The organism is uncultured Porphyromonas sp. (genome assembly GCF_900541275.1).
GTDB lineage: Bacteria > Bacteroidota > Bacteroidia > Bacteroidales > Porphyromonadaceae > Porphyromonas_A.
In genome coordinates this window covers 1-115,343 of sequence record NZ_UQJH01000004.1, presented here as the reverse complement: position 1 = coordinate 115,343, position 115,343 = coordinate 1, and the positions used below count along the sequence as shown (strand labels likewise).

Genomic DNA, 115,343 nt, shown 5'->3' with positions numbered 1-115,343 from the left:
CCACCACAAGGGGCTTGCAGTCGTCCCAGCTGTCGAAGACGCCCGTCTCCCGACCCGACCAGACGACATAGACCTTAGGCTCGTCGTTACCCCTCATACTTTGACCTCTTCTCGTGGGACATACCTCTCGTTCGCCACGTAGAGCAGCGCAATCCCCTCCGCCTCGAGACATATGGGGCAGTCGGTGACGCTATTGAGCGTCATCTGCCAATGCTTCGGGTAGATCGCCTTGTGGAAGGGGTAGGTCACCCCCTCGGCACTCATCGGCAGGTGGTCTTGGGAGAAAAAGCTCACCTCCAGCCCCTGCGGCACATCGAAGTGGCGCTCACCGGAGAAGGGGACAAAGGTCCCGTAGTCGCTCACCATCTGAACCTCCGCGCCCGACTCGTAGTAGTCCATCAGGAGGAAGATATTGGCGATCGTGTGGTCCTCCCTCAGCCCTGTCCCGCCTAAGATCGTGATCGACCGCCATCCCTTAGTAAGGGCATGGTGGACCGCCTTCGTGAGGTCGTTGGTCATCTGATCATCGATGCGGGTAAAGGTGAGGCTGTGTCGCTCCAGCAGCTCCGTCGGGACCGAGTCCCCGTCGCCGATCACCACATCCGGATCCCGCTCCGTGAGGCGGTAGTAATTACTCAGGGCGCCATCGGTGACGATCACGCGGGACGCTCGACTGAGGACTGAGGAGGCAAGCTCTTCGGAGGGAGCCTCTCCGTCGGCAAAGATTACGGTGGAGATGGGGTGGGGTAGGTATCTCATAGGTCGCTCTGGTGGTGCATCTTTCGCCTCCAGACGATCAGCCCCCGCACAGCAAGCAGGGTCAGCACGCCGTAGAGGATAGCGGTGTAGAAGTATCCCGGGATGAGGGCGTAGAGGACGGTGTAGAGGAGGTTGGAGACGATCCAGACATACCACGACTCGACATACGCCCTGATGAGCAGGTACATACCGAGGAAGCAAAGTGCTGTCCCGGCGGCCTCTACCGCAGGGTATGGGCTAAAGGTCTCGACCGAGACCAATATCAGCACAAAGGCCGCCATCGTCGCCAGGGCGCAGATAGCCAGTTCGCGGAGAGGTATGCGGGTGATCGGTGGATGAGCCGTCTCGCCATCTCCGCCACTCCGGCGCCGTCTCTGCCACGAGATCCAGCCGATGATGCAGGTGATGAGGTAGTAGAGCTGCACAAGGATCGTGCTGTAGGTTTGGCTCTGCCAGCCGACGATCAGGGCAAAGACAGGCTGTATCACTCCCAGCGGCCAAAGCCACATCGAGGCGCTGCCCTCCAGTAGGACGTAGACGATGCCGAGGACGGCATTGATGATCTGTATAATCGTTTCGCTCATAATTTCGATAGCAAAGGTACCCATTCTCCCTCACCTCCCGAGCATCCCTAACCGGGTCTCTGCCCCCATCTCTATGGCGCAACACTAATACCGATATTAGGCGCGACTAATATCGGTATTAGTGATTTCTTTTATCGGTATTAGTTCACACCCCCCCCACATAGAGGAAAAAGAGAAGGGGCGCACTCTCACGAGTGCACCCCTTCGAAGCAAAAATATGGAAAAATGTATTTGTCAGCAGTCTCTTACATCAGTAGAGACTTAATGTCAGCGTTGGTGGTGTAGCGTCCCAGCTCCTTGTCCTGAGCGATGGTGCTCTTGAGCGACGGATCGAGGGAGACGGCCTCACGGATACCCTCACGTACGAGGCTGTCCTGTGCCGTGCGGGCACCGATGATCGCCTTGAGGTAGGCTGTCGTGGCGTCAGGAGTGGAGATCTTGCCGAGCAGCTCAAGGGCACGATTGTAGTCCTTATTGAGGATCTGCGCCAGCACACCATTGTTGGTCGGCACGTCGCGGAGTGCCTTGGCAGCATCGGCATAGCGGCCCTCGCTGATCGCAAGCAGGCCCATCACGCCCTCATACTCGGGCACCTTGGTGGCCTGACCGATCAGGGTCTGAGCGTTGCGCACGTTGCCGTCCTTGAGGGCAATGAGGCCCTTATTGAGTGCCACCTCGGGAGCCTCCACGCCGGCAGCGTTGGCGGCGTTGGTGGCTTTGTCAAAGTAGGAGGCTGCACCATCGATGTCTCCTGCGAGGTAGCGGAGGAGGCCGAGGTTATTCCAGGCGCGGTAGTCCTTGGGGTAGATGCCGGAGGCCTGCTGGTAGGCATTGAGCTTGACAGCAGGGTCGTCGGAGAGGGTGGCGGCATAGAGGAGCTCGTCCACGGTGAGACGACCGGGACGCTCGCGGAGGTAGCGGAGGATGTCCTCATCGCTCTTGCCGACGATGGTGACATTGGCTACTAAGCGAGAGCGACGCAGCTGCGGCAGGATGACGTCAGCGAGGTCGGAGAAGACGGAGGAGATATTCTTGATCTCGCGCTCGCGCACCTCGGGGTCGGGGTACATCTCGAGGACGCGGAGTACCAGCTCCTTGTCCTGGAGGTTGCTCTGCTCGACCAGCTTACGGAATCCCTCCCAGTCCTGAGCGGTGTAGTGTGCAGCGACATCCTTCTCCACACGGAGACGATTGAGCTCACGCTGCAGGTACTGGGTGGTATTCTTCTCACGGCTCTGAGCCAGCTTATCATTCAGCTCCACGCCTCCATCGGGAGAGGCGTAGGCCTGCACCTCGACGTCGACATCCTGATTGGGGATCTGATAGGCGTTTTGCACCAGGTCCTTCCAGTTGCTGATCTCGCTCTTGGAGAGCTCGGTGCCGCGGAGGTTGGCCTGCTGGATGAGGAATTGGATATTGGCGTCGTACTGCTTCTTGATGATCCTCTGGAAGTTGTCCGGAGCGAGAGCCGGTACGGCGTAAGCGACATCAGCCAGAGCCTCGGTGGCGATGGTTCCCTCACCTATCTTGAGGTCGGGGAGACGCACCTCCTTGCCATTGACCTTGGCATTAAACTTCAGGTAGAGCCCTGCGTTGCGCATCTCGGGCTTCCAGTCGAAGTCACTATTCAGCACCACGCTCTGACCGGCATAGGAGATGGTCTGAGCATTGCCGCGTACCTTCTCGCCCTGCAGGGAGTAGGCTGTTCCCCAGCTCTCTCCGCCGGGGTACTTGAGGATCGGTGTGACACGCACCTCGGCCTTCTTATTGAACCACTTATTGGGGAAGCGGACAGTGATGGTGGCCGGGACCTTCCCGCCCTTGAGGACAAGGGGCTGTGGATCTACGCTCACGCGCTGAGGATCCAGAGGCTTGAGGGTGCTGCAGCCGGCGAGCCCCACAGTGAGTACCAGAGCGGCAAGTGTCGCAATCTTGATGGTCTTCATTCTTCTAAGTCTTTAATACTATTGTTACTCACCTACAAAGGTAACGAAATAAAGCAGGTATGTGGCGTGTCTCTCCTATTATTTTTTCTCTCTCGCTCCTCCCTACGAAGAGAGAGTGCCACACCCTCGGTGGAGGATGTGGCACTCTCTCGTGCGGATGCCTCGGATCAGTTACTCCTTGGAGCGACCGACGTAGGAGCCGTCGCGGGTGTCGATCTCGATGCGCTCACCTGTCGTGATGAAGAGCGGGACCATCACCTCGGCGCCGGTCTCCACGGTGGCAGCCTTGGAGGCGTTGGTGGCGGTGTTGCCCTTGACGGCAGGCTCGGTGTAGGTCACCTCGAGCGTGACGTGGGCGGGGAGCTCGCAGGTGAGGATCTCCTCATTCTCTGCATTGATCATTGCCTCGACCATGTCGCCCTCCTTGAGGAACTGCACGCCGACGATCGCCTCCTCGGGGATGGTGATCTGCTCAAAGCTCTCCGGGTGCATGAAGACGAGACCCATCTCGTCCTTGTAGAGGTACTGGTAGGGGCGACGCTCGATGCGGACGTCCTTTACCTTGACGCCTGAGCTCCAGGTCTTATCGAGTACGCGGCCGTCGCGGAGGTTGCGCAGCTTGGTGCGGACAAAGGCGGGACCCTTGCCGGGCTTTACGTGGAGAAACTCCACGATCTCGTAGAGCTGGCTGTCGAGCTCGATGCAGACGCCGTTCTTGAATTCTGCTGTAGTAATCATCTTGGTATATTTTGTTTTAATGTATTATCAGTGTCCGGAGATGTCCTTGGGGGAGGCGCCAAACTCCATCAGGAAGGCCTTGATGAAGCCATCCAGGTCGCCGTCCATGACGCCGTCGACGTCGGAGGTCTGGTAGTCGGTGCGGTGGTCCTTGACACGTCGGTCGTCAAAGACGTAGCTGCGTATCTGGGAGCCCCACTCGATCTTCATCTTACTACCCTCGATCTCCTCGGTCATCTTGTGGCGACGCTTGAGCTCTCGGTCGTAGAGCTCTGACTTGAGGTGTCGCATGGCGTTGGCGCGATTTTCCTGCTGCTTACGGGTCTCCGTATTCTCGATCAGGATCTCCTCCGTCTCGCCGGTGTCGGGGTCGGTGTACTGGTAGCGTAGCCGGACTCCGGTCTCGACCTTATTGACGTTCTGCCCGCCGGCGCCACCGGAGCGGAAGGTGTCCCAGCTGATCTTGGCGGGGTCTACCGTCACCTCGATCCGGTCGTCCACGAGGGGGACGACGAAGACGGAGGCAAAGGAGGTCATCCGCTTGCCCTGAGCATTGTAGGGCGAGACGCGGACGAGACGATGGACGCCATTCTCGCTCTTGAGATAGCCGTAGGCGTAGTCGCCCTCGATCTCAAAGGTGCAGGTCTTGATCCCGGCCTCATCGCCGTCCTGCCAATTGGTGATCGTCACCTTGTACCCGTGCGCCTCGGCCCACCGCTGGTACATACGAGCCAGCATAGAGGCCCAGTCCTGACTCTCGGTACCGCCGGCACCGGAGTTGATCTGGAGTAGGGCGCCCAGCTGATCCTCCTCGCTCCGCAGCATATTGCGCAACTCGAGGTCGTCGAGCGCCTCCAGGGTAGAGGCGTATATCTTGTCGGTCTCCTCCTCGGAGATCAGCTCCGGGTCCTCCTTGGCGTACTCGAGGGCGAGGGAGAGCTCCTCCGCCATCGTGTCGATCTTATCGTAGTCCTCGATCCAGCGCTTCAGGTCGCCCACCTCGCGCATCTTGTCCTGCGCCTTGGCGGGGTCGTCCCAGAAGTGCGGGTCCTGGGTCCGGAGCTCCTCTTCTTTTAGTTGTATTCTCTTGTTATCGATGTCAAAGGTACCCCCTCAGCGCATCGCGGCGCTCCAACACCGAAGCAAGTTGGTCTGATGTCATCATAATAATCGAGTCGATTAGTGTGATAGTTGGTGATACAAATAGGTGAGTGAGTGAAGGAGGGGGGAGGGCTCGCCTAAGCTCTCCCCCATCTTCGCTCTATGTGCAAAGGTACAAAAATGCGGGCAACCCTCCCTTACTTGCTCATGCTCAGCGGAGCATAGGCAGTACGCGCCTGAGACCGGCGATGAAGGTGTCCACCTCCTCGCGTGTGGTGTAGAGGGCAAAGCTGACCCTCGCCGTGCCGGTGATGCCATACCGCTCCATCAGTGGCTGAGCGCAGTGGTGCCCGGTGCGGAGGGCGATGCCGAGGTGGTCAAGCAGCGTGCCGAGGTCGTAGGGGTGGACGCCGTCAATGAGGAAGGAGATGACGCTCTCCTTGCCCGGTGCGGTGCCGTATATCCTCATCCCCTCGATCTGATCCATCTCGCTCGTGCAGTAGTCGATCAGCTCCCGCTCGTGAGACTGTATCTCGTCGATGCCGATCTTGCTCACGTACTTGAGTGCTGTCTCCAGTCCGAGGCTGCCGATGAAGTCAGGCGTCCCGGCCTCAAACTTATAGGGCAGGTCGGCGTAGGTGGTGTGGTCAAAGGAGACGTGGTCGATCATCTCCCCGCCGCCCTGATAGGGCGGTATCCGCTCCAGCCACTCCCGCTTGCCGTAGAGGACGCCGATGCCGGTCGGCCCGTAGATCTTGTGTCCGCTGAAGGTGAGGAAGTCGCAGTCCCACGCCTGCACATCCACCGGACGATGGGCGATGGCCTGTGCAGCATCGATGAGACAGGGGACGCCGTGTGCGTGTGCGATGTCGACGATCTCGCGCACCGGATTGACCGTGCCGAGGACGTTGGAGAGGGCGGTGACAGCCACTAATCGCGTCCGTGTGGTGAAGAGTCTCTCGTACGCCTCCATATCGAGCTCTCCCTCATCGCTGATCGGGATCACGCGGAGCTTGGCGCCCTGGAGCTGCCAGGGGACGATATTGGAGTGGTGCTCCATCGTGGAGACGATCACCTCGTCACCCGGCTGCATAAAGGCTCGGCAGTAGGTGTCCGCCACGGTATTGATGCCGTCGGTGGTGCCTCGGGTGAAGACCACCTCGGCAGCCTCCCGGGCGTGGATGAAGTGGGCAACGGTTTCCCGTGCCGCCTCGTGCGCCTCCGTCGCCACGCGACTGAGGTAGTGGACACCGCGGTGGATATTCGCATTGGCGTGGAGGTAGCCCTCGGCGAGCCGGTCGATGACGCACTGGGGACGCTGTGTCGTGGCAGCGTTGTCGAGGTAAGTCAGTGGCACCTCCTTATATATGGTATCCCGCAGGGCGGGGAAGTCCTCCCTCAGTCGCTCTACATCCATAGCCATCTGGATCACTTGCCCGTGAGGAGCTGCTTGACGATGCGGGAGATGTCGCCACCCTGAGCCTTGCCTGCCAGCTCCTTCGTGGCGGTGCCCATGATGCGTCCCATCCCCTTCATGTCCGTGACCCCGAGCTTCTCGATCAGAGCACGGATATACTCAGTGAGCTCGCCCTCGTCCATCTGCTTGGGGAGGTACTCCTCGAGTATCTTAGCCTCTGCCTCCTCGCCCTCGGCCAGCTCCGGGCGACCATTGTCGCGGTAGATCTGTGCCGCATCTAGACGCTGCTTCTTCATCTTCTGCAGGATCTCTATCGCGTGGCTGTCTGTGAGCTCGCCCTCAGCGCCCTTGGCGGTCTTCGCCTCGAGGAACTCTTTCTTGATCCCCCTCAGGGTCTCTGTCCGCACGTGGTCGTGCGCCAGCATCGCTTTCTGTATATCGTTGCTTACTTGGTCAAATAGATTGCTCATAGGTATTCTTCGCTATTAGTCGTTACCAAACCGGATGATCTCCTCCTGCTCCTCATCGTCGGAGAGGCTCTCCTGCGGCTCCGGTGCGGGCGAGATCACCGGCTCCTCCTCGGCAGTCGGGATCTCCGGAGCGACGGAGGCGCCCTCCGGTGCGTGAGACTCCAGTGAGCCGAGGTCATCCACTCCTGAGACCGGCTCCCGTCGTGTGGTGACGGGGGTATGCTTCCCCTCCGTCCCGCCTGAGGTGCGGAGGTGCTGCCGGAGTTTCTTCAGGTCCTCGTCCTTGCGCTTCAGCGTCGGGGTGGCGAGGACGGCGGAGATGAAGTCGTCGTTGTCGAGCTCGTCCTCACTGAAGATCACGGTCGCGTAGGGACCCGTGTCGAGCACATCGCCATAGAAGAGGCTGATCTTGCGATCGTTCTCGTGCCGCTTCTCGGCGGTCTCACCGATCTCCTTGCTGATCGCGTCGCTCAGCTCCTTGCCATACTCGTCGTAGCGGAGGTCACCCTCGCTGAAGCCGGAGGCGAGGAGCGTGACGCCGATCTCATTCTCCATGTCCTCCCGCTCGCTTATACCCCAGATGAGGGAGTAGTTATTCTGGATCTTCTCCAGCTCGCGCTGGAAGTCCTGTGCGATCGCTGCCTTGGGGTCGTGTCCCTTGAGGAAGGTCAGCAGCAGGAGGACGCGCGAGGCCTTGTCGAAGTTGGTCGTATTGACGAGCGGTGACTTCAGCGCTCGATCCATGGCGACGCTGACGCCCTCCTCCTCGCTCGCAAAGCCCATGGTGATGATCGAGACACCTCCATTCTGCAGCGTCGTGCGGACGTCGGCAAAGTCGAGGTTGATCGCGCCCTTGATCGTGATCATCTCCGCGATGGCACGCGTGGAGGTGGTGACGACGTCATCCGCTTTCTTAAAGGCCTCGGTGATCGTCAGGTCGGGGTAGACTCGGTAGAGCAGCTCATTCTTGATCACAAGGAGGGCATCCACATTCTTCGCCAGCTCCTCCACGCCCTGGATCGCCTGGAGGATCTTCACCCGTCCCTCAAAGACAAAGGGGATCGTCACCACGCCTACCGTCAGCTTGCCCATATCCTTGGCGATGCGGGCGATCACCGGGGCGGCACCTGTGCCGGTGCCACCACCCATACCGGCGGTGATGAAGACCATCTCTGTCCCGTCGTTGAGCGCCTCGCGGATCTCCTCCGCCGACTCCTCGGCGGCAGCGTGAGCCACCTCCGGACGATTGCCGGCGCCGAGCCCCTTTGTCGTCTTCTGTCCCAGCACGATCGTGTCGGGGACGTTGCACTCCAGGAGGTGCTGTCGGTCGGTATTGCAGAGCAGGTAGGAGACGTGGTCGACATCCTGACCATACATATAGTTGACGGCGTTGCCACCACCGCCACCGACGCCGATCACCTTGATGATCGTCGGGATCTCATCCTTTTTTTTGCTGCTGATATTGAGTAATTCGCTCATAAGTCCGATACGTATCTATGATATAAAAGGGTAGAGATCACTCGTCGACGTCATCCTCGGGGAAGATGAGGCCGCCACTGAATAGCTTGGAAAAGAATCCATTGCCCTTGTCCCTGTGCTTCGAGCCGCTGCGGCGGGTCACTTTCTTGGGCGGCTCCTGCGCCTTCGTCTCTATCTCCTCCACATCGATGAGCGTCTGCGTCGTGCCGGCAAAGGCATCATCCGGCAGCTGATCCTCCGGGTAGTCGCTGCCGGTCGAGGTTGCCTGCTCGCTCGTCCGTGTCACCGGCTGCTCGGTGGGGGCGGTCGGTGTCTGCTTCTGCGCCGACGGCTCGGGGCGGACATAGGTGGCAGCGAGGTCCTGAGCCACGTAGTAGACCATACTGTAGACGGAGTGCCACTCAGGGTTCTCGATGTAGTAGCTGTTGTCTCTCCCGTAGCGACCGAGGATGGAGGAGGCGTAGTCCACCTTTACATTAAACTCCTTCGTCAGCAGATCCCTCAGACCGATCATGCGGGATGCTCCACCGGTGATCACGATGCCGGAGAGGCTGTGCTCGGGGAGGAGGGTATTGATGTAGGTCGAGATATTGCGGACGATCTCTGAGGAGCGGGCGCGGATGTACCGATTGACCTCGCGGAGTGGTAGGCTCTTGGAGGTCATGCCGTTGGCGGTCTGCACCACCACTTCGCCCTTAGCCTCCTCCTCGGAGGCAGAGAGAGTGGAGCCATTCTTCGTCTTGATCCGCTCCGCCTCCATGAGCGAGATGTGCATATCGGTCAGGTCGGTGGTGATCGCATCGCCACCGAGTGGGATCACACGCAGACCGACCATCTGCCCTCTATTGTACACCGAGACGGTCGTACACTCGGCGCCGAAGTCGATCAGGGCGCAGCCGAAGCGCTTCTGCTCCGTGGTGAGGAAGAGGTCGCTCATGATCGTCGCCGGGATCAGGTACTCTGTCTCGCGCGCCAGCTTCTCCTCCAGCACGCGCCGGATATTGCGGTCCAGCTCCTCACGGGCGAGGAGCAGCTGGTAGCTCACCTTGAGATTGGATCCCTGGACGCCGACCGGGTTATTTGTCCAGCTGCCGTCCACATAGTAGGCGGGGGTGACATCGTCGGCGATCGATATGTAGCGGCTGTCGAAGTCCTCGTCCGCCGTCTGCAGTCGCAGCGTGTCCATATCCTTCTCCGTGATCTCGCGCGGCTCACCGAGTGTCAGCTCCGCCTCGTGCATGTCGGAGTGGAGACTCTGCCCATTGACCCCGGCGTAGACTCGGTCTATGGGGCAGTCGGCGAGCTGTGAGAGCTGTCGGAGGAGCTCGTCGGTCTTCGCCGCCACCTCCTTGAGGTTATAAATGATGCCGCGACGGATCTGTCCCTCCGACTCGACCGTGCTCTGCTGACGGAATGTAAAGGTGCCGTCCGCCTTGCAGTCCGCTAGGGCTGCCTTGATCGTGTGGCTGCCAAAGTCGAGGAACGCAGCAGTAATGGTATCGTCTTCTCGCATGAAGTAAGTCCGGATAGTGTACGTGTCTCAGTATCGGGTGGATCGGTCCACCCTCTCCCCCTTCCCACAAAGGTAACTTATCTCCCCGACAAAAGAAAAAGCAACCGGCCGGCATCCGCAAGGAGGCCTATGGAACGGGCATCGGTCGAGGCGCAAAGTGCCGATGCCCCAGGGGAAAGATGATCTTAAGTAAGATACACGACCCCCCCAGGGGTCGAGGGTGTTGGGGCGGGTCTCGGCACATCGGTCACCGCTTTGCGGATGACCGATGCCTAAGGAGCGAGCACCCTTCGGTTGCCTCACGGATGAGCACACCCTGGTTTATGATTACCCTAATGCTCAAATGCGTCACCCCTGCCCCTGTGTGCAGGTTTTTTAATGGTGACAAGTTTATTGTGTAGCTTTGGATTGCGAAGGGGACTGATATTAGTCTATCTTTGTTAGTTCACCGAAGCGTCAACAGGGGCAAGTCGGGGTCTGAGGGCGCAGTCGTAACGAGGACCTTAAACTGTGGATAACTCTTTCTGATCATGGAGCACTTGATTATCGGCATCATCATCTTTGTAGCGATCATTTGTTTCGTTGTACTGATATTTCGGATTATTGGTGGCTATTTCTCGGGTCTCTTCGGTAGCGCCAAGGAGATCCTGACAGGCAATATCGTCGAGGGTGGCTGTAGCTGCATCTTCATGCTTATCCTCGGAGTCCTTGGAGTCATAGTTTTTGTCGCCTTTATGATCGGGATCGTGCAGGCAATGCTTGAGTGAGCCTGTCGCCCTGGGATGAACTTTTACAAGAGTTGCGTGTAATGGGTAATAAGTGCAGATAAGAGACAAGGAGGGTAGGAGGGGGTGGTATAACTCCAGTCCTTTCCCTGAAACAAGGATCCCCGACAGACTGCTCTGCCGAGGATCCTTTCGGTATCAGTGGAGGGGGCTGCTAACCCTTTGTCTTGTGGTCAACGTGAAGCAGACGCGCCTGCTGATCAGGTCAGCGAAGAGGTACGCCTCCTGTTATCTCGGGGTGCGGAGGGCGCGCATGGCGTTGAGGATCGCGAGGACCATCACGCCGACATCGGCGAAGACCGCCATGCCCATCGTGGCGAGGCCGAGGGCGGCGAGGAGGAGCACCAGTAGCTTCACCCCGATGGCGAAGATAGCATTCTCTCGGGCGATACGGAGGATCCGGCGAGAGATACGGATGGCGAGGGCGATCTTGGAGGGCTTGTCGTCCATCAGCACTACGTCTGCCGCCTCGATGGCGGCATCGGAGCCGAGACCGCCCATGGCGATCCCGATGTCGGCTCGTGCGAGGGCGGGCGCATCATTGATCCCATCCCCGACGAAGGCGACCATCCCCTCGGCTGCATTCAGCTCCTCCTCCAGTCTCTTTACCTTATCCTCAGGGAGGAGCTCAGCGTGAAATGCCGTCACGCCGGTCTCCTCAGCGATATGGGCAGCCACGTCTCGGTGGTCGCCGGTCAGCATCACGCTGCGGCTGATCCCCGCCTGACGCAGTGCGTCCATCGCCTCACGGGCGTCGGGCTTGATAGCGTCCGAGACGACGATGTGTCCGGCGTAGACGCCATCGATGGCGATGTGGACAATCGTCCCGACGTGGTCGCAGGGGTGCCACTCGGCTCCGATGCGCTCCATGAGGGTGCTGTTGCCGACCGCCACCTTTTGTCCATTCACCACCGCCGTGACGCCCTCACCGGCGATCTCCTCGATCTGCTCTACGCTACAGTCGTCCTGCTCCCCGGGGTAGGCCTCGCGGAGTGACGCGGCGATGGGGTGGGTGGAGAAGCGCTCCACGTGGGCGGCGAGGTGAAGTAGGTGACGCTCATCCTGCGCCACGGGGTGGACCGCATTCACCTCGAAGACCCCCTTCGTCAGCGTGCCGGTCTTATCCAGCACGACGATGCCGGTCTTGGCAAGCCGATCAATGTAGTTGGCCCCTTTTATCAATATCCCCTCCCTCGAGGCGCCACCGATACCGGCGAAGAAGGTGAGCGGAATGGAAATCACCAGTGCGCAGGGGCAGGAGACGACGAGGAAGGTGAGGGCGCGGTAGAGCCAGGTGGCGAAGTGACCACTGAAGTCGCCCGAGAGGAGGGGCGGAATGATGGCCAGCAGCACCGCCACACCCACGACGATCGGGGTGTAGACACGTGCGAAGCGGGTGATGAAGGTCTCGCTCCGGGACTTGTGCTCGGCGGACTTCTCCACCAGCTTGATGATCCGCGAGGCGGTGGAGTCGCCGAAGCTCTTCGTCACGCGTGCCTCAAGCAGCCCCGAGATATTGACGCATCCCGAGAGGACCTCATCCTCCACGGTGACCCCCCGCGGAACGCTCTCACCGGTGAGGGCGACGGTATTGAGACTGGAGCGCCCCTCGGTGACGATGCCGTCGAGGGGCACCCGCTCTCCCGGTCGTATCACCATGGTGTCGCCGACGGAGACCTCCTCCGAGGGGACCTCCACCACCTCTCCCCCTCGGCGGATGTGAGTGGTGTCGGGGCGGATCTCCATCAGGTGGGAGATCGCCCGACGGCTGCGTCCCTCGGCATACTCCTCGAAGAGCTCCCCGAGCTGGAAGAAGAGCATCACGAAGACCGCCTCGGGGAACTGGCTCTCAGCCCCCGGCAGGAAGCCTATCCCCAGTGCGCCGAGAGTGGCGATGCTCATCAGGAAGTCCTCGTCCAGCAGCTCCCCCTCCGCTATTCCCTCCGCTGCCTCCCACAGCGTGTCGTACCCAACGATGAGGTAGGGGACGAGGTAGATGAGGAGCAGCTGCCAGAGAGGCAGAGCCACATTGTGCTCAATGACAATGGACACCGCTAGGAGTAGGGCGGCAGCGATAATGCGTGCTAATTTTTTATTCATAATAGGTACTCATAACTGTTACTTATGATGCAAAGGTAGGAGTCCTTTCTCGCAACCTGATTGCAAAGGTCGAGAGAGACCGGCTACCTGCCCGTCAGCCGGTTGTGATCGAAGTAGCTGTAGTAGCCTCTGTCGGTGTAGATGAGGTGGTCAAGCAGCGTCACGCCCACCACGCGGCACGCCTCGTAGAGCCGCCAAGTGAAGCTGTCGTCGTCGGTGCTTGGGGTGAGCGACCCTCCCGGGTGATTGTGGACCACGGCGATACCGAGCGACCGGTGACGCAGTGCCTCTCGGAGGATCACCCGCACATCGGCAGAGGTCTCCTGATACCCACCGGCAGAGATCACCCGGCGGATAGGCGTGGTGAGCCTCAGCCTTGTCTCCTCCTCAGCCACAGCTCGGCTGTCGGTCTCGGCTCGCTGCTTTCGCTCGATCCGCACCTCGTCATCACCGAGCAACTCGCTTCGGCTAAGGATCCGATTGCTGTGGACCACCATATTCTGACTATTGAAGCAGAGGAGCCACATCTGCTCCTCCGAGAGACCGGTCAGCCGGTCAGCCATGTAGTCGTAGATCTTGAGGCTGTTGCTCGCCTGCGACATATCCGTGCCATACTTGGGGTCGCAGAGACCTCTGGTGGCGCGCATACCCAGCTCCATGGCGGCGGCGATCGTGACTAACTTCACGTCGCCCATACCATGGATGGAGGGGTATATATTGTCTATAAAGTCTTTGTAGAGGAGGTCGAGGTGACCGAGGTACTCGGCTAAGAGCGACTTCGCCAGCTCTATTGCGCTTTGCTTACTGGTCCCTCCGCGGATCAGTATCGCCAGGAGCTCAGCGTCAGAGAGCTCGCGCACGCCATCCCTCAAGCCCCTCTCTCGGGGACGATCCTCGAGAGGTATCCCGTGGATCCCCGACTTGCCCTCTTGGCTCTTCTTCTTGTCTGTCGCCTTACTCACTCGACAAACTTCCGGTCTATGCTCCCTGCATCAAATATTAGCTGCTTGATCTTGTCGAGATCATTGATCTTGCAGACCAGCAGCACATCCTTATGGTCGATCACCACGACATCCTCCATTCCCTCGAGAGCGATCAGTCGGTTGGGATCCTCGGAGACGACGAGGGTATTGCGGCAGGAGTTGCAGATCTTTGTGCCCTTCCCCAGTACCGCATTGCCCTGCTCATCCTTGTCCGCCATCGAGTGGATCGCCGACCAGGTGCCGAGGTCGACCCACCCGGCGTCGGAGAGCAGCATCGTGACATGCTCAGCCTTCTCCATCACAGCGTAGTCAAAGGAGATATTGGGGCTGTAGGGCAGGACGGCACTTACGAAGCTCTCCTCCTCAGTCGTCCCCCACACCTCATCGCGAGCATAGAGTCTCTCGGTCAGCTCCGGGAGGTGAGTCTTGAGCTCGGTGATGAAGGTGTCGGCGCGGGCGATGAAGAGGCCCGAATTCCAGAAAAACTCCCCGCTGTCCATCAGCACCTGAGCCATCTCGGCATTAGGCTTCTCGGTAAAGGTCTTCACCTCATACGGCTGAGCTCCGGTTCCCTCAGTCTGCTTCTCGTCACGGCTGACCGCCTGGATGTATCCGTAATTGGTCTCGGGGTAGGTGGGGCGGATGCCTATGGTGACGATCTCGCCCGCCTTCTCTGCCAGACGGCAGCCATCAGCCACCAGCTCGACAAACTCCTCCGGGGCGACGATTAAGTGGTCACATGGTGCTATGGTCACCACCGCCTCGGGGTCGAGGGCGTAGATGTGGCGGACGGCGTAGGCGATCGCCGGTGCGGTATTGCGGTGGGTCGGCTCGAGGAGGAGGCACTCCTCCGGCAGCTCCGGCAACTGCTCACTCAGCTGGGTGCGGTAGTCCACGTTGCTCACCACGAAGAGGCGCTCCTTGGCGAAGTGCTTGAGGTATCTATGGTAGGATAGCTGGAGGAGGCTCTTGCCGGTGTCGAGGAAGTCGATGAATTGCTTCGGGTGACTCTCCCGGCTGTAGGGCCAAAAACGGCTGCCGGTGCCACCGGCAAGGATCACACAGTACTGATGATGTGTAGGGTCAAGGACCATAAGGGAAGAAGCTTATAGTATTAGAGGAAGTTCGTCCACCTCTTTGAGTGGCACAAAGGTACCTAAATTCCGTCAAGCGGAGCGTCGCCCATCACTCCCCGGCAGAGACGATCACGGAGGTGTGCCCCATCGTGATCACGTCCCCATCCTCCAGGCGGCGTCGCTCTCCCGGCTGCAGCGGTTCCCCATTGACATAGGTCCCCTTGCTGCTGCCGGCATCCCGCACGGTCAGGTTTCCCCTCTTGTCGTGAGTGAAAATGGCATGGCGCCGATCGAGGTCGGCATCGTGCGTCGGTAGCTGAAGGTCGACGTCGGAGTCGGTCTGGAAGCGCCCAAAGGAGCGCTCACAGCCACGGGGAAGGGCAAACTTTCGCTCATCGGAGAGCTGACTGTCCACCACCTCGATGTAGCAGCTGCCGGGCTCCTCGAGCGAGATCGAGAGCATCTCCGGAGTCTGCTGCATGAGCCGATGGGTCTCGCTGCGGAAGACAAGGAATGGGTGACGGCAGAGGGGGCAGACCTCCCGTACCCCGTCCTTCATGGTGGGGGCAGGGCAGGTGACATTGATCTCTCTACTACAGTAAGGACACTTCGCTTTCATGGCTCTTCTCTCTCTAAGTAATTACTAATCCACTCGGCCCACTCGTACTGCTCCGCCTCTATCGCCTGATGCAGCAGGTCTCCCGCATGCGCCTTGCTGATCGTGTCAAAGGAGGCGACTAACCGATCAGCCTCATAGTCCTCCGGCATCCGTCCCTGTCTTAGGTGATGGCTGAGAAGCTCATACTCAGCCTCCGGGGAGAGCCGACGCATCGTCCCCTCCCACTCCTCCTCATTGTGCCGGTGAGAGGGGCTAAGGAGCTGCTCCTCGATCAGTAAGGGCAGGCTATTGAACGTTGCGTGGAGTACCCCCTCGGACACCTGCACGTCAAAGGAGATGTCGCCCTCCTCAGTCACCGCCTTTACCTCCGCACGTGGCTGACCTCCCTCCCCGTCGCCCCGGATCACTATGCGGCTGACGTGGCAGCCCACAGCATCCTGTATATTACGGAAAAAGGAGTCAGCGCTCCGTATCTGGTCCTTGCCCGACAGGTAGAGACGGATGATGCCGGTACACTCCGAGTCAAGCGAGGGGGGTACCGGCAGTAAATACTCCCGCCGGGGACCCTCCTCCACAGTCTTAAGCACCAGACGCAAGTCCGACTCGCTGCCGGGCACCCGTCCCATCTCCAGCCCGCTGAAGGCTATCTGTACGATCTTTGTGCTGCTCTCACTCATGGCCTGTCATCGTATCGGATGGATGAGTGCTCTCCAGCTCTTGCAGATAGGAGGCCCACTCATAATTCTCTGTCTCTACGGCGATCTCTCCCAGCTCCTCCCACTGTCGAGGGAGCATCACCTGCACATTTTTCCTCATCTCCTCGTCCATCTCCTCGGGCTTACTCCCGGAGCGGATAAAGTCGGTGATCCTCTCGTAGGGGGGCATCACCCGCTCCGGCCGGATCGTCGGCGTCTCTGTCGGGTCGGAAATGAAGTGGAAGGATACCTGCGAGCCAATGCTCAGCAGGATGTCTCGGTCCACATAGATCGGCACCCCATGCAAGACTGCGTGGATCAGCGCATCCACCATAGGGACGGAGAAGCTCTTCGTCAGTCCCTCCCGATCCCTCAGCGTCACCATCGTGGTGAGGTGATCCCCCTCCGAGGTGACCTTGAGGGAGAGCAGGCTCGTACCGGAGGAGACAAGGTATGACCTGAATAGGCTCTCAGGCTCGGGTCCTCGGTGCAGTGTACTTACCAGACGAGGGAAGTAAAGCTGTCCCAGCGGTGGCTGAAGGGGGACGGGGAATAGCTGCTCGGTCACCTCTCGGATCGGCTTGCCCGTCTCGCTCTTGGGGATCAGCAGCATCACGAGGATGGACGGATTGGCACTCAGATTGCCCATTCCGCCGATCGTCATCTGCAGATACTGCTTTGCCGAAGCCTTGTCGTCTATGCTATTTTCCTCCATATTGTCTCTTTCTTACACTCAAATCTACCAAGAACACCGCAAATACCCTGCCATCTCTCCGCTACGTTGCCGTACGAGACCCGGTGTGCCGGTGGCTCAGGGTCAAAGAAAGCGTCCCGAGTAGCCGTAGCACCCGGGACGCTTTACCGTTTCTCCTCCTCCTCTCGTCAGAGCGTGCGGGGGAGATAGAGGGTCTTGTTCTCGTCGTTGTAGACTGTGGCAATGGGCAGCTCCCTCTGCTTGCCATCCACGGTGTAGAGGGTCGAGAAGGCGGGGATCACGTAGGTGTGACCGCCCTTCTTCACCGTCAGCACCATATCCTCGGCGCGGTCGCCCTTGAGGGTCATCTTGCACCCCGCAAAGACCTCCGTATGGGGTGCGAAGTACTTATCCGACAGCTCCTTCATCGTCTGTGGCATCGCCGTCAGCGTGCGGAGGTAGTCGTGGAGCTGGAGGTTGGTATTGAAGCCGATGAGACGCTTCTCAAAGTCGGGGTGGTAGCAGCCGAGGAAGACCTCCTCACCGGTATGCCCGTGGGTGGTGAAGACGATGTAGGTCATATCGGTGTAGGCGCGGCAGATGTAGCCGGCGAGCGAGGAGGCGTAGAGCGACTTGAGGTGGTCGATGAGGTCGGCGGAGAGGTAGTCGGAGAGCTGTACCTTCTTCCTCACCTCAGCCGGCTGGGTGGCTGCACTACGGCTGTCCACCTCGTACCGGCGGAGTGCGCGGACGATCGGCAGCTGGTCTGCGGGGAGCTCGCGAGTGGTCACCTCCTCCCAGATCTGCTCAATATCCTCCTCCGGGGAGGCGATCAGGCGCTCGGCAAGGCCGGTGGCGGTGAGCTTGATGTCCGTGATGGGACCGAAGAGCTTGGATGCAGGTGTCTCTGCGTACGTGTGACCGAGGTTGTCGGTCCCGAGGGAGATGCCGCTATTGCCGTGGTCGGCGGTCATCAGGACGACTGTGTTGCCATCCTTCTTTGCAAAGTCGATCGCAGCCTTGACTGCACGATCAAAGCCGAGGAACTCGGTCGCCATGCCGACAGGGTCATTGGCATGGGCTGCCCAGTCCACCTTGGATCCCTCGATCATCAGCACGAAGCCCTTGTCGTTATTCGTGTCCAAGATCCGGAGGGCACTCTTTGTCATCTCCTCCAGCGAGGGCATCACGGCGGGGTCCCGGTCGATGTCAAAGGGCATGTCCATCGGAGCAAAGAGTCCCCATACTCTCTCGCCCTGATAGTCAAGCGCCGCCTTGCCCGGGTCTGTGAAGACGCTCCAGCCACGCTCCTCGAGGTACTTGCGGTACTCCGGCTTTATGAGGGAGGCCCCGCCACCGTAGAGGACGTCGATCTGATTGTGCACCATCTGGGGGACGATCCACGAGTACTTGCTCCTCCTGTATGAGGAGGAGGTGCAGTCGGCGGGGGTGGCGTGGGGAAACTCACATGTCACCACGATGCCGGTCTTACGCCCCTGCTCCATACGGAGTGCCTGCCAGAGCGGCACGAGGGGGCGTCTCTGCCACAGCGAGTCGTAGGGGAGGAGGTCCGCCTCACCGTGGAGGACAGGATAGGTGCTCACCTGACCGGCAATGCCCGGCACACCATTCATATAGGTGCTGGTGGTGGGGGCGGAGTCGCCGATGGGCGAGTCGGAGCAGTAGGTGAGGATGGTCCCGCAGAGATAGGGGTCGATGAGGAGGTTTTGCTTCTCCGCATCCGTGAGGCGCTGGTACCAGCGTGCTAGCGAGAGGGTGGCGAGGGAGGTCCCGTCGGAGATGCAGAGGATGACATTCTTGACCGGCTTGGGGGTCTCATGGACGACTGCCTGACCGGGCAGCGTCACAAGCAGCGTCACAGCCAAGACAAGGCTGCGCACGACAGAGAGGTGAAATGATCTCATAGGATTACGTTTGCTAATTCTTCTACAGGCACAAATGTAGCTCTTTTGCCCCACACTGAGGGGATGTAGTCCGCAATGGGCGTCACCTCTGCCACTTAATTTAATCCCAAGAAAAGCTATGTTTGCCAGAGATAATGTTTGCCGAGCATAATTAGACCAGCTCGCATTTTGATGGGCCGGGAGGGAGAGGAAAAAGAGGTAGCCTTTGCTGTGGACCATAAAGGAGGGGTGCCCAATACCCGATGGATAGGCGCTCTATCTAATACCGATATTAGTGAAGTCTAATATCGGTATTAGGCGTCACTAATATCGGTATTAGAGATTTCTCTGTGGAGTGGGCTACTTTGGACAGGGGTGACGCATTTGAGTTTTACGGGATAGCAGCGGGCACCGACATGGGGGCGTTTCGTAATCTGGATAAAATGGCTACCTTTGCCATCACATAAGACCGAGAGGTCATCGGGGTGTAGCGCAGTCCGGTTAGCGTATCTGCTTTGGGAGCAGAGGGTCGCGAGTTCGAATCTCGCCACCCCGACAAAAAATGAGAGCGATGAGGAGATCTTTTTCTCTTCATCGCTCTCTTGCTTTATCTTGGTGGTGACTCCTACCTGCCCATACGGGTGGAGGGGTTGAGCACCTCGTGGTGGCTGTAGGGCTGCTCCTCAGGGCGGTGGAGGGCGGTGCCGGCAGGCTTCTCCTCCGCCGGCAGGCTCTCCTCGTCATCGTCCATATAGCAGATGACATCGCCCTTGCGGACCATGGCGCCCTGGTTAGCGACCACCTCGCGGATACGCCCGCCGACATGGGCAGTCACCGGCTCGCGGTAGCCGCCTGAGGGGCAGATCTCGCAGAGGCAGCTCCCGCGACGGTAGGCGGTGCCGACCTGTGGCGCGGCGGACCCCTCCTCGAGATTGATCTCCCAGAGGATCTGACCACTCGCAGGGGCGGTGACAGCCGTCCAAGCGGCGCGCTTCAGCGCCCGAACCTCCTCAGGGGTGGTGCCGCGGAGAGCGGCGCGCTCGGCACGCTTCTGCTCCAGGTCCTCGAGGAATCGCTCCTTGGCAACACCGGAGCGGTAGTCGCGGTACTGCGGCTCGTGCATGGCGAGCTCAAAGAGCTCCTCGTCGTCCTCGCCGTAGTCCCAGCCCTCCTCGTCCATCATCCGGCGGAAGCGGTCAAGGTCGTCGGGATAATTGGTCTGCGGGTCAGCGTCGGTAAAGGCTAGCCCCTTCTCCTCCGCAAGCGTGCGCAGCTCCTCAGCCACAGGACCGGGGACGCGACCATTCTTCCCGAGGATCATGCCCCACGCCTTCTCATCGATCGCCTGCCACCGATCGCCGCCACGCTCCATATTGAAGACATTCATGAGGGCAATATTCTTGGTGTACTGGCTGTAGGGGGTGACGAGGGGCGGATAGCCGAGCTTCGGCCAAATGTGCGCCACCTCGTCGAAGAGCTTCACCATCAGATCGTCGATGGAGATCTCCGGCTCGCCCTTCTGTCGATGAAACATATTGATCGCCTCGTGGATGCCCTGAAGGTCGGACATCATCGAGCCCATCATCCCTCCGGGGAGCCCGCAGCCGATGAGGAGGGAGGAGCATTGGAGGTTTTGATCATTGATGTAGTAGCCGAGGAAGTCGTCCACAAACTCCTGCGTGAGCGTGCGGACCTGCATATAAGCCTTCATATTGATCTCCGGGACCTCGAAGCCGTCCGCCCTCAGCATCTCCCGGATGGTGATCACATCGGGGTGGATCTTACCCCACGACAGCGGCTCCACAGCGGTGTCGAGGATATCCACACCGGCGCGTGCCGCCTCGAGCATTGATGCGACGGAGAAGCCGGGACCGATGTGGCCGTGGTACTCGATCACGATGTCGGGGTGTGCCTCCTTGATCCGCCGGACGATCTGACCGATGACTGTCGGTCGACCGATGCCGGCCATATCCTTGAGACAGATCTCCTCCGCCCCCGCCTCGATGAGTGTGTCGGCGAGAGTGGCGTAGTAGTCGACCGTGTGGACGGGCGAGTGGGTGATGCAGAGCGTAGCCTGTGGGGTCATCCCCGCCTCCTTGGCGTACCGGATCGAGGGGATGACGTTGCGGGGGTCATTGAGCCCGTCGAAGATGCGGGTAATGTCGACTCCCTGAGCGTGCTTCACCTTGTACATCAGCCGCCGCACGTCCGACGGACAGGGGTACATCCGGAGGGCATTGAGCGCCCTGTCGAGCATATGGGTTTTGATCCCCGCCTCACGGAAGGGCTTGGTAAAAGTCCGGACAGCTTGGTTGGGGTTTTCCCCGGCGAGCAGCTGTACCTGCTCAAAGGCGCCTCCATTCGTCTCCACTCGGGAGAAGCAGCCCATATCGATGATCGCCGGGGCGACCCGCTCCAGCTGGTGGGCGAGAGGCTGGTACTTCCCCGAGCTCTGGAACATGTCTCGGTAGACGAGACTGAATTGTATCGGTTTCCTTTTTTTTGTCATAAAAAGAGGTGGAGTTCCTACAGCTTGCGTGCGGCGAGGTCGCTCAGGTGGGACCGCTCGCCGTGGATGAGGTTGACGTGTGCAAAGCAGTCCTCACCGCGCATCCGCTCGATCATATAGGCGAGGCCGTTGCTCCTGCTGTCGAGGTAGGGGGAGTCGATCTGCTGCACGTCTCCGGTGAAGATCATACGGGCGTGGTCGCCGGCGCGGGTGATGATGGTCTTGATCTCCTGGGGGGTAAGGTTCTGCGCCTCGTCGATGATGAAGATCACATCACCGAGACTACGGCCACGGATGTAGGCAAGTGCCTCGACCACTAAGCGCTCATCGCCCAGCATGGCATCGATCTCCTGTGCGGCGGCGGACCCGGTGCCGAGCTGTGACTTGATCACATTGAGGTTATCGAAGAGTGGCTGCATATAGGGCATGATCTTCTGCTTATAGTCTCCCGGGAGGAAGCCGATGTCCTTGTCGGCAAGGGAGACGATCGGCCGGGCGAGGAGGATCTGGCGGTAGTCCTCGGCCTGGGCAAGGGCGGCGGCGAGGGCGAGGAGCGTCTTACCCGTACCGGCGGTACCGGTGAGGGCAACGAGGGAGAGTGACTGGTCCATCAGCACATCGAAGGCGAGCGCCTGCTCCGCATTGCGTGGGGTGATGCCGTAGTAGCTCTTCTTCTCCACCGTGCGGATGGTCTTCGCCTCGTTGTCCACGCGACAGAGTGCGGAGGAGTTGGGAGCCTTGAGGACAAAGGTCTGATTGGGCACCACGGTGACCGGCAGGGAGAGCTCCTCCACGGGGACACCCTTGCCACCGGCGACGTAGAGGCTGTCCACGGCGCTGTCATCGGCGATCTCTATCTCGTGCTGCTCGGGCCTATTGGGGTCCTCCTGCCGGATCTTGTCGGTCGTGTAGTCCTCCGCCTCGAGCCCGAGGGAGAGTGCCTTGAGTCGCATATTGACGTCCTTGCTCACGAGCACCGTCTCCTCACCGTGACGCTCGTCCATCAGCGTCAGCGCGGTGGAGAGTATGCGGTGATCCTTGATGTCTTCCCCAAAGGCTGCCTGCACCTTGGGGTGGTGCTGTCCCTCGGTGAGGATATAGACGCGCCCGCCGTCGTCATTGACCTCGATGCCCTTGGTGATGAAGTCGTGGAGCTTGCTCCCCTTGTCCTTCGTATCCTTCTCCGTCTCCTTCTCGATCGCCTTGTCGATGATGCGGGTAAAGGCGCGAGCATTGTAATTGATCTGCTCGTAGCCTTTCTTGAATTTATCCACCTCCTCGAGGACGGCGATGGGGATGTAGACGTTGTTTTCCTGGAAATTCTTCACGCACTGGTAGTCGTGGAGGATCACGTTGGTATCGAGTACAAAGTTCTTCTTAGCCATGGTAGTTCGGTTGAGTTAGTGTTTCCTTTGGCACAAATGTAGCGAAAGAGATACAAATGTATCTTCGCCCACCGTGGCTTAAGAGAAGAATTGCTCGAGGGCGGAGCGGGTGATGCCGACGGAGGAGAAGCCGCCGTCGTGGTAGAGATTCTGCATTGTCACCTTGCGTGTCAGGTCGGAGAAGAGCGCGACGCAGTAGTTCGCACAGTCGTCCGCATCGGCATTGCCGAGGGGCGACATCCGGTCGGCAAAGAGACGTAGCTGCTCCATCCCCTCGATCCCCTCACCGGCAGTGGTCGCCGTGGGCGACTGGGAGATGGTATTGATACGCACGTGGCGCGCTTCGCCATAGATCAGGCCAAAGCTCCGAGTGATCGACTCGAGCATCGCCTTGGCATCCGCCATGTCGCTGTAGTCGACAAAGGAGCGCTGCGACGCGATGTAGGTAAGCGCCACCACCGAGCCCCACTCGCTGATCGCGTCGAGCCGCTTGGCGACCGAGAGCATCTTGTGGAAGGACACTGCAGAGATGTCGAGGGTCTTCTCGTAATTCTTGTAGCTAAGCTCCTCGTAGGGGATCCGCTTGCGGATATTGGGGCTCATACCTATCGAGTGGAGCACAAAGTCGATCGTCCCGCCCAGCTGCTCCATCGCCTCCGTGAAGACCCGCTCCAGCTCCTCGACCGAGGTGGCATCCGCCGGGATGACGATGCTACCGGTCTCCTCTGCCAGCTTATCAAGCGTGCCGAAGCGTAGCGCTGCGGCAGTATTTGAGAGGGCGAGTGTGGCACCCTCCTCATGGCAGCGCTGTGCCACTTTCCAGGCGATGGACTTCTCATTGAGTGCCCCGAAAATAATCCCCCTCTTCCCCTTAAGCAATCCGTACGACATACTTTGTTTCTATAGCTTTCGTAAAACGACTCAACAAAGTTAAGGATAAAGCGCTACAAGACACTCCGCCGGCAAAAGTCTGCATTAGGGAAGTCTACTTATAAGGATGGAAAAAATCTATTAACGCTGTGGCTATCCGCCGTTAGTGATAAGAGAAATGGGGCATTTTACATACCTTTGTCGTCGATACCCTTAGATCATTACAACTTGGCTAAAAGCAAATCATACCGATCTCCCGGGAGATCCTCCTCAGAGAGCCGAGGGCAGAGCAAGGCTCGGCCGACCGGTAGGTCAGCCCGCCGTCTCGCCTCCTCCGTCAATACCTCTCCCACCCAGGAGTCATACAGCGCTGAGGAGCAGCAGTCCCTGCTCGACCTGATCATCACAAAGTCTGGTCGCTCACGCACTGCTACTAAGCGTCTCATCAGCTCGGGGAGAGTGTCGGTGGCGGAGACCCCGACGACTATGGCGACGCAGATGCTGGAGCCAGGCACCGCTGTGACGGTCCACCGCCTGGCGCCGGTAGCCCCCTTTGCTCACCCCCTCATCTCAGTCGAGTGGGAGGATGACTCGTATGTGGTGGTCTATAAGAAAACCGGCATCCCCACCGTAAATACCGCTCATAAGGATCCGCGCAATACTGTGCTCCATATCCTGAGCCGACACTACAAGAAGAGCAATCCCGCGGCTAAGCTCTTCATGCTTAGCCGCCTCGATAAGAGCTCTGCCGGCTTTGTTGTCTTTGCAAAGACCACAGAGGCCAAGGAACTACTCTCCCGCCGCTGGAGCAGCGCTGTCCATCATCAGCGCTATGCCCTCGTGGTGGAGGGGACCCTGCCGACGACGGAGCCCTTTGAGCTCACCTCGGTATCGACCCCGAGCGAGGACGAGCGTAAGGGACGCACGGCTGCCCGGACCGAGACTGCCGTGAGGGCTGAGGTGCAGCCCCTTACCAGCTCAGCGGGAGGGAACCTCCACCTCGTGGAGGCGGACGTGGTCGGCGTGCGTATCTACTCGATGCGTAAGATCTTTGGCGACAATAAGCTTCGCATCTTCGGGGACATCCGGTACCACTCGCACTTCTATGCCAAGGATCAGATCGCTTTGGCTCAGACGGAGCTGGAGCTGACGATGCCCCACACCGGGGAGACGCTGCGCCTGAGGCGCCCGATCCCCTCCCACTTTAGGACTTTATTAGCACAGGATAAGGGGCAGCCTGAGGAGTGACGCTCCTGACTACCCCCTCTCAATAGACCTTTAATACAAATATCAAAATTGCGACTCACAGACATGCGTAAGCATTTAGTCACACTCTTGGCGCTACTGCTGGCGAGCACACTCTCCCTCGGGGCGAGTGCTCAGATGTTTGAGAACATTGTGCGCTGGGAGACCTCACAGAGTAATGATGCCAATGGCATCGTCACGCTGACCTACACGGCGACGATCCAGTCCGGCTGGCACATATATGGTGTGGACCTCCCCAAGGATGGCCCCACCGTCACCACTGCCGACTTCTCCGAGAGTAGGGGGGTCAAGGCGCTTACCGGTCTCACTCCCGACCGGAAGCCCGCCACCACGTATGACCCCAACTTTGCCATGGACCTCACCACCTTCGATGGTAAGGTGACCTTTACCCAGAAGGTGCAGATCCTCGACCCGACGAATTTTGTCATCAAGGGCGATCTGATTTGGCAGGCCTGCAATGACGAGACCTGCACCCCTCCGGACCGCCATTCCTTTACTTACGGACCCAAGGACCTGAAGACTGCCGTCACCTCGGTGCCTGCTACCGACATTGAGGAGGGTGGGGCGCAGCCGACTGAGGAGCCTGCTCCCGAGGCTGTCTCTGCCGTCTCCGCGGCTGATGAGGGGGCGCTCTATGAGTCTGTAGAGAGCGAGCTGAGGGCATATGGGGACAAGAACTTCACCAGCCCTGACACATCGCTCCTGAAGATCTTCCTCCTCGGCTTCCTCGGTGGTCTCGTGGCGCTCTTCACGCCCTGCGTATGGCCGATCATCCCGATGACGGTGAGCTTCTTTATGCACCGCTCTAAGAGTAAGAAGAGTGCGCTCCGCGATGCGATCATCTATGGTCTCTCGATCGTGGTGATCTATGTCGCTCTCGGACTGCTCGTCACCGGTATCTTCGGTGCCAGTGCGCTGAATGAGCTGTCTACCAATGCGATATTCAATATCTTCCTCTTCCTCCTCCTGGTGGTTTTCTCGATCAGCTTCTTCGGTGCCTTCGAGATCACGCTACCCTCCTCGTGGACCAATAGGGTGAGTACCAATGCCTCCACCTCATCAGGTCTGCTGAGTATCTTCTTCATGGCCTTCACCCTTGTGCTGGTCTCTTTCTCCTGCACGGGACCGATCATTGGTACCCTCCTCGTGCAGGCGGCAGCTGAGGGAAATATCCTCGGCCCGACACTCGGCATGCTCGGCTTTGCGCTGGCTCTCGCCCTGCCCTTCACCCTCTTTGCCATTTTCCCCAATTGGCTCCAGAGTATGCCGAAGAGCGGTGGCTGGCTCAATAGTGTCAAGGTGGTCCTCGCCTTTATCGAGCTGGCACTGTCGCTCAAGTTCCTCTCCGTGGCCGACCTCGCATACGGCTGGCACATCCTTGACCGCGAGACCTTTGTCTCCCTATGGATCGCCATCTCCTTACTCCTTGGGCTCTACCTGCTCGGGATCATCCGCTTCCCGGCAGACGACAAGAAGGAGTCAGTCTCATGGTTTGGTACCCTCTTGGCGACGATCGTCTTCGCTTTCGGCATCTACATGGTGCCCGGGCTCTGGGGCGCTCCGCTCAAGGCTATCAGTGCCTTTGCTCCGCCACTCACGACGCAGGACTTCAACCTCTACGACAGCGAGGTGCATGCCAAGTTTGACGACTATGAGGCAGGTATGGCCTATGCCAAGCGTGAGGGCAAGCCGGTGATCATCGACTTCTCCGGCTATGGGTGCGTCAATTGCCGTAAGATGGAGGCCTCCGTATGGACCGACCCCACGGTGAAGGATATCCTGGACAATGACTTTGTGCTGATCACGCTCATCGTCGATGACAAGACCCGCCTCGCTCAGCCCCTTGAGGTGACGGAGACCAATGGCGACCACCGCACGCTCAAGACGGTCGGCGAGCGGTGGAGCTTCTTCCAGAGGACAAAGTTTGGCTCCAATGCTCAGCCTTTCTACGTCATGCTTGACAACACCGGTCACCCTCTCGCCGCCAGCTATGGCTTCGATGAGGATGTCGACAAGTACATTACCTGGCTGCGTAGCGGTCTGCAGACCTATAAGAGCCGTCATTGATCCTCACATAGAGTGAGTTACAGAAGCCCCCTCACCGACATTTCGGGAAGGGGGCTTTTTTTTATCCCTTTTGTGTATCTTTATCATAGAAATCATCTTAACCATTAAGAGAAAGAAATGAAGAAACTCTTTTTTACACTTGCCATCATCGTGATGGCACTCCCCCTCTCGGCGCAGAAGCGACTCGAGGTGGGCGTCTTTGCCGGGCACGGAGGTGCCGAGACCTGTGTTGAGGAGACCTATGCGGCACTCCTGATGGACCGCTCCATCACGCCTCACTACATCTACAGCCGGGATATAGCCACTGGGGCGCTGGATCGCCTCGATGTGCTGATCCTCCCGGGTGGGGGCGGCTCCACGGAGTACCTCAATTTCGGCGGTCTCGGTGCCGAGCGGATACGTCGCTTCGTCCGTCAGGGAGGTGGCATCGTCGGTATCTGCGCCGGGGCGTATGAGCTGACCGATACGCCCGACTATGCCTGCCTGAGGATGAGTGGTGCCAAGGCGATCGACATCGAGCATGACACCCGCGGGCTCGCTGTCTCTATGGTGACGCTTACGCCCGAGGGGAAGAGCGCCTTTCCGGAGCTGGCCGCTCGGGATACGCTATATATAATGTACTACGAGGGACCGGTCCTGGTCCCCGATGACAAGGGCGAGATCACCTACACCTCACTTGCCACCATGGAGAGCGATGTCCACGAGTATGGCGTCCCCGGTGGGGTGACCAATGGTAAGCCCTTCATCATCACCGGCTCCTATGGTGCGGGCAAGACGCTCTCCGTCATCGGTCACCCCGAGAATACCGCTGGTATGCAGTGGATGATCCCCCGGATGGCTCACCTTGTCGCCTCGTCGGAGATCCCAGAGCAGATCGATCGTAAGTTTATCGACCCGGATCACTTCGGGAGGGAGATCAAGATGAATGAGGAGCGCCGTCAGTATGAGAGCGACGCCTACGACCTGCTCCTCTATGCTGCGCCGGAGAAGAAGGTGGAGGTGCTGGACACGCTGATGAAGATGAATTCCTGGAGTGCCAAGGGCTGGATCCAGGGTCTCCTCTACGACGAGTCACCACTTGTGCGGGCTGCGGCCGTCCGCTGGCTGGGAGAGACCACCTATCTCCGCTACCGGGATGATCTCACAGCACTCCGCTCCGCCGAGACCGACCCCACCGTCCTCCGTGCGCTGGATGATGCCCTACAGCGCATCCAGCCGTAAGCCTCAGCAGAGCAGACCGGCTGAGGGCGGCATATACCCCTTCCTCTGAAATGTAAGTCGATCCCTCCTTACGGCATAGGGATAAGGGTGGTGACTAGCGGGAGGTGTGCTGACGGACACCGCGAATGAAAAGGACCCTCGCTCTCCGGAGGGAGGGAGATCCGCTGCTTTAGACCCCATTTGAGCCGGATTTATCCGGCCGTGACTAATACCGATATTAGGTGAGCCTAATATCGGTATTAGTATTCTCTAATATCGGTAAAAGAATCCTCTAATATCGGTATTAGAGAAATCGAAGCATCAGGTGGGGGTGGGATCAGCGGGAGGTGCACTCGTAGCGGGCACCGGGGAGGGAGCGGACCTTGCCGGACAGCTCCAGCTCGAAGAGCCGTCCAGAGAGTATGCCGGGTGACTCGCCCAGCCTCATGGAGAGGTCGTTGAGCGTGAGCGCCCCTGCCTCCTGCAGTGTCGCGAGGATCGGGTCCTCGTCTCTCTCTGCCTCCTCGGCAAAGGGGAGCTGTCGCTTGGTACTAACCTCAGGCAGGAGGCTTAGCTCCTCGAGGAGTGTCTCCGGGTCGGTGAGGCAGGTGGCGCGCTGGTCGGTGAGTAGCCTATTGCATCCCTCGGAGGTGGAGTCAAAGATCCGCCCCGGCACGGCAAAGACCGATCGCCCGTAGTCGAGGGCGAGACCGGCCGTGATGAGCGCTCCGCCTCGTCGGGCACTCTCCACGACCACCGTGGCGCGAGTCATCCCGGCGACGATGCGATTGCGGAGGACGAAGTGCTGCGGGAAGGCTCGGGTATGGTAGCTGTACTCCGTCACCACACCTCCTCCGCTATGGATCATCTCTGCGGCGAGGTCTCTGTGGCGAGAGGGGTAGAGCGTGTAGTGCCCGTGTGCCACCACACCGACGGAGCGCAGCCCATGCTTGGCTGCCGCTCGGTGCGCAAGGGCATCGACCCCATAGGCGAGCCCGCTGACGATGACCAGGTCGGGTCTCAGCTCCGCCCAGCGCCCTATCATCCGCTCGATCACATCGGCTGCGTAGGTGGTGCAACGGCGGGTGCCGACGATGGCGATCATCGGGCTGTCAATGGGGAGGGTCCCCTTGACGTAGAGGACAAGGGGCGAGTCGGCACAGTTGAGCAGGTAGTCGGGGTAGCCTTTTTCTCCATAGAAGAGTGGGGTGATCGTCTCGCCCGCTGCTGCCCTCTCGCTCAGCGTCCGGAGCTCCTCCTCTGCCTTGCGGAGGGAGTCCTCGGAGCGGATGAGCCGAGCTAAGGCGGGGCGGATGTTGGGGTTATGCGCCAACTCGTCTGCCGTCGCCTCAAAGATCCGCTCCGGATGGTTGTCAAAGTCCTCGAGGAGGGCATGGCTGATGGTGGAGCCGACCCCCGGGAGCATCGTCAGTCGCAGGAGGGCAAGCTCGGCAGGGGTCAGTGAGAGGGACACGGGAAGGTGAGGGGCTTGAGGTGCTTGTCGCAGTAGTCCATGAGGATGTCGAAGTACTCCCCCCGCGTCAGCCGGCCATCCTGCACGCCGGCGACGTGGACTCGACCGGAGCAGACCACTACGCCATCGCTCTCGCGGATCACATCCTCATCGACCACGAGGAGGGGACCCCTCCGACCGATTGTGATGCCGATGACAAAGGTGTCGTCGGACCGGAGTGGTCGATGATAGTCCAGCTCCGCATGGGTGACAAACATGTCAAATCCCTCGCCGTGCTTGCTCGAGAAGCTGTCACCGATGATGCGGAGAAATTGGTGCCGCGCGTGCTCCATGTAGTGGAGGTAATTGGCATGGTTCACCACACCCTGGATGTCGCACTCATAGTCGCGGACGATCAGGGTGGGGCTGATGAAGAGATAGGTCTTGGGTGCCATGGCTCAGAAGTACTTGCTCCCCCTCTCTTTCTTCCGCCTCCTCATCACGAAGAGGCGATCCCCCGGGCGCAGCTCCTCGGGTACTTTTATGCTGAAGGGGATGCCGATCTCGTCGATGCGGCTCCTTCGCTCAGACTTGTCACCGAGCAGCATCTGCTTCGCCTCAAAGAAGACTGCCCCGGTTGTCGGACCGGTCACCAAGAGCCGCTCTCCCTCCTCGACATAGCCGGTCTCCAGCACCAGCTCCGCCACACCGATCTTCGTATAGTAGTGGGAGACGCGACCGATGCCCACCTTCACCTCTGTCGTGTCGGATCCATAGTGATCGGTCCACTCACCGAGCCGCTGACCGAGGTAGTAGCCATCCCAGAAGCCTCGGTTGAATACCGTCGCCAGTCGCTCGTCCCAGCCGGCTATCTTCTCCGCTCCGTAGCTGCCGTCTAAGTAGGCTCGTATCGCCTCATCGTAGCACTCGGAGACCGTGCGGACATACTCCGGACCTCGGGCGCGGCCCTCGATCTTGAAGACCCGCACGCCGGCATCGATCATCTTATTGAGGAAGTGGATCGTCTTGAGGTCCTTGGGCGACATAATGTACTTGCCGTCGACGGTGAGCTGGTCGCCTGTGGCATCATCAGTGACGAGGTAGCGCCGGCGGCAGATCTGATTGCACTCGCCCCGATTGGCAGACTTATTCATCTCCCCGAGGCTGAGGTAGCACTTGCCACTCACCGCCATACAGAGCGCTCCGTGGGCAAACATCTCAATGCGGATCGGCTCCCCCTTGGGCCCACAGATATGCTCCTCCTCTATCGCACGGTGGATCAGCTCCACCTGGTCCAGCGTGAGCTCGCGAGCAAGCACCACCACGTCGGCGTAGCGGGCGTAGAAGCGGAGCGCCTCAACATTGGAGATATTGAGCTGAGTGCTGAGGTGGACCTCCACCCCCTGCTCGTAGGCGTAGGCCATAGTGGCTATGTCGGTGGCGATGATGGCTGAGATGCCAGCGCCCTTAGCGGCGTCGATGATCTCGTGCATCCGCACCATATCCTCGGGGTAGATGATGGTATTGACGGTGAGGTAGCTCTTCATCCCGTGGTCGCGGAGCAGGGTTGCCACCTCAGGCAGGTCCTCGAGCGTGAAGCTCTTGGAGGAGTGGGCACGCATATTGAGCCCCTCGATGCCGAAGTAGGCGGCATCGGCGCCACCCTGGATTGCTGCCATGAGCGACTCCCGGCTGCCGGCCGGTGCCATGATCTCGAAGTCTTTTCTTTCCATTACTATCCTTTTGCTTAAATGGCGGGCAGGCTCATGCCGGTAAACTTGCGGTAGAGGTCGAGGGCGTAGACATCGGTCATGCCGCTGATGTAGTCGAGGGCGGACTGGATCTTGCCGTAGAGCGTCGGCGACGACATGTCGTACTGCGAGGGGATGCGATTAAACCAGAGCTTGGAGTAGGCTCTCTCCGGATGGCGCTGTGCCTCGATCAGGTTGTCCAAGAGTGAGGAGAAGATCCGAAATCCCGCCAGCTCAATGTCGAGCACCTCGCTGGCGTAGTAGATGCGGTCAAAGGCAACCTCCCGCGCCTCCCTGTACGCCTCCCGCTGTCGCTCCTCCATGGCACCGATCAGGCTGCCGTGGAAGGTGCCGCTCAGGATCTCCTCCCGATGGGCGAGGAAGGTGTCGATGGCGGAGAGGGTGAGGCGATTGACCACCTTGCCGCGGAGGTAGGCGATCTGCTCGTTGTCGTCCGAGAGCCGACGGATCACCCTGCCGGCCTCCTCCCGCTCCGGGTCGGTGAGGAAGGGGTAGAGCAGCTCGGTGCACTCCTCCTGCGAGAGGATCTTGAGCTTATACGCATCCTCGAGATCCATGATCTGGTAGCAGATGTCGTCCGCCGCCTCGACCAAGTAGACGAGCGGGTGACGGGCGTACTCGGGGCGCTCGCCCTCCTCGCTGAGCGCAGGCAGCCCGAGCTTCCGCGCCACTCGGTGTAGCGTCTCCTCCTCGCTGGCAAAGCAGCCAAACTTCCCCGTCCCACACTCCTTGGCGGAGGTGTAGGGATACTTGATGAAGGAACCTATCGTGGCATAGGTGAGACCGTAGCCGCCGGGGCGTCTGCCGCAGAAGGTGTGGGTCAGTAGGCGGAGACCATTGGCATTGCCGTCGTAGTGGACAAAGTCTGTCCAGCGGCCGCCCTCCGCCTCGAGGCTCTCCCGCCAGCGGGTGCCGGCACCCTCGGTGAAGTAGGCGTGGATGGCTCGCTCACCGGCGTGACCAAAGGGGGGATTGCCCATGTCGTGCGCCAGGCAGGCAGCGGAGACGACGGTGCCGACGTCGGAGAAGTCGAAGGGCAGCTCCGGCTCCTCAACCTTGACAGCACGACCGATGGCATTGCCGAGCGAGCGACCGACGCAGGATACCTCGAGCGTGTGGGTGAGGCGGTTGTGGACAAAGATCTGCCCGGGGAGGGGGAAGACCTGCGTCTTATTCTGCAACCGGCGGAAGGGGGCACTGAAGATCAGTCGGTCGTAGTCCCGCTGGTAGTCAGTTCGCCCGGGCTGCTCGGCCGCCGACTCCTCCTGACCAAAGCGCTCACTCGCCATGAGTCGCGCCCAGTCCATCCGCTTTCTCTTATCCTCTGTCATGGTGCTCAGAGATTTCGCTCCCTCAGGAGGTCGACAAAGTGGCGCACGCCGGCTGAGGCGCCCTCGTGGATCTGCTCAAAGTCGCCCGGCACCGGCACCGGCTTAGGGTCGATGAGGAACTTCGGGATCCCGCTCGGGGCGCAGGTGGAGAGACCGGCGGCGGGGTAGACGACGAGGCTGGTGCCGATGATGAGGAAAATGTCTGCTGCAGCGGTGGCGCGGATCGCATCGCTCATGCGGGGAACCCCCTCACCGAAGTAGACGATGAAAGGACGCAGCCGGCGCCCACTGCGGTCGGTGGCATCGATGGCCATCTCCAGCTCACCGTCCGGGAGAGGGAGTGGCGTCTCGGGGTCGTCCATGGTGCAGCACTTCATCAGCTCGCCATGGAGATGGATCACGTGGCTGCTCCCTGCCCGCTCGTGGAGATCGTCGATATTCTGCGTCACGATGGTGACATCGTAGTCCTGCTCCAGCTCTGCGAGGAGCTTGTGTCCGGCATTGGGCTGAGCGGCAGCGCAGCCGAGGCGAAGCTTATTGGCGAAGCGGATGCAGCGTGCCGGGTCGCGCAGGATCGCTTCATGGGTGGCCACCTCGGCGACAGGCTCATTCTCCCACAGCCCGTCGGCGTCGCGGAAGGTGCTGAGCCCGCTCTCGGCACTCATGCCGGCACCGGTCAGCACCACTAATCTCTTTTTCTTTCCTTGGCTCATGGTCCTTGTCTCTCAGAAGTCTCGGGGTTCGCTCCCCATATAGATGTCGAGGATCCCCCCGCGAGCGATGTCCTCATAGTCGAGGTAGCGCTTGGTGTAGTCGCCGCCATTGAGCCGGATCCTCTGGATGTAGATATTCTCCGCACTATTGTCGTGCACGCGGATGGTGAAGCACCCGTCTCGCACGCTCAGCTCCGCCGCATCGATGATCGGGCTACCGAAGTAGTAGCGCCCGCCCGCCGGCTCCACTTGATAGAGCCCGATGGCGGTGAGGAGGTACCAGGCGCTCACCTGCCCTGCATCCTTAATGCTCGACAGCCCGCCGCCCCGTGACGGATAGTACAGCTCCGTCATCACTTGGCGGAGGAATGGTGCCGCCTTGGACTGCCTGCCGAGGACACTGTAGAGGTAAATGGTGTGGAGGCTCGGCTCATTGCCGTGCACATACTGCCCGATCAGGCCGGATATGTCGGGGTAGGCATCGTCATCGGTCAGGTCAGAGGGGATGGAGAAGAGGCTGTCCAGCTTGGCGATCAGCCGCTCCTCCCCGCCGAAGCAGCCCGCCAGCCCCTCCACATCCTGCGGGACGAGGAAGGTGTACTGCCACGCATTGCCCTCGCAGTAGTCGTCGCGGTGCTTGGAGGCAGTGGGGTCAAAGGGGGTGTGCCACTCGCCATTGCTGCCCTTGCCCCGCATGAAGCCGGTGACCGGGTCGAAGAGGTGGTGGTAGGACTTGCTCTTCTTGAGGAAATAGGTGTAGTCCTCCTCGTGCCCAAGGTGCTTTGCTGCCTCAGCAAGGGCGGCATCGGCGATTGCGTACTCCATGTCGTAGGCGACGCTCTTGCCCATCTTGTCGTAGGGGATGTAGCCGTACTCGCGACGGAGATCCTTCCCCCGCTCATCGAGGAGGGCGGTCTTCTTCAGCTCTTGGTAGACCGAGTCAGGCTCATCGCAGAGACCCTTCACGATCGCATCGGCGAGCACACAGATCCCGGGATCGCCCACCATAGTATTCGTCTTGGTATAGAAGTGCCAGACCGGTACCTTGCCCCCCTCGCGCGAGATCGCTGTCATCGTGCCGACGATGTCCCTCATACGGTCGGACTGTGTCAGCGTGAAGAGTGGGTGATAGGCTCTGTAGGTATCCCAGAGGGAGAATGTCGAGCGGGTCGTGTAGCCCGGGTCGGCGTGCTTGGCGAAGTCAGCACCGAGGTAAGACCCGTCCGCATTGCTGTAGTCGGAGGGGGTGATGAGGGTGTAGTACAGGGCGGTGTAGAGGTCGACGAGGGTGGAATAGTAGCGCGCTGCCATCCGCATCCGACCCAACTCCTTCTCCCACGCCTCGTCAGCAGCCTCGCGGACGCTGTCGAAGTCCCACCCGGGGCACTCGGCTGCCATATTGGCCCACGCATCCTCTGTGGAGGTGGGGGAGAGGGCGACCTTCAGGAGAACCGGCTCCGTCGGCTGAGCCAGGTGGATGTAGGCGTAGTTGTAAGGCACATCGCTCTCCTTTCCCGGTGTGGGGCTCGTGCCATAGTCGATGGAACGGATCGGGGTGGAGAGCTCAGCGGCGAAGTAGACCCGATGATCCTTTGCCCAGCCGGTGGAGTAGCGGTAGCCCTCCACTCTTGTATCGCTCACTTGCTTTACCTCGCCCTTGGTCAGCCGATCCCAGTTTCCCCCATTGGCAAGGTCCCAGATGATCGCCGGCTGCTCTGCTCCCTCGGGGAAGTAGTACCGATGCAGTCCCACCCTGCTTGTCGCTGTCAGCTCTACGTAGATGTCGTATCGGGCGAGCCAGGTGGCGTAGTAGCCCGGGCGGGCCACCTCACTGTCCAGGTCGAAGTCACTCCACTGCCCGCTCGCCGGGTCATCCGCCGTTCCTCGCCCCGGAGTTACCTCGCCCGTCACCGGCATCACCGTCAGGTCGAGGAGGTCCCCGATGCCGGTTCCGCTCATACGGGTGTGGGAGAAGCCTATGACCGGGCTATAGGGGGGGTAGTCCCCGATGCACCGGTCCCGGCCCTCCGTGACGAAGGTGGGACCGAGCTGGACCATCCCGAGCGGGACACTCGCACCGAGGAAGACGTGTGCGAATCCCTTGATCCCGATCGTCGGGTCCACGAGATCAGTCAGCTTGTACGGGTATTCGGGTGCACTCTCTTCTACGGTCTTGCTGCAACCGAGCAGGAGGAGAGACACGAGTACGGAGAGGAAAAGGGTTTTCTTACAGGTCATGATGGGGTGTTTCTGTCTTCTTGTGGCGAAGTGGGATAAAAATATAGGCGTCCTCCATGGTCAGTCCAAGGCTGCAGAGATACTCGGCGTCCACCGACGCCATAATGGAGAAGAAGGGGAGAGCCGCCTCCATCTCCTCGTGCATGGACGGGTGGGGAAAGCAGAGCGGATACTCCTCCTCATCCTCCCGAGATGCAATCTCAGGCTCGCTGAGCAGCTCCCCTCCACGGTTGTCCCGGAGCAAGACCACCTCGTACGATCTGGGATGATAGGAGCCGAGATCGTGCAGGTCACTCTCGGCACTCATACCGGCACCGGTCAGCACCACTAATCTCTTTTTCTTTCCTTGACTCATAGTCCTTGTCTCTCAGAAGTCTCGGGGCTCGCTCCCCATATAGATGTCGAGGATCCCCCCGCGAGCGATGTCCTCATAGTCGAGGTAGCGCTTGGTGTAGTCGCCGCCATTGAGCCGGATCCTCTGGATGTAGATATTCTCCGCACTATTGTCGTGCACGCGGATCGTGAAGTGCCCGTCTCGCACGCTCAGCTCTGCCGCATCGATGATCGGGCTACCGAAGTAGTAGCGCCCGCCCGCCGGCTCCACCTGGTAGAGCCCGATGGCGGAGAGGAGGAGCCAGGCGCTCATCTGCCCTGCATCCTCATTGCCCGACAGCCCATCCGGTGCCGCATGGTACAGCTCCGTCATCACTTGGCGGAGGAGTGGTGCCGCCTTGGACTGCCTGCCGAGGACACTGTAGAGGTAAATGGTGTGATGGCTCGGCTCATTGCCGTGCGCATACTGACCGATCAGGCCGGATATGTCAGGCGAAGCATCGGCACCGGTGAGGTCGGAGGAGATGGAGAAGAGGCTATCCAACTTGGCGATCAGCCGCTCCTCTCCGCCGAAGCAGCCCGCCAGCCCCTCCACATCCTGCGGGACGAGGAAGGTGTACTGCCACGCATTGCCCTCGCAGTAGTCATCATCGCGGTGCTTGGAGGCGGTGGGGTCAAAGGGGGTGTGCCACTCGCCATCGCTGCCCTTGCCCCGCATGAAGCCGGTCACCGGGTCGAAGAGGTGGTGGTAGGACTTGCTCATCTTGAGAAAATAGGTGTAGTCCTCCTCGTGCCCAAGGTGCTTCGCTGCCTCGGCAAGGGCGGCATCGGCGATCGCGTACTCCATATCGTAGGCGACGCTCTCGCCCATCTTGTCGTAGGGGATGTAGCCGTACTCGCGGCGGAGATCCTTCCCCCGTTCGTCGAGGAGGGCGGTCTTCCTCAGCTCTTGGTAGACCGAGTCAGGCTCCTCGCAGAGACCCTTCACGATCGCATCTGCGAGCACACAGATGCCGGGATCGCCCACCATAGTATTCGTCTCATTGGCATAGAAGTGCCAGACCGGCACCTTGCCCCCCTCGCGCGAGATCGCTGTCATTGTGCCGACGATGTCCCTCATTCGGTCGGTCTGTGTCAGCGTAAAGAGCGGGTGATAGGCTCGGTAGGTGTCCCATAGGGAGAAGGTCGATCGGGTCGTGTAGCCCGGGTCGGCGTGCTTCGCCAAGTCGGCACCGAGGTATGACCCGTCTGTGTTGCTGTAGTCGGAGGGGGTGAAGAGGGTGTGGTACAGGGCGGTGTAGAGGGTGACGAGGGTGGCAGAGTCGCTCGCTGCCATACGCATCCGACCCAGCTCCTTCTCCCACGCCTCGTCAGCGGCCTTGCGGACGCTGTCAAAGTCCCACCCGGGGCACTCGGCCGCCATATTGGCCCATGCATCCTCGGTGGAGGTAGGTGAGAGGGCGACCTTCAGGAGGACCGGCTCCGTCGGCTGGGCCAAGTGGATGTAGGCGTAGTTGTAAGGCACGTCGCTCTCCTTTCCTGGTGTGGGGCTCGTGCCGTAGTCGATGGAGCGGATCGGGGTGGAGAGCTCAGCAGCGAAGTAGACCCGCTGATCCTTTGCCCAGCCGGTGGAGTAGCGGTAGCCCTCCACTCTCGTGTCGCTCACTTGCTTTACCTCGCCCTTGGTCAGCCGGTCCCAGTTTCCTCCATTGGCAAGGTCCCAGATGATCGCCGGCTGCTCTGCTCCCTCGGGGAAGGAGTACCGATGCAGTCCCACCCTGCTTGTCGTCGTCAGCTCTACGTCTATGCCGTATCGGCTGAGTCGGGTGGCGTAGTAGCCCGGGCGGACCACCTCACGGCTCCGGTCGGAGTAGCTCCACTGACCGCTCGCCGGATCGTCCGCCGTCCCTCGCCCCGGCGTCACCTCGCCCGTCACCGGCATTACCGTCAGGTCGAGGAGATCCCCGATGCCCGTCCCGCTCATATGTGTGTGAGAGAAGCCGATGATCGTGCTGTCGGAGATGTGGTAGCCGCTGCACCAGTCCCAGCCCTCCGTGACGGAGGTGGGACCGAGCTGGACCATCCCGAGTGGGACGCTTGCACCGAGGAAGACATGCCCATGACCTCCCGTCCCGATCCAGGGATCCACGAGGTCGGTTAGCTTGGTCGGATAGTCGGGTGCGCCCTCTTCTACGGTCTTGTGGCAGCTAAGTGTCAGGAGAAGGGTCATCACCACCGGGAGGGTGAGTATTTTCTTACACTTCATAGGTGAAATAAATCTTGGGTGTCGTCACTTGCCTCTGAGAGGCGTAGGGGGATAAAAATGTAGGCGTCCTCCTCCGTCAGCCCAAGGCTGCAGAGGTACTCGGCATCCACCGTGGCCATAATAGAGAGGAAGGGGATCGCCTCCTCCATCCCCTCGTGCATCGACGGGTGGGGGAAGAAGAGTGGTCGCTCCGGTTCGTCCGGATCTAACTTGGGCGGAGCCTCCATCCTGTAGAGCTTCTCTGTCCCGCGGCTGTCCCTCAGTAGGCAAGCCTTGAAGGGCCTGGGTGTGCGGGTGTCCGCATCGAGTGGGCTGTCTGAGTCGGCTTGCCGGTAGAGTCGATCCATATTCTCGTCATCGTAGCGCAGGAGGATGCCGTGAGTCCTCCGCTCCGAGAGACTGTCCATCGTCTCGTCAGCGACCCGTATCATCAGCAGATCCTCCGGGAGGATCCCCTTCTCCCTCATCTCCATCTGCGTTGCCTCGCCCACTTCAGCCCGATCATCAATGGAGGCGAAGAGCTCCTCCGGGATCGCTTCGGACCGGCGTCTCTCCTTCTCCTCCCCACGGGGGTCCTCATCTGCGAGCACCTCCCCGGTCATCAGAGCGACGATAGGCATGCCATCCATATAGCCGTCTCGGTAGGCCTGGAGGGCGATATCATCCCCCAGGCTCTCCAGCAGGCTCTTTTCCTCATCCGTGGTCCATATCAGCATGGGGTAGAGATCCCGCAGCCCGGGGATGTCGGACTGGGGCAGGGCTAAGAGCAGCCGACGTGGCTCGGCGGTGTCATCGGACTCGTAGAGGACTGCGCTGAACTTGCGGGGAAGCACATTGTAGCCCGCACTCCGCTCCTTGCGGTCCGCCTTGGAGACCAATTGACGAAAGTACTCCTCGGTCTGCAGGAAGATCTCGAAGTGGCGCTGCCCGAGGGCAAACATATCTAGCCGCTGATCCGGGTGGGTCAGGTAGAGTACCTGATCGGGCCAGATGTTTTGCGATCGGAGGATCTCCTTCATCTCCGGAGAGAGCACTTGGAGGACATTTGCCATAGCGTGGGGGCTGTAGTGTGATAGTCTGTGAAGGACTGACGATGCGGTCCTTCTCGCAAATATACCCTTACTACCCGCCACCTCCAAAAAGTGAGAGCGCCCACGGATAAAAATCATCCGCAGACGCTCTCGGGGGAGGGAGAGCCGAAAACGAGACTCGAACTCGTGACCTACGCATTACGAATGCGTCGCTCTACCAACTGAGCTATTTCGGCAAGGGACAGCCTCTTAGGGTGCTACCCGCCCCACCTCTCACTGGGGGTAAGGCTCCGCAAAGGTACGAAATTATCTCTCTCCGGCAATGTACCACTTCCACATCGCCATGCGAATTAGCCCGCCAGCGCGTGGGCGATGGAGGTGAGGTCTTAACATTAGTTGGCGAGGGGGATTTTTTAGTGTACCTTTGTCGTGAGCTATGGTGCGATGCGCTCTCAGCCTGAGGCGCGCATCCCATCACAAGAGGGAAGTCCGGTGCGAGTCCGGCACAGTGCCCGCTACTGTATTCCTCCATTAGGCTGCTTGCCATTCTTTATTACCACTGTCGACCGAGTCGATGGGAAGGTACGCAAGCAAGGCCGGAGGTGAGTCAGGAGACCTGCCATAGCTGTAAGATAATTTTTCGGATCCCGCTCGGGGGCAAGTGGGTCGGATGATTTTCATACACGTTATGAGTAAGACATACCGTCTTATCCTCTTTGGTGTACTCTGTATGCTATTCTCTAATGTAGTTGTTAGGGGTGAGGAGAAGATCTTTGTGGAGAGTCCGCTCTTTGACTCCCTCGGTGAGGGAGAGAGAGGGGCGATACTGATGGTTCACTTCGGCACCACACACGACGACACTCGTGTGCGGACGCTTGACGCACTCAATCACGCAGTGGGAGCGGCTTTCCCCGGCATAGAGCTGCGCGAGGCCTACTCCTCGCGGATCGTCTGCAAGCGGCTCCGTGACCGAGGGATCGAGAAGCTCTCGCCCATGGAGGCGATGGATAAGCTCCGGGCGGAGGGGGTGACCCATCTGCTGATCGTCCCGTCCCAGGTGATCTATGGGCTGGAGATGAAAGCCTTAGAGCAGGAGGTGGCGCAGCGGCGGGGCGACTTCCGAGAGATCCGACTGACGACGCCACTCCTCTTCTACGAGAAGGATTACCGAGAGCTGACAGACCGGGTGCTGGCACCACTGGCTAAGGATAGGGATACCGCTTACCTCTTAGTGGGGCACGGCACCTACGACAGCTCCACGGCGCAGTATGCGATGCTGGACCACTACCTGGTGGATCGCGGACTCTCGCAGATCATTGTCGGCTGCATCGAGGGCTACCCCTACTACGATCAGGCGCTCAGGCGTCTCCGTGCCACCGGCCTCCGGAGGGTCTGCCTCATGCCGCTGATGATGGTGGCGGGCGAGCATGCCAAGCACGACATCTCCGATGAGTGGGCCACCGCCCTGCGTGACGCGGGCTATGAGGTGACGGTGGATGCCCGAGGGCTGGGAGAGCTGCCCGAGGTGCAGGAGCTGGTGGTGGAGCGGGCGCGCTTCTTCGCTCATAACCGACGCCTCCTGATCGGGGAGAAGAAAAAGATCTACGAGAAAACCGGTGTGAAGCTGAGTGCTGAGGATGAGTAGACTAATGAGATGGGCGATCGGTCTCCTGCTGCTCCTCTGCTCCCTCGGTGCTGAGGCGACGGAGGTGCTTCGGGGACGTGTGACAGACACGGAGGGGAAGCCGATGCCGGGTGTCACCATCAGGGTACGGCCTATGCGGGAGAGCAAGGTCATCGTGGCGATGATGACCAATAAGGAGGGGAGGTACAGCTTTTCTCTTGCCCCCGGCGACTATCGGGTGACTGCCGGGCTGATGGGCTACAGGGAGGAGACGAGGTCGGTGTCCCTCCCGATGAAAGAGACGGTAGACTTTGTCCTCAGGGAGGATCCAAAGCTGCTCGGTGAGGTGGTGGTGCTCGCTCCCTCGCACGAGCGAGCCTTACAGCATCAGGCGCTCTCCGCCATGAGTCTCGACGTCAGCTCCGTGATCTCCTCCCTCAGCAGCCTCAGCGACTTGGTGGGGCAGTCCTCCGGGGTCAATGTCCGCGGTCAGGGAGGGCTGGGCTCAGGCGTGGAGCTGTCGATCAATGGTCTCGGTGGTCAGGCGGTCCGCTACTTCATCGACGGGGTCCCGCTCTCCTCCCGCGGGAGTGGTCTTAGCCTCGAGACGCTGCCGGCCAATATCGTTGACCGAATAGAGATCTACAAGGGCGTGGTCCCCCCGGAGTTGGGGATGGATGCGCTCGGGGGAGCGGTGAATATCATCACCAAGAAGAGCCGGGCGAGCTTCTTGGATGCCTCTCTGAGACTTGGCTCCTTCGGCACCATCGGTGCTGACCTCCACGGTCAGTATCGCCACGCAGCGAGCGGGCTAACCCTTCGCCCCACGCTGAGCTGTCTCTCCAGTCGGAATAACTATACGATGAAGGGGGTGTCGGTCTGGGACGAGGAGGCGTACGACTTCGTCCGGAGGGATCTCCCGCGCTTCCATGATGGGTACCGCACCCTCACCGCCGGGGTGCAGCTCGGAGTGACTCAGGTGCGGTGGGCCGACGAGGCACTCCTCGGGGTACAGTACACCGGGAGTGACAAAGAGATCCAGACCGGGTTTATGCAGACCCTCGTGATAGGCGAGGCGACCCGGCGACGGTCCGACCTGAGTCTCACCGGCAGGTATGCCAAGAAGGATCTGCTGACCCCGGGACTGTCGGCTCAGGTCGATGCCGCTGTCGCGAGAGATCACATGCTGCTCGCCGACACCACCTACAGGAAGTATGCCTGGGACGGCACCTTCGTAGAGACCAATTACAGTGAGGTGACCCGTCGGGGAAAGGCACTCCGTCACACGCTCCGTCCCGGTCTCTCGGCGCGGGTCAATCTCTCCTATGACCTGAGGAAATGGGGGAAACTCAACTTCAATTACCAGCTCTCTGCAGTCGAGAACCATCGGTACGACGACTACGACACCTCTTTTGACGAAACGAAGGACCGGATGGCACGGCACATCCTCGGCCTCTCCTACGGTGGCTACCTCCTCGATGGCAGGCTCCATGCGCTCACTTTCGTCAAGGACTACCTCTATACCGTCTCCATAGGTCAGTCCGACCTCGAGTGGCTCACCGGCTCGACCGACGTGCCCTCCCACTTTACGAAGAATAACATCGGCTATGGCCTCGGGCTGCGGTATGCCCCGCTGGAGGCGCTGTCGGTGAAGGGCTCCTTTGAGTACGCCACGCAGCTCCCGTCTGCCCGCGAGCTGATGGGCAATGGGATCACCATTTATCCCAATTTCAAGCTCCGCCCCGAGAGGGCCTACAATCTCAACCTTGTGCTCTATGGTCAGACCTCCCCGGCGCAGAGCCATTTCCTCAATTACGAGGCGACGCTCTTCTACCGCGATGTGCACGACTTCATCCACCGGGTGGTCCATAGCGATGTGGAGAGCCAGTATGAGAATATCGGCACCTCCCGGATCGTCGGTCTGGAGGGGGAGCTGAGGTACACCTATGACTCCCTCCTGGACATCACGCTCAATGGCACCTACACCGACGAACGGGACCGGACAAGGCAGGATCGCTACGGCAAGACCAATGCCACCTACGGCTACCGGATCCCCAATCGCCCCTGGCTCTACGGCAATCTGATCACCGGGCTGACCATGAGGGAGCCTTTTGGGATCAATATGAGCAAGATCCGGCTCAATCTCTCACTCGGGTACATCAAGTGGTTTTACCTCACCTGGGCCGCCTTTGGCTCCCGTGAGTCTAAGGCGATCATCCCCAGCCAGTACAATCTCTCCGGTGGGGTCACGTGGTCCTTCCGGCACAATAGATACTCCATCTCGTTGCAGGGCGACAACCTCCTGGATCGTCCGCTCTACGACAACTATATGCTGCAGAAGCCGGGACGCTCCGTCTACTGCAAGCTCCGTCTATTCCTCAATTAATCACGACATCATGAAGAAAAACTTCGCAACACTCCTTATCTCCTCACTCCTGACCCTCGGTCTCCTCTCCTCCTGCGGGGAGGATACGCCCAATCCCACGCCTACGCCTGTAGAGGCGGAGGGCTTCGACCTCTGGATACCGGTCAAGGGAGCCACCGGCAAGACTCAGAAGGAGTATGACCAGAATATCATCGTCCGTGCCAAGGATCTCACGAAGGGGACGATCTCCATCACCGGGAAAGGCGCCGATACGGGTGGCACGGCACTCACTCCGCACATCATCTATAGGGACGGCTACTACTACGGTGTCTCGAGGGAGGGCAACTTCGGGAAGTTTGAGGTCGGTGCCACGGTCCGGGCGATCAAGGAGTTTCCACTGCCGATGATCAAGGATCGGCAGTTCTCCCACGCCTGGCTCGATCGGAAGACGCTCGTGCTGGTCGGCTCCACCGGTAAGCAAAAGGAGGTCTCCTGGGCGAGGATCGATACGCAGGAGATGAAGCTCCTCGACTCCGGCACACTGGACCTGAAGGTTCCGGCTGTGGATGAGATCTTCTGTGCCAGTGGTCTCCTCGGCTATCGCCGGTCGGATAATACACTCATCTTCCCCCACATCTACATCTCCAAGAAGCGCAGTGACCGAGCAAAGATGCTCCGCGGAGAGATCTACGTCGCCTTCATCGACGCGGCGACGATGCAGGTAAAGTCGGTCGACACCGATAAGCGGGCGGACTGGCTTGGGTCTATGTCCTTTGGGGACAATAGGACCTGCAACACCTTTACCGACAAGGCGGGAAACTTCTACTTCGTGGCCGCCAAGATCCTCAAGGAGACGACGAGACCAAGTACCACAGCACAGCGGAGCCTTATCCTCCGCGTCAATAGCGGTGCTATGGAGACAGACAAGACCTACGACGCCTACGATCAGCCTCGGGGCAAGATCATCGACCTCACTCCGGTCAGCGACGATGAGGTGATGCTCTACGTCCAGGATCCCAAGCAGGCTACGCCCGACAATCCCATCTGGGACTCGGTAAAAAATAGGTACGTCTTCTTCTGGCAGATCCTGAACCTCCGCACCCACAAGGTGCGCCGCATCGAGGGCGTGCCCCTCTCTGTCGGCAACTTCAGCCACTTCGCCGCACCCTCGGCAGGCAAGGTCTACCTCGGTGCCAATGTGGCGAGCGGCAATAGCTGCATCTACATCTACGACCTCAAGAGTGGCAAGGTGTCCAAGGGCGCTGAGCTGGAGGCCGGCTTTGAGATCGAGCGTATAGTCCCGGTCTATCGTACATCCATTAAGTAACTCACAATATCATTATGAAACTCAAGAATATACTCCTTACCCTCATCGTCGCTCTCGCGACCCTCTCCCTCTCCTCCTGCGAGGAGTCGGGGAAGGATACTCCCAACCCCGCCGAGGAGACCGGATCAATCGACCTCTGGATCCCCCTCAATGATCTCAATGGCTCCATGAATGGCAAGGATGCTTACGTCATCCTGAAGGCGGACGACCTCTCCAAGGGGACCCTCAGCGTGGAGGGCAAGGGGGCCGACATCAGTGGCACATCCCTCACGTCCAATGTGGTCTACCGCAATGGCTACTATTACAGTGTCTCGAGAGCGGGCAACTTCGGGAAGTTCAGGATCACCGGCACCACGGTCGAGGTGATCAAGGAGTTTCCTACGAAGCAGGTGCAAGATCGTCGCTTTGCTCACGCCTGGATCAATGACAGCCACATCGTGCTGATGGGATCGGCCGGCGATAAGCGGGCGGTCAATTGGGTGCTCATCAATACCGACGAGATGCGGGTGGAGAAGGACGGACAGCTCGAGCTGGAAGCTCCGCTGGAGAATGAGCAATTCAACTCCAGTGGTCTCCTCGGCTACCGCAAGTCGGATAATACCCTCATCTACGTCTATGTCTACACGCCCATGAGCAAGAAGTCCAAGCTCCTCCGGGAGCGTCGCGGCGAGTACTATGTGGCATTCATCGATGCATCTACGATGAAGGTCAAGAAGGTCGAGAGCGACAGCCGTGCCGGCTTTATCGGCTCCACCGCCTATGGCGACACGCAGACACGCCACACCTTCACCGACGCAGAGGGCAACTTCTACTACATCGCCTGCGACATCCTGATGGAGGATGGCGTCAAGCCCGGCTCCTCATCCTCGACCCGTCAGGCAAGTAAGCTCTTCCGTGTCAAGAGTGGTGAGACTGCCATCGACAAGAGCTACGAGGGCTATGGTCAGGAGCGTGGTAAGATCGTGGATATGGCTCTGCTCAATGACAATGAGCTCCTCCTCTACGTCCAGGATCCGAAGCAGGCCACGCCCGACAATCCCACCTGGGACTCAAAGACAAACCCCTACGTCTTCTTCTATCAGGTGCTCAATTTCCGCACCCATACGGTGAAGCGTCTGACGGACATCCCGCTCTGCAGAGGATCCTTTGCTCAGGGAGCAGACGTGAGAGGCGGCAAGGCCTATATCGGTGCCAATGTGAATGCCGATCCCAGTGCCCGCTTCTACGTCTACGACATCAAGAGTGGTAAGGTGACGAAGGGAGCCGACCTCGCCTCCGGCTACGAGATCAGCCGGGTCATGTCGGTGAAGTAATCCCCCGCAATGAAGCACTGGAAGCAACTGCATCGGATCCTCGGGACGATCCTCGCGCCGCTCTTTGTCCTCTGGCTCATCTCCGGGTCGGTGATGATCTTTAGCAGCTATCCCCGGCTGGGGGATGCGGCTGACAGGGTCGCCGACACCATCCCGGAACTGCTGCCACCCTTAGACAGCGTGAGGAGTCGCCTGCCGGAGGGGGAGCGCTGTACGGCGCTCGCGCTTGGCACCACCTACGGTGTCCCCACCTTTACCATCGAGACCGACTCGGGGACGAGGCTGACGCTGAGAGCCGACAGTACGCTCGCCCCGGTGGATCCCAAGGCGATGCCCGAGGAGTGGTGCCGGAGCTATGCGGGTCGCTTCAGCAGCTACCCGGTAGCGCGTATCGACACGCTCCGGAGCATTGACACCTGGACCGCCTATGAGCGGTATAAGAAGGAGCTGCCGATCTACCGCTTCGTCTTCGATGACCCGGAGGGGACGTGGCTCTATCTCTCGGGAAAGAGTGGGAGGGCGCTCCAGTGCTGCACCAAGCGAGAGCGGATCGTCTCCTCGCTGGGGACCGTCCCCCATATGTTTTACTACCCCGGGCTGCGGAGCAATAGATCGCTCTGGGTCTGGGTCGTCAGCCTCCTCGGCGCACTGGGCGGGGTGATGTGCCTCAGCGGGCTGGTGGTGGGGATCCATATGCTGATCCGCCACTACAGGCGCCGGCACCGTCTCGGCAGTCCATACCGTGGGACCTTCCGCTGGCACCATATCGCCGGTTGCCTCTTCGGTCTCTCCCTGATGCTCTTCGCACTCAGTGGAGCCTCCTCGCTCATCGACCTGTCGGACTTCCCGACACCGAGGCACGACAAGGGCCTCGCCAAGCGGTCGCGGGCGGAGGATCCGGTCGACCTCTCCCTCTTCGCCACCGACTATCGTCAGCTCGCTGCACGGACCGGGGTCACGGGGATTGCCTGGCGTCAGTACGGCACCAAGCCCTACTACGAGGAGACCTATGGCGAGAGGAGTGAGACCCTCGACGGGAGTGACCCGAGCCTGGTGCCGCTATGGCTTACGGAGAGTGATCTGCGGAGCAAGCTGGAGCCGGTCTTTGGCAGTCCGATGAGGATCGAGCTGATCGATGAGTATGACAATTACTACGCCTACAATCGGGGAGACTACGAGCTGCCGATCTATCGGGTGAGCGTCGACGACGCAGATGGGAGTCGGCTGTATGTCAGCCCCACCGGTGGCTACTCGCGCTACTTCAGTCGCAACGACCGGCTGCAGAAGTGGCTCTACCCCTTCTGCCACAACCTGAGGTCAAAGTTCTTCTCCGAGCATGGGACGATCCGCCTCGTGGCGATGCTGACGCTCGTGCTGGGCGGGCTGGTGGTCTCCGTGACCGGTGTGGTGATGGGCAGGCGCTACCTGAGGCGGCTGACTCGACGAAAGTAAGGCCCTCATAATCTGTGACTTATGATAAGCTATATGACCGGTACCGGAGCTGCTGCTCGGCGAGCAGGTGGAGACGCCCTCAGACTAATACCGATATTAGATTTGTCTAATACCGATATTAGTCTTCTCTAATACCGGTATTAGACAAATCTAATATCGGTAAAAGAATTAGGGGTCCACTCCCTGCTGAGAGCCAGCCCTCCCGGGGCGGGTGGCAGATGGACCCGGATCACGAGTTCTGCCGATCGCGGTAGATACCTGAATGAATGAGATAGAAGATCGTATGAAGAGAGGAAAGATATATGTCGTCGGGATCGGTCCCGGCAGTCCGGAGCAGGTGACGCCTGCCGTGGAGCAGGTGCTTCGTCAGGCCGATGTGGTGGTGGGGTACAAGTACTACTTCCGCTTCGTTGAGCCGCTGCTCCACGAGGGGGCGGAGTGCATCGATACCGGCATGCGTCAGGAGCGTGAGCGGGGAGAGCTCGCCTTTGAGCGGGCGGAGGCGGGTGCCACCGTCTGCATGATCAGCTCCGGTGATGCAGGCATCTACGGGATGGCACCGCTGCTCTATGAGATGAGGGATGAGCGGGGGAGTGAGGTGGAGCTGGAGACCCTCCCGGGGATCTCCTCCTTCCAGATGGCGGCGGCACTCCTTGGTGCCCCGATCGGTCACGACTTCTGCTCCGTCTCCCTCTCTGACCTGATGACCCCCTGGGCGGTGATCGAGCGGAGGATCGTGGCAGCAGCGGAGGGCGACTTCGTCACCGCCGTCTTCAATCCCCGCAGCCGGCAGAGGTACTGGCAGCTGACCCGCCTCGTGGAGCTCTTTCTCCTACACCGCAGGGGGGATACCCCTGTCGGCATCGTCTATCAGGCCGGCCGACCGGAGCAGAGGGTGCAGATCACGACACTGGATCACCTGGACGAGGCGGAGGTGGATATGCTGACGATGATCCTGATCGGCAATAGTCAGAGCTACATCTCCGGTGACCATATCGTCACGCCGAGAGGGTACTACCGCGAGGAGGAGCGAGAGGGCTCTGTCGGTGCCATGATCATGAGCGAGAGCTTCCACACCATCCTCCCGCTCCTCAAGCACGCTGACCGATACGATACCGGACACCTCTGGGCGCTGCTCCATGCCGTCCACACGACGGCAGACTTTGAGATGGAGGAGCTGCTCCATACTGATCACGAGGCTGTGCGGCGGATCTATGAGCGGATAAGCTCCGGCGAGGTCGACACCATCGTGACCGACGTGACGATGGTGGTCTCCGGGATAAGGAAAAAGGCCCTCGAGCGGTATGGTCTGGAGGCCAAGTGCTACCTCCACGACCCTCGCATCGCTGAGATGACGGCGGGCGGTAAGCTCACCCGCACGCAGGCGGGGATCCGTCTGGCGGTGAAGGATCATCCCCGGGCGCTCTTCGCCTTTGGCAACGCCCCCACGGCGCTGATGGAGCTCGCCGACCTGATCCATCAGGGGAAGGCTGAGCCGGCAGGCATCATCGCCGCACCGGTGGGCTTTGTTCACGTCTGTGAGTCGAAGCATATGATCAAGCCCTTCCGGGAGATCCCCAAGCTGATCATCGAGGGGCGCAAGGGCGGGAGCAACCTCGCCGCCACGCTCTGCAATGCGATCCTGAGCTATGACGATGCGGCGGCGATACGCCCCGGCAGAGACGTATGAAGATCTTCCTCATCGGTATCAGTGACAGTCGGAAGCAGACACTCTCGGAGGAGGTGCGGGAGGTGATCCGCTCGCACCGGCACTTCTCCGGCGGGCGACGGCACCACGAGATCATGCGCCCCTTCCTCCCGGCGGAGCACGACTGGATCGACATCATCCCTCCGATAGATGATCAGATCCGCAGCTACGGGAGGTATGAGGATATGGTGGTGGTGGCCTCCTGTGACCCGATATTCAATGGCATCGGTCAGCGGATCATGGAGCTGCACCCTGGGGCGGAGATCACTCTCTTCCCCCACTTTCACTCGCTCCAGATGCTGGCTCATGCAGCGCTGCTTCCCTATCAGGATATGCATGTGGTCTCGCTGACCGGTCGCCCCTGGAGGGCACTTGACGAGGCCCTGATCTGCGGGGAGCGGATGATCGGCATCCTGACCGACCTGAGGCACCACACGCCTCGCACGATAGCGGAGCGGATGATCGCCTATGGCTATGACAATTACGTCGCTTACGTCGGCGAGCATCTCGGCAATCGGGAGGAGCAGAGGGTGACGCGGCTGTCGCTCGAGGAGATGAGGGAGAGGGACTTCGGCTACCCCAATAACCTGATCCTCCTCCGCATGAGGTCTTTGGAGCGTCCCTTTGGGATCCCCGATGAGGCCTTTGTCCCGCTGGAGGGACGCCCCCGGATGATCACCAAGTCACCGATACGGCTGCAGAGCCTGTCGCTCCTCGGGCTGCATCAGGCCCAGACGCTCTGGGATGTGGGCTCCTGCACCGGCTCAGTCTCGATAGAGGCTAAGCTGCAGTTTCCCCACCTCTCTGTGGTCGCCTTTGAGGTCCGTCCGGAGGGCGGAGCACTCCTGGAGACCAATGCCCGGAGGCTCCATGCCCCGGGGATCGACTTCGTCCCGGGAGACTTCCTGGAGGCTGACCTCTCGGCCCTCCCGACCCCGGATGCGGTCTTCATCGGGGGTCACGGTGGACGGCTCCCGGAGATGATCCGGCGGATCTATCCGCTGCTGCCGGCCGGCGGGCGGATCGTCTTCAATTCTGTCAGTGACGAGAGCCGACAGCTCTTCCTCACCAGCCTTGCCGATGTCGGCACCGGACTGTCGGAGGAGACGCTGATGGCTGTCGACCACTTCAATCCCATCCATGTGATGCAAGCAACGAAATGAAAGAGAAGAATGTAGCCATACTCACCATCTCCCGCGAGGGGAGAGAGATTGCCCTGCTGCTCAGGGACGAGCTCCCGGGTGTCACTCTCTATAGTACAGTGGAGGCGGAGGGTTTCCACACTATGGCGTCCCTGCGGGAGGGGTGCCGGGAGCTGATCGGGGAGTACTCCGCTCTGATCTTCTGCTCCGCCCTCGGGATCTGTGTCCGGACCGTGGGCGATCTCCTGCAGGATAAGCACATCGACCCCGCCATCCTCTGCATCGACACGACGGGTCACTACGTGATCCCCGTCGCCTCGGGGCACGTCGGCGGAGCCAACGACCTCGCCCGTCGCATCGCCCATATCCTCGGTGGTGAGGCTGTCGTCACGACGCAGAGCGACCGGCGGGGACTGTGGGCTCTCGATACGCTGGGCGAGGAGCAGGGCTGGCGGACAGAGCTCCTCGGCACGACGATGAATCACGCCATCGCCCTCTTCGTGGAGCGTCACCGGGTGGCACTTCTCATAGAGACACGCTCGGCGGGGACGGCACTCCTTGAGCGGACGAGGCCGGAGTGGGTCACTCTTTTCCATAAGGCAGAGGAGATCCGACCCCGGGACTTTGACCTCCTGATCACCGTGGGGTGCCGGTACCACGAGGAGCTCGATCTGCCACAGCTCTGCTACCGTCCCTCCCTCCTTCATCTCGGGGTCGGCTGTCGGCGCATGGCCGACCCGACCGGGGTGACCGACCACATCCTCTCGGAGGTGAGGGCAGGGGGCTTCTCCCCTCTCTCCATAGCGGATCTCTCCAGTATAGAGCTGAAGCGTGGCGAACCGATCCTCGAGGCGCTGGCAGAGCGTCTGGGGGTGCCGGTCCGCTACTACGACAGCGAGACGCTCGATGGGGTGAGCGTGCCGCATCCCTCTGAGCGGGTCGGTGAGGCGACCGGCTCTGCCAGCGTCTCCGAGGCGGCTGCCCTCACCTCCACGGGAGGGGGTGAGCTGGTGATCGAGAAGCAGAAGGGGAAGCTGAGCGAGGGGAGTGACTTTACCTTTGCCCTCGCCATAGAGCGCAAGGGAGTGATGAGAGGGCACATCGAATTTGTCGGCGCAGGACCCGGAGACCCGGACTTGATCTCTGTGCGAGGGAGACACTTCCTTGAGACGGCAGACCTGATCCTCTACGCCGGGAGCCTCGTCCCGGTGGCTCTGACGGAGTGTGCCAAGGAGGAAGCGGTCGTCCGTAGCTCGGCGGGGATGGCACTCGGGGAGCAGATAGCCCTGATGAAGAGCTTCTACGACCGGGGGGCGCTCGTCGTGCGACTCCACACCGGTGACCCCTGCATCTATGGCGCCATCGAGGAGCAGATGGCGATCCTCGACGAGGAGGGCATGGCGTACCACATCACACCGGGGATCTCCTCCTTCCAGGCGGCTGCGGCAGAGCTGCAGAGTGAATTTACCATCCCGGAGCGGGTGCAGACCATTATCCTGACCCGAGGCAGCGGGCGCACGCCGGTGCCGGAGCGGGAGCAGCTCTCCCGGCTCGCCGCCTCACAGAGCACGATGTGCATCTACCTCAGTGCCTCGATCGCTGAGGAGGTGGAGAGGGAGCTGCTCACCCACTACCCGCCGACCACCCCTGTTGCGGTCTGCTATAAGCTGACCCACCCCGAGCAGCGGATCTACCGCGGGGAGCTCAGTGATCTCGCACGGATCGTCCGCGAGCAGGGGCTCAAGCTCACCACCATGATCGTCGTCGGTGAGGCGATAGGCAATCGTGAGGGGCTGTCTCGCCTGTACCACAAGGACTTCAAGCATCTCTTTCGCCCATGACACCCATCATGATCGTCTCCCTCGGCAGCGGGGAGCCGGAGGATATCACCCTCCGCGCATACTGGGCTCTGCAGGATGTGGAGCGCATCTACGCTATAGGTGAGGCAGCAGTAGAGATCATCCGGGCGCTTCCCTCAGGAGCGGTGCTGGAGAAGAAGGTGACCATACTCTCCGTCCCGATGCAGAGCGACCGGAGAGCAGCCGCCTCGGCATACGAGGCACTTGCCGGTCAGCTCGAGGCGGACTGTCTCGCCGACATCTCCACCGCTCTCGTCACCATCGGTGACGCAGGGACTTACTCCAGTGCGGGCTATGTCTGCCGGCTCCTTAGGGAGAGGGATATGCCCCACTTCATCCTCCCCGGCATCCCTTACTACATGACGCTGCCGGCGTGTCTCAGCAGACCGCTGGTCCTGGGGGAGCAGTCGCTCCTCGTGCTCAGTCGGGTCGAGAGTGCGGAGCAGCTCCGGGAGGCGATCGACAGGGGGCAGGTGGTCGTTGTGATGAAGCTCTCCCGCTCGGAGGAGGTGGTACGGGACTTCCTCCGGACCGATCCTCCGGTCTCCATCCTCTATGGTGAGTACATCGGCGACGAGGATCGGGAGCTGGTCACCGACAGCCTGAGGTCCCTCCCCGAGACCCCTTTCCCCTACTTCTCCCTCCTTATCATTAAGCCAAGCACGAGATGAAAATAAAGACCTATGTATATGGTGCTCTCGCCCTACTCCTCCTTCTCCTCTCCTCCTGTGGGGGAAAGGAGAAGGAGGGCGGGGAGGAGACGATGATCGCCGGTGACTCGCTCATCTGCTATGCCGAGGGGCTGAGGATCAGTCGTAGTGAGGGGGTGACGCTGGTCGACATCTCCGACCCGACGAAGCCGGAGAGCGAAGTCTATCGCTATGCCTTAGTCCCCCGAGGGACCGATGCCGGCGGGGAGATCCCCGAGGGCTACACGCCGATAGAGGTGCCGGTGAGGCGGGTGATCGTGATGACGACGCTGCAGCTCTCCAATTTCATCAAGCTCGATGCCGTCGACCGGGTCGTCGGTATGCCGAGCACCCACTTTCTCTTCAATCAGAAGATGCTCGACCGCCTGGCGGAGGGCAAGGCGCGACGGATCGGGATAGAGGGAAACTTTGACTCCGAGCTGATCATGGCACTGGAGCCGGACCTGATCCTCGTCTCCCCCTTCAAGCGCGGAGGGTATGATGCTCTCAAGGAGCTCGACATCCCGCTCCTCACCTTCCTCGGGTACAAGGAGACTTCCCCGCTCGGTCAGGCGGAGTGGATCAAGCTCACCGCCCTCCTCCTCGGGAAGGAGGAGCAGGCGGAACAGACCTTTGACCAGATAGAGCAGCGCTATCACCAGCTCCAGAGTCTCATCACGCCCGACCTGCCCCGCCCGAAGATCCTCAGTGGTGAGCTACACGGGGGCAACTGGTATGTCGTCGGCGGGGAGAGCTACCTCGCGCACCTCTTCCGCGATGCCGGTGGGGACTATTTCCTGAGGGACAATAAGGAGTCCGGGGGCTTTTACCTCGACTTTGAGACCGTCTACAGCCAGGCGGCGGATGCGGACTTCTGGCGGATCACCAATAACTACAAGGGCGACTACTCCTACAATGTGCTCGCGCGCACAGACGCCCGGTACAGAGACTTCCGGGCGTACAAGGAGCGGAAAGTGCTCTACTGCAATCTCTCGGAGCGCCCCTTCTACGAAGGCTCACCGGTGGAGCCGGAGGTGGTCCTTGCCGACCTGATCCACGCCTTCCACCCCGAGCTGCTCCCCGACCATACACCCGTCTACTACGACCTCCTAACGAGGGAGAAGTGATATACCATGCCCCGCTCCCGTAACGCCATAGCCTTCGGCATCGTCGCGATCCTGATCGTCGTCGCCTTCGTCCTCAATCTCTCTCTCGGGACGATTGCGATCCCCTTCCGCGACGTGGTGGATATCCTCCTCGGGCGCGACACTGGAGGGAGTGAGATCTGGCGTAACATCGTCTGGAAGAGCCGCTACCCCCAGACCATCACCGCCCTCGTCGCCGGTGCTGGGCTCTCCATCAGCGGACTGCTTATGCAGACGGTCTTCCGTAATCCCCTCGCCGGCCCCTCGGAGCTCGGCATCAGCTCCGGTGCCAGCCTCGGCGTGGCGACTCTTGTGCTCCTCTCGGGGAGCATCAGCCAGAGAGCGCTGATCCGCATGGGCTTCGTCGGGGAGATGGCGGTCTCGGTGGCGGCACTCCTCGGGGCACTGGCGGTGATGGGGATCATCATGATCATGTCGGAGAAGGTGAAGGGGAATGTCGTCCTCCTCATCATGGGCGTGATGATCGGCTACATTGCCAATGCGATCATCGGCGTGCTGAAGTTCTTTAGCAACGATGAGGATGTCCGCAGCTATGTCGTCTGGGGACTGGGGAGCTTCTCCAAGGTGAGCGGCGACCGCGTCACCACCTTCGTCCTCCTGATGCTGGTGCTGATCCCCCTCTCCTTTCCCCTCATCAAGACGCTTAACCTCCTGCTCCTCGGAGAGAATTATGCCCGTAGCCTTGGGCTCAACTACAAGCGCGCCCGCCACCGGGTGATCTTCTGCTCCTGCCTCCTCACAGCCATCGTCACCGCCTACTGCGGCCCGATCGTCTTCATCGGTCTGGCGGTGCCGCACCTCTGCCGAACCATTTTCGCCACCTCTAATCATCGGATCCTGATGCCTGCGGTGACGCTCGTCGGAGCGTTGCTCGCCCTGATCTGCAGCGTCATCGCGCGGATGCCTGGCTTCGAGGGGGCGCTGCCGATCAATTCGGTCACCGCCCTCATCGGTGCCCCGATAGTTATCTGGGTCCTCTTCAGTCGCCGTCGGGGCGAGAGACTATGAGTAAGGAGATCACCATAGAGCTGCGCGACCTCGCCATCGGCTACCCGCACAGGGTAGTCGCCGAGGGGCTCTCCGCCACCGTCTACTCCGGTGAGCTCACCTGCCTCATCGGGTCCAATGGCGTGGGCAAGTCAACCCTCCTACGCACGATTGCCGCCTTCCAGCCCAAGCTCGGCGGCTCCATCCTCGTCCGCGGGGGCGAGATAGGCAGCTACAAGAGCCGGGAGCTGGCGCGGCTCATCAGCGTCGTGCTGACGGAGCGGATAGAGGTGGGACACATGACCGTGCTCGACCTTGTCTCCCTCGGGCGCAGCCTATACACCGGCTTTTGGGGAAAGGTGGATGCCGCCAATGAGCGGAAAGCCCTCGACGCCCTCCGTCTCGTGGGCATGGAGCGCTTCGCTCCCCGAGACGTCGGGACGCTCAGCGACGGAGAGCGACAGAAGGTGATGATCGCCAAGGCACTCGCCCAGGAGACCCCGATCATCCTCCTCGATGAGCCCACCTCCTTCCTTGACTTTCCCTCCAAGGTGGACATGATGCAGCTCCTCCACCGGCTCTCCCGAGAGACGCACAAGACCATCTTCCTCTCCATCCACGACCTCGAGATGGCGCTCCAGATCGCAGATAAGATCTGGCTCCTCGATGATGAGAAACGACTACACATCGGCACCCCGGAGGATCTCTCCCTTGATGGGACACTGAGTGACTTCTTTGAGCGGAGGGATATCGTCTTTGACCGGCTCAGAGGGCTCTTCCGCATCGAGAACCCTCACACCCGCACCATCCGCATCAGCGCCCCCACACACCGGCTCCTCCCGCTCTACCATATGGTCGTGAAGGCGCTGAGGCGTAATGCCATCCTCGCCACACCGGAGGCGGAGAGTGCCGATGCGATCGAGCTCTCCGATGAGGGGTTGCTCCTCAGGACCGCTGATGGGCAGTGCCTCCGACCCACCACGATCGAGGAACTCCTCGACCTACTAACTAAAGACGAGCACCATGGGTAAGATCCTCATCATCGGCGGTACTACCGAGGGCAGGGCTGCGGTGGAGGTGTGCGAGGAGGCGGGCAAGCCTTTCCTCTACTCCACCCTTGGCACCTCGCAGGAGATCGCCCTACATCATGGCACTCGGCTTGAGGGACCCTTGGATGCCGATGCGATGATGACACTCTGTCGGTGTGAGGAGGTGAGTGTCCTCGTCGATGCGGCTCACCCCTTTGCCACCATTGTTCACCGGAATGTCGCCAAGGCGGCAAGCGAACTCACCCTGCCGGCGATTCGGTATGAGCGAGCCTTCCCTCCACTCCCCGAGGGGGCGCTCTCCGTCAGCTCCTTCCCCGAGGCGATGAAGGAGCTGGAGCGGCTCGCTCCCCGCAGACTCCTTGCCCTCACCGGGGTCAAGAGCATCGCTGCCATGGGAGACTACCCGCTGAGGCACGAGGTTTGGCTGAGGGTGATGCCGATACCCGAGACGGAGCGGGTCGTCAGCGAGAGCGACTTCCCCCGCAACCGGCTCATCTACTACGACCGGGCACAGGACGACCGGGCGCTTATGGAGCGACTGCGACCCGACCTGCTGCTCCTCAAGGAGAGTGGCGAGAGCAGTGGCTTTGAGGAAAAAGTGAAAGTGGCCACCGACCTCGGCATCCCGATACTCGTCATCCGCCGACCGACCCTCGGCTACCGACCGACGGAGACCGTCCTCGGTCCCGTGGGACTCCGTAGGGCACTCGAGAGACTGGATCCGGACTTCTTCCCCCTCCGCATCGGCTTCACCACAGGCACTACCGCCACCGCTGCCACTACGGCGGCTCTGCTGGCGCTCCTCAACGATGAGACCTACACCGAGGTGCCGGTACGGCTACTCACCGGTGAGGAGATCCGATTCCCGATCAGCGAGACCTGCATAGAGAGCGAGGAGTGCGCCACCGCCACGGCGATCAAGTACTCCGGGGACGACCCTGACGTGACGAGTGGCACCGCCATCCTCTCCACCGTCCGCCTCACCGACAGTCACACCGGCGTCACCTTCCAAGGGGGCAAAGGGGTGGGGCGGATCACCCTCCCCGGCATCGGACTGCCGATCGGTGACCCCGCCATCAACCCCGGACCCCGTCAGATGATGACCGAGGCTGTGGGGCGACTCCTTGACCTCAGTCGGGTCGGCATCGACATCACCATCACCGTGCCGGAGGGTGAGACACTGGCACCGCACACCTTCAACCCCCGCCTCGGCGTCGTCGATGGCATCTCGATCCTCGGCACTACCGGTGTGCTTCGTCCCTTCTCCACCGAGGCGTGGGTCGACTCGATCCGCCGGGAGATGGGTGTCTCGCGGTCGGTCTTCGGGGAGCACCTGGTGATCAACTCCGGTGGCAAGAGCGAGAGGTGGCTCCGAGCGCACTTCCCCGACCTCCCGCCCAATGCCTTCGTCCAGTACGGCAACTTCATCGGTCGATGCCTCGAGATGGCGCGGGCAATGGACTTTGCCCACATCACCCTCGGCATCATGATCGGTAAGGCGGTCAAGCTGGCGGAGGGACAGCTCGACACCCACAGCAAGAAGTCGGTGATGAGCAAGCCCTTCATCCGCAGCCTCGGTCGGGAGAGCGGTCTCGACGAGGCAACACTCGACCGCATCGACGGCATCACCATGGCGGGCGAGATCTGGGAGATCCTCCCCGACCACGCTCACCCTTTCTACCACATCCTCCTCGACCGCTGCTACACCGTCTGCAAGCCTCTCGTCCCGGGGATCCGGCTCGACCTGATCCTGATCGACAAGGAGGGCGGACTGATAGAGCGAAATGTGGAGGATAAGAATAAGTGAAACCACGTATGAATAGCTTCCTCATCGGCGCACCCCGCTCAGGCAGCGGAAAGAGCATCGTCACCATGGGACTCCTGCGGGCGCTCGTTCGGCGGGGGCTGCGGGTGCAGTCCTTTAAGTGCGGCCCGGACTACCTCGACCCGAAGCTCCACGCGGCGGCGACCGGTCGCCCGTCGATCAATCTCGACACCTTCCTCTATGGCGAGGCCGGGGTGGAGGAGATCTATCGCCGATATGCCGCCGGGGCTGAGGTGACGGTGGCAGAGGGCGTGATGGGACTCTTCGACGGGTACGACCGGGATCGGGGTTCGTCCGCCGAGGTGGCACGCCTGCTCCGCCTGCCGGTGGTGCTGGTGGTGACGCCGGGCGCGATGGCATACAGCCTGGCACCCCTGCTCTACGGCTACCGCCACTTCGACCCACGAGTGTCGATAGCCGGCGTGATCCTCAATAAGGTGAGCTCCCCCCGGCACCGACACTTCCTCACCGAGGCGGTGGAGGCGGCGGGACTGCCGGTCCTCGGAGTGCTTCCCAAGTGCGATGCCCTTGTGATCCCCGAGCGCTACCTCGGCCTGCAGACTGAGGAGCGGGATGTCGCCGAGCAGTATGCCGAGGCAGCAGCGGATCTGGTGGAGGCGAGTATCGACCTCGACCGCCTGCTGGAGCGGACGGCGTGCGAGGGGATTGCCGCTCTACGGGAGCCGGAGGAGCGGAGGGCTGACCTCTGTATCGCTGTCGCCCTGGACGAGGCGTGCAGCTTCGTCTACGAGGAGAGCCTGAGGGTGCTCGCCCGCTTTGGCGAGATCACATTCTTTAGCCCGCTGCGGGATGAGCGTGTGCCGAAGTGCGACTTCCTCTACCTCCCGGGTGGGTACCCGGAGCTATACTTGGAGCAACTGGCGTACAATCAATCGATGCTCCGCAGCCTCCGGGAGTACGCCGACAGTGGCCGCCCGCTCCTCGCTGAGTGTGGCGGGATGATGCTCCTCTGCCGGCAGATCATCGACGAGAGCGGTCGGGCGTACGACCTCGCCGGGGTGCTTGACCAGGTGGCGACGATGGAGGGGAAGCGGCTGACACTCGGGTATCGGAGCTTCACGCTCGACGGCGTGGCGGTGAGGGGGCACGAGTTTCACTACTCCCATATCATCGATCCCCTTCCCTCTTCCCTGCAGCAGTACGATGCTCGTGGGGAGGCGGTGCCTACGGCTCTCTGGCGGCGGGGGCAGCTGCTGGCGAGCTACACCCACCTTGCACTCACGGACGAGCTGATGGCTCGCCTAGTAGGAATGGAAATCAAGTAACACCTTATCTATATGTCACATCACTTTCTTCCTCTCCTCGCTGCGGGGCTACTCCTCGGCACCGTCGCCACGGCGCAGACGCTACCGGGCGACTCGGTGCGGGACTACAGCCTCGACGAATTTGTCGTCACCGGCACCGGGACGCTCCGGCTGATCAAGGATGCCCCGGTACAGACCGAGGTGATCGACCGAAAGACGCTTCGGAGCTTTGGTCACGCACCGCTCTCGAAGATCCTCTCCGGGCTGATCCCGTCGATAGACTTCAGCCGGAGCGATATGGGCACCTCGATGCAGATGGGCGGGCTCTCGGGTGGGTACGTCCTGATCCTCGTAGACGGCAAGCGGCTGATGGGCGACCTCGGTGGGCAGGTCAATCTCGACGTCATCGACCCGACGCGTATAGAGCGCATCGAGGTGATCCGCGGTGCCTCGTCCGCCCTCTACGGCAGTGATGCCATAGCCGGCGTGATCAATATCATCACCCGCAAGAGCACGCACGACCTCTCGCTCGTCAATACCACCCGCATCGGCTCCTATGGCTCGGTGATCCAGTCGACCTCCGCACAGGCGACGATCGGTAGGGTCACCTCGCGGACGGACTTCCACCTCAAGCACTCCGCCGGCTGGCAAAACACCACCTACGAGGACCCCAATAGGTACGAGCACCCGGTGACCAACTCCGTCAATAACACCAGCAACCCTTACCTCGACTATACCCTCGGCGAGCGGCTCGACTGGCGCCCCTCCAAGCGCCTCTCGGCCTACCTCGAGGGGAGCGTCTACCGCAAGGACATCCACCGCCCCACCGGCATCCCGGACTACAAAACCTACGACTTTCGCTACCGCAACGCCTCCGCTGCCACCGGCATCCGCTGGCAGCTCCCGGAGGGGCACCTGCTCACGGCGGACCTCCTCTACGACCGGCACGCCTACTACTACGTCTACACCGGGCTTACTTGGATCAAGGAGTGGGATGACAAGGGGAAAGAGAATAGCTATCCCTACTACCCCGATGACGTTGCCCTGCAGAGCGATCAGCAGAGACTGATCGGTCACCTGAAAGGCGTCCTCGAGCTGCCGGCACACCATCGCCTCAGCACCGGACTGGACCTGCAGTACAATTGGCTCATCGCCCCTTACCGGCTTGACCGCGAGCGGGTGCAGGACTATCTCCTCGGGCTCTATCTGCAGGACGAGTGGGACCCCATCGACCGGCTCAATGTCACTGCCGGTGCACGACTCACTTATCATCCCGCCTTTGGACTAAAGCTCTCGCCAAAGCTCTCCCTCAGGTATAAGGTGGGGCCGGTCAATCTCCGCGGGACTTACTCGGAGGGCTTCAAGACGCCCTCCAATAAGCAGCTCCACTACCGCTACGTCCGCCAGATGGGGGTGCTGGCACTCTACCTCGGCAATGAGGGGCTGGATGCCCAGTCGAGCCGCTACCTGTCGGGAGACGTCGAGTATCGGGAGGGACCCCTCTCGCTCCACGTCACAGGGTATGCCAATTGGCTCCGCAATATGATCACCCTCGTCACCGTGCCGCGCACCGAGGCTCCGTCGGAGCTGCTTCTCACCTACGACCCGGCGCGCGTGCGGATGTATAAGAATATGGACAGCGCCCGTACCCTCGGGGTGGACTTCCAGGGGAAGTGGCAGGTGCTGCCCTCGCTTGCCCTCTCCGCGGGCTACAGCTACCTCGACACCGATGCCCTGCTCTACGACCTCGAGGAGGAGACGATGAAGCGGGTGATCATCGACGGAATGGCACACCACCGAGGCACCATCGGTCTCGACTGGTCGCGCGAGCTGCTCCCCGACCGCTACCACCTCGGCGTGGGGCTCTACGGCAGAATGCAGAGCACGCGCTACTACCAGGACGACGGCAATGGCAAGCCCTACAACCTCTGGCGGATCAATACCCGCCACGACCTTACCCTCAGCAACTCCTGGCGACTCGCCATCGATGCCGGGGTCGACAATATCTTCAATTACTACGAGACCACCTACCATGGGCTCCACTACGGGACCTACACTCCGGGGCGCACCTTCTACCTCTCCTGCACGATCAACTTCGGCAAGGAGCTGAGGTCTGCCTCCGGCAGGTCTCACCGACAGTCTACAGACGATGACTCTGAGGAGTGATCGCAACTATAGTTTTTTACTCACCTTTTTACCATCACTTTACTATGCGTAAGCTAATGAAACTAATGCCCCTCCTTCTGATGGGCATGCTCGCTACAGCCCTCAGCGGCTGCGAGGAGAGCAACAAGCCGGACCTAAAGTCCAATTTTGACCGCAAGATGACTGCCGTGACGCAGGAGGTCAAGACGAAAAAGAGCACCGATAAGGCACTCCTCCTCGTCTCCTTCGGCAGCACCTGGGATGCTCCACAGCAGTCCTTCAAGGAGCTGGTCAAGAGCTTCAAGGCAAAGTTCCCCGACCGGGACGTCTACTTCTCCTTCACCTCCGAGATCTGCATGACTCGTTGTGCGCAGAAGGGGTGGAACTACTATGCCCCGCAATTCTACATGGAGGCGCTCGGCAATGCCGGCTACAAGGACATCGCCGTGCAGTCCCTCCACGTCATCCCCGGTGAGGAATATCTCCGGGTGCAGAATTGTCTCAAGGACTTCCACAACCACAGCGTCGAGGGAGGAAAGACCCCCTTTGCCGATGTGACCGTCTACCTCGCCGGACCGCTCCTCTACGAGGCGGTCGACTGTGACAAGGTGGCCGCTGAGCTGCACAAGGTCTACGGCAAGGAGGTCAAGGCCGGTAAGCTCGTATGCTTCATGGGTCACGGTAACCCTGCCGATATGAACTACGGCAACGGAAACAGCCGCTACATCATGATCGAGAAGGCGCTCCAGAAGCTCGACATGCACTACTTCGTCGCCACGGTTGATATGGAGGGCAACTACGTTGGCGAGATGATCGGACGGATGAAGAAAGCCGGCTTTACCTCCGGCGAGGTGATCCTCCACCCGCTGATGTCCATCGCCGGTGACCACGCCAATAATGACCTCAAGGGCGGAGTAGGGACCCCTGCCGAGGAGGGCAGCTGGCGCGCCGAGATGGTCAAGGCCGGCTACACCTGCACGCTCGAGAATTGCATCATGAAGGGACTTGCCGACTATCCCGCCATCGCCAACGTCTGGATCAGCCACATGGAGCAGACCCTGAAGGGGGCACCTATGTATCCTGAGAAGGAGGACTAATTTTTCCCCCCTCTCATACCCTCAGCGTCCCCTGTCGTGCATCACACGGCAGGGGACGCTCCTTGTGAGCCTTCGGGGTAAAAATGGTATCTTTGCGACACAGTGTAGGTGGGTCTATGCTGTTATTATCCAGTCATTGTAGCGCCATGAAAACAAAGGACACCAAGTATATATTCGTCACCGGCGGGGTGGTCTCCTCCCTCGGTAAGGGCATCATCGCCTCCTCTCTCGGACGACTGCTGATCAGCCGCGGGCTGAAGTGCACCATCCAGAAGTTTGATCCCTATATCAATATCGACCCGGGGACGCTCAATCCCTACGAGCATGGCGAGTGCTTCGTCACCGATGACGGCTATGAGGCTGACCTCGACCTCGGGCACTATGAGCGCTTCCTCGACATCAAGACCTCCCGCAATAGCAACGTCACCACCGGGCGCGTCTATCAAAACGTGATCCAGCGGGAGCGCCGGGGAGACTTCCTCGGCAAGACGGTACAGGTGGTCCCCCACATCACGGACGAGATCAAGCGCTGTGTCAAGCGCCTCTCTAAGGACGACGACTACGACATCATCATCACCGAGATCGGTGGCACGGTGGGCGACATTGAGTCGCTCCCCTTCCTCGAGGCGGTGCGCCAGCTCAAGTGGGAGCTGGGTGACGACAATTGTATGGTGATCCACCTCACCTATGTCCCCTATCTCCATGCGGCTAAGGAGCTTAAGACGAAGCCTACCCAGCACTCTGTCAAGTCACTCCAGGAGGAGGGTATCCAGCCGGATATGCTGGTCCTGAGGAGCGAGATGAGGCTCGAGGATGACCTGCTGCGCAAGGTGGCACTCTTCTGCAACGTCCCCAAGGATGCGGTGATCCAGTCCTACGACTGCCCCTCCATCTACCGTGTGCCGCTACTCCTCCAGGAGCAGAAAATGGACGAGGCGGTGCTGCGGCAGCTCAAGCTCCCCGTCGGTCCCGCTCCCGAGCTGAAGGAGTGGCGCCACTACCTCGAGCTGGGCGAGGAGGCGAAGAAGAAAGAGCCGGTCAAGATCGGTCTCGTCGGCAAGTACGTCTCTCTCCAGGACGCCTACAAGTCGATCGACGAGGCGATCCAGCAGAGCGGTGTCTATAATGGTCGCTTGGTCGATCTCGTCCGCATCTCGAGCGAGAAGATCACGGATGAGAATGTCGCTGAGCTACTCGCTCCCTGCGATGCGGTGGTGATCGCACCGGGCTTCGGCTCGCGTGGCATCCCCGGCAAGCTGACCGCGATCCGCTACTGCCGTGAGCACGACCTGCCGACCCTCGGCATCTGCCTCGGCATGCAGTGCATCTGCATCGAGATAGCCCGCGATATGCTCGGGCTGGAGCAGGCCAATAGTACCGAATTTGACTCCCAGACCCCCGACCCCGTCATCGACCTGATGGAGGAGCAGAAGGAGGTGACCATGTTGGGCGGCACCATGCGCCTCGGTGGCTACGATTGCGAGCTGACTAAGGGTAGCAAGGTGGCACAGATCTACGGCACGGAGACCATCCGTGAGCGTCACCGCCACCGGTATGAGTTTAATAGCAAGTACGAGCAGGCCTTTGAGGAGGCGGGCGTGCTGATCGCTGGTCGCAACCCCGAGACCGGTCTCGTGGAGGTGGTGGAGTTGCCCGACAAGCAGTGGTTTATCGGCGTGCAGTATCACCCCGAGTACTCCAGCACTCTCCAGCACACCCACCCGCTCTTCATGTCTCTCGTTGAGGCGGCCCTTCGGCATAAGGCTGCCCGTGAGGGAGAGACCAAGTAAATCAGGTCTACACACTAAGTACAGACGATCATCTCGACGGCTCGCTCTGCCGAGCTGTCCTCAGACAGATAAGTAATGGATAAAAATACGATCATCGGTCTCGTCCTCATGGGCGTAGTCCTCGTGGTATTCTCCCTCCTCGGGCGCCCCTCCAAGGAGGAGCTGGAGCTCCGGCAGCGCTACGCCGACTCCGTGGCGCTCGCCGCTCAGGCCGAGGAGCGCGCCATGGCCGACTCCATAGACCGGATCGCGACAGAGGACTCCCTCCGTAGGAGTGCCACCCTCGCACAGTACACCCCCGCCGAGCGCGACTCCATCCTGACGGCTCAGGCAGCGGAGGCATTTGGTCCCTTCGCTCCCGCTGCACACGGTAGGGAGCAGACCTTCACGATCGCCAATGACTCCCTCTCCGTCACCCTCTCCACGAAGGGCGGTAAGCCGATCTCCTCGGAGGTACTGGGGTACAAGGACTACCAGGGAGCCCCCATCCGGCTCATCCGACCGGACGACAGCCACTTCAATCTCACCCTCTTCACGAGCGGGAACCGCGTCGTCCGCACCGAGGACCTCTACTTCGTCGGCGAGCAGGTGAGCCCCACGCAGGTCAAGATGTCTGCCATGGCGACCAATGGCTCCAGCCTCACGCTCGTCTACACCCTTCTCCCCAAGTACCTCATCGATGTCACCATCGCCGGCACGAGAGACTTCAAGAGCGTGATGGCCCCCAACTCCCCCTTCCTCGATGCGGATATGTCCCTCTCTATCTATAAGAATGAGAAGAGCGAGCAGGCCGAGCAGCGCTACTCCGGCATAGCCTACGAATTCACCGACGGTGACGTCGATAAGCTCAATACCGGCAAGTCGGAGGATAAGGAGCTGACGAACGAGGTGAAGTGGGTCGCCTTCCGAGACATGTTCTTCTCCACGATCGTCTATTCCCGCAATCGCCTAGGCACACTGGCGGCAAGCCAGGAGGTGATCAAGGGAGATCCGCAGAAACTCAAGGAGATGGAGGCAAAGTTTGTCCTCCCCTTTGATGGCACACAGCCCATCTCGCTCCAGATCTACAATGGTCCCAATGACCACACCCTCTTGAAGAGCCTCGACAAGGACCTTGGCGACAAGACCCACCTGACCGAGGTGATTGATATGGGGAAGTGGTTCCGCTTCATCACCGTCTGGGTCGTACTGCCGGTCTTCAATTTCCTCGAGAAGTACATCTCCAATTACGGGCTCATCATCATCCTCCTGACGCTGATCATCAAGCTGATACTCGCTCCCTTTACCTACAAGTCCTTTAAGAGTCAGGCCAAGATGCGGGTCATCAAGCCACTCGTCGATGAGATCAATGTGAAGTATCCCGGCGAGGACAAGATGATGGAGCGCAATAAGGCGACGATGCAGCTCTACCAGAATGCCGGCGTCAACGTCATGGGCGGCTGCCTGCCTATGCTCCTCCAGATGCCGATCCTCATCGCGATGTACCAGTACTTCCCCACCAGCCTCAACCTCCGCGGTGAGAGCTTCCTCTGGGCGCAGGACCTCAGTACCTACGACGACGTGATCCGCTGGGGTGCCGACATACCGATGATCGGGGACCACATCTCGCTCTTCTGCCTCCTGATGACCGTGACGCAGATCATCTACATGCGGCTCACGCAGTCCGGCACGGCAGGCGGTGATCAGCAGTCTGCCTGCATGATGAAGGCGATGCCGATCTTCATGTCGGTCTTCCTCTTCTTCTTCCTCAATAACAACGCCTCCGGACTCTCGCTCTACTACTTCGTCTCCCTCCTCATCAGTATCCTGCAGACCAAGGCCTTCCAGTGGGCTATCGATGAGAAGAAGCTCTTCGCCCAGCTGCAGGAGAATGCCAAGAAGCCCAAGAAAAAGAAGCAGTCAGGCTTCATGGAGCGGCTTGAGAGAGCTCAGAAGGAGCAGATGAAGAGGCTCCGCGAGCAGCAGAAAAACGGACGCTAACACGCCAACCCATATAAGAGTTAAGTATATGAACTTCAAGAAAATCCTCATCACCCTTGCGATCATCTTCCTCCTCTGCGTAGGGATCTACTACGCCGTCAAGGGTGCCGTCCACCTCCTCGCCTTCGCCGGGATCTCTCTCCTCGTGCTCGTGATCATCGCTCTGGTGATCTGGCTCTTCATCAAGAGAGACGCCACCGACGACCCTCAGAGCTAAGGTCCCTCCGGGCTGACGGCACCGAGGACCCTCCTTGATCCGTCGTCCCTCTACACACATACCCCCCTCTCTCTCTGCCGAGACCTTGGCAGAGAGAGAGGGGGCTTTCTTGTCCCACTTCCGCGTCCTCTCTACCTCCTCGGTCTATAGCCCGTCTACCTCCTATCCTTCTTGCGAAACTCTAATACCGATATTAGTGAAGTCTAATATCGGTATTAGTGATCACTAATATCGGTATTAGATTTAGGGGTGATCCTAAGGTCGATTGAGGGGACAGGGGTGACCCATTTGAGCATTAAAGTAATCATATATCAAGGGGGCTCATCCCTGAGGCACCCGAAGGGTGCTCGCTCCATAGGCATCGGTCATCCGCGAAGCGGTGACCGATGTACAGAGCCCCGTCCCTACACCCTCGACCCCTTGCGGGTCGCCGAGCAGAAATCCTCTTTCCCATCGCCCCCGCCAAGGTGTCGCACTGATTGCCTGACTGGTAAGTGCGACACCCTGGCGGGGTCGCGATTGCTTGCTATGTCTAGTCCACGGGTCTTCGAGGCTACGCCTCTCGACCCGTGGCTAAAAAACGAGCACCCCTCCGGGGTGCTGTCCTTCTTGATCCAATAAGGTAGCGAATAAGAACCGACAAATAATGGCACAAAGAAGTCCCCTGAGTGGCTGAGTAGCGTCTCTCGCTTCCCGAGAGGTGGTGTGTTAGATGACCTTAATAAATAAATAAAAAGAAGCGGGGCATGCCGACCGGGTGGTCGACATGCCCCGCTTGATGGGTTGGGGGGATCAGTTCCTACCGCTGAGGGCGCGATCGATCATGTAGTAGAGATCGGCGTAGTGACCGGCCTCGGGGTGGTTGCCCATCCGTGAGGAGATGACTGAGCGGGCACCGAGGAGGCTCTTGTAGAGCGGTCCACGGACGTTGATCGCCTGAGTCTTGAGCTTCTGCTTGTCGTTGCTCTTCTTCCCATCGAGTCCGAGCCCGCTGAGCAGCTGAGTGACGTAGGCATACTGCATATTGCGCTCCACGGGGGTGAGTGCTCCGCCATTTTGCCACACATAGTCGTGCAGGTCGGCGAGGTAGGCATCGGGCGTGTAGGGGTTTCGCTCCTCGGAGTAGAGAGCCGTATTGGAGAGACGGCTCAGGACGGAGGTGCCGGTCAGCATGCTCATGGTGGAGAAGATCTGGTCGGAGAAGCTATTGGGCTGCTTGCCAAGCTTCTCCGTCACCTCCTTCGTGGACATCCAGCGGGGGAAGTCAATTGACTGGTCGAGGACAAAGCGAAGTGCGCGTTGCTGCTCCTTCCGGGAGGGCACGGAGTACTTGGTCTGTCCGTCACCGTGCACGGGGAGATTTCTCCTAAAGCCTCCGATGACGGAGGTGGCGTGGCCGATGTAGAGGCGGAACTGCCCTGCCAGCGAGCTGAGCAGGCGCTCCTGAGCCTTGTAGGTCTTGCCGTCTTCCTGAGGAGTCCAGTCAAAGAGATGATCCACTGTGCGCTTTAGATTCTCGATCCCGTAGTAGCTTGCCAGCACCGGATCATCGCCAAGGTCCTCGGTCTGAGCGGTGTAGTCGGCATTGGAGAGGATCTGTTGAGGCCCGTAGGCGAAGCGACGGTCACCCTGCTTCTCAGTGATCCAGCGATTGAGGATCGGACGCTCCTCCTCTGGGGTGGCAGCCTCGTAGATCGGCTTGTAGCCCCAGGCGATGGCGTACATATCGTACATACCGATGAGGGGTGGGAGGAAGTTGGTCACGCCATCACCGGGCTGTGCGACGTAATTGTAGCGCGCGTAGTCCATGATGGATGGGGTGGTGCCGTACTTGGCGGTGAAGTCGGGGGAGCGGAGGTCCTCCACCTTGTAGGAAGAGGAGGCACCCATATTGTGCATCAGGCCAAGGGTGTGCCCCACCTCGTGTGCCACGATGTAGCGCAGCATCGGACCGAGGACGGAGATCTCGTAGTGGAGACCGCGAGCGGAGGGATCGGCAGCCGCTGTCTGGCAGAATCGCCAGTCGTGGATCAGCTCCAGCACGTTGTGGTAGAAGTATACCGAGGCCTGGAGGATCTCACCTGTGCGGGGGTCGGTCCAGGAGGGTCCCATCGCATTGGCCTGCTGAGAGGAGGAGTAGATGAGGCAGGTGTAGCGAATGTCGTTGGGGTTAAAGCTCGGGTCATCCTTCGGATAGCGCTTCGCGACGATGGCGTCCTTGAAGCCTATGGCCTCAAATGCCTTCTGCCAGTCCTCGATGCCTTGCTTGAGGTAGGGGTACCATTCGTCGGGGAATGCATCATCGACGTAGTAGACGATTGGCTTGGCGGGGACGACGAGTTCGCCTCGCTTATGCCGCTCGATGTCCTCGGGCTTTGGCTCCAGGCGCCAGCGATTGATGTACTTCACCTTCTCCATCGACAGGGCGTCGGTGGTGATCTTGGTGGTCCCGTTGGTGAAATAGCCTATGCGGTAGTCGTGCAGGCGGGGACGCATCATATCCTTGTCGTCCGGCAGCAGACCGAGGGAGGCATTGATCACAGCGGTGAAGGGCTCCTTGTCCACGGTGTAGACGGCGCGGACGGTCACGTTGAGATTGCGCGGGAAGGCGCTGATGTCGGTGACGGAGGAGAGGTCCTTCTTGAAGCTCCCACTCAGCTTATTGGCTCCGAAGAAGGAGTCAAAGGGGGACTTGGGGAGGAAGGGCGTGATCGGGGCCTTGTCGGTGAGGAAGAGCGACGTGGCGTCGATCACCACAGCAGTGGAGTCGGGGCGCCAGGTGGCGATCTTGAAGGCACTCAGCACCGGCATCAGGTGATTGTCCTGCACCCTCTTATAGATCGAGGACTCGGGGTCAGCGGTGATGGCGGTATTGAGCTGGTGGAGGTAGACGCGCTCGTCGTCCTTTGACCAAGAGACCATCAGGGGCTCCGCCGGCATCTCGCCGGCGATGACATCGGTATTGTCGCTGATGGCATCGACACGACCGGTGAAGAGCATCGGTCGGTCGAGGAGGGCGACCGGGATCTCCATGTAGACCTTCCCCTTCTGGAGATGCAGGTCGATAAATCCTCGCACGGTCTTGGAGGGATTCTTGATGACGTCGGAGTACTTTTTCCCCTTATCGTCCTTATCCTCCTTCCCCTTGTCGTCCTTGGGCTCGTTCTCTTTGTCCACGACTGCTCCGATCAGGTCGCCGAAGTCCTGGGCCTGAAGGCGGGTGGCGCCGGTCGGAAGTAGCAGCAGTAGGGTGAGGAGGAGTCTGTAGTAGTGTCTCATGTGTTATGTAGTGATGTCTGAGTGATTAATCGCCGGGGGTCTGGCGCTTCTTGGCGGCAGCGTTGCCGATGGTCTGGAGGTCCATACCGGTCTTGTCCTTGATGAAGGAGCGGAGGGCATCGTACTTCTCGTGCATGATCGTGTAGTCGCCCATCGCCTCCTGGATCTCCGCCTCCGACATCGTCGTCATACGGTAAATGTAGTCGGCAATGTCGAGTGAGGGATCCTTGTGGGCCTTGTACTTCTCATCCGCATAGACGAAGTTCCGATTGTAGTCCCAGAAGCCGTGGGACTTAAGGATCTTATCCCGATTCTCAATGTCCTCATCCGTGGTGCCCGGGAGGTTTTTCCTCAGTCCCAGGATCTGGTCGTAGGCATCGGCAGAGTAGTTGCTGAAGGTCGTCGGCCAGCTGATCCTGTGGGTGAAGATGAATTCCCAGAGCGTCTTGTGGAGCTGTGAGATCATCTCCGGGCGGTATGCGTCCCAGGTATTGATGGAGGGCTTGGTCTTGATCACCTCTCCCTCCCGGTACATGTTGATCGCAATGTGATCGCGCTTGGAGTTGGTGATGAGCTTATTGGCTCTGCCATTCGCGATGCTGTCGGTCAAAAAGATGTAAGCGGGGAAGTAAGTCTGCGCAAAGTCGTCCTTGTAGAAGGAGAGGAAGTCGTCAGCGAGGAGGCGTAGATTGTCCTCAACCACCTTCATGTCCTCCGGCACGGAGGGGTCGATCTTAGTGTATCGGGGATCGTTAAAGGCGAGCTGTGCGCCGAGGTTCCAGCGGACATTGCTTGGATCAAAGTCGTAGACGACCTTTACTCCCGTCCGCTTGTAGATGTCATATATGGTGTGAGTGACGTAGTCACTTCCGTCCTTGATCTCGTATCTCGGCTTACCGAGCTCCGATACCACAGGTGCCTCCTTGTAGCACCCTGTGGCGAGGAGAAGAAGTCCGACAAGTGTCAGTAGTGTCGATGATGTATGACGTGTCATATCGCATGCAGTACTCTATAGGGTGAGGATTACTTCGTCGTCTTACCTCCGCCAAGAACGGCATCGGACTCACGGACGATCTGAGGAACGGGGAGGACATACTTAGGAGACTTGGCAGGGAGGGTGTACTCCTCGGTGCCGATCTCCTTGCCATTCCCGGTAATGTAGGTGTGGTGCAGCTCCGGCATCCCCTGACGACGGAGATCAAACCAGCGGAGCTGCTCGAAGCAGAACTCCCTGCGACGCTCCTCGCGGATGAGACGAATCACCTCGTCTTGCGTGGCTGGGGTCGCCAGCGTGGCGTGCTCGGGTGTGATGCGGGCGCGGCGGAGGGTGTTCAGATCCTTCATCGCACGGGAGAGGTCACCCTTCATAGCGTAGGCCTCGGCGCGATTGAGGTACGCCTCAGCAGAGCGGATGGCAAAGCCGTAGGTATGGGTGTCCTCCTTGGTGCCGCTCTTGACGATGTCCATCACGTACTCATACTTGGGGAACCATAAACTGCCGACGTTGACCTTATTGGCATTGATGAAGTATCCCTTCTTCTCATAATACCTCAGGTCGCCCTCACTGTAGATTGAGAGGAGGTCGGTGGAGGCATTGTAGTAGAAGGGGTGGACCGTCCTGAGCTCCGGGATCCATCCGAAGCCGTAGGAGTAATTGATCTCTCTATTCTCCTTGCCGAGGAAAATCTTTGCCTTACCGCTGCCCGGTGCGGGTAGCTTATTGAGATCATGGAGCGCACCATTGAGCGAGAGTGCCTTGTCGGCATACTTGATGACATTGTCCCAGTCCTGCATGTGGAGATAGACGCGGGAGGCAAGGACAGCGGTGGCAGCAGCGTTCCATCTGTAGATGGTACCTTCGTTGTCAGCCTTCGCAAAGGCAGTCATCGCCCCCTCGATGTCCTTGACCATCTCGGCATAGTCCTCAGCCACGGTGGCGCGGGGGAAGCTCACGTCCTCGGCATAGTGGTGATAATTGAGCGGGACACCCATAGCCGTGGAGGCGGTGGCAGGGTTGTATGGCTCGCCATAGATATTGGTCAGCATGAAGTAGGCAAAGAGTCGCACGGCATGTGCCTCTCCCTCGAGACGGGCAACCTCCTCCGGGGTGCCCTTGATCTCACCGATCTGATTGATGATGATGTTACTGGTGAGTATATGCTGGTACAGGGTCAGCCAGGTGTAGTCGGAATTGAGCACCTTGGTAGGGGAGAGCTCAGGCTGATCCTGCCACGTGAAGTATCCGAAAGCGGTGCGTCGCTGATCCTCTCCCTGCACGGACTTCGTATTGGCGTACGCCATAACGTCGTCGGTGAGGAGGTCAAGGTACCTGTAGGGGAGGACGTCTTCCTTGAAGTATGCATCTCCGTAGAGGATCTCGGAGTAGTCCTTGGCAGTCGTCGGGACAATGTTGTCCTGCGAGTACTCGTCTAGGAACCCTTTGCATCCGGAGAGGATGAGAGTTGCCAGCAGAGCTGTGGTCGCTACGAGTGAAGTATATCGTTTCATAATATGAAGTGTCCGTTCTGTAGTGAGCGATTAGAATCCCAGGTTGACCGTCACAGCGAAGGAGGGCAACGGAGGGGTCGTGCGAGATCCAAGGGTGACCTGAGACGGATCCTGGCCGTGGAGGTCCTTGGAGGCGAAGAGGAGGAGGTTGTAGCCCTCCAGTCTCACATTGGCAGAGCGGAGGAAGCCGGTCTTCTCCAGTAGCTCCGGGCGGAAGCGGTATACGAGCGATGCGGAGCGGAGACGGATGTGTGAGCCGCTGACAACGCGGAGGTCGCTCTTATTGTACATCTGCCAGCGGTTGCGGGCAAACTCGTACTTATATGGGCTCTCTTCTCCCGTTGCGCTTGTTCCGGACTTGACATCGTCCAGCTTGTTGGAGGAGATGGCGGGGATATTCGTCTTCGTCTCATCGCCCGGCTGACGCCAGCGATCCACCAGCTCGGAGGATAGGTTCTCCTGAGGCTTCGGTGTGGTCTGGCCTCCGTCGTTGTAGAGGTCATTGAGACGGACCTTATTGCCGACGCTGTAGCTGAAGAAGAGGTTAAGCGTCAGGTCCTTCCACCTCAGTGAGGTGCCCATACCTCCCTGAGCGATCGGGATACGGGAGCCGGAGTTGACAAAGGCGCGGGCAAAGAAGTCCTCCCTCGTCTCACCGTCCTTGGGCGGCTCGATGCCGTAGAAGTCAGGCAGACCCTTCTCTGTCAGACCCTTGAAGCGGTAGGAGTAGAAGGTGTTGACCGACTCGCCATTCCGGATCACGCTACCATTGAGGAGCTGGAGGTAGGTGTAGTCGGTATTGATACCACCGTCGGTGACGATGTTCTCGTTATGGGAGCCATTGACATTGAGGGTCCAGGTCCAGTCCTTCGTGCGGATCGGGGTCACCGTGGCCATAAAGTCAAGTCCCTTATTGACGAGCGTACCGGCATTGAGCTGGATATTGGTACGTCCGAGGGTATGAGAGACCACCTTATTGATCAGCTGGTCGGTACCGATACGCTGGTAGTAGTCTACGGAGAGGGTCAGTCGGTTGTCGAAGAGGGCGGTCTCGAAGCCGGCATTCCACGACGTATTCTTCTCCCAGCGGAGGTTGGGGTTGGGGAGCTTGGAGACGTGGCTCTGGAATTGTCCGCTCAGGCTCTCATACTCTCCGAAGCGCATAATCAGGCTAGGTGTCTGGTCGTCGGAGACATTACCCTGGATGCCATAGGAGCCCTTGAAGCTAAGGAGATTGAGCCAGCTGACGTCCTTCAGGAAGTCCTCCTCGTGGGCGTTCCAGCGTGCGGAGAGCGACCAGATCGGGAGGAAGCGAGCCTTGGGATCTTGGCCAAACTTATTGGACCCCTCAGCGCGGACGTTGAAGGTGGCGATGTAGCGCCGGTCGTAGGTGTAGGTGAGGTTGGCAAAGAGGGAGACAAAGTTGGAGAGGGTGTTGGTCATCCGGTCTCTCGAGTACTCTGCCATCTTCTTGTAGGCGAGCCAGACTGTCGGGTCGATGTACATGAAGGTCTGACCGCGCTCCGGCAGGTAGCCGTACTCCTTGGAGGAGATACCGGTATAGTGTACGGAGCGGAGCTCGGGACCGGTATTGATTGAGAGGACATGCGGTCCGCGGCGGAGGTTGTAGATCAGCTGCGCACGCCACTGCCAGCTGAGGTTGCGCATGCTATTGGTACTCATCATACCCCCATAGGGCAGTGAGCACACCTCCTTGCGGAACTTCTCGGTGTCCGGTAGGGGACTGCCGTAGTTGAGCCGGCGCATCTTTGCCGCCTCGTAGGACTGCTCGTCAAACCACGACTCGCTCTGCGTGTTGCTCATATTGAGACCGAAGGTGGTATTGAGCTTTAGGTCGAGAATGGGGCGGTACTCAAGGAAGGCGATGGCGTTGTAGCCGTTGCCCTTCACCGTATTGCCGGTGTGCTCCATCTCGTGCATCATATTGAAGCGAAGCTCCTCCTGGTAGCCCATGGTGTTGTTGTAGAAGAGTCGCTCCCCGGCGTCGTCATAGGCGGCGATGGCGCGGGAGGTACGGAGGGCGTAGGCGTAGGGGGAGACGCTCATGTAGGTGTAGTTCTTGTCGCTACCATTGACGCGGAATTGCACCTGAGCGGTCACCTGCTTGGAGGGACGGAAGTTGATCTTCAGCATCCCGTTGTAGTTATTCACCCCTTTCCCCTTCACGAGGTCGGGCTGGAGGGCAACGCTTCCGGAGGCGTAGTAGGTCGCCTTGTCGTTGCCGCCACTGAGGCTGAGGTTGTGCCGCTGTGAAGCGGTGTCGCGGAAGAGGAGGTCAAACCAGTCGGTGTTATTCTCCTCCAGTGTCTTCACACCCTGGAGAAACTGGTCCTCCGTCAGCTTCCTGTCGTAGAGGTCCATCAGCAGTCCCTCGTACCCTACGCGGGAGACGCGGAAGAGGAAGGGGAGTCCCCGCTCCTCGATCTCCTTGGAGACCTCGATGCGCTCCTTGGAGTTCATCAGCGCCATCTGTCCGTAGTTGGGTCGCTGGTTGTAGGTGACGGAGCCGCTGTAATTGACAGCAAAGCGCCCACCGGAGCCCTTCTTCGTCGTGACGACGATGACGCCATTGGCAGCGCGCACACCGTAGATTGCGGTGGCGGCGGCATCCTTCAGCACATCGATCTTCTCGATGTCCATCGGGTTAAGACCCGAGATGGCGTTACCGATGAGGTTGACATTATCAAGCGAGTTGATCTCCTCTGCCGATAGCGGCACCGGGTCATCGAGGATGATACCATCGACCACCCAGAGCGGGTCGCGGCTGCCGGAGAGGGTGGAGACACCACGCACGCGGATCTTGGCCGCGGCACCCGGCGTGGAGACATCACCGAGGACGGTCAGTCCCGGGATCTTACCGGAGAGCATCTGGTCGACGGAGCCGGCATCAGCCGTCAGTACGTCAGAGGCGTCGATGGTGACGACGGAGGAGGTGGAGAGGCGCTTCTCCGTATCCTGGTATCCGGTACTCTCCACCAGCACCTCACCCAGCAGCTCAGCTGCCTCTCGTAGGGTCATATTGACGGTAGCACTCGAGGGCTTTACCTCCTCCGTCTTCATGCCGATGAGGGAGAAGACGAGGACGGCGGTCTTGATATTGGGCACATCGAGCTTGTAGGAGCCATCGACATTGGCGGTCGTGCCTCTGGTGCTCCCCTTCAGCCGGATCGTGACGCCCGGGAGGGGCTCTCCCGCCTCATCCACCACGGTACCGTGGATGGTGACCGGACCACCCTTGACCGGTCCGGACTTTGTGATCACCACCTGCTTACCGCTGATGGTGTAGGTCATCCCGGTCCCCTCGAGGAGGCGGTCCATGGCTACCTTGAGAGATATGTTACTCACCTTAAGTGAGACCTTCCGGCTCGCTTCCTTGGAGAGGCTCTGCGGAGAGAAGGTAATGGTCACGCCTGTCTGCTTTTGCACCCGGTCGAGGGCCTCCTGCAGGGTCGCCTGACTCAGATCGAGCGTCACAGCCTCCGGTGATTGGGCGAAGGCTTGCAGACACAGACCTATGAGTAAGGCGGCAATGGCGGTTAAGCGTCGGATAGTGGTGTCCATAATGCTACCGATAGTTTTGATGAAAAGTATTCGGGTAAAGCGCCCCCCCTAATTGTGGCAGTGGTAGGGCTAAATGATAAGAAGGAGTCAATGTGGAGTCCCCTGCCCATCTGATGACAAAGATATGAATTTATTTCACATTCTCTTGAGATTTTGGCAAATTTTATCCAATACCTCTCTCCAAGAGACTCCAAAGAAAGGGTCTCAAAAGGTGGGGGGGAGGGACGATCAGCTGATCTGGCCCCAGTCGGGGGCGTCGGTCATCAGCTCAGCGAGGGTGGTGCGGATGGGCGCGTTGATCTCCTTGGAGAGCGTGGGGTCGTCCTTGAGGAGCCAGTCGACCAGCCGGGCGGCGAAGGTGACGGCAGTCACATCTCGGCTGAGGTCCGCCACACGGAGGTTCATCACCGTACCGCTCTGCTGCGTCCCCTCCAGCTCGCCATAGCCCCTCAGCGCCATATCCTGCTCGGCAATGTAGAATCCGTCCGTGCTGTCGCACATCACCTGGATCCGCTTCATCGAGGTGGCGCCCGCCTTAGGTCCCACACGGAGGATGCAGTAGCTCTGCTTATCGCCCCGCCCGACACGCCCGCGGAGCTGGTGCAACTGCGAGAGACCGAATCGCTCCGCCGCCGTGATCACCATCACGGTGGCATTGGGCACATCCACACCCACTTCAATCACCGTCGTGGCAACGAGGATCTGCGTCTCGCCGGCGGCAAACTTCCGCATCTCCTCCTCCTTGTCCGCCGCCTTCATCTTCCCATGCACCATACCCACCTGATAGGAGGGGAAGATGCTCCTTGTCTCGTCGTACCCCTCCTCAAGCGACTTCAGGTCGCTCTTCTCGCTCTCCTCGATGAGCGGATAGACGATGTAGACCTGCCGACCCTCGCGGAGCTGCATATGGAGGAACTTCCGCACCTCCACCACGTCCTTCTCGAGGGCAAAGCTGGTCTTGATGGGCGTGCGCCCCGGGGGGAGCTCATCGAGGACGGAGACGTCAAGGTCGCCGTACATCGTCATGGCGAGTGTGCGGGGGATTGGGGTGGCGCTCATAATGAGGATGTGTGGGTGAAGGGCGGGGTTTTTCTCCCAAAGCCGGCTCCTCTGATAGACACCGAAGCGGTGCTGCTCATCGATCACCGCCATACCGAGGGCGTGGAAGTGGACGTAGTCCTCGATCAGGATGTGGGTGCCGACGAGAATGTCCACCTCGCCCGCCTCCACGCGGGCGGTGATCCGCTCCTTCTCCCGCTTCCGCATCGACCCGGTGAGGAGGGCGACGGATGTTTTCTGTCCTCGGAGCATCCTTGTGAGGGTATTGTAGTGCTGCTGTGCGAGGATCTCCGTCGGCGCCATCATGCAGGCCTGCATACCGCTGTCCACCGCTTGGAGCATCGCGAGGAGCGCCACGACCGTCTTGCCTGAGCCCACATCGCCCTGTAGGAGGCGGTTCATCTGATGCCCCGAGGTGACGTCCTCGCGGATCTCCCTGAGGACGCGCTTCTGCGCCCCCGTGAGCTCAAAGGTGAGCCCTTGCTCATAAAAGGTCATGAAGTGGTCCCCCAGCGGTCCGAGGACGAAGCCGCCACTCTCTGCCTGCCGCTCGGCGTGGATCAGACGCATCCGGAGGCGGAGGTAGAAGAGCTCCTCCAGCTTGAGCCGCCGCTGTGCCGCCTCCAGCTGTGCCGGGTCGGTGGGGAAGTGCATGGCGTAGAGCGCCTGAGCCCTCGGCATCAGCCCATACCGGCTGAGGAAGTAGTCGGGGAGGGTCTCGGGGATCTGCCCCTGCACCCGGTCAAATGCCCTTCGGACGGCACTCGAGAGCGCCTTGCTGTCGAGCCCGGAGCGCTTCATCCGGTCTGACGTGTGGTAGAGGGGGAAAAAGCTCCCAACGCTCTCCCCCGCCTTGCTCGCCACCTCGATGTCGGGGTGGGTGATGCTGATCACTCCCTTGTAGACCTTGGGCTGACCGAAGAGGATGTAGTCCGTGTCCTGACGAAGGGTGCGGGTCCAGTAGGAGATGCTATTGAACCATACCAGCTCCACCATCCCGGTGCCGTCGCTGAAGTAGCCCCTCAGTCGCTTGCGGTGTCCCTGCCCCTCCTCCTCAAGGCTGACGATGCGCCCTCTCAGCTGAACGTATGCCAGCCCGGTGGAGAGCTGGCTGATGGGGTAGATCTGCGTCCGGTCGAGGTACTTGTAGGGGAAGTAGAGGATTAGGTCCTCCAGTGTCCGGAGGGATAGCTCGCTAGACAGCAGGTGGGCGCGCCGCTCCCCGACCCCGGTCAGGTAGGTGAGGTCGCTGCCGAGCAAGGTGCCGTCTCCGGGTCGCGCCATAGGGGTTAAGACTACATCTTCTCGTCGCTTGTATTACCGGATAGATTGGTCTCATCCGGGTAGACTATGACGAAAGGCTCTGTGAGGAGTGTTTTGTCAAAAAAGCAGATCTGGACCCTCCTTAGTATGAGCAGCGTTGCTTTTTCTCCCGGGTACTCTATGGCTTCATCTGGATTGGGAGAAGATCTCCTCGGGCTGGGGCACATTCTGATCGCCTTGTATGGGAAGTCTGTTGCTCTCCTCAAGAACGCTATGACAAAAGGGATAGTCAATCTATCGGGGTGAAAGGTGTCACGGAGCAGGCGAATGCACTTAAGGAAGTCGTCTAGGTCAGCCATACGCCCCACTGTATCAAAGAGTAGCTCTGACTGCTCGTCAAAGCTTGTCCTGCCTATGATGTATCGAGAGTCCCCATAGATCTCATCGCCCCACCACTTAGCATCCTCTATACGCGTATCCCAGAAGTAGTACCCCTCGCCCATCCATGGCTCTCTGGTTCCACTCTTCTTCTCCCCGTTATCGCCCACAGATCGGCATAAGTAGGGCCCGTGGATAGCAACCTCTTCTCTATTTCCTCTGTCCTCCAGAGTCTGGTATATAGGTGTCATCTTAGTCCGTAGACGACTTACTCCACCTCTTTGGTGTTGCGCTTGAGGATTCCCTGAAGGTCAGAGAAATTAATGATCGGAAGGATGATTGGTGGGACGTTAGCCTGAAGTGACAATGTGCTTAGGAATGACCGGACGTAGGGGAATACGATTGCCAAACAATTGGGATAAAAGTAGCCCGGTATCTCGGATAACTCTATGGGCTCGATAAATCCAAATACCACTTGGAGTGTTGTGGAGATAAATTCTTTTTCCTCCGATGAAACTCTTGTAATCAGTCGCAACTTGTACTCACCGGTGGATTTGGAGTATTCTCCACAGGGGTCAAAAGAGACGCTCAATGTCGCAGCCTCCTGAGTCTCCATGTCCATTGAGACTTGGAGAAACCGATACGACTTAAGGGTGAATGTTGCGGCCTTGCCTTGTCCTGCCATTGCTTTATGCTGCTAAGTAATTCATGTCGTTGGAGGAAAAAGAGTGTCCATTTTCCTCTTGACGATCCAGTTCGCTTAGGTCAAGACCCTGTGTCAGCCGGATCTGAATGGCATATGCAAGGGCATCTGTCCCCACCTCATTGAGGTGGTCCAGCGCACTCCAGTCCTCTTGCAGTTCTTTCTCGGAGGCTGTCTTGAGATACTCCTTCAGGCTTTCGAATACATGTCCCATAGTTCACAGGCATTGATGGTGTTACCTACTATCAGCAAATATAGCCACAAAATCAATAAGAGGCTATAGCTCGTCTCGAAGGATCAGGGCGGCGAGGGCGAGATCGCGGGGGGTGGTGATCTTGAGGTTGTCCGGGTCACCCTCGACGAGGAGCGGACTGCGACCGGTGTGGAGGCTGTAGAGCCCGGCATCATCCGTCTGGGCCGTGTCGCCCTCCGCCTCGTAGGCGGTGAGGATCGCCTCGCGAGTGAAGAGCTGCGGTGTTTGCACGCAGCGGACGAGGCTTCGGTCGAGGACGGTGCTGCCCCCGTCCGGCGTGATCATCCGGAGGCTGTCCGTGGGGTGAGTCACCGGGATGGCTGCCTCGGCGCCCTCCATCGCAGCGAGTAGCCGGTCCCACATCTCCCGCCTGAGGATCGGACGTACCCCGTCGTGGATCGCCACCAGCTCGATCTCCTCCGACACCTCTCTCAGCCCGTGGAGCACACTCTCCCCACGTGTCGTACCGCCATGCACCAGCGTCAGGGAGACGTCCGGGCAGAACTCCTCCAGTAGCGTACGGACCCTCTCGTCGTCATCGGGAGGGATCACCAAGATCAGCTGATCGCCCGGGGTGAGGAGGGCGGATGCGGCGTGCACCGTATGGGCGAGGATCGGTCGCCCCTCTAGAGGGAGGTACTGCTTGGGCAGCGGGGCACCCATGCGGACCCCCCGACCGGCGGCGACGATGATAAGGGCTGTGCGTCTCATCGGTAGAGCTGTGATATGGTGTAGAGGACGATGCCGGCAGCGACAGAGACATTGAGCGAGTGCTTGGTGCCGAACTGCGGGATCTCGACGCAGTGGTCCGAGGCATCGACTACCGCCTGCTGCACGCCGTGGACCTCATGCCCGAGGATGAGGGCGGTGGGGCGGTCGGTGTCGATCACCTTTGCCACATCAGGGAGCAAGATGCTGTCGTGCGCCTGCTCCACGGAGAGGATCAGATAGCCCTCCTCGCGCGCCTGCCGCACCGCCTCAAGGGTGTCAGGCTGGTGACTCCAGTCGACCGTCTCCTCCGCGCCGAGGGCGCTCTTGTGCAGGTCGGCGTGACCTGGCCGACCGGTGATGCCACAGAGGACGATCCCCCGCAGCCTCAGCGCATCAGCGGTCCTGAAGACCGCCCCCACATTGAGCAGACTCCGCACGTTGTCCAGTATTACGAGGATGGGGCACTTAGGCGCTGCGGAGTACTCCTCCGGCGAGAGCCTTCCCATCTCCTCCATAGTCAGTTTCTGTCCCATAGTCAGGACAAAGGTACCCATAGACGATGGATTTTGATTATCTTGTCTCACCATTCCCAATCGTATCATCCATAAAAATGAATAGACGACCCCTTACTCTGCCCTCTCTGTCGCTCCTGCTGCTGCTCCTCCTCTCGTGTGGAAGGGGTGGAATGAGTGCTGAGACGGTGACCGATAGCGTGCCGATCACAGACAGCATCATCTCTGCTCCGGAGCCGGAGGAGCAGCTGCCCCTCACGGCGGCAGACATAAGCCTGCGGGAGGAGCTTCTCTTCGAGGAGTACCACCTCGACTCCGTCTACGACTACCGGGATACCTTCCGTGTGGTGCAGTATGATCAGGTACGGGAGCGACTCGCCTACATCGAGAGCCTCTACGAGGAGGCGAACCGCTGGGCGGTGGTCGCCAATCGTCAGAATAAGAATGGTGAGTCACCGACGATCAAGGACTTTCACCGCAACGAGTACAAGCACGTGACCGACAAGTATGGGGTCGAGCGCTATCAGTCGGCAGCACTCTACGAGCTGAGTGACACGCTCCAGCCGGTCCGTTATACTCAGGACGGCTCTCTCGTCCACGTCATCGACTCTGTCGGCTCCTTCTACCACATCTTCCTCGCCCGGCACGATGAGGGAGAGTATATGGTGAAGCGGAAGTATCTCGAGCTACTGCCGGACAGCGTCTTCTTTGACCACGTCATCTTCGTCGACCGAAACAACCAGAACATCCTCACCGTGGAGCGCGAGTCTCGCGGGCAGTGGCTCGTTAGGAGTGTCAACCCTGCCACCACCGGCCGTAAGCGACCGCCCTACGCGCGTGCCACGCCACTGGGGATCTACCTCCTGCAGGAGAAGAAGCCCAAGATGTACTACACCGGGGACGGCAGCTCGACGATTGCCGGCTTTGCGCCCTATGCCAGTCGTTTCTGCTGCGGAGCCTATATCCATGGCGTGCCGGTCAATAACCCTCACGGTAAGATACGCGAGTGGAGCCCCAGCCTCGGCACCACGCCGCGCTCCCATATGTGTGTCCGCAATGCCTCCAGCCACGCCAAGTTTGTCTACGACTGGGCACCTCTCCGCAATTCTCTCGTCGTGGTGATCGAGTGACACGGGGAAAAAAGCTCCCGCCTGAGCGCATACACTAATACCGATATTAGACGCGTCTAATATCGGTATTAGTGTTTTCTTTTATCGGTATTAGTATTCGCTCATACCGATAGTAGCCAGAGGAATGGTCGAGGGCGTCCGTATGGTGGTGAAATAGAGTGGGCTAGACCCATCCGATGAGATGTGAAGGGTGGTCAGGAGCGCTGATTGCGACTCTCCCCGTAGATGTAGAGCACGCTGCCACCCTTGATGGTGTCGATGATCGGACGATTGAGAGCCGGTGGCAGGGCGGGGCAGCCCCAGCTGCGCCCCAGTCGTCGCCCGCCACGGCAGACCGATGGGTCAGCGTAGGCGGCACCGTGGATCACGATCGCCCGGGCGAGGGCATTGTCGTTGACTCCCTTCTCCAGCCCATTGAGCCGAAGTGAGTAGCCATTCTTGCCGGTGTAGGTCCCCTCGGTGAGGTAGAGCCCCAGCGAACTCTGATGGCTCTCGGGGCGATTGGAGAAGCGGGTGGCGTAGAGGTCGCCACTATTACGCCCATGGGCGACGAGGGAGTGGAAGAGAAGCTTCCCCGCCGCCATATCCAGCACCAGGAGCCGCTCCTCATTGGACGGCTTCGTGAAGTCGATCAGCGTGAGGATCTCCTTCTTCCGGTCCTTGATCCGGCAGTAGCCGTCGTAGGCCTTGCGAAATGCTGCCTCATCCACCCAAGCACTCAGCCCCAGCTGGTCATAGATCACCTGGCAGCTATCTGTATGTGCGACCAGTATGGTGTCGGTGGACGGGACCTGACTCTCCTCCTCACTATCGTGAGGCGAACCTGCCATGAGGAGCAGCAGCGCTCCGCACAGCAGGGTCATAGTCAGTACCGATATAGTTTTCTCTCCCTTCTTCATCACGGGGACAAAGGTACCACATTCTTCTCTCGGGATCACTCCCCGGAGAGCTAATCTATCTTAACTCCCACTTATGGCGTCACCTGACGCTGTAGTACCAGCATATCGCTGAGGTACTCGTCCAGGATCTTCCGGACAAAGCCTGGGGAGCCCTCCACCATCTGCTCCACCCGAGGGGGCATCGATAGGGTCAGCAGCTGTCCGCTGATCTGCACCTGAGTCTTGTAGTCGGGATCATCGGGGTGCTCCACGTCGGAGATGATGTAGCGTCGCCCATCATCGGTACGGTAGGTGAAGTCTCCTCGACCCTTGTAGTCCTTGAAGATCGACTTCACGCTGTACTCGTAGTACCCTGCCTGTGCCGAGGTGAAGTGATAGGAGATGTACCCCTTTGCCCCCGTGTGGTCAAAGGTGGACCTCCACGTGGAGCCGCTCAGATCCTGCGCCTGCAGGACGACCGGTACAGCCCCTATAATAAGGAGCGGGAGGAGGATGTGGACTCTGAGGTAGTTGATAAGCTGTTTCATAATGCTGATTCTCTTATACTACTATGATGGGATGTAGGGACATAGGTTTGATCGGCTTCCCCGATAGAGTGTTATCATTTGTTGTCGGGCACTATGCCCCCTATGGAGGGGTAGGGACCCTTTAGCCCCCCTTGTTTACCCTATCGTGCGATGCTCGAGAGGCTGATCCAGACAGGGATTGCGAGATTTTCTCGGGGAAGTGTTTGCTCAATTGAAAATTAGATGTAACTTTGTCCCCGAGTATAGGCAATATTTTACACACTTAAAAGATAGATTTAGAATTATGAAGAAGATTATCGCTATCAGCGCTGCCGCTGTATGTATGATGATGGGTCTTGCTTCTTGCAACAAGACTGAGAACCAGCAGAACGCCGACCAGGCTAAGGAGCAGATCGACCAGAAGGCTGACGCCATGAAGGATCAGATCGACCAGAAGGCTGACCAGGCTAAGGAGGTTGTCGATGAGGCAGCTGACAAGGCTGACAGTCTCGCTGCAGCTCAGACCGCTAAGGAGGCAGAGCAGGCTGTTAAGTAATTAGCACCCCCTGTCGTCGGTACATAAGCCGACCATAATACAAGGAGAGCCCCGCACGGACCAAGTGTCAGTGCGGGGCTCTCTCTATCGGTATACGCCGGGTGGGCTATCTCTTGAGTAGGTGCAGGTAGTCGCCGTAGCCCTCGCGCTCCATCTCCTCCTTGGGGACGAAGCGGAGGGCGGCGCCATTGATGCAGTAGCGGAGGCCGCCACGATCGCGAGGACCGTCGTCAAAGACGTGTCCCAGGTGTGCCTCGCCCAGCTTACTCCTCACCTCCGTACGGCGCATGCCGTAGCGTAGATCGGTCCGCTCCACGAGGATGCTATCGCTGATCGGTCGGCTGAAGGCGGGCCATCCGCAGCCGCTATCGTATTTGTCTGAGGAGAGGAAGAGCGGCTCGCCGGTGGTGACATCGACGTAGATCCCCTCCCGAAACTCCTTGTCGTACGGATGGCTGAAGGCGCGCTCCGTGCCTCCTTCCTGCGTCACCTCGTACTGCAGGTCGGTGAGGAGCCGGTGTAGCTCTTTCTTGCTCTTACGGCTAAAGCGGGGCTGATTTGCCTCGCGTGCCTTCCGGAAGAGGGTGGGGGAGATGTGGCAGTAGGCGGAGGGGTTTTTCTCCAAGTAATCCTGGTGGTACTCCTCGGCGCGATAGAAGCTCCTGAGCGGCATCCCCTCCACCGCTATCGGCTTGCTGTACTGCGTGCTGAGCTGCGCCAGTGCAGCGGTCACCACCGACTCATCGGCGGGGTCGCTGTAGTAGATCCCGGTGCGGTACTGCGTGCCGCGGTCGTTGCCCTGACGATTGACCGCCGTAGGGTCTATGGCGAGGAAGAAGGTCTCAAGCAACTTTGCCGTCGACAGCACCTCCGGGTCGTAGACCACCCTGACAGTCTCGGCGTAGCCCGACTTGTCGCCACAGACGATCTCGTAGGTGGGGTCGGGGGTACTGCCATTGGCATATCCCACCTCTGTCTCCACCACACCGCGGATCTGGCGGAGGAAGTGCTCCGTCCCCCAGAAGCATCCGCCGGCGAGGTAGATCTCTCTTACGCTATCACTCATCTCTACAGTCTCTTGCTTGGTGTCCTGAGTGCGCCCCCCGGCTGAGAGGCAGCCTGGGAGCAGGAGGAGGAGAGCACTGATGAGGAGCAGCGGTACTCTCGCTCCCGCCCATACCTCAGTCGTCCGTCTCCTCATCCTCCTCGTCCTCCGGATCTTCCTCCGGCTCCACGGGACGCTCGCGGGTGCCCTGCTCGACCCAGACGAGCCGGTCGGTGTCGTAGCCGAGTGCCTTGGCCTTGGAGACGAAGAGCTCCTTCACCCCCTCCGGCATCTCCATCGTGCGGGAGAGGAACCATACGTAGTCGGTATTGCGGCCGACGACGAGCGCATAGCGATAGTCCGGGTCGAGCTCGACGACGTTGTAGGAGCTGTAGAAGGGACCGAAGAAGGAGACCATCAGCCGCGCCACCTCAGGGTCCTCGATCGGCTTTGCTCTGCCGATGGAGTCGCTCCAGCGCTCCCTCTTGAGGTCGTAGCCGCTATTGACGACCCGGATGGTGCCGTCGTCATTGAGGGAGTACTCGGCGGTGGTGTTGTCGAGATCTTTCTCAAAGCGTGAGTCGAGGCGGGCGATCTCGTACCACTTGCCGAGGTAGCGCTCGAGGTCGAAGCCTCTCACCGGCCACGCTCCCCGAGGTAGCCCCATCTTTTTCCAGATGTAGTAGTAAGCAGCAGCACCGGCTGCGGCAGCGGTCCCTGTAAGGGCTATCAGTAGATTCTTTGCTTTCATGGTCATAGTGGTGATATAGTTATCTTATCCTTGTCACCCAAAGGTACCAAGAATGCAGTAGAAACAGGGAGATCCTCACTCCTTCCTCAGCTCAGCAGCAGGACCATCCACTGAGCCGCCATGACGCGGACGAAGAGGGTGAGGGGGTAGATGGTGGCGTAGAGGACGGAGGGGGTGTTATTCTTCGTCGCATCCGGGGTGAGCGAGAGCGCCGGGGCAAAGGTCATGCTCCCCGCCACGTAGCCGAGGAGGGTGAAGTAGTCCAGCCGGAGGCAGAGCCGCCCGATGATCAGCGTGACCCAGAGTGGGATCATCATCATCAGCGCTGCGTAGCCCATCCAGACCAGTCCACCGCTTGCGATCTTCTCCACAAAGCTCTCGCCCACGCTCAGCCCGACGCAGGCAAGGAAGAGCGCAATGCCCAGCTCGCGCAACATATGATTGGCGCTCTCGGTATTGTGGGTATTGAGGCGGAAGTGGGTGCCAAAGTTGCTCAGCAGGATCGCCGTCACGAGTGTCCCGCCGGCAAAGCCGAGCTTGACCGGCATGGACATCGAGGGCAGGTGGATCCTTAGGCTCCCGATCAGCACACCGATGAGGATCGTGAGGGCGACTATGAAGAGATTGGGCTGGCGGAGGGTTTTGCGCGAGTTGCCCAGCACCTGCTCCACGTGCTTCACATCCTCCTCGTGTCCGACGACGATCACCGTATCACCCACCTGGAGCAGTAGCTCCGGTCGCGCCATCAGGTAGACGCCGGCGCGGTAGACTCGCGTGATCGAGGCATTGTAGAGGGAGCGGAGCTTCAGGCTACCGATGCTCTTCCCATTGATCCTATCCCGGGTGACGAGGCAGCGGTGCGAGACCACGTCGGTTGCCCCTCGTGTGATCCACTCCGGCTCCACGAGTGGCAACTCCCTGCCGAGGAAGGCGCAGATCGTCTCCTTGTCACTCTCGTCGGAGATCACCATCAAGCGGTCGCCGAGGCGGATGATCGACTTCGGCCCCGCCATCTCCACCTCCCCGGAGTCGTGGTGCATGATGCGGGAGATCACGACGTCGTACTTCTCCAGCACCGACTTCGACTCGTAGACGCTCTTACCGTCCATCCAGGGGTTGCTCACCTCGAGGGCGTAGACCACTGCATCCTTGTGGGTGGCACGCTCCCGCTCCTCTATCTCCCGCTCCTCACGAGGGACATCGATCCGGAAGACCCACTTCAGCAGAGACATCGTCAGGATCATCCCGAGGATCGCCACCGGATAGCCAAGGGCGTACCCGATGCCCACATCCCCGAGAGCGGCGCTGCCGACGGCGCGGGCGCTCTCCTGCGTCGCTGCGAGGGCGGGTGTATTCGTCACCGCACCGGAGAGGATGCCCATCAGCGTCGCCATAGGCGTCTGCGTCACCCGGTAGAGGATGTAGGAGACGATGAGGGAGAGGAGGATCGAGAGGAGAGAGAGGAGGTTCAGTCGCACGCCTCCCTGACGGAAGGTGGCAAAGAATCCCGGCCCCACGGTCATGCCGATGCCGAAGATAAAGAGGATCATCCCCGTCTCGCGGACAAAGGAGAGTACCTGTGGGTCGAGCCGAAGCCCCAGATGCCCGAGGAAGATACCGGTGAAGAGGACCCAAGAGACGCCGAGGGAGAAGCCTCCGAGGCGGATCTTGCTGAGTAAGACGCCGATGGTGAGCACCAGGGCGAGGATGAAGATGGAGGAGGCAATGTCCCCCGTCCAGAGTAGGTTGCGTACTATCTCGACCATAAGCGTGTGATGCTAAGAAATGACCGAGTAACGCCTGACTGTCTGTTCATAACTTTAACTCCCGAAAGAAATTGTGTGTGACTACTAAGGGCTTATCATCGGGGGCGCATCCCGGGTCGCAAGTCGGTCTTCTGACTTATCTCTGCCGCATCGGTGCCTTCCCGAGGAGTGTTGCTCCCAGTGGCTTGTCGAGGCCGATCGGCTATTGCGTGAGACTTACAGCAGCGGGTACTGTACCGGACTCTCACCGGTTTCCCCACCTCCTACAGAGGAGGTATATACTTGCAGTACGGAGTGCCCCCCTTGGCGGTGCAAAGTTAAGAAATAAAAGGAGAGCCCGCTCCTCCCTTTTGCCCAAGGGGGAGCAGGCTCTCGCCGGATGATCCTTTTGCTCGTCCTTACTTCGTCAGTATCTCGATGTCGCCCTTGCCGTCGCGGGTGATGTTGCGACGGTCGGTGCAGCGGATGGTGATGTCGGAGGAGAGTTCGGCATTGAGGGTGCCACCATTCACCGTGAGATCACTACCATCCACCTCAGCGCCTGAGGAGGCGGAGATGCTCACGGTCTCACCGGTGCCGGAGAGGGTGATGTCACTCCCGGTGCCGGCGTGTATGTCAGCGAGGCGGAAGGAGCCGGTGTACTCGATCTCACCCCCGGTGGTGCTCTTGAGCTTCAGCGTCCTCTGATTGCCGGAGAGGTAGAGCTCAGCCCCGGTGGCGGCAGTGGCGATCACTTCTTGCGCATCACCGGTGAAGAGCAGCTCGCCGCCGGTGAAGCTCTTCAGCTCCAGTCGAGCGATCTTAGTGGGGCGGTAGTTCTTGTCTATATGCAGCTCAGCGCCGGTCTCCGCCTTTAGGGCGGTGAGGCTATTGAGATCGGTGAGGGTGACGACGGCAAGATAGGTGTGGTCGTCGTCTTTGATGGTCCCAAAGGAGGGCTTCATCGAGATCCGGAGCGACTTCTCCGAGGCATCGGTGGAGCACTTGACCTTGTCGAGGTTGTCGACGTAGAGGTCCACCTTATTCTCCGTGCCGGGACGGAGCACCACCTCGAAGCCTGTAGAGGCGGTTATGTCGGTGGGGCAGTAGTCAAGAGTGATGGTCTTATCGGGCAACTGGCCGGGCTCCTGAGCCTCTGCGGCGACAAAGCCGGCGAGTAGGGCGAGGGAGGCAAGTAGGTATCTGAGGGTGCGCATAGTGTTTGGTATGAAATAAAAGGGTTATCGGGGCAGTGCTCCGGTGAGGTAGTAGGTGAGGTTGATCGAGCGGAGGAGTCGGGTGTAGACGCTCTGGAGGTACTGCGACTTCGCTCCGATGAGTTTATTCTTGGACTGCTCCCACTCGTAGGCGGTGATGCGACCGGCATTGTACTCCTTCTCGGTCATATCGAGGGACTCCTGCGCCACCTCTACATTGTCCTTGGAGAGGCGGTAGGACTCCTCCGCCTTGCGGAGGTCAGCGGTGGCGAGGGTAATGTTTCGCTGCTCGCTAAACTGCTGCTGGATGAGCTGTCCGAGGGCGCTCTCCCGCTGCAGCTCTGCCTGACGGACGGAGGCGCGGACCTGACCGCGATTGAAGATCGGGATGGAGAGCGAGAGACCGATGGTGTACTGCCCATTTGACTTGAGCTGGTCGCTGAAGGACTGATTGATGACCTCGTCACCGAAGTAGTGGAAGTAGCCATTAGAGTAGCCACCGGAGAGGCTTAGGCGGGGCATATAGCCAGCCTTGGCGCGCTTGACGTCGTAGGAGGAGAGGTCGTACCGTAGCTGAGCGAGACGGAGGGAGGGATTGGTCCACTCCGGTGCCGCACGATAGGGTGACTCCCGCTCCAATCGGGCGATGACGCTCTCGGGATCCTCCTGAGGCACGGTAAAGGTCTCGCCCTCCTCCGTGATGCCCATATCGAGTCGGAGGACGCGCATGGCACGGTCGAGGTCGGACTTTGCCTCATTGAGCGCCAGGCGATCCTGACCCACCTGGGTACGCATCTTGAGCTGCTCCGAGGGAGCGAGCTTGCCCGCTGCCACCTGAGCATCGACCCGCTTCTGCTGCATAAGGGAGAGGGAGAGATTCTCCTCCGCCACCTCGACGATCTGCTGAGCGAGGAGGACGCCGACGTAGCTGGAGGCGACGGTGAGGGCGATCCGGTCCTCCACCTCGTCGAGGATGTAGTCCTTGCTCTCGAGCGCCTCTTGGCTGCTCTTAAGTGCCCACCAGCGGGCGCCGCCCTCAAAGAGGGAGAGCGAAGTGGAGACATTGAGCCCGGTGGAGGATCCGTTGTTCTTCCTCAGCACCTTATCGTGTCCTTGGGTGTAGCCAAAGGAGAAGTTTTGCCCCACGCCGGCATTGAGGTCGGGGAGGAAGGCCATCTTAGCCGACTCCTCCTGCACCTCGAGTTGCTCCATCTGCACCTGGGCGGGGATCAGCTCGGGGCTGTGCCTCTGTGCGTAGGTGATGCACTGCGAGAGGGTCATCTCGCTGCTGAGGGTAGGCTCCGCCTCCGGCACCTGCGCCGTAGCCGTGAGGGCGAGGAGCGGGAGGAGAAGAGTGGGGACGAAAAGTCTGTGAGCGATCATGGTGGATTAGTTCTTCTTCTTCATAAGATTACCGCGGAGCGTCTCGTCGCCGGTGAGTCCGGAGAGTACCTCCACCTTGATGCCGTCGGAGAGGCCAAGGGTCACCTCCTTCTTCTCATACTGCCCCTTGCTGCCCTTGACGAAGACGAAGCTCTTGTCGCCCTCGTAGGTGACGGTCGCCTCGGGGATGGTGAGGACACCGGTCTTGTGCGCCATCTCTACCTCGGCATTGCTGGAGAAACCAGCCTTGAGTGCCGAGAGGTCGTCACCCGAGATCGCCGCCTTCACCTCGAAGAGGATCGTCCCGCTGGTGTCCTTGCCCTTGGGGGAGACGTACTCCACGACAGCGTGGTAGGTCTTGTCCTTGAGCGCCCCGACGTGGATCGTGACGGGGGAGCCGACGGTGACGTTATTGACGTCGCTCTCATTGACATTACCGATGAAGAGGAGGTCGGTGAGGTCGGCGATGCTGACGACGGTGGTACCCTCGCTGAAGTTATTCGCCATCGTGACGCGTGAGCCGACCTTGACCGGCTGCTCGAGGATCGTCCCGGTGACGGTGGCAAAGACGAGGGTGTTATTCCGCTTGGAGGTGGAGGCGGAGGAGCCGGTGCGGGTGAGGTCGAGCTGCTCGACGGCGGAGCTGTACTCGATCTTGGCGCGGCGGTAGTTGGCGAGCGAGGTCTCGTAGGCCTCCTTGGCGAGGATCTGCTGGTCGTAGAGGGACTTGTCGCGCTTGTAGACCTCCTCGGTGCGCTTCAGGTCGACGCGGGCGGCATCGACGCGAGAGGCGGCACTCTGGACCATGGCGACGTCGGGGACCATCTGGATCTTGGCGATCAGCTCGCCCTCCTGGACGAAGTCACCGGGGAGGTGATTGAGCTCAGCGATGATGCCGTTCATATTGGGCTTCACGAGGATCTCGTCGCGCGGCTCGATGGAGCCGGTGAGGACGGTCGACTTGACGATCGAGTCATTGGCGGTCGGGGTGACCTCCTCGTAGAGCTCCTTCGTCTTACCCTGCGACTTGACGATCGAGGTGGCGATGACACCGATGATGGCGAGGCCGATGACGACCCAGAGGAGGATCTTGGGCCACTTCTTCGCACGCTTCTTCTGCACCGGGACGGTGCCGGACTGTGATGGATCTTGGATCATAATGGAGATATGATAGGTAGTTATTGTTTTTTGTCTATAAGGAAAAGGGGATTACTCGTCGCGTATGGCGTCGATCGCCTTGATGCCGAGCGCCTTCTGCACCGGCAATAGCCCGGCAAAGGCACCCGAAAGGATCATGATGATGAGGGAGAAGAGGAGGATCCCCGGCGTCGGGTAGGGGCGTACGAGGATCTCAGCCAGCTTGCCGGTACTCTCCGACAGGGCGCCGATGCCGAGGAGAAGGAGCAGTCCGACGAGCAGCCCGAGGAGTCCGGCGACGAGGATCATCGCCATCGACTCGAGCATAAATTGGATCACAATGTCGATCGGCTTGGCTCCGAGGGCGCGGCGGACACCGATCTCCCGCTGTCGCTCCTTGACGGTCACGAGGAGGATGTTGCTGACCGAGATGACGCCGGTGAGGAGGGTGCCGAGACCGATGATCCATACGAGGGCATTCAGGAGGTTGGCCATCAGGTCAAAGATGCGGAGCTGTGACTCGACGTCCACCATACCGAGCGCGCCGGTGTCGGTCGGATCCACGTGGTGGACGCGAGCAATGTAACCACTCAGCTCGCTCCGGAGGTCGTCGGCTGAGCTGCCCTCCTTAAGCAGTCCGGAGATCATCACCTCCCGGTCTAGATTGCCACCGACGGCAAAGTCTATCGGCACCTCGACACACCACTTGGCATTATATCCAAGATTGAAGTTGTCGTTCATAGTCTCGATCACCCCTACGATGCGGAAGGCAATCCCTCCGACGGAGAGGTACTTCCCCACTGCGTCCTCCGGCTTGTCAAAGAAGTTCTTTGTCGTCCTCAGTCCCATGACACAGACCGGGTCACCCCGCTTGATCTCCTCGCGAGTCATATAGCGCCCATAAGAGACGATTACCGGGCGGATGTCGTAGGGGTACTCGTGAGTGACGCCGACAACGAAGTCCTTTGCCGACTTGCCGTTGGCAGTGATCTGGGAGTCCGACCACATGTTTTCCTTATTGAAGCCGAGGAAGCAGCCTGCCTTATCGAGGCTCTTGGCATGGTCGCTCATCCAGAGGTAGTCCCGGTAGGTGAGCTCGATGTAGCGGTTGGCCTTATAACCCCGGTAGGGCTTGGTGGTTCGACTCCCAAAGACTGCGACCATACGCTTGGAGAGGGTGGAGAAACCCTCGTTGATGCTGTTGCCGATGCCGGTGCCCAGCCCGTCGAGGAGGACGAAGAAAAACATCCCGAAGAAGACCCCAAGTGACGTGACGAGGGTGCGGCGGCGGTTGCGTCTCAGCGAGTAGAAGACCTCGCTCCAGAGCTCTGTGGAGAATAGCTTACTCATACTCTTACTTATCTCTCATGGCGATGACGGCAGGGACATGGAGGGCGTGGCGTGCCGGACGGATGCCGGCGATGATGCCGACAAGCACCAGTACGATCAGCGCTCCGATGGCGATGCTGAGGTTGACACTCGGGTCGCTGACGATGTGGTAGTAGGCCGCCTCGGCACCATTTTCATTATTTATCTCCTGGATCGCCCAGCTATCGTGCTCGGCAGAGTAGCCGATGAGCCGGACGATGCCGGCGCCGAGGAGCAGCCCGACGAGACCGGAGACGACGGAGAGGGCGACGCTCTCGCCGAGGATCATCTTGAGTATGTCTCTCGGTCGGGCGCCGAGGGCCTTGCGGATGCCGATCTCCCGCATGCGCTCCCGCACGGTGACGGTCATGATGGTGGAGACGCCGATGGAGCCGACGGCGAGGCTGCCGAGCCCCATGATCCAGAGGAGCATGTCGAGACCATTGAAGGCCTTGTCCATTGAGTTTTTCACATCCGTGGAGCTGTGGAGTCGGAAGACGTAGGCATCGTTGGGGTCAAACTTCAGCATACTCGACAGCTCGCCCTTAAGTCGCTCTTCGAAGCTCTTCATCTCTTCTGCCTTGGACCCTTTTGGGTAAAGCTTAATGTTGCTCACCTCGATCATTTGATTGGGGTAGAGTCCCTGGTAGGTGGTGAGCGGTATCTCAGTCACGGCGAAGAAGGGATTGACATCCTCCGTCACGCCGATGATGCGGTAGCTGATGCCTCCGGCAGTGATCACCTGTCCGATGGGGTCGGTGCCGGCCTCGAAGAGCTTCGAGATGGTACTCTTGCAGAGTAGCGCCACCCGCTCCCCCATAGCCAGTTCGCGGGGGGAGAAAGTGCGTCCCTGTATCACGCGGAGGGTGCGGAAGCGCTCACTCAGAGGCGTGGCGGTATCCAGTTGGGTGCTGGCGGAGCCGAAGTCGGTGGTGAAGGTGAGGAAGGAGAAGCTCGGGGCCGGATCGATGCCGTAGAGATCATCGGCAAAGGTGCTCCTCAGGCGATCGATCTGCTCGGCGGTCAGCCGGGGCTTCCGTCCCTTCTGGTACCCCGCATAGGGCAGGTCGGTCTCCTGTAGGGTGACCTTCGTCCCGAAGTGGCTCATCCCCATATCCTCAGACATGCGGGTGGCACCATTGCGGATGCCGGTCCCGATGCCCAGCAGCACGACAAGGATGATGATCCCCCAGGCGATGGTGAAGGAGGTGAGGAAGGTGCGGAGCTTGCTCGTCCGCATAGAGGCGAGGATCTCGGCAAATAGCTCTTTCATGGCTCGTCGGTGATGAGGCCGTCCTTGATGTGGATGATCCTGTCGGTCAGCTCTGCCACCTCCTTGGCGTGGGTGACGATGAGCTCGGTCATGTGGTCCTCCTCATTGATCTCCCTGAGGAGCCGCATCACATCATCTGCCGTGGCGCTGTCGAGTGCGCCGGTCGGCTCGTCGGCAAGGAGCAGGCGGGGGCGGGTGATGAGAGCCCGGGCGATGGAGACGCGCTGCTTCTGTCCGCCGGACATCTCATTAGGCAGGTGATCCCTCCAGGGGAGCAGTCCCACGCGATCAAGGTACTCCTCGGCGAGCTTCATCCGCTTGCGGGTGCTGACGCCCTGATAGTAAAGCGGCAGGGCGACATTCTCCAGCGCAGTCTTGAAGGAGATGAGGTTGAAGGACTGGAAGACAAATCCGATCTTATGCCCCCGGAGCTCCGCTGCTTCGTTCTCCCCCGGGCGGGTGATCAGCTGCCCGTCCAGGTAGTATGAGCCGGCGTCGTAGGTGTCGAGGATGCCGAGGACATTGAGTAGGGTACTCTTGCCGGAGCCACTCGCTCCCATCAGAGACACCATCTCTCCCTCCTCGACTCGGAGGGAGACGCCCTTAAGGACGTGGAGCGGCTGAGCTCCCGGATATGTCTTGTGCAGCTCCCGGACGTCGACTACCGGGGTGCGCTCTCTGCTGTCTGTCTCCATTGCGTTACTTACTTTGATTGGTTGACGAAGCAAAGATAGGTATAAACTCGGTACCTTACAAATTTACAGTAGCTATTCTTGAAGAAAAATTGATATTTCTTTCACCTCGTCCACCAAAGGTCCTGATACAGAGCGGGGACGCACTTTTATCCGAAGTGCGTCCCCGCTTTGCATTTACGGGCAGGCTACTCAGCCGCGATCAGCGGCTCCACTTCGCCAAAGGCGAGACCCTCCCGGTCCTCCTCTGCATAGATCTCCAGCGGGTAGTCCGGCAGCTCCGCGGAGGCTTCGTTGAGCATCTCCTGGAAGGCTGGGATATTCCGCGTGTAGATGCACCAGAGGCAGCGCTCCTCGCCCACCACCTCGTAGGCGAGTAGGGCAAGCTTGTCCCGCTCGAGCGCTTCGTCGATCACCCGCTCGCGGAAGCCCTTCATCGCATCGGCGGTCTCAGGGTCGGGGAGCCCCTTCTCGTCCCCATCGTAGGGCCAGGTGATATCGACCCGATACGGGTACTTGCCGGTGGACAGCTCCTCACGCAGGTGGGTGCGTATGTGGAGGAAGCGCATCACCGAGGGATCATACTCGCCGTCCACGGGGACGGTACACATTTCCGGACTTAGCTTAGACATAAGAGATTACTGATGAGGAGCCTTAGGGATCGGCAGCGGATCCTCGCCGGCATCCATGGTGGAGATAAAGGCCTTGGGGTCCAGGGCTCTGACTTCGCTTCGTATGCGGCGGAGTGTCTTCCGCTCGGCGACGATGAAGAGCACCTCGCGCTCCACACCCTCGTACATGCCCCGTCCGTGGAGGATCGATCCCCGCACGCCGAGGGCGGAGAGGCACTGACGGATCGGCTCCACCTGAGTGGAGACGATGAAGACTGCCTTCTTGGGGTTCTCGGGCGAGAGGAACTCGACCACCCGACCGTATATAAATATGGTGAGCCACGAGTAAAGCGGCACCTTGATGTCCCGGAAGACCAGCAGGCCGAAGACGACCACGATCGAGTCGATGATGATGATGCAGGTGCCGAGCTTGATATTCCGTCCCTTGGCGATGATCCGCCCCAGCACGTCCGTCCCTGCGCTCGTGCTCTCGGCACGGAAGACGAGGAAGACCCCCACACCGAGGATCGCCCCGCCGTAGCAGGAGGCGAGGATCATATCGTCGATGATCGGCTTGTGGTCGAGGAAGAGGGTGATCCCGTCGGTGAAAAGCGAGATGAGGATAAAGGTGAGCACCGTCTTGGGTCCCGACTTCAGCCCCAGCTTATGCATCGCCAGGAGGAGGAGGGGGACGTTGAAGAAGAGCGCCGTCGTCCCGATCGGCAGTCCGTCGGGAGCGAAAGCAAATACCCCCTTCGTCAGCTCGTGGAGGGCGATGGTGATACCATAGACCCCACCGGGGATGATATCGTTGGGGGCGATGAAGCCACCATACGCCAGCGCCTCGAGGAAGGAGCCGATGACGATCAGGAGGATCTCCTTAGCCATCGGTCCGGCTCGGTGAGTCGTTGTCGTCTCTGCGGAGGGGACAGCAGGGTCAGTCATTATTGGGATTGTATCAAGTAATCGTGGTTGATTCTGATGCGAAGTTAGCCATTTTTTGATTCCCCTACACCCTGCATCCGGTGCTATTTGTCGTCGTAGTGTCCATAGGCGGATAGCAGGTGGACCTCCTTCGCCTCCTCTACTATCCGGTATACCAGTCGGTGCTTCTGGGTCAGTCTCCGTGACCACCTCCCCGGTGGCAGTCCCCTTAGCGGTTCCGGCTTGCCGGTCCCTGACTCAGGATGCTCAGCTACCTCCTCGATGAGTCTAAGGGTTTTCTGGAGACTTTAGCCTCACGCTTCTTGAGCTTCTTGAGGTCCTCCTCAAAGGTCTTTGAGGCCTTGATGTGATACACTATAAGGAGCGGAAATAGGTCGCTGCCTCCTCAGCGGTGGCAAAGTCCTTGCCCTCTCCAGCCTCTATCTCCTCCTCTGCCTGCCTGATCTTATCAAAGAATTCCTTCTTAGAGAGCAGGGTATCATCGTCTGTGATCGGAACAAGCTTGAAGGAGCCGTGGTCTCTCGACTTGATGACCACGTCCTCGCCCCTCTCTACCATCCGGAAGTACTTCCCTTGCTCGCCCCTAAAGTCTCTTGCCGTGACTATGATCATAATCCTTCTTGCTTTGCTCTTATGTGTACCAATATGGTACACGTTGCAAATGTACTTGTTTTTGGGATAAGCGTCAATCCTAATACCGATATTAGCGAACTCTAATATCGGTATTAGTAAACTCTAATATCGGTATTAGTGAACTCTAATATCGGTATTAGAAATACGCTAGAGGGAGGGCGCTCCTTGCTACTGATCCTCAGGCGTATACTCGAGGAGGATAAAGTCGGTCCTCAGCGGGGGCTGCTCTCTATGAGCAGGGGCAGTCCCGGGCCGGCGCTGGAACTGAGATACGGCAGGGCTGACGCATTTGAGCGTTACAGAAGCCACTCAACTCATCGTGAAGAGTGCCGAACGAAGCACCCCGACAGGGGTGCTCGCTCCATAGGCATCGGTCATCCGCGAAGCGGTGACCGATGTACAGAGCCCCAGCCTACCACCTCGACCCCTTGTGGGTCGCCGAGCAGACATCTCCAATGCCGGCGACCCGCAAGGGGTCGAGGGATGATGTGTACGCTTATACATCGGTCATCGGCACTTCGTGCCTCGACCGATGCCTATGGAGCGAGCACCCTTCGGGTGCGGAGAGAGTCTCCTATGTAGCGGTCTTCACATACGCCCTTGTCCGATGACCCTAAGGAGGTCGGCAGGGCGAGCACCCCGACAGGCGTGCTCGCCTTTTACCTAGGGGAGACCTTGAGCAAATCCAAATGCGTCACCCCTGTGAGCTACGGCTTTTAGTCCACTCGGGGTGAGGGAAAAGCGGTACCTTTGCCCCCGTACATGAAGAACAAAGATCCAGAAGAAACGACAGCCAAGACTGTCGGCTTAAGTACGCTGCGGGGCCTCTACGGGAAGCATCCCGCTCTGCAGACGATCGTCCGCTCCCTCGCCCAGGAGCGGAAGAGTCCCGCCCGGCTCTTCCTCTCCGGTCTTGCCGGCTCCGCTCCGGCGCTCCTCTTTGCCGAGCTGGCGGATCGGCTCGCACAGGTGCCGACCTTCCTCCTCGTCTGTGACGATGAGGAGAGTGCGGGCTACCTGCAGAGTGACCTGGTCGCCCTGATGGGGGGCGAGGAGCAGGTCTTTTTCCTCCCCTCGCTCTATCGTCGTGGCATCCGCTACGGACAGCCCGATGCGGCCAATGAGGTGCTGCGGAGCGAGATCGCTGATCGGCTGAGGGGTGGCGGGGTGCCACCACGGATCATCGTCACCTATGCGGCGGCGCTGCCGGAGGGCTTTGCCGACCAGGCGGAGTATGAGGCGGGGCATATCGACATCGCGCTCGGGGAGGAGTATGAGCGGAAGTCTCTCCGCGAGCGGCTTTGGTCGCTGGGCTTCGAGGAGACGGACTACGTCTACATGCCGGGACAATTTGCCGTCCGCGGCAGTCTGATCGACATCTACTCGTACGCACAGGACCTACCGGTGCGGATCGACTTCATCGGTGATGAGGTGGAGACGATCAGCTTCTTTGACCCCGAGAGCCAGCTCTCCGGCGAGACGATGGAGCGGGTGCGGATCCTGGCACCGGTAGATAGCAAGAGTGAGAGCAAGGGTACCTCGCTCCTCGAGCTGCTGCCGGCGGAGGCGGTGGTCTATCTGCCGAGCCACTCCTTCTTCCCCTCCACCCTCCGCACGGTCTACGAGATGCCCCCGGTCCATCCGGAGGACAATATCTTCCACACCCTCGAGGAGATGCAGGCGCGGCTGATCGAGCCGGAGACGGTGATGGAGCAGCTGGAGCACTTCTCGCTCCTCACCGGGGGCGTCGACCTGAGGGAGCAGTCGCAGTGGCAGGAGATCGCCTTCCGCGAGCAGCCGGAGCCCCTCTTTCATAAGAAGATGGACCTCCTCGCCGAGACGCTCTCCGACTCCCAGCATCAGTCCTTTGCGACGATGATCATGAGTGACCAAGAGAGCCAGCTGGGGCGACTTCACAGGCTCCTCGCCGAGCGGGAGCAGCCGGTCCACTTCGTCCCGCTGCGACCGACGCTGCACGGGGGCTTCATCGACCACGAGATCAAGCTCTGCCTGCTGACGGACCACTCCATCTTCGAGCGGTACCACGGCTATAGGCTCAAGAGTGACCGCATCCGCAAGCGGAGCTCGGCGCTGACACTGCAGGACATCCGGGGATTTGAGTACGGGGACTACGTCGTCCACTCCGACTACGGGGTGGCACAGTTTGGCGGGCTCTGCCAGATCGAGCAAAATGGGGAGGAAAGGGAGGCGGTGCGGCTCAACTTTAAGGGCGGCGACAGCCTCTACGTCAGCATCAACGCCCTCAGCCGCATCTCCAAGTACAAGAGCAAGGATGTGGAGGAGTCTCCGCAGCTCAATAAGCTGGGCAGCGGTGCCTGGGATCGGCTCAAGGACAAGACGAAGAAGAAGGTCAAGGAGATTGCCCGCGACCTGATCAAGCTCTACGCCCAGCGGCTGAAGATGAAGGGCTTCGCCTTTAGCCCCGACACCTACCTGCAGCAGGAGCTGGAGGCCTCCTTCATGTATGAGGATACGCCCGATCAGGAGCGGGCTACGGAGGAGGTGAAGGCGGATATGGAGTCGCCCGTGCCGATGGACCGGCTTGTCTGCGGGGATGTCGGCTTCGGCAAGACGGAGATCGCCGTGAGGGCGGCATTTAAGGCGTGCGCCGACAGCAAGCAGGTGGCGGTGATGGTGCCGACGACCGTGCTTGCCTACCAGCACTATCACACCTTTAAGAAAAGGCTCAAGGACTTCCCCGTGCGGGTCGATTACCTCAATGCCGCACGGCAGGGGAAGGAGCGGACGCAGCTGCTGACGGATCTCGCGGAGGGGAAGATCGACATACTGATCGGCACCCACTCGCTGGCGGGGAAGGGGGTGAAATTTAAGGACCTGGGGCTGCTGATCATCGATGAGGAGCAGAAGTTTGGCGTTGCTGTGAAGGAGAAGATCCGGAAGATGCGCGCTGAGGTGGACACGCTGACGATGACCGCCACGCCGATCCCGAGGACGCTCCAATTCTCCCTCATGGGCGCCCGCGACCTCTCCAATATCCTCACTCCGCCGCCCAATCGTCACCCCGTGCGGACCGACCACACCACCTACAGCCCCGAGGTGCTCGCCGATGCGATCAATGCTGAGCTGGCGAGGGATGGGCAGGTCTTTGTGATCAATAACCGGATCCGCACCATGGAGAGTGTGGAGGAGGATATCCGGAAGGCGGTGCCGGGCGTCCGCATAGGTGTCGGTCACGGTCAGATGCCACCTAAGGAGCTGGAGAAGGTGCTGACCGGCTTTGTCAATCAGGAGTACGATGTGCTCCTCGCCACCTCCGTGGTGGAGAATGGGATCGATGTGCCCAATGCCAATACCATCATCGTCAATGAGGCGCAGCGCTTCGGTCTCAGCGACCTCCACCAGCTCCGCGGTCGGGTAGGGCGCGGGGATCGGCAGGCGTACTGCATCCTCCTGACGCCCCCGGCGGATGCGCTGACCGATACAGCGAAGCGTCGACTCGAGAGCATCGTCTCCTTTGCGGAGCTGGGGAGCGGTATCCAGATCGCCATGCAGGACCTCGACATACGGGGCGCGGGAAACCTCCTCGGCTCGGAGCAGTCCGGCTTCATCGCCGACCTCGGCTACGAGACCTACAAGCAGGTGCTGGAGGAGGCGGTCAGGGAGCTTAAGGATGAGGAGTTTGCCGATCTCTTTCCGACAGAGGAGGAGCCTGTGGAGCAGGCAGAGAGCCCCTCTCCCTCCGACAAGAAGGGGCACCGCCGGTCCTATGTCACCGATACCTCCATCGACACCGATGTGGCTGCCTACTTCCCCCAGACCTATGTCCCGGGAGACGAGGAGCGGATGCGCCTCTACCGGGAGCTGGATAGCATCCAGCGGAAGAGGGATCTTCTCGACTTCTACGACCGTATGGTGGACCGCTTCGGTCCGATGCCACGCGAGGGAGAGGAGCTGCTCCATGTGGTGGAGCTGCGCCTCCTGGCGATGCGGTGTGGCGTGGAGCGGGTGCTGCTCAAGCGCGGACTGCTCAAGCTGACCCTCGTCCGCGACCTCCACAGCCCCTACTACAGGAGTCCGCTCTTCTCCCACATCCTCCAGGCTGCGGCTCAGTGGGGCGAGGAGCTACGATTTAAAGAGGAGAAAGGCGACCGCAGTATCTCCGTCCGTGGTGTGGAGACGCTCCGCCAGGCGACGACGATCCTCGAGCGACTCTCCGGACTCACAGCTTAGAATATATAATGAGAACTATACTCTTCGTCGGACTGGGCAGTATGCTGGGCGGCATCCTCCGCTACGGCATCGGGCTGCTCCCTCTGCCCACTCTCGTACACGGCTTCCCGCTTTGGACACTTGTGATCAACCTCCTCGGCTGCTTCCTCATCGGGCTGCTGACCGCCCTTGCGGAGACCACTTCGCTCGATACGGCGATCGCTCGGGGGCTCACCGTGGGGCTCTGTGGCGGCTTCACCACTTTCTCCACCTTCTCCAAGGAGTGCCTGATGCTCAAGGAGAGCGGCGCCTATAGCCTGATGGCACTCTACATCCTCCTCAGCGTCGGTCTCGGCATCGCTGCCGTCTACGCCGGTCGCGCGGTGATCAAGTAAAAAAAGAGAGACGCACCATCCTCGCCGGATGGTGCGTCTCTCCTTATATAACGGCAGCTGACTCTATCAGAAGAGGACAGCGGCTTGGATGACGAAGCTATTGGTCTTGGCATTGAAGACATCCTTCGTCGTCTGATTGAGGCTCGTAAACTTGTAGTCGTCTGACAGCGTGGCATTGTAGAGCGCAGAGATCTGCAGCATCTTCAGCACCCGCACGCCGAGACCGACATTGACTCCGACAGACGCTTTCTTGGCCTCAGTCTCCCGCAGGGCATTCAGGTCCTTCAGGTCCCCAAGGTTGTTGCTGAGCATAAAATTGAATTGCGGTCCCGCGATGACCATTACGTCCGCACCAGGGAGGCTGACGAGGTCGTACTTCGCATTCACCGGCACGATGATGTAATTGGTCTTCAGGATGTCCTTCGCCTTTGTCTCCTCCATAGTCATCCCCACCTTCTTTTGAGAGAAGAGCAGTGAGGCATCGATGGAGAAGCGGAGAGGCAGCTGCAGCTCGACCGTCGGACCGACGTGGAAGCCGGTGTAGTAGTCGGACTTAAATTGCTCCGCCGTGGTGGGGAACTTGGAGAAGTCGGCTCCGGCGCGGAGTCCCCAGTGGAACTGTGCCTCAGCGCTGCCGAAGGCGGTCATGCCGAGGAGGACTCCCAGGCAGAGGATCAGGGTGTGCTTGATATTGCTCATGATGATTTTCCTTTTTCTATTAAGATTAAACGTATCCCTTACCCTCGTGGTGGATCAGCTCGAGGAACTCGGATCGGGTGCTCTGCCGCTCAAAAGCGCCGCAGAAGTCGCTCGTCGTCGTGATCGCATTTTGCTTCTGCACGCCCCGCATCTGCATACAGAGGTGCCGCGCCTCGATCACCACCATCACGCCGAGCGGGTGAAGCGCCTCCTCAATGCAGTCCTTGATCTGCCTCGTGAGCCGCTCCTGCACCTGCAGACGACGGGAGAAGATGTCCACGATGCGGGCCAGCTTGCTCAGCCCGGTGATGTGGCCGTTGGGTATGTAGGCGATGTGTACCTTGCCGAAGAATGGGAGCATATGATGCTCGCAGAGGGAGTAAAACTCGATATCCTTCACGATCACCATCTGGCTGTAGTCGTCCTCAAAGGTGGCAGCACGGAGCACCGCCTTGGGATCCTGATGGTAGCCTCGGGTGAGTGCCTGGAGTGCCTTGGCGACGCGTACTGGCGTCTCCTGGAGGCCATCGCGACCGGCATCCTCACCCAGCTCGGTAAGGATCTGACGGGAGAGCTCAGCCAGTCGGTCGGTCCGCTCCTGTATCTCCTGCGGATCGACCTCCTCGGTGAAGTAGGGGTTGTCGTGACGTGAGGTCATAGTGATGGGTCAGTCGTTAGAGTGGTACTTTGATCTTAGACGGCACCACATGCATCTCTCGGGCAAAGGCAGGGAATCGCCCCTTGAGCCGAGCTATGAAGTCTCTCGCCTCCTCGCGAGTGACGAAGCTACCGGTCCGGACGCTCCAGAAGGGTGCCTTGTAGAGCACATCGGTCTCGATCTCCGGGTAGGCATCCTTGAGCTGTCGTGCTCGGTAGGAGGCAGTGCTGCGGGCGTTGGTGTCGTTGCTACTGAATACCTGGATCCGGTAGCCGCTCCTGTAGGTGTAGCCTGCCTGGAGGTCGTCCTTAGTGATCAGCGAGGGGCGATTGTGCACCAGCGCTGCAATGTCGGGCGACTGCGTGATAAAGACCGTCCCCTCGCCCTCCTTGATGAGCGCCAGCTCGTCAAAGATATTGCGCACCGTGAGCGAGTCGATCACCGACTCCTGCGCACGTAGGGACGATGCGGTCATCAGTAGGGTGATGATCGCCAGCCCAATGGTATGGTAAGATCTTAGTCTCATAGTGGTTACAAAGGTAGCAATTTTTGGCTCTATACGCTGCGACCTCTCTTGCGGAAGAAGTCTCGGGTAGCCTCCTCGTCCTCGAGTAGCTGCTCCCTCAGCTCCTCGAGGCTGTCGAAGCGCTTGTCGCCCCTGAGGTAGAGAAGGAAAGAGATCTCCACACGATCCCCGTAGAGGTCACCGCTAAAGTCGAGGAGGAAGGCCTCGATCCTGTAGTCTCTGTCGTCGGCGCTGATCGTCGGTGCGGTGCCGTAGTAGGCCATCGCTGGGTAGGTGACTCCGTCCAGCAGTACCTCCGCTGCCAGCACTGCATCCCTCGGGATCAGCGGGGCCGCTCCCTCGGGGACGATATTCGCTGTGGGGAAGCCCATCTGTCGCCCGATCTGCCGTCCCCCCGCGACGTAGCCACAGAGGCTGTAGGGGTGCCCCAGTAGCGCCTCCGCCTCCGGGATACGTCCCTCAGCGAGCAGCTCCCGGATGTGGCTGCTGCTCACCTCCTTACCACCCGGACTCACCGGTGACACGCGATCCACCGGCACACCGAGCGCTGCCATCTTTTTGTCAAAGAGGTCAAAGGGGATCCCTGATGTGTCGCACCCAAATCGGCTGTTGTACCCCAGTACCATCCGAGTCAGTCCGATCTCCCGGAGCGCCCCGATGAAGTCGCTCATCGAGAGGGCGGCCAGCTCAGGGGTAAAGGGGAGGAGCAAGATCGCATCCGCCCCGAGGGGGGCGAGGTAGCGGATCTTCTCGGTCGTGCTGGTGATCAGAGGCGGAGCACTTTTGTGGAGCACCTCGGAGGGATGTCCGTCAAAGGTGATCACCACGGAGGCGTCCCCCCCTCTCTCTGCTTCGTGGACGGTCCTCTCGATCACCGCTCGATGTCCCAGGTGGACTCCGTCGAAGGAGCCTACCGTGGCGACAAAAGGACGTCCCTCCAGCGTCTCGCTCAGCTCACGGAGCGAGAGGAGGGTAGGGGTCAGTGCCTGATCCATACAGAGGGGTCGAGCTTGGTGGTCTCCTTCCAGAGCTGGAAGTGGAGCTTCGTCGCACCGCCCACGTCGGGATCGGAGTAGACCTTACCGAGAGCCTGCCCGGTAGTGACCTTGTCGCCCGTCTTGACAAAGACCTCCGTCAGGTTGCTGTAGACGGTGAGGTAATTACCATGGCGGATGATGATGCTGTTATTGAAGCCCTCGAGGGTGAAGATGCGCGTCACCACGCCATCAAAGACGGAGAGTGCCCGTGCTCCTGCGGCACCCTGCAGGTCGATGCCGTTGTTATTCAGCTCGACATACTGCATACCGGCAATCTTCTGCCGACCGAAGCGGGAGACTACCCGGCTCGGACCGGAGATCGGGCTGGGGAGCTTACCCCGATTGTCGGCAAAGTTTTTCGACAGCTTGATCTCCTTCTCCGTCATTGCATAGCCGCCCTTGGTGGCAGCGCGACGGCGGCTGACCTTGCTCCCCTTCTGGGCCTTCTGAGCCTCCAGCTCAGCCTTTCGCCGAGCCTCCTCCACCTCCTTGCGGATCTGCTCTTGGATCTTCCGGTCGAGGGCAGCGGCCTGCTGCTGTTGCTTCTTGATCTGCTGCCGGAGCTCCTTCTCCTTCCCCTTCAGTCGGGTGGCCTCCTGACGGGCAGCGTCCTGATCCGCCTGTAGCTTGGTCTGCTCGGCGGTCTTGTCATTGAGGAGCTGCTGCTGCTTATCGCGCGCCCGCTCCAGCTCAGCCCTCTGAGCCTCTATCTCAGCGCGGAGAGCCTTCAGCTTCTCCGCCTGATTGCGTTGCCACTTGGCATACTGCCCGAGGTACTCCGCCCGGCGCATCCCCTCGGCGAAGTCCTTGGCACTGAGGACAAACATCATCATATCCTCGGTCGAGTGGTGGGTCTGGAGAGCGCGGATCGACTTGATGTAGCTCACCTGCTTGCGGTCAAACTGCACCTGTAGCGAGTCCAGCTGCACCTCCAGCTCATCGATCTGACCATTGAGCGCAGTCACCTCGCTCTGCATCGTCGCTATCGCCTCCTTACGAGCGCGGATCTGCTGGTCGAGGAGGGAGATGCGCTGTAGGGTATTCTTAGACGAAGAGGTGGTCTGGGTCAGGAGTGCGGAGATCCGCTTGATCTCCTCCTGGATCTTCTTCCGCTGGTTCTCCAGCTGTCGTACCACATCCGACTTCTTCGTCGTCTGTGCCGCCCCCTCCGTGAGCGGTGTCAGGGAGAGGGAGAGGAGCAGGAGGAGCAAGAGGGGGGTCTTGAGGTGCTTCATTTGCCGAGGATTACAGAGATCAGCCGGAAGAGGCTGAGTCGGGTATAGTCGTCGGGAAGTGCCTTATCGGGTCTCATCGACGGCTTGGTGTCGTAGTCAGTTATCGTCAGTGCCAGCGTGGCTGGGTCGCCCATCGAGGGCATACGCAGCTCAGCGCTCATCCGCTGCGGGAGAGGACGGTAGCCGGATATGGTGGTGAAGTGGGAGAAAGAGACGGTCACCCCTCCCGCTCGTCTCGGCAGGTCGATCGACATGCCGGTGAGATTGAGGTCCAGGTCCATGAAGAGCTCGCTCCCGCTATCCCGGTCGGTGAAGCGGTATCCTCCCGGCTCCCGGGTCATACTCATCTCCTCCAGGCGCGCTGTGCTGACGGAGCCGAAGAGGTCAAGGATGCTGACCGGTAGCGCCGGTGTGACGTCCAGTGCCTCATCCACGCCATAGCGGTCCATCTTATCCAGCAGCACCACCCGGTCGGGGAGCAGCGTCACACGACCGGCCTCAAAGAGTCCCATCGGCCTTGCCGAGATCACCATCGCCTCCCCTGGGTAGATCGACATCCGGTAGCCACTCGAGAGATCGCCCTTGTCGCCCGCTGAGACGGAGAGCATACCGCGTGCATCGGCGAGGGGGTAGGAGGGAAGTGCGGCATAGCCTCGGATCACTTCGCTCTTGGAGAGGGTCCCCATGGCTCCCGAGCCACCGACGGATCTTCTCCGTGAGCCGCACGAGGTGGCAACGAGCAGTAGCACCCCCAGTAAGGGGAGTAGAAGGATGGATGCAGGTCTATGTATGGTCTGTCTCATGGTGCTTTTCCTTGATCTAAGTGACTGATTTTTCTTCTCCGAGTCAGTCGGTCACCGGCTCGGTCTTTTTACTCTTTTTCATCTCCGTGATGGCCTCTACCTTTTGTGCCACCCTCTTCGTGTCGCCCCCGCTCTCGAGGCAGTGTCGCCACGCCTCTATCGCCTCGTCGTACCGACCCTCAGCGGTGAGGATCTCGGCGAGGTGCTCGTAGAGTGTCGGGTCGGGTGTCTCAGTCGCCTCGATCGCCTTCTTGATGTAGATCAGGGCGAGCATCGATGAGCCCTTGCGGTAGAGTACCCAAGCATAAGTGTCGAGGTAGGTCCCATTGTCCGGCTCCAGCTTGATCGCCTGCCGGGCCAGCTTCTCCGCCTTATCGAGGTCGGCCGGGGTGCCGGACTTCTCCGTGAGGAAGTAGGCGTAGTTATTGTACGCTGGGGGCAGTGGCTGGCTCACGGCTGCCTCGTAGTAGGGCCTTGCCGCCTCAAAGTCTCCCCCGCCACTCAGGTCATCTGCCCGCAGGAGCGCCAGTTGAGGATAAAATCGATCCTCAGTCGAGACCACAGTCAGGGCATCGTCCAGCTGCTTGCGATAGCCGGTCGTGTCGCCTGCATTGACCGCGAGGAGGGCTAAGTAAAGGCGGAAGACTCCCTCCTCCGGCAGAGCCTCGTGACCCGCCTCGGCATAGTGCCTGAGGTGTGTCGTATCCTCAGCGGCGGCATAGCGGTCGGTGAAGTAGACGTATGGTGACACCAGCTCGGCGCGGTCATCCACCAGCCTATTCAGTATCGCCTCCGCGGCGACCGTGTCGCCCAGCAGCAGATGATCCTGCGAGAGCCCGAGGAGGAGCTGCGGGGTGTGGGGAAAGAGCTTGGCAATGTCGGGCCGCACCCTCACCATCTCTCGTCGCGCCTCGGTGGCACTGGGGGACTCCTTATATAAGGTCTGGATCAGCGACTCTACCTGCTCCGGGTCGATCCCCTCGCTCCGCGACTGACGGAGTATGTACTTCGCCCCCTCGCGATACCGCTCTCGGCGAGCGAGGTAGGTCACCTCGGCCACCCGCAGAGCGTCGCTATCGGCGCCCTGCTTACGCAGCTGCTCCAGAGCCTGCCCGGCGCGGTCGTAGTCACCGTCAGAGAGGTAGAGGTAGAAGAGTACCGTCTGTGTCGTTGGCTCGCCCGGGTGGTTCTTGCCATACTGCTCCAGCAGCTTCAGCGCCTCTGCCTGACGCCCCGCCTGTATGTAGAGGCCCGAGAGTCCCGACACCTGACGCGGGTCATCGTTGCTCAGCTCGACGATCTTTTTCCCCACCTCGATCGCCTTATCCCACTTCTCCTCCGATCGGTACGCCTGCTGCAGGAGGATGAGGAGGAAGTGGTCATCCGGCACCTTGGCCAGGAGCTCCGTGATCACCTCCTCTGCGGTGCCGTAGTCCTGATTGGCGAGCGCCAGTCGAGCGAGAGGCTCACCGATCAGGTGATCCCCATGTGACGCGCGGTAGGCGCGCATGAGATATGCCTGGGCGCGCTCCGGCTGACCCAGCTGGGTGAGGAGGAAGCCGATGTCGGAGAGCGCTGAGGGCTGGACCGAGTCGGCAAGGTTTGCCAGCCAGAGGTGGGAAATGTAGGGCGAGAGGTCGCTCTCCACGTCGATCGGCTCAAGGCAGAGCGCCCGACTGTAGAAGTCACTGAATAGCAGCTCCGGACTATCGTCCCTCGGGGTCTGAGCCCCGAGCGGAGAGCAGAGCGTCAGCGCTGACAGGAGTAGGGTGAGGAAAGTCGATTTCTGCAAAGCTAAAACTGGATTGATTGGCCTATATGATTGGGCAGGTAAAGGTACCAAAAATGCCGCGTCGGACGATCCGATGAGGTCGGACCGATCGGGACGATCTCCATCGGGATCTATCCATACACTTTATGCCGGGGACTCGGGGTTGTCGTCAAGCACCTTGCGCAGATGCTGATGCCTTTTTCCCAGCTATATATTAATGTGTGTGACTCGCACCCAGAGTGGGGAAAAATTAGGTCCTGGATCAGAGGATTTACTAATACCGATATTAGGCGCGACTAATATCGGTATTAGTGATCTCTAATATCGGTAAAAGAATGTGCGCTGATCAAAATGCGAATTAGCCAGTCCTACGACCGTGGAGGACTGGCAAAATAAGTGTGTACTCATTAGTAATAAATGCTTATATTTGTATATGAGTTGGCACCTAACCCGTTTCGGGTGTGTACACTCTCAGGTCTTAATCCAATGACCGGTATACAGTCCCAGTAATATTCAATCAACTGTGTACTTTTTTCAGAAATCGCATAGACAATGCAAATGTCATTTACATCATCATTAAGAATAAGGAGGAATTTAAAATGAACAATAACAACAAACATTCATCCCACAGTCACCATAATCATGGCGACATGGATCATTCAAAACATGAGCACGTAAGCTCGGAAGAACATAGAGACCATAAGAATCAACATCACGACCATCATGCTGGTCATGACCACAGTGGGCACGGAGGGCATGACCACAGCGGGCACAGTGGGCATGATCACAGTGGGCACGGAGGGCATGACCACCATCATCACGGTAACTTTAAGGAACTTTTCTTAAAGTCATTACCACTAGGAATCATTATTATGCTCTTATCCCCTATGGCTGGGTTTGACCTACCATTCCAGTTTACTTTTCCATATTCTGATATTGTAGTAGCTATTTTATCTACTATATTAATTATTTATGGTGGACGTCCATTCTATCAAGGGGCAGTTGACGAATTTAAACAAAAAGAACCTGGAATGATGGCTCTCGTTTCTTTAGGTTTAAGTGTTTCATATTTATATAGTATTTATACTGTAATAGCAAGCTACGTAACAGGTGAACAAATTATGGACTTTTTCTTTGAATTTGCTTCATTACTATTAATCATGTTATTAGGTCACTGGATTGAGATGAAAGCTATTGGAGAAGCAGGAGATGCACAAGAAGAACTGGCTAAGCTAGTACCAAAAGATGCTCATGTAGTATTAGATGACGATTCAATAGAAACACGACCAGTTGCTGACTTAAAGGTAGGTGATTTAATTCGAGTTCAAGCTGGAGAAAATGTGCCAGCAGATGGAACTATCGAGCGTGGCGAATCACGTTTAAATGAAGCTCTTTTGACTGGAGAATCAAAAGCAGTAAAAAAAGGCCCTGGCGATGAAGTAATCGGGGGCTCAACAAATGGAGAAGGGGTTCTTTATATTAAAGTGAATGAGACAGGTGATCAATCCTTCATCTCTCAAGTTCAGAATTTAATCAGCCAAGCTCAAAGTCAGCCTTCCAGAGCAGAAAATATTGCTCAAAAGGTTGCAGGGTGGCTCTTCTATATTGCGATCATTGTCGCACTAATAGCTTTTGTAGTTTGGACGCTTATAGCGGACATCCCAACGGCAGTAAAACTTGCTATCACAACTTTAGTTATAGCTTGTCCACACGCATTGGGTCTAGCTATTCCATTGGTCACCGCTCGTAGCACAAGCTTAGGGGCAAGTCGTGGCTTACTAGTAAAAGACCGAGAATCTTTAGAAATAGCTCAAGATGCAGATGTGATGATTTTAGATAAAACGGGTACTTTAACAACTGGTGAGTTTAAAGTATTAGATGTAAAACTTCTTAATGACAAATATAATAAAGAGGAAATCATTGCCTTACTGGCAGGTATTGAAGGAGGGTCTAGTCACCCGATTGCTCAATCAATTATTAGTTTCGCTAAGCAGCAAGGTATAAGTCCAGCATCTTTTGATTCAATTGATGTGATTTCCGGTGCTGGCGTAGAAGGCAAAGCCAAGGGCCATAGTTACCAATTAATCAGCCAAAAAGCCTACGGACGTAATCTGGATATGGATATTCCAAAAGGAGCAACTCTCAGTGTCTTAGTAGAAAACGATGATGCTATTGGTGCTGTAGCTTTAGGGGATGAATTAAAACCAACGAGCAAAGAGTTAATTAAAGTTCTTAAAAAGAACAATATAGAGCCGATTATGGCAACAGGTGATAATGAAAAAGCGGCTCAAGGCGCGGCAGAAGATTTAGGGATTGAATATAGATCAAATCAATCTCCACAAGACAAATATGAGTTAGTAAAAACACTTAAAGAAGAAGGAAAGAAAGTTATCATGGTAGGTGACGGTGTTAATGATGCCCCTTCTCTTGCCTTAGCAGACGTTGGAATAGCAGTCGGTGCAGGAACTCAAGTGGCGTTGGATTCAGCTGATGTCATCTTGACTCAATCTGATCCAGGAGATATTGAATCATTTATTGAATTAGCACACAAAACAACTCGTAAAATGAAACAAAATCTCTTTTGGGGAGCTGGTTATAACATTATAGCTATCCCTCTAGCTGCAGGAATTTTGGCTCCTATTGGTATCACATTAAGCCCTGCATTAGGAGCAATCCTAATGTCTGTGTCAACAGTCATCGTCGCCATTAATGCTATTTTATTAAGTTTAGATCCAAAAAATAACGGCTAACAAACTGAATGATTGAAACTCCTTAAAGTATCAAGATACAATAGTTTTACAGGAAAAAAAGAGATGTAAGTACTGGCTCTTTGTAAAATCGTGTTGGTAGAAGTAGACGATTTTTCTACCAACACGATTTTTAATTTATTATAGAATTGATTTCTTCTAAAATCCTATAAGCCATTGATTTTATAAGTTTTATGGCTTGTTATTCTGTTTTCTTGACATCAATACTACAGTCTCAACCCCTATGGTTATGGGGAACATATCCACGCACGTAGATGGAAACATATCAAAGATTGGCTCTCGTTTGTAGGAACATATCGACTGTAATTATTTCATTTTCAAGCCTTTATCGATAGCTTCCTGAATAATCTTATGACAACAAACTCCCAACGGATTGTTTTCTTTACAATTAGAATTTTTCATTGCCCCAGTGATGGCATTTACTTCTTTTACGGATTTCGCGCCATGCTTTACAACTGCTTCAATTACCTGATTTTCTGTGACTTCGCTGCAATAACAAGCATACTTAGGGTCTGCATCTTTCTTAAACCAGATAGGAACTCTAACTTGGTCTTTCAAGAATTTTATTTCATTATCTAAGTTATAGTAAACAACGTCGCAGTCCTCGTTCATGCAAATCTTATATTGATCTCCGTTAACAGCATTACGATAATCATCTACCACTAGATGTTCAACAGTTACTTTACTAACGGAAATCCCTTCATTATTACATACAGGACAATTGTCTTTAATTTGATCCGGCTTTTCTGTTTTGCATCCACAACAACATTCATTATTAATCTTTATATTCTTAGCCTCCATATTTTCATTATAATTTCTTTTTTAAACTAGGTAAAACCAATTATGCCACGGTCTTTGCCGTTGGTAACGCCTTCCGTCCCTGCGGCAGTCTTTCCATGAGAATGTAGTTAGTCGAGCGTTCCGTTAAGGTAACAATGGCATGACCGTACGAGTCGACGATAGTGTCCAGTTCCCAGTCTCCGAAGCGCGTGCCGTCAGCCTGCATTGGTCTCTGGTGTATGCTTATACGGTTAGGGATATTGGTAGCCTTCGTAGGACGCAACGCCTTGCTCCTCTTTGTGTATTTGAGCCTATGTGGCATATGTGAAGCAAGTTTTCCGGTGGTGTCTGCATGGACGTGGTTGTAGATGGTCTGCTTCACGATGTGAATACCCTCACGTCTGAGCACGCCTGCAATTTGGCTGGGAGACCAGTCCTCATCCTCTATCATGCGGTCAACACGCCACCATAAGTCCTCAGGCTTGCGGTGATTGCCTTTAAAGCCGTGCTTGCGGGCTTCGCACTTGGATTGTGCATACTTCCACACATACGTGCCGTCTGGCTTGGAGTTTCGCCTGATTTCACGGATGACCGTTGAGCAGGACACTTCGATTTCCCTTGCTATACATTTGTTGCTCTAACCAAATTATATCTGATTATCAACCAATTGTAGGCCAATAACGGAGGTATAGGTAATGGTTTAGAAACCACCTGTCTTCATTATTTTGCATGATTCCCAATCATTTCAAATAGCTCAATGCGAAGATAACACTATTTCTTGGATCTACCAAATTCCGATTGTCAAATTCATCCAAAATCAGCGAATTGCGGGCTATGGTTGCTTGAATTTATATTTAAGTCCATACTCTTCAAGTTTACTGTATAGTGCCGACCTGCTTATTCCCAACAGTTCGGCGGCAAGGCTCCGATTGCCGTTTGCCTGTTTCAACGCACGCAATATCCGTTCCTTATCCTCCGCGTCATTGCGCAGGGCGAAACTGACGGGTGAGGTCGGTTTCGTTACGGCAAGTTCCAGATGCTCTTTCGTAACAACACCTTCCTGTGCCTGCAATACAGCACCCATTATCTTTTGCCGGAGTTCCCGCACGTTGCCCGGCCATACGTGGGTCAGTAATGCTTTTCGGGCTTCTGAACTGAACCCGCTCACATTACACTCCAGTTCATTGTTTGCAATCTCACGAAAAAACTCTGCCAACGGCATAATGTCTTCCTGACAGTCACGCAACGACGGCACGCTTATCACGAAGTCGTGCAGACGGTAGAGTAAATCCTGCCGGAAACGCTTTTCACTCACTGCCGCCTCCAGATCCTCGTTGGTGGCGGCGATGATTCGGACATTGAAACTTCTGTCCGATTTGTCACCGACCGGGCGATAACGTCTCTCTTGTATGGCACGGAGCAACATCTGTTGGGTTTCCAATGCGAGGTTTCCCACCTCGTCCAGAAACAACGTGCCGCCTTCCGCTTCATGGAAATACCCTTTCTTGGTGCTGTCCGCTCCTGTAAACGCTCCCTTGACGTGTCCGAAGAATGCAGACGGCGCAAGCTCTTTGGTGAGTGAACCACAGTCCACCGCCACGAAGGGTTTGCCCGCACGTTTGCTCTTGTCGTGCAGAAGGTGGGCAATATGCTCCTTGCCCGTGCCGTTCTCACCGAATACCATAACGCTCATATCAGTTGTCGCCACCAACTTTATTCGGTGCATGATTTTCTGAAAGGCAGAACCCTCACGGGCGAACACGGGCATACGGCGGTGTCCCGCCTGACGTTCTTTCAGTATGGAACGAATCAGGGGGATAAGTTTATCCTCCACAAGCTGTTTGGGAATATAGTCTATCGAACCGAGTTTCATACTTTCCACGGCGGTATGCACTTCGGCATAGTCGGTCATGATGATGAAGGGCTGCATCTTTCCTTCCTTGTGCATCCAACGCAGCAGGTCTATACCGTTGCCGTCAGGCAGACGCAGGTCGGCAACCACTATGTCATTATCCGTTGCCTGTTGCAGATGTTTCTTCGCTGTCGATAAGTGGTAAGCCTTCACGGTATGGTAGCCCTCCCGTGCCAGCAGGTTGCAGACATATTCGCAATACACGATATTGTCCTCCACCACTATTATTTTTGTCTTATCCATCTTCGTATTTTCTCCTTTCCTTTTCTGCCAACCGTATTATTTCCGCTCCCTTATCCAGCACGGCAGTCACAGCATGGCTTAACGCTTCACCATCCGGGAGTGCATCGCCATGAAGCAATCCATAAAGTTCCCTCAACGGTTGGTCGGCACGTAGCACCTCCCACGAGCTGCGCAGGTGGTGTGTCAAGGCATCAAGTTCTTGCAGGTCGTTTTCTTCTGCTGCATCCCGTACCGATTGCATTTCCTTTTCAGTTTCCGTTATCAGTTTCTCCAACATGACGGCTTCATTACCGTAAGACAGTAAGGCTGAAAAGTCCGGCTTTCCGTCCGGTGTCGCTTTTATGGCACACCTGTCGGAAACCTCCATCAGTTCCGATATGGAGAACGGCTTGAACAGGCATCCGGCAAAGCCTTTTGCCAAAAGTTCCTCCGCATCGCAACTGCCCGAAGCGGTTGCCACGACCACCGGAATTGTTTGTGAATTGCCCACGTTAGACGAGCGGAGCAGTTCCAGCAACTCGAAGCCGTTTATACCGGGCATATTCAAGTCTGTCAGCAGCAGATTATATTCTTTCCGGCGTAGTATCTCCATTAGTTCCGCAGTATCGGTGCAAGTATCGCAGTGTATTCCCTCCTGTGCATACATCTCTTTCAACATCAGGAGCAACACTTCGTCATTGTCGATGGCGATGACATTGATATGTTTCTTTCCTTTGGGTGGATATAGTCGTGTATCGTCTGCGCCGGCAGTTCCTCGGCTTTCTGCATGGGTATCTCTACTGTGAAACGGCTTCCTTTCCCTTTTTCACTGTTCAGTCTGATTTTTCCATGAAGCATCGTCATGATATTATGAACGATGGCAAGTCCAAGTCCGAAACCGTCCTTTGCGGCGGCATTTGAGAGGCGTTCAAATGCGTCGAACACATGGTGCTGTTCCTCTTCGGTCATGCCCGTACCGGTGTCCTCGACGGTCAGTGTCAACACTCCGTTGGTATAGTCGGAAGTCAGTGACACACCACCTTTCTCTGTGAACTTAATGGCGTTTGACAGCAGGTTGTTACCGATTTGAACTATTCGCTCTTTGTCGGTCAATACAACAGCATCATTCCCGTTCTTCATGGTCAAGGACAGTCCCTTGTTCATGGCAACGGGCATGAACTCCGTTTCAAGGATGTGCGTGATTGCTGAAATTCTGCAAGGTTGCATTTTTGGCTGTTCCTTGCCGTTATCCAAGCGGAAGAAGTCCAGCAGAGTGTTGAGCATAGCCCGCATACGGTCGGAGGATTGTTGTATGCTTTGAAGGAAATGCACATTGTTCCCATTGCTGCACTCTTTTTGCAACAGTTCGGCATAGCCTGTTATTGCCGTCAGCGGTGTACGCAACTCGTGGGTAATAGTATATACCGCTTTCTTTCGGGAGGTTATGAGTACCTCATTTTGTTGCACGGACTGTTCCAATTGCCCTATCAAATCCGTTGTCTTGCGCTTGTATTGTTTGATACTATTTGCATCACGGTGTATGATAATATAGGAGATGACTAACAGCAAAAGGACAAAACCCATTAAACCGCCTACCTGCATAAAAGACTTTTCACGCATAGCGGCTATTTCAGTCTCCCTATTTTGCAGGTCGGTTTGTACTTTCTCTTCTATTTGGAATATCAATCCTTGCAGCTGCCTGTTAAGTTCAACATTACGAGCTGCAAGGCTATCGGCTTGTTCTGACAATCGGCAGCTTTGCGTATTCTGTTCGTTGATTACGTTTCTATTGAGTGAATAAAGCATGGACGTGGTTTCCGTTGGCTGTGTTTCCTCTTTTTTGCCGAATATGCCTAAGAAACCTTTTCGTTTTGGCTTTTTGGACTGTTCCTGCACACTTTTCTGCACAA

Annotated in this window: 92 protein-coding genes, 2 tRNA genes, 1 pseudogene and 2 riboswitches (1 of these 97 running past the window's edge); of the genes and pseudogenes, 29 read left to right on the top strand and 66 right to left on the bottom strand. The window is 59.0% G+C overall.

What is annotated here, in order from left to right; genetic code table 11:
• The 10 genes from QZR17_RS04005 to QZR17_RS03960 all read right to left on the bottom strand — a co-directional run.
• A protein-coding gene (locus tag QZR17_RS04005; protein WP_297127909.1) for a ribonuclease H family protein crosses the window boundary here: on the bottom strand, positions 1-97 show its 5' portion. It extends 554 nt beyond the left edge of the window; 97 of the gene's 651 nt are visible here — the first part of the coding sequence; its start codon is at positions 95-97; its stop codon lies off the left edge, out of view.
• Positions 94-759, bottom strand: a complete 666-nt coding sequence (locus tag QZR17_RS04000; RefSeq protein ID WP_297127906.1) for a thiamine diphosphokinase — start codon at positions 757-759, stop codon at positions 94-96. Before QZR17_RS04000 ends, QZR17_RS04005 begins: the two co-directional genes overlap by 4 nt.
• Positions 756-1,343, bottom strand: coding sequence for a nicotinamide riboside transporter PnuC (gene pnuC / locus QZR17_RS03995; RefSeq protein WP_297127903.1), 588 nt, complete (start codon positions 1,341-1,343; stop codon positions 756-758). The genes QZR17_RS04000 and pnuC overlap by 4 nt, the downstream gene beginning before the upstream one ends.
• A gap of 245 nt (positions 1,344-1,588) precedes the next feature.
• Positions 1,589-3,289, bottom strand: a complete 1,701-nt coding sequence (locus QZR17_RS03990) for a tetratricopeptide repeat protein (protein ID WP_297127900.1) — start codon at positions 3,287-3,289, stop codon at positions 1,589-1,591.
• A 171-nt stretch (positions 3,290-3,460) separates the two neighbouring features.
• On the bottom strand, positions 3,461-4,027 hold the full coding sequence (efp, locus tag QZR17_RS03985; RefSeq protein ID WP_297127897.1) for an elongation factor P: 567 nt from the start codon (positions 4,025-4,027) through the stop codon (positions 3,461-3,463).
• A 27-nt stretch (positions 4,028-4,054) separates the two neighbouring features.
• Positions 4,055-5,192, bottom strand: a protein-coding gene (gene prfB / locus QZR17_RS03980) for a peptide chain release factor 2 (RefSeq protein WP_297127895.1) whose coding sequence is annotated in 2 segments (ribosomal slippage) — positions 4,055-5,128 and positions 5,130-5,192 — 1,137 coding nt in all. Because the reading frame shifts where the segments join, the coding sequence is not laid out codon by codon here.
• 147 nt (positions 5,193-5,339) lie between these two features.
• A complete protein-coding gene (locus tag QZR17_RS03975; RefSeq protein ID WP_297127892.1) occupies positions 5,340-6,551 on the bottom strand; it encodes a cysteine desulfurase in 1,212 nt (403 codons plus the stop codon).
• Positions 6,552-6,556: 5 nt separating this feature from the next.
• Positions 6,557-7,015 carry a GatB/YqeY domain-containing protein gene (locus tag QZR17_RS03970; RefSeq protein WP_297127889.1) on the bottom strand — a complete coding sequence of 153 codons (459 nt, stop codon included), beginning with the start codon at positions 7,013-7,015 and terminating at the stop codon, positions 6,557-6,559.
• 15 nt (positions 7,016-7,030) lie between these two features.
• Positions 7,031-8,494: a cell division protein FtsZ gene (ftsZ, locus tag QZR17_RS03965; RefSeq protein WP_297127886.1), complete on the bottom strand. Its 1,464-nt coding sequence runs from the start codon at positions 8,492-8,494 to the stop codon at positions 7,031-7,033.
• A 37-nt stretch (positions 8,495-8,531) separates the two neighbouring features.
• The gene (locus QZR17_RS03960; protein WP_297127883.1) at positions 8,532-10,007 is read right to left on the bottom strand and encodes a cell division FtsA domain-containing protein; all 1,476 of its coding nucleotides are present in this window, start codon (positions 10,005-10,007) and stop codon (positions 8,532-8,534) included.
• Between the two features lie 530 nt (positions 10,008-10,537).
• On the opposite strand from QZR17_RS03960, the gene QZR17_RS03955 reads away from it, so the two are divergent.
• Positions 10,538-10,774 (top strand): hypothetical protein, encoded by a 237-nt coding sequence (locus QZR17_RS03955; protein WP_297127880.1) that lies wholly within the window; start codon positions 10,538-10,540, stop codon positions 10,772-10,774.
• Between the two features lie 246 nt (positions 10,775-11,020).
• Here QZR17_RS03955 and QZR17_RS03950 read toward each other — a convergent pair whose 3' ends face one another.
• The 7 genes from QZR17_RS03950 to QZR17_RS03920 all read right to left on the bottom strand — a co-directional run bounded on the left by QZR17_RS03950 (position 11,021) and on the right by QZR17_RS03920 (position 18,884).
• Positions 11,021-12,892, bottom strand: coding sequence for a heavy metal translocating P-type ATPase (locus QZR17_RS03950; protein ID WP_297127877.1), 1,872 nt, complete (start codon positions 12,890-12,892; stop codon positions 11,021-11,023).
• Between the two features lie 83 nt (positions 12,893-12,975).
• Positions 12,976-13,854 (bottom strand): JAB domain-containing protein, encoded by an 879-nt coding sequence (locus tag QZR17_RS03945; protein ID WP_297127874.1) that lies wholly within the window; start codon positions 13,852-13,854, stop codon positions 12,976-12,978.
• Positions 13,851-14,969: a sugar phosphate nucleotidyltransferase gene (locus QZR17_RS03940; protein WP_297127871.1), complete on the bottom strand. Its 1,119-nt coding sequence runs from the start codon at positions 14,967-14,969 to the stop codon at positions 13,851-13,853. The genes QZR17_RS03945 and QZR17_RS03940 overlap by 4 nt, the downstream gene beginning before the upstream one ends.
• A 91-nt stretch (positions 14,970-15,060) precedes the next feature.
• Positions 15,061-15,570: an FHA domain-containing protein gene (locus tag QZR17_RS03935; protein WP_296159691.1), complete on the bottom strand. Its 510-nt coding sequence runs from the start codon at positions 15,568-15,570 to the stop codon at positions 15,061-15,063.
• The gene (locus QZR17_RS03930) at positions 15,567-16,247 is read right to left on the bottom strand and encodes a hypothetical protein (RefSeq protein ID WP_297127868.1); all 681 of its coding nucleotides are present in this window, start codon (positions 16,245-16,247) and stop codon (positions 15,567-15,569) included. The genes QZR17_RS03935 and QZR17_RS03930 overlap by 4 nt, the downstream gene beginning before the upstream one ends.
• Complete coding sequence (locus QZR17_RS03925; RefSeq protein ID WP_297127865.1) at positions 16,240-16,980, bottom strand: hypothetical protein; 741 nt, start codon at positions 16,978-16,980, stop codon at positions 16,240-16,242. The genes QZR17_RS03930 and QZR17_RS03925 overlap by 8 nt, the downstream gene beginning before the upstream one ends.
• A gap of 167 nt (positions 16,981-17,147) precedes the next feature.
• Positions 17,148-18,884 (bottom strand): alkaline phosphatase, encoded by a 1,737-nt coding sequence (locus tag QZR17_RS03920; RefSeq protein WP_297127862.1) that lies wholly within the window; start codon positions 18,882-18,884, stop codon positions 17,148-17,150.
• Positions 18,885-19,344: 460 nt separating this feature from the next.
• Here QZR17_RS03920 and QZR17_RS03915 point away from each other — a divergent pair.
• Positions 19,345-19,419: transfer RNA gene (locus QZR17_RS03915), tRNA-Pro, on the top strand.
• A gap of 69 nt (positions 19,420-19,488) precedes the next feature.
• Here the strand turns inward: QZR17_RS03915 and QZR17_RS03910 are convergent.
• The 3 genes from QZR17_RS03910 to QZR17_RS03900 all read right to left on the bottom strand — a co-directional run bounded on the left by QZR17_RS03910 (position 19,489) and on the right by QZR17_RS03900 (position 23,648).
• A complete protein-coding gene (locus QZR17_RS03910; RefSeq protein ID WP_297127859.1) occupies positions 19,489-21,372 on the bottom strand; it encodes an oxaloacetate decarboxylase in 1,884 nt (627 codons plus the stop codon).
• A 17-nt stretch (positions 21,373-21,389) separates the two neighbouring features.
• Entirely contained in the window at positions 21,390-22,757 is a 1,368-nt protein-coding gene (locus QZR17_RS03905; RefSeq protein WP_297127856.1) for a PhoH family protein, read from the bottom strand.
• Positions 22,758-22,835: 78 nt separating this feature from the next.
• Positions 22,836-23,648, bottom strand: a complete 813-nt coding sequence (locus QZR17_RS03900) for an SDR family oxidoreductase (RefSeq protein ID WP_297127854.1) — start codon at positions 23,646-23,648, stop codon at positions 22,836-22,838.
• A gap of 207 nt (positions 23,649-23,855) precedes the next feature.
• Between QZR17_RS03900 and QZR17_RS03895 the strand changes: the two genes are divergently transcribed.
• From QZR17_RS03895 to QZR17_RS03885, 3 genes are all read left to right on the top strand, one after another.
• Positions 23,856-24,875 carry a pseudouridine synthase gene (locus tag QZR17_RS03895; protein WP_297127851.1) on the top strand — a complete coding sequence of 340 codons (1,020 nt, stop codon included), beginning with the start codon at positions 23,856-23,858 and terminating at the stop codon, positions 24,873-24,875.
• 63 nt (positions 24,876-24,938) lie between these two features.
• Positions 24,939-26,960, top strand: coding sequence for a cytochrome c biogenesis protein CcdA (locus tag QZR17_RS03890; protein ID WP_297127848.1), 2,022 nt, complete (start codon positions 24,939-24,941; stop codon positions 26,958-26,960).
• Between the two features lie 117 nt (positions 26,961-27,077).
• Positions 27,078-28,181 (top strand): BPL-N domain-containing protein, encoded by a 1,104-nt coding sequence (locus QZR17_RS03885; RefSeq protein ID WP_297127845.1) that lies wholly within the window; start codon positions 27,078-27,080, stop codon positions 28,179-28,181.
• A gap of 316 nt (positions 28,182-28,497) precedes the next feature.
• Here the strand turns inward: QZR17_RS03885 and QZR17_RS03880 are convergent, their stop codons facing one another.
• From QZR17_RS03880 to QZR17_RS03835, 10 genes are all read right to left on the bottom strand, one after another.
• The gene (locus QZR17_RS03880) at positions 28,498-29,634 is read right to left on the bottom strand and encodes a DNA-protecting protein DprA (protein WP_297127842.1); all 1,137 of its coding nucleotides are present in this window, start codon (positions 29,632-29,634) and stop codon (positions 28,498-28,500) included.
• Positions 29,619-30,068: an acyl-CoA thioesterase gene (locus QZR17_RS03875; protein WP_297127839.1), complete on the bottom strand. Its 450-nt coding sequence runs from the start codon at positions 30,066-30,068 to the stop codon at positions 29,619-29,621. Before QZR17_RS03875 ends, QZR17_RS03880 begins: the two co-directional genes overlap by 16 nt.
• Before the next feature lie 3 nt (positions 30,069-30,071).
• Positions 30,072-31,346 (bottom strand): peptidase U32 family protein, encoded by a 1,275-nt coding sequence (locus QZR17_RS03870; protein ID WP_297127836.1) that lies wholly within the window; start codon positions 31,344-31,346, stop codon positions 30,072-30,074.
• A gap of 14 nt (positions 31,347-31,360) precedes the next feature.
• Positions 31,361-32,692, bottom strand: coding sequence for a dGTP triphosphohydrolase (gene dgt / locus QZR17_RS03865; RefSeq protein WP_297127946.1), 1,332 nt, complete (start codon positions 32,690-32,692; stop codon positions 31,361-31,363).
• Between the two features lie 29 nt (positions 32,693-32,721).
• Positions 32,722-33,429, bottom strand: coding sequence for an NAD-dependent deacylase (locus QZR17_RS03860; RefSeq protein WP_297127833.1), 708 nt, complete (start codon positions 33,427-33,429; stop codon positions 32,722-32,724).
• Positions 33,430-33,441: 12 nt separating this feature from the next.
• Complete coding sequence (locus QZR17_RS03855; protein WP_297127829.1) at positions 33,442-35,667, bottom strand: GH92 family glycosyl hydrolase; 2,226 nt, start codon at positions 35,665-35,667, stop codon at positions 33,442-33,444.
• Positions 35,657-36,022 carry a hypothetical protein gene (locus tag QZR17_RS03850; protein WP_297127826.1) on the bottom strand — a complete coding sequence of 122 codons (366 nt, stop codon included), beginning with the start codon at positions 36,020-36,022 and terminating at the stop codon, positions 35,657-35,659. Before QZR17_RS03850 ends, QZR17_RS03855 begins: the two co-directional genes overlap by 11 nt.
• A 12-nt stretch (positions 36,023-36,034) precedes the next feature.
• Complete coding sequence (locus tag QZR17_RS03845; RefSeq protein ID WP_297127823.1) at positions 36,035-38,266, bottom strand: GH92 family glycosyl hydrolase; 2,232 nt, start codon at positions 38,264-38,266, stop codon at positions 36,035-36,037.
• Entirely contained in the window at positions 38,263-39,318 is a 1,056-nt protein-coding gene (locus tag QZR17_RS03840; protein WP_297127821.1) for a hypothetical protein, read from the bottom strand. Before QZR17_RS03840 ends, QZR17_RS03845 begins: the two co-directional genes overlap by 4 nt.
• Before the next feature lie 142 nt (positions 39,319-39,460).
• A tRNA-Thr gene (locus QZR17_RS03835) sits at positions 39,461-39,533 on the bottom strand.
• A gap of 184 nt (positions 39,534-39,717) precedes the next feature.
• Positions 39,718-39,936: riboswitch (cobalamin riboswitch) on the top strand.
• Positions 39,937-39,985: 49 nt separating this feature from the next.
• Here QZR17_RS03835 and QZR17_RS03830 point away from each other — a divergent pair.
• From QZR17_RS03830 to QZR17_RS03740, 19 genes are all read left to right on the top strand, one after another.
• The gene (locus QZR17_RS03830; RefSeq protein ID WP_297127819.1) at positions 39,986-40,942 is read left to right on the top strand and encodes a sirohydrochlorin cobaltochelatase; all 957 of its coding nucleotides are present in this window, start codon (positions 39,986-39,988) and stop codon (positions 40,940-40,942) included.
• Positions 40,935-43,307 (top strand): carboxypeptidase regulatory-like domain-containing protein, encoded by a 2,373-nt coding sequence (locus tag QZR17_RS03825; RefSeq protein ID WP_297127817.1) that lies wholly within the window; start codon positions 40,935-40,937, stop codon positions 43,305-43,307. Before QZR17_RS03830 ends, QZR17_RS03825 begins: the two co-directional genes overlap by 8 nt.
• A 10-nt stretch (positions 43,308-43,317) precedes the next feature.
• Positions 43,318-44,613, top strand: a complete 1,296-nt coding sequence (locus QZR17_RS03820) for a hypothetical protein (protein WP_297127815.1) — start codon at positions 43,318-43,320, stop codon at positions 44,611-44,613.
• Between the two features lie 14 nt (positions 44,614-44,627).
• Positions 44,628-45,926 carry a hypothetical protein gene (locus QZR17_RS03815; protein WP_297127813.1) on the top strand — a complete coding sequence of 433 codons (1,299 nt, stop codon included), beginning with the start codon at positions 44,628-44,630 and terminating at the stop codon, positions 45,924-45,926.
• A 9-nt stretch (positions 45,927-45,935) separates the two neighbouring features.
• Positions 45,936-47,378 (top strand): PepSY domain-containing protein, encoded by a 1,443-nt coding sequence (locus QZR17_RS03810; protein ID WP_297127811.1) that lies wholly within the window; start codon positions 45,936-45,938, stop codon positions 47,376-47,378.
• Between the two features lie 283 nt (positions 47,379-47,661).
• Entirely contained in the window at positions 47,662-49,068 is a 1,407-nt protein-coding gene (cobJ, locus tag QZR17_RS03805) for a precorrin-3B C(17)-methyltransferase (protein ID WP_297127809.1), read from the top strand.
• Entirely contained in the window at positions 49,065-50,249 is a 1,185-nt protein-coding gene (cbiE, locus tag QZR17_RS03800; RefSeq protein ID WP_297127807.1) for a precorrin-6y C5,15-methyltransferase (decarboxylating) subunit CbiE, read from the top strand. The genes cobJ and cbiE overlap by 4 nt, the downstream gene beginning before the upstream one ends.
• A complete protein-coding gene (gene cobM / locus QZR17_RS03795) occupies positions 50,246-52,069 on the top strand; it encodes a precorrin-4 C(11)-methyltransferase (RefSeq protein ID WP_297127805.1) in 1,824 nt (607 codons plus the stop codon). The genes cbiE and cobM overlap by 4 nt, the downstream gene beginning before the upstream one ends.
• The gene (locus QZR17_RS03790) at positions 52,066-52,758 is read left to right on the top strand and encodes a precorrin-2 C(20)-methyltransferase (RefSeq protein WP_297127803.1); all 693 of its coding nucleotides are present in this window, start codon (positions 52,066-52,068) and stop codon (positions 52,756-52,758) included. Before cobM ends, QZR17_RS03790 begins: the two co-directional genes overlap by 4 nt.
• Positions 52,755-53,903 (top strand): ABC transporter substrate-binding protein, encoded by a 1,149-nt coding sequence (locus tag QZR17_RS03785; RefSeq protein WP_297127801.1) that lies wholly within the window; start codon positions 52,755-52,757, stop codon positions 53,901-53,903. The genes QZR17_RS03790 and QZR17_RS03785 overlap by 4 nt, the downstream gene beginning before the upstream one ends.
• A 6-nt stretch (positions 53,904-53,909) precedes the next feature.
• Positions 53,910-54,950, top strand: coding sequence for an iron ABC transporter permease (locus tag QZR17_RS03780; protein ID WP_297127799.1), 1,041 nt, complete (start codon positions 53,910-53,912; stop codon positions 54,948-54,950).
• A complete protein-coding gene (locus QZR17_RS03775; RefSeq protein WP_297127797.1) occupies positions 54,947-55,960 on the top strand; it encodes an ABC transporter ATP-binding protein in 1,014 nt (337 codons plus the stop codon). Before QZR17_RS03780 ends, QZR17_RS03775 begins: the two co-directional genes overlap by 4 nt.
• On the top strand, positions 55,953-57,785 hold the full coding sequence (cbiD, locus tag QZR17_RS03770; protein WP_297127795.1) for a cobalt-precorrin-5B (C(1))-methyltransferase CbiD: 1,833 nt from the start codon (positions 55,953-55,955) through the stop codon (positions 57,783-57,785). The genes QZR17_RS03775 and cbiD overlap by 8 nt, the downstream gene beginning before the upstream one ends.
• A gap of 8 nt (positions 57,786-57,793) precedes the next feature.
• Positions 57,794-59,089, top strand: coding sequence for a cobyrinate a,c-diamide synthase (locus QZR17_RS03765; protein WP_297127793.1), 1,296 nt, complete (start codon positions 57,794-57,796; stop codon positions 59,087-59,089).
• Positions 59,090-59,101: 12 nt separating this feature from the next.
• Complete coding sequence (locus QZR17_RS03760; RefSeq protein ID WP_297127791.1) at positions 59,102-61,234, top strand: TonB-dependent receptor; 2,133 nt, start codon at positions 59,102-59,104, stop codon at positions 61,232-61,234.
• Between the two features lie 44 nt (positions 61,235-61,278).
• Positions 61,279-62,310 carry a sirohydrochlorin cobaltochelatase gene (locus QZR17_RS03755; RefSeq protein ID WP_297127789.1) on the top strand — a complete coding sequence of 344 codons (1,032 nt, stop codon included), beginning with the start codon at positions 61,279-61,281 and terminating at the stop codon, positions 62,308-62,310.
• Positions 62,311-62,456: 146 nt separating this feature from the next.
• Positions 62,457-64,100, top strand: a complete 1,644-nt coding sequence (locus QZR17_RS03750; protein ID WP_297127787.1) for a CTP synthase — start codon at positions 62,457-62,459, stop codon at positions 64,098-64,100.
• A gap of 75 nt (positions 64,101-64,175) precedes the next feature.
• Entirely contained in the window at positions 64,176-66,080 is a 1,905-nt protein-coding gene (yidC, locus tag QZR17_RS03745; RefSeq protein ID WP_297127785.1) for a membrane protein insertase YidC, read from the top strand.
• Between the two features lie 28 nt (positions 66,081-66,108).
• Positions 66,109-66,297: a hypothetical protein gene (locus tag QZR17_RS03740; protein ID WP_297127783.1), complete on the top strand. Its 189-nt coding sequence runs from the start codon at positions 66,109-66,111 to the stop codon at positions 66,295-66,297.
• A gap of 792 nt (positions 66,298-67,089) precedes the next feature.
• On the opposite strand, the gene QZR17_RS03735 is transcribed toward QZR17_RS03740, so the two are convergent.
• The 10 genes from QZR17_RS03735 to QZR17_RS03690 form a co-directional block, all read right to left on the bottom strand.
• Entirely contained in the window at positions 67,090-69,576 is a 2,487-nt protein-coding gene (locus tag QZR17_RS03735) for a zinc-dependent metalloprotease (RefSeq protein WP_297127781.1), read from the bottom strand.
• A gap of 25 nt (positions 69,577-69,601) precedes the next feature.
• Entirely contained in the window at positions 69,602-70,570 is a 969-nt protein-coding gene (locus QZR17_RS03730) for a hypothetical protein (RefSeq protein WP_297127779.1), read from the bottom strand.
• A gap of 29 nt (positions 70,571-70,599) precedes the next feature.
• A complete protein-coding gene (locus QZR17_RS03725; protein WP_297127776.1) occupies positions 70,600-72,084 on the bottom strand; it encodes a RagB/SusD family nutrient uptake outer membrane protein in 1,485 nt (494 codons plus the stop codon).
• 30 nt (positions 72,085-72,114) lie between these two features.
• Positions 72,115-75,666 (bottom strand): SusC/RagA family TonB-linked outer membrane protein, encoded by a 3,552-nt coding sequence (locus QZR17_RS03720; protein ID WP_297127774.1) that lies wholly within the window; start codon positions 75,664-75,666, stop codon positions 72,115-72,117.
• Between the two features lie 228 nt (positions 75,667-75,894).
• Entirely contained in the window at positions 75,895-78,009 is a 2,115-nt protein-coding gene (gene recG / locus QZR17_RS03715) for an ATP-dependent DNA helicase RecG (protein ID WP_297127773.1), read from the bottom strand.
• An 11-nt stretch (positions 78,010-78,020) separates the two neighbouring features.
• Positions 78,021-78,617 (bottom strand): hypothetical protein, encoded by a 597-nt coding sequence (locus QZR17_RS03710; RefSeq protein ID WP_297127770.1) that lies wholly within the window; start codon positions 78,615-78,617, stop codon positions 78,021-78,023.
• Between the two features lie 17 nt (positions 78,618-78,634).
• The gene (locus QZR17_RS03705) at positions 78,635-79,051 is read right to left on the bottom strand and encodes a protein-export chaperone SecB (RefSeq protein ID WP_297127768.1); all 417 of its coding nucleotides are present in this window, start codon (positions 79,049-79,051) and stop codon (positions 78,635-78,637) included.
• Between the two features lie 4 nt (positions 79,052-79,055).
• Complete coding sequence (locus QZR17_RS03700; protein ID WP_297127766.1) at positions 79,056-79,283, bottom strand: hypothetical protein; 228 nt, start codon at positions 79,281-79,283, stop codon at positions 79,056-79,058.
• Positions 79,284-79,346: 63 nt separating this feature from the next.
• The gene (gene ispD, locus QZR17_RS03695; protein ID WP_297127764.1) at positions 79,347-80,033 is read right to left on the bottom strand and encodes a 2-C-methyl-D-erythritol 4-phosphate cytidylyltransferase; all 687 of its coding nucleotides are present in this window, start codon (positions 80,031-80,033) and stop codon (positions 79,347-79,349) included.
• On the bottom strand, positions 80,030-80,620 hold the full coding sequence (locus tag QZR17_RS03690; RefSeq protein ID WP_297127762.1) for an RNA methyltransferase: 591 nt from the start codon (positions 80,618-80,620) through the stop codon (positions 80,030-80,032). Before QZR17_RS03690 ends, ispD begins: the two co-directional genes overlap by 4 nt.
• Positions 80,621-80,643: 23 nt before the next feature.
• On the opposite strand from QZR17_RS03690, the gene QZR17_RS03685 reads away from it, so the two are divergent.
• A complete protein-coding gene (locus tag QZR17_RS03685) occupies positions 80,644-81,675 on the top strand; it encodes a L,D-transpeptidase (protein ID WP_297127760.1) in 1,032 nt (343 codons plus the stop codon).
• Between the two features lie 194 nt (positions 81,676-81,869).
• On the opposite strand, the gene QZR17_RS03680 is transcribed toward QZR17_RS03685, so the two are convergent.
• Positions 81,870-82,538, bottom strand: a complete 669-nt coding sequence (locus QZR17_RS03680) for a murein L,D-transpeptidase catalytic domain family protein (protein WP_297127758.1) — start codon at positions 82,536-82,538, stop codon at positions 81,870-81,872.
• Between the two features lie 107 nt (positions 82,539-82,645).
• A complete protein-coding gene (locus QZR17_RS03675; RefSeq protein WP_297127756.1) occupies positions 82,646-83,101 on the bottom strand; it encodes a hypothetical protein in 456 nt (151 codons plus the stop codon).
• 283 nt (positions 83,102-83,384) lie between these two features.
• Here QZR17_RS03675 and QZR17_RS03670 point away from each other — a divergent pair, with 283 nt between their 5' ends.
• The gene (locus QZR17_RS03670; RefSeq protein WP_297127753.1) at positions 83,385-83,636 is read left to right on the top strand and encodes a hypothetical protein; all 252 of its coding nucleotides are present in this window, start codon (positions 83,385-83,387) and stop codon (positions 83,634-83,636) included.
• Positions 83,637-83,742: 106 nt separating this feature from the next.
• Here QZR17_RS03670 and msrA read toward each other — a convergent pair whose 3' ends face one another.
• The 13 genes from msrA to QZR17_RS03605 all read right to left on the bottom strand — a co-directional run bounded on the left by msrA (position 83,743) and on the right by QZR17_RS03605 (position 96,415).
• Positions 83,743-84,837, bottom strand: coding sequence for a peptide-methionine (S)-S-oxide reductase MsrA (gene msrA / locus QZR17_RS03665; RefSeq protein ID WP_297127752.1), 1,095 nt, complete (start codon positions 84,835-84,837; stop codon positions 83,743-83,745).
• Complete coding sequence (locus QZR17_RS03660) at positions 84,818-85,432, bottom strand: lipocalin family protein (RefSeq protein ID WP_297127750.1); 615 nt, start codon at positions 85,430-85,432, stop codon at positions 84,818-84,820. Before QZR17_RS03660 ends, msrA begins: the two co-directional genes overlap by 20 nt.
• Positions 85,433-85,518: 86 nt before the next feature.
• A complete protein-coding gene (locus tag QZR17_RS03655; RefSeq protein WP_297127748.1) occupies positions 85,519-87,198 on the bottom strand; it encodes a putative transporter in 1,680 nt (559 codons plus the stop codon).
• A 103-nt stretch (positions 87,199-87,301) separates the two neighbouring features.
• Positions 87,302-87,499: riboswitch (cobalamin riboswitch) on the bottom strand.
• A gap of 97 nt (positions 87,500-87,596) precedes the next feature.
• Entirely contained in the window at positions 87,597-88,394 is a 798-nt protein-coding gene (locus QZR17_RS03650) for a DUF2807 domain-containing protein (RefSeq protein WP_297127746.1), read from the bottom strand.
• 24 nt (positions 88,395-88,418) lie between these two features.
• A complete protein-coding gene (locus QZR17_RS03645; protein WP_297127744.1) occupies positions 88,419-89,777 on the bottom strand; it encodes a TolC family protein in 1,359 nt (452 codons plus the stop codon).
• A gap of 6 nt (positions 89,778-89,783) precedes the next feature.
• Entirely contained in the window at positions 89,784-90,935 is a 1,152-nt protein-coding gene (locus QZR17_RS03640; RefSeq protein WP_297127741.1) for an efflux RND transporter periplasmic adaptor subunit, read from the bottom strand.
• A gap of 51 nt (positions 90,936-90,986) precedes the next feature.
• A complete protein-coding gene (locus QZR17_RS03635) occupies positions 90,987-92,264 on the bottom strand; it encodes an ABC transporter permease (RefSeq protein ID WP_297127739.1) in 1,278 nt (425 codons plus the stop codon).
• A 4-nt stretch (positions 92,265-92,268) separates the two neighbouring features.
• Complete coding sequence (locus QZR17_RS03630; RefSeq protein ID WP_297127737.1) at positions 92,269-93,555, bottom strand: ABC transporter permease; 1,287 nt, start codon at positions 93,553-93,555, stop codon at positions 92,269-92,271.
• Entirely contained in the window at positions 93,552-94,250 is a 699-nt protein-coding gene (locus QZR17_RS03625; RefSeq protein WP_297127735.1) for an ABC transporter ATP-binding protein, read from the bottom strand. Before QZR17_RS03625 ends, QZR17_RS03630 begins: the two co-directional genes overlap by 4 nt.
• Positions 94,251-94,435: 185 nt before the next feature.
• Positions 94,436-94,879 carry a DUF695 domain-containing protein gene (locus QZR17_RS03620; protein WP_297127733.1) on the bottom strand — a complete coding sequence of 148 codons (444 nt, stop codon included), beginning with the start codon at positions 94,877-94,879 and terminating at the stop codon, positions 94,436-94,438.
• A 6-nt stretch (positions 94,880-94,885) separates the two neighbouring features.
• Positions 94,886-95,803, bottom strand: coding sequence for a YitT family protein (locus QZR17_RS03615; protein WP_297127731.1), 918 nt, complete (start codon positions 95,801-95,803; stop codon positions 94,886-94,888).
• Positions 95,804-95,886: 83 nt separating this feature from the next.
• On the bottom strand, positions 95,887-96,066 hold the full coding sequence (locus QZR17_RS03610) for a Txe/YoeB family addiction module toxin (protein WP_297127942.1): 180 nt from the start codon (positions 96,064-96,066) through the stop codon (positions 95,887-95,889).
• Positions 96,067-96,157: 91 nt separating this feature from the next.
• Positions 96,158-96,415 carry a prevent-host-death family protein gene (locus QZR17_RS03605; RefSeq protein WP_296158774.1) on the bottom strand — a complete coding sequence of 86 codons (258 nt, stop codon included), beginning with the start codon at positions 96,413-96,415 and terminating at the stop codon, positions 96,158-96,160.
• Between the two features lie 783 nt (positions 96,416-97,198).
• On the opposite strand from QZR17_RS03605, the gene mfd reads away from it, so the two are divergent.
• Together mfd and QZR17_RS03595 are read left to right on the top strand one after the other, a co-directional pair.
• Positions 97,199-100,648: a transcription-repair coupling factor gene (gene mfd, locus QZR17_RS03600; RefSeq protein WP_297127729.1), complete on the top strand. Its 3,450-nt coding sequence runs from the start codon at positions 97,199-97,201 to the stop codon at positions 100,646-100,648.
• 8 nt (positions 100,649-100,656) lie between these two features.
• Entirely contained in the window at positions 100,657-101,022 is a 366-nt protein-coding gene (locus QZR17_RS03595) for a CrcB family protein (protein ID WP_297127726.1), read from the top strand.
• 66 nt (positions 101,023-101,088) lie between these two features.
• Here QZR17_RS03595 and QZR17_RS03590 read toward each other — a convergent pair whose 3' ends face one another.
• The 7 genes from QZR17_RS03590 to QZR17_RS03560 are packed head-to-tail and all read right to left on the bottom strand — an operon-like array spanning position 101,089 to position 107,772.
• Positions 101,089-101,721: a porin family protein gene (locus tag QZR17_RS03590; RefSeq protein WP_297127724.1), complete on the bottom strand. Its 633-nt coding sequence runs from the start codon at positions 101,719-101,721 to the stop codon at positions 101,089-101,091.
• 25 nt (positions 101,722-101,746) lie between these two features.
• Entirely contained in the window at positions 101,747-102,379 is a 633-nt protein-coding gene (gene folE / locus QZR17_RS03585) for a GTP cyclohydrolase I FolE (protein ID WP_296158779.1), read from the bottom strand.
• Between the two features lie 16 nt (positions 102,380-102,395).
• Entirely contained in the window at positions 102,396-102,905 is a 510-nt protein-coding gene (locus QZR17_RS03580) for an SPOR domain-containing protein (RefSeq protein WP_297127721.1), read from the bottom strand.
• A 29-nt stretch (positions 102,906-102,934) separates the two neighbouring features.
• Entirely contained in the window at positions 102,935-103,900 is a 966-nt protein-coding gene (ribF, locus tag QZR17_RS03575; RefSeq protein WP_297127719.1) for a riboflavin biosynthesis protein RibF, read from the bottom strand.
• On the bottom strand, positions 103,885-105,177 hold the full coding sequence (locus QZR17_RS03570) for a peptidoglycan DD-metalloendopeptidase family protein (protein WP_297127717.1): 1,293 nt from the start codon (positions 105,175-105,177) through the stop codon (positions 103,885-103,887). Before QZR17_RS03570 ends, ribF begins: the two co-directional genes overlap by 16 nt.
• Positions 105,174-105,980: a hypothetical protein gene (locus QZR17_RS03565; protein ID WP_297127714.1), complete on the bottom strand. Its 807-nt coding sequence runs from the start codon at positions 105,978-105,980 to the stop codon at positions 105,174-105,176. Before QZR17_RS03565 ends, QZR17_RS03570 begins: the two co-directional genes overlap by 4 nt.
• Before the next feature lie 43 nt (positions 105,981-106,023).
• Entirely contained in the window at positions 106,024-107,772 is a 1,749-nt protein-coding gene (locus tag QZR17_RS03560) for a tetratricopeptide repeat protein (protein ID WP_297127712.1), read from the bottom strand.
• Positions 107,773-108,350: 578 nt separating this feature from the next.
• On the opposite strand from QZR17_RS03560, the gene QZR17_RS03555 reads away from it, so the two are divergent.
• Positions 108,351-110,501: a heavy metal translocating P-type ATPase gene (locus QZR17_RS03555; RefSeq protein WP_297127709.1), complete on the top strand. Its 2,151-nt coding sequence runs from the start codon at positions 108,351-108,353 to the stop codon at positions 110,499-110,501.
• Positions 110,502-110,825: 324 nt separating this feature from the next.
• On the opposite strand, the gene QZR17_RS03550 is transcribed toward QZR17_RS03555, so the two are convergent.
• From QZR17_RS03550 to QZR17_RS03535, 4 genes and pseudogenes are all read right to left on the bottom strand, one after another.
• A complete protein-coding gene (locus QZR17_RS03550; protein ID WP_363171299.1) occupies positions 110,826-111,320 on the bottom strand; it encodes a Csac_0668 family 2Fe-2S cluster-binding (seleno)protein in 495 nt (164 codons plus the stop codon).
• Positions 111,321-111,360: 40 nt separating this feature from the next.
• Positions 111,361-111,906 carry an IS30 family transposase gene (locus tag QZR17_RS03545; protein WP_297127707.1) on the bottom strand — a complete coding sequence of 182 codons (546 nt, stop codon included), beginning with the start codon at positions 111,904-111,906 and terminating at the stop codon, positions 111,361-111,363.
• Between the two features lie 225 nt (positions 111,907-112,131).
• Positions 112,132-113,454: a sigma-54 dependent transcriptional regulator gene (locus QZR17_RS03540; protein WP_297127705.1), complete on the bottom strand. Its 1,323-nt coding sequence runs from the start codon at positions 113,452-113,454 to the stop codon at positions 112,132-112,134.
• A pseudogene (locus QZR17_RS03535) lies at positions 113,447-115,343 on the bottom strand (ATP-binding protein); the annotation flags it as partial. The gene QZR17_RS03540 and the pseudogene QZR17_RS03535, both read right to left, overlap by 8 nt.

What these genes read in the sequence shown, in the direction of transcription:
- QZR17_RS03550 (WP_363171299.1), bottom strand. Translation starts at nt 111,320, where the DNA reads ATGGAGGCTAAGAATATAAAGATTAATAATGAATGTTGTTGTGGATGC.
- QZR17_RS03590 (WP_297127724.1), bottom strand. Translation starts at nt 101,721, where the DNA reads ATGAGCAATATCAAGCACACCCTGATCCTCTGCCTGGGAGTCCTCCTC.
- ribF (WP_297127719.1), bottom strand. Translation starts at nt 103,900, where the DNA reads ATGGATCAGGCACTGACCCCTACCCTCCTCTCGCTCCGTGAGCTGAGC.
- QZR17_RS03815 (WP_297127813.1), top strand. Translation starts at nt 44,628, where the DNA reads ATGAAACTCAAGAATATACTCCTTACCCTCATCGTCGCTCTCGCGACC.
- QZR17_RS03850 (WP_297127826.1), bottom strand. Translation starts at nt 36,022, where the DNA reads ATGAGTCAAGGAAAGAAAAAGAGATTAGTGGTGCTGACCGGTGCCGGT.
- QZR17_RS03730 (WP_297127779.1), bottom strand. Translation starts at nt 70,570, where the DNA reads ATGACACGTCATACATCATCGACACTACTGACACTTGTCGGACTTCTT.
- QZR17_RS03565 (WP_297127714.1), bottom strand. Translation starts at nt 105,980, where the DNA reads ATGAGACAGACCATACATAGACCTGCATCCATCCTTCTACTCCCCTTA.
- QZR17_RS03740 (WP_297127783.1), top strand. Translation starts at nt 66,109, where the DNA reads ATGAACTTCAAGAAAATCCTCATCACCCTTGCGATCATCTTCCTCCTC.
- QZR17_RS03620 (WP_297127733.1), bottom strand. Translation starts at nt 94,879, where the DNA reads ATGTCTAAGCTAAGTCCGGAAATGTGTACCGTCCCCGTGGACGGCGAG.
- QZR17_RS03580 (WP_297127721.1), bottom strand. Translation starts at nt 102,905, where the DNA reads ATGAGACTAAGATCTTACCATACCATTGGGCTGGCGATCATCACCCTA.
- QZR17_RS03955 (WP_297127880.1), top strand. Translation starts at nt 10,538, where the DNA reads ATGGAGCACTTGATTATCGGCATCATCATCTTTGTAGCGATCATTTGT.
- QZR17_RS03900 (WP_297127854.1), bottom strand. Translation starts at nt 23,648, where the DNA reads ATGTCGTACGGATTGCTTAAGGGGAAGAGGGGGATTATTTTCGGGGCA.
- QZR17_RS03830 (WP_297127819.1), top strand. Translation starts at nt 39,986, where the DNA reads ATGAGTAAGACATACCGTCTTATCCTCTTTGGTGTACTCTGTATGCTA.
- QZR17_RS03760 (WP_297127791.1), top strand. Translation starts at nt 59,102, where the DNA reads ATGTCACATCACTTTCTTCCTCTCCTCGCTGCGGGGCTACTCCTCGGC.
- QZR17_RS03705 (WP_297127768.1), bottom strand. Translation starts at nt 79,051, where the DNA reads ATGGCAGGACAAGGCAAGGCCGCAACATTCACCCTTAAGTCGTATCGG.
- cobM (WP_297127805.1), top strand. Translation starts at nt 50,246, where the DNA reads ATGAAAGAGAAGAATGTAGCCATACTCACCATCTCCCGCGAGGGGAGA.
- QZR17_RS03685 (WP_297127760.1), top strand. Translation starts at nt 80,644, where the DNA reads ATGAATAGACGACCCCTTACTCTGCCCTCTCTGTCGCTCCTGCTGCTG.
- QZR17_RS03940 (WP_297127871.1), bottom strand. Translation starts at nt 14,969, where the DNA reads ATGGTCCTTGACCCTACACATCATCAGTACTGTGTGATCCTTGCCGGT.
- QZR17_RS03660 (WP_297127750.1), bottom strand. Translation starts at nt 85,432, where the DNA reads ATGAAAGCAAAGAATCTACTGATAGCCCTTACAGGGACCGCTGCCGCA.
- recG (WP_297127773.1), bottom strand. Translation starts at nt 78,009, where the DNA reads ATGGCGCGACCCGGAGACGGCACCTTGCTCGGCAGCGACCTCACCTAC.
- QZR17_RS03790 (WP_297127803.1), top strand. Translation starts at nt 52,066, where the DNA reads ATGACACCCATCATGATCGTCTCCCTCGGCAGCGGGGAGCCGGAGGAT.
- yidC (WP_297127785.1), top strand. Translation starts at nt 64,176, where the DNA reads ATGGATAAAAATACGATCATCGGTCTCGTCCTCATGGGCGTAGTCCTC.
- QZR17_RS03950 (WP_297127877.1), bottom strand. Translation starts at nt 12,892, where the DNA reads ATGAATAAAAAATTAGCACGCATTATCGCTGCCGCCCTACTCCTAGCG.
- cbiD (WP_297127795.1), top strand. Translation starts at nt 55,953, where the DNA reads ATGGGTAAGATCCTCATCATCGGCGGTACTACCGAGGGCAGGGCTGCG.
- QZR17_RS03700 (WP_297127766.1), bottom strand. Translation starts at nt 79,283, where the DNA reads ATGGGACATGTATTCGAAAGCCTGAAGGAGTATCTCAAGACAGCCTCC.
- QZR17_RS03780 (WP_297127799.1), top strand. Translation starts at nt 53,910, where the DNA reads ATGCCCCGCTCCCGTAACGCCATAGCCTTCGGCATCGTCGCGATCCTG.
- QZR17_RS03765 (WP_297127793.1), top strand. Translation starts at nt 57,794, where the DNA reads ATGAATAGCTTCCTCATCGGCGCACCCCGCTCAGGCAGCGGAAAGAGC.
- QZR17_RS03710 (WP_297127770.1), bottom strand. Translation starts at nt 78,617, where the DNA reads ATGACACCTATATACCAGACTCTGGAGGACAGAGGAAATAGAGAAGAG.
- QZR17_RS03570 (WP_297127717.1), bottom strand. Translation starts at nt 105,177, where the DNA reads ATGAAGCACCTCAAGACCCCCCTCTTGCTCCTCCTGCTCCTCTCCCTC.
- QZR17_RS03935 (WP_296159691.1), bottom strand. Translation starts at nt 15,570, where the DNA reads ATGAAAGCGAAGTGTCCTTACTGTAGTAGAGAGATCAATGTCACCTGC.
- QZR17_RS03870 (WP_297127836.1), bottom strand. Translation starts at nt 31,346, where the DNA reads ATGGAAAGAAAAGACTTCGAGATCATGGCACCGGCCGGCAGCCGGGAG.
- QZR17_RS03930 (WP_297127868.1), bottom strand. Translation starts at nt 16,247, where the DNA reads ATGAGTGAGAGCAGCACAAAGATCGTACAGATAGCCTTCAGCGGGCTG.
- QZR17_RS03735 (WP_297127781.1), bottom strand. Translation starts at nt 69,576, where the DNA reads ATGAGACACTACTACAGACTCCTCCTCACCCTACTGCTGCTACTTCCG.
- QZR17_RS03680 (WP_297127758.1), bottom strand. Translation starts at nt 82,538, where the DNA reads ATGACCCTGCTGTGCGGAGCGCTGCTGCTCCTCATGGCAGGTTCGCCT.
- QZR17_RS03960 (WP_297127883.1), bottom strand. Translation starts at nt 10,007, where the DNA reads ATGCGAGAAGACGATACCATTACTGCTGCGTTCCTCGACTTTGGCAGC.
- msrA (WP_297127752.1), bottom strand. Translation starts at nt 84,837, where the DNA reads ATGAGGAGACGGACGACTGAGGTATGGGCGGGAGCGAGAGTACCGCTG.
- QZR17_RS03885 (WP_297127845.1), top strand. Translation starts at nt 27,078, where the DNA reads ATGAAGAAACTCTTTTTTACACTTGCCATCATCGTGATGGCACTCCCC.
- QZR17_RS03840 (WP_297127821.1), bottom strand. Translation starts at nt 39,318, where the DNA reads ATGGCAAATGTCCTCCAAGTGCTCTCTCCGGAGATGAAGGAGATCCTC.
- QZR17_RS03820 (WP_297127815.1), top strand. Translation starts at nt 43,318, where the DNA reads ATGAAGAAAAACTTCGCAACACTCCTTATCTCCTCACTCCTGACCCTC.
- QZR17_RS03605 (WP_296158774.1), bottom strand. Translation starts at nt 96,415, where the DNA reads ATGATCATAGTCACGGCAAGAGACTTTAGGGGCGAGCAAGGGAAGTAC.
- QZR17_RS03845 (WP_297127823.1), bottom strand. Translation starts at nt 38,266, where the DNA reads ATGAAGTGTAAGAAAATACTCACCCTCCCGGTGGTGATGACCCTTCTC.
- QZR17_RS03970 (WP_297127889.1), bottom strand. Translation starts at nt 7,015, where the DNA reads ATGAGCAATCTATTTGACCAAGTAAGCAACGATATACAGAAAGCGATG.
- QZR17_RS03905 (WP_297127856.1), bottom strand. Translation starts at nt 22,757, where the DNA reads ATGGCTAAGAAGAACTTTGTACTCGATACCAACGTGATCCTCCACGAC.
- QZR17_RS03630 (WP_297127737.1), bottom strand. Translation starts at nt 93,555, where the DNA reads ATGAAAGAGCTATTTGCCGAGATCCTCGCCTCTATGCGGACGAGCAAG.
- efp (WP_297127897.1), bottom strand. Translation starts at nt 4,027, where the DNA reads ATGATTACTACAGCAGAATTCAAGAACGGCGTCTGCATCGAGCTCGAC.
- QZR17_RS03775 (WP_297127797.1), top strand. Translation starts at nt 54,947, where the DNA reads ATGAGTAAGGAGATCACCATAGAGCTGCGCGACCTCGCCATCGGCTAC.
- QZR17_RS03910 (WP_297127859.1), bottom strand. Translation starts at nt 21,372, where the DNA reads ATGACAAAAAAAAGGAAACCGATACAATTCAGTCTCGTCTACCGAGAC.
- QZR17_RS03750 (WP_297127787.1), top strand. Translation starts at nt 62,457, where the DNA reads ATGAAAACAAAGGACACCAAGTATATATTCGTCACCGGCGGGGTGGTC.
- QZR17_RS03975 (WP_297127892.1), bottom strand. Translation starts at nt 6,551, where the DNA reads ATGGCTATGGATGTAGAGCGACTGAGGGAGGACTTCCCCGCCCTGCGG.
- QZR17_RS03645 (WP_297127744.1), bottom strand. Translation starts at nt 89,777, where the DNA reads ATGATCGCTCACAGACTTTTCGTCCCCACTCTTCTCCTCCCGCTCCTC.
- QZR17_RS03810 (WP_297127811.1), top strand. Translation starts at nt 45,936, where the DNA reads ATGAAGCACTGGAAGCAACTGCATCGGATCCTCGGGACGATCCTCGCG.
- QZR17_RS03675 (WP_297127756.1), bottom strand. Translation starts at nt 83,101, where the DNA reads ATGAAACAGCTTATCAACTACCTCAGAGTCCACATCCTCCTCCCGCTC.
- QZR17_RS03655 (WP_297127748.1), bottom strand. Translation starts at nt 87,198, where the DNA reads ATGGTCGAGATAGTACGCAACCTACTCTGGACGGGGGACATTGCCTCC.
- QZR17_RS03615 (WP_297127731.1), bottom strand. Translation starts at nt 95,803, where the DNA reads ATGACTGACCCTGCTGTCCCCTCCGCAGAGACGACAACGACTCACCGA.
- QZR17_RS03690 (WP_297127762.1), bottom strand. Translation starts at nt 80,620, where the DNA reads ATGGTGAGACAAGATAATCAAAATCCATCGTCTATGGGTACCTTTGTC.
- QZR17_RS03755 (WP_297127789.1), top strand. Translation starts at nt 61,279, where the DNA reads ATGCGTAAGCTAATGAAACTAATGCCCCTCCTTCTGATGGGCATGCTC.
- QZR17_RS03990 (WP_297127900.1), bottom strand. Translation starts at nt 3,289, where the DNA reads ATGAAGACCATCAAGATTGCGACACTTGCCGCTCTGGTACTCACTGTG.
- QZR17_RS03670 (WP_297127753.1), top strand. Translation starts at nt 83,385, where the DNA reads ATGAAGAAGATTATCGCTATCAGCGCTGCCGCTGTATGTATGATGATG.
- ftsZ (WP_297127886.1), bottom strand. Translation starts at nt 8,494, where the DNA reads ATGAGCGAATTACTCAATATCAGCAGCAAAAAAAAGGATGAGATCCCG.
- QZR17_RS03785 (WP_297127801.1), top strand. Translation starts at nt 52,755, where the DNA reads ATGAAAATAAAGACCTATGTATATGGTGCTCTCGCCCTACTCCTCCTT.
- QZR17_RS03555 (WP_297127709.1), top strand. Translation starts at nt 108,351, where the DNA reads ATGAACAATAACAACAAACATTCATCCCACAGTCACCATAATCATGGC.
- QZR17_RS03540 (WP_297127705.1), bottom strand. Translation starts at nt 113,454, where the DNA reads ATGGATAAGACAAAAATAATAGTGGTGGAGGACAATATCGTGTATTGC.
- QZR17_RS03890 (WP_297127848.1), top strand. Translation starts at nt 24,939, where the DNA reads ATGCGTAAGCATTTAGTCACACTCTTGGCGCTACTGCTGGCGAGCACA.
- QZR17_RS03635 (WP_297127739.1), bottom strand. Translation starts at nt 92,264, where the DNA reads ATGAGTAAGCTATTCTCCACAGAGCTCTGGAGCGAGGTCTTCTACTCG.
- QZR17_RS03825 (WP_297127817.1), top strand. Translation starts at nt 40,935, where the DNA reads ATGAGTAGACTAATGAGATGGGCGATCGGTCTCCTGCTGCTCCTCTGC.
- QZR17_RS03855 (WP_297127829.1), bottom strand. Translation starts at nt 35,667, where the DNA reads ATGACCTGTAAGAAAACCCTTTTCCTCTCCGTACTCGTGTCTCTCCTC.
- dgt (WP_297127946.1), bottom strand. Translation starts at nt 32,692, where the DNA reads ATGGACTGGGCGCGACTCATGGCGAGTGAGCGCTTTGGTCAGGAGGAG.
- QZR17_RS04000 (WP_297127906.1), bottom strand. Translation starts at nt 759, where the DNA reads ATGAGATACCTACCCCACCCCATCTCCACCGTAATCTTTGCCGACGGA.
- cbiE (WP_297127807.1), top strand. Translation starts at nt 49,065, where the DNA reads ATGAAGATCTTCCTCATCGGTATCAGTGACAGTCGGAAGCAGACACTC.
- pnuC (WP_297127903.1), bottom strand. Translation starts at nt 1,343, where the DNA reads ATGAGCGAAACGATTATACAGATCATCAATGCCGTCCTCGGCATCGTC.
- QZR17_RS03595 (WP_297127726.1), top strand. Translation starts at nt 100,657, where the DNA reads ATGAGAACTATACTCTTCGTCGGACTGGGCAGTATGCTGGGCGGCATC.
- cobJ (WP_297127809.1), top strand. Translation starts at nt 47,662, where the DNA reads ATGAAGAGAGGAAAGATATATGTCGTCGGGATCGGTCCCGGCAGTCCG.
- QZR17_RS03650 (WP_297127746.1), bottom strand. Translation starts at nt 88,394, where the DNA reads ATGCGCACCCTCAGATACCTACTTGCCTCCCTCGCCCTACTCGCCGGC.
- QZR17_RS03860 (WP_297127833.1), bottom strand. Translation starts at nt 33,429, where the DNA reads ATGAGCCAAGGAAAGAAAAAGAGATTAGTGGTGCTGACCGGTGCCGGC.
- QZR17_RS03925 (WP_297127865.1), bottom strand. Translation starts at nt 16,980, where the DNA reads ATGGAGGAAAATAGCATAGACGACAAGGCTTCGGCAAAGCAGTATCTG.
- QZR17_RS03640 (WP_297127741.1), bottom strand. Translation starts at nt 90,935, where the DNA reads ATGATCCAAGATCCATCACAGTCCGGCACCGTCCCGGTGCAGAAGAAG.
- QZR17_RS03725 (WP_297127776.1), bottom strand. Translation starts at nt 72,084, where the DNA reads ATGAAACGATATACTTCACTCGTAGCGACCACAGCTCTGCTGGCAACT.
- QZR17_RS03625 (WP_297127735.1), bottom strand. Translation starts at nt 94,250, where the DNA reads ATGGAGACAGACAGCAGAGAGCGCACCCCGGTAGTCGACGTCCGGGAG.
- ispD (WP_297127764.1), bottom strand. Translation starts at nt 80,033, where the DNA reads ATGAGACGCACAGCCCTTATCATCGTCGCCGCCGGTCGGGGGGTCCGC.
- QZR17_RS03720 (WP_297127774.1), bottom strand. Translation starts at nt 75,666, where the DNA reads ATGGACACCACTATCCGACGCTTAACCGCCATTGCCGCCTTACTCATA.
- mfd (WP_297127729.1), top strand. Translation starts at nt 97,199, where the DNA reads ATGAAGAACAAAGATCCAGAAGAAACGACAGCCAAGACTGTCGGCTTA.
- QZR17_RS03875 (WP_297127839.1), bottom strand. Translation starts at nt 30,068, where the DNA reads ATGGCACCCAAGACCTATCTCTTCATCAGCCCCACCCTGATCGTCCGC.
- QZR17_RS03920 (WP_297127862.1), bottom strand. Translation starts at nt 18,884, where the DNA reads ATGAGATCATTTCACCTCTCTGTCGTGCGCAGCCTTGTCTTGGCTGTG.
- folE (WP_296158779.1), bottom strand. Translation starts at nt 102,379, where the DNA reads ATGACCTCACGTCACGACAACCCCTACTTCACCGAGGAGGTCGATCCG.